We start from the raw sequence: 111,539 nt of genomic DNA, 5'->3' as shown, positions 1-111,539 counted from the left end.
GCGACGGCGCAATACGGCCGTCGGCAACGGCTTCGAGAATCGCGCAGCCGGGTTCGTGCAGATGATGGCAATTATAGAAACGGCAGTCCGCGAGCAGTGGCCGGAACTCGGGGAACGCGCGCTCGAGACGGCCTTCCGTCAGGTGATAGAGGCCGAATTCCTGGAAACCGGGCGAATCGATCAGCGCGCCACCGCCTTCCAGCGGATAGAGGCGCGTGAACGTCGTCGTGTGGCGGCCGCTGTTGAGCGCGGCCGAGATTTCGCGGGTCGCGGCCTCGGCATCGGGCACGAGCAGGTTCACGAGCGTCGACTTGCCCATCCCGGACTGGCCGAGCAGGATCGTCGAATGGCCGGCAAGGTGCGGCATCAGCTGCGCACGCGCATCGTCGGGCGAACCTTTCACCGACAGTTCGAGCACGTCGTAACCGAGCGCGCGGTAGGGCGCGAGGCGCTCGCGGGCGACCGGCAGCGCGGCCTCGACGTCGATCTTGTTCAGCACGACCAGCGGCTTCAGTTCGTTCGCGTCGGCCGCGATCAGCGCGCGGCCGAGCAGGTCTTCGCTGAAATAGGGCTCGGTCGCCAGCACGATCAGCAACTGGTCGAGGTTGGCTGCGAACAGCTTCGACTTGAACTGATCGGAACGGTACAGCAGGTTGCGCCGCTCGCCGATCTCGACGATCACGCCCTGATCGGCCGATGCGTGTTCGTACACGACGCGGTCGCCGACCGCGATGTCGCTCTTCTTGCCGCGCGGGAAGCACTGCAGCATCGGGCCGCCGTCGTCGGGCGCGACGATGTAGTGGCGACCGTGCGCCGCGATCACGCGGCCTTCGACACGCGGCGCGCCCGACGCGCGCGGGGCCGGCTTGCGGGAGGTCGGCCGGCTCATGCGTGCTGCATCAGGCGGTCGATCCGCTGCGAGGCGGGCGGATGCGAGTAGTAGAAGGCCGTGTAGACGGGGTCCGGCGTGAGCGTCGACGCGTTGTCCTCGTAAAGCTTCACGAGCGCGCTGACGAGATCCTGTGCGTCGGTCTGGCTGGCCGCGAACGCGTCGGCCTCGAATTCATGCTTACGCGACGTGAGGCTGCTGACCGGCGTGGCGAAGAACAGGAACACGGGGATCGCGAGGAAGAACAGCACGAGCGCGGCGCCCGCGTTGCTCGTGTCGAGCGACGGCGTGACGCCGAGCCCCGTATAGAACCAGGTGCGCTGCGCGAGCCAGCCGAGCAGCGCGAGCAGCACGAGGCTCAGCACGAACGACACGAGCATCCGCTTCATCACGTGGCGGCGCTTGAAGTGGCCGAGTTCGTGCGCGAGCACGGCTTCGATTTCCTGGCCGGTCAGCCGCGCGAGCAGCGTGTCGAAGAACACGATTCGCTTCGATGCGCCGAAGCCCGTGAAGTATGCGTTGCCGTGCGCGGACCGGCGGCTGCCGTCCATCACGAACAGGCCCTTCGCTGCGAAGCCGCAACGCTTCATCAGCGACTCGATGCGCGTGCGCAGCGCGTCGTCCTTCAGCGGTTCGAACTTGTTGAAGATCGGCGCGATGAAGGTCGGGTAGATCAGCAGCACCAGCATCTGGAACGCGACCCAGACGATCCAGGTCCACAGCCACCACAGGCTGCCGGCCTGGTTCATCAGCCACAGCACGACGAACAGCAGCGGCAGGCCGAGCACGGCGCCGAGCAATGTGTTTTTCAGCATGTCGGTGAAGAACAGGCGCTTGGTCATCCGGTTGAAGCCGAAACGCTGCTCGATCCCGAACTGGCGGTAGTACTCGAACGGCACGTCGATCACGCCCGTGATCGCGAGGACGGCGGCGACGAGCGCGACCTGCTGCCCGTAGCCGCGGCCGAGCCAGCCCGTCAGCAGCGTGTCGAGCGCGCCTACGCCGCCGAGCAGCGTGAGGCCGACCAGCACGGCCGCGCTGACGACGATCTCGAGCATCGCCAGCCGTGTACGCTCGACCGTGTAGTCGGCCGCGCGCTGGTGGGCGGACAGCGGAATGGTGGCGCTGAACTGCGCGGGCACGCCGTTACGATGAGCGGCGACGAAGCGGATCTGCCGCGATGCAAGCCACAGCTTGGTGACGACCATCGCGAGCACGGCGATCGCGAACAGCAGGGTGAACGAAAAGGGTGACATCGAAGGCGCCAAAGGGTTCTATGCGAGAATTATATGTTCTTGCGGACCCGGCCCGCTCACGCGATGCCGGCCGCCCGGGCGGCGCCGCGCGCCGTCCGCCATTTTCTAGGATGACTCATGACCGATACCGCCGCTTCCGCCAGCCAGCCCGCGCTCGTGCGCAACGAGTTGAACCTCGTCTGGCTCGACATGGAGATGACGGGCCTCGACCCGGATAACGACCGCATCATCGAAATCGCGGTCGTCGTGACCAATTCCACGCTGGACATCGCCGTGGAAGGCCCCGTGTTCGCGATCCACCAGAGCGACGAAACGCTCGCGAAGATGGACGACTGGAACAAGTCGACACACGGCCGTTCGGGCCTGATCGACCGCGTGCGCGCGTCGACCGTGACCGAAGAGGCCGCCGCCGCGCAGCTGCAGGCGTTCCTTGCGCAGTACGTGTCGCCGGGCAAGTCGCCGATGTGCGGCAACTCGATCTGCCAGGATCGCCGCTTCATGGCGCGCTGGATGCCGGAATTCGAGCGGTTCTTCCACTACCGCAACCTCGACGTCAGCACGCTGAAAGAGCTGTGCCGCCGCTGGCAGCCGGCGATCTACAAGGGTTTCCAGAAGCGCGCGATGCACACCGCGCTCGCGGACATCCACGAGTCGATCGACGAACTGACGTACTACCGTGAGCATTTCCTGATTCCGGCTGCGCCGGCGCCGGCAGGCGAGTCCGCGCCGGCCGCCTGAGCGGGCCGGCACGCGCTCGGCGCACGGTACACGCTCAGCGCCGCGCGCTTTTCGGCCGGAACGCCGCGACCACTGCGGCGTTGGTCTCGATGTACGGGCCGCCGATCAGGTCGACGCAATAGGGCACCGCGGCAAAGATGCCGGGCACGGTCGACTTGCCGTCGGCGTCGCGCAGCCCTTCGAGGGTTTCCCGGATCGACTTCGGCTGGCCGGGCAGGTTGATGATCAGCGCCGCGTGGTCGGCCGTCTCGCGGATCACCGCGACCTGCCGCGACAGGATCGCGGTCGGCACGAAATTCAGGCTGATCTGCCGCATCTGTTCGCCGAATCCCGGCATTTCCTTCGTCGCCACGGCCAGCGTGGCCTCCGGCGTCACGTCACGGCGCGCGGGGCCGGTGCCGCCCGTCGTCAGCACCAGATCGCAGCCGGCGACGTCGACGAGTTCGGCCAGCGTCGCGGAGATCGTCGGCGCATCGTCCTGGATCAGCCGGGTTTCGGCGCGCCACGGCGAGCTCAGCGCGCCGGCAAGCCATTCCTGCAGCGCCGGAATGCCCTTGTCCTCGTAGACGCCCGTGCTGGCGCGGTCGCTGATCGACACGAGGCCGACCACGAGCTCGTCCGGGTGGTTACGCTTCGTCGTCATGGTCGTCCCCGGCGTCGTCCGGCGCTTCGTCTCCGTCCGCCTCGCCCGTGCCGCCTGCGGTCTTGATCCACTGGAACAGCTCGCGGAAGTAGCGCGGCGGCTTGCCTTGCTGCGCTTCCTTGCGCGCGTTGCGGATCAGCGTGCGGCCTTCCTGGATGTCGGCTTCGGGGTGCTGGCGGAGGAATTCGGTCAGCGCGTCGTCGTTCGCGAGCAACTGTTCGCGCGTGCGCTCGATCCAGTGCAGGCGGGCCGTCGCGGCCCGGTTCACGCCACGCTGGGCGTCGAGCGCGGTGCGCAGCGCGGTCGTTTCGTCGTCGGTCAGCGAGCGCATCACGCGGCCGACGTACTGGAGCTGGCGGCGCTTGCCTTCGTGATCGGTGATCCGGCGCGCCTCGCGCACGGCGTCCGCGAGGGCTTCGGGCATCGGCATGCGCTTGAGCGCGTCTTTCGGCAACTCGACGAGCGCCTGGCCGAGCACCTGCAGCTCGTGCATCTCGCGCTTCAACTGGGATTTGCTGGGGCGATCGTAGCCGTTGTCGTCTTCTTCGACGGCATGCTCGATCGGCTGGATTCGGGTTTTGCGTGTCATGGGCGGCATTGTATCGCGGCCCGGACACCCCAAGCTTGTCGGTATGTGGCCCCGGACCTTGCTATGATCGCGGGATACGCAACATTTTGAACATGCGGGCGGCTCGCCCGCCACCGGATATCACGACGATGGCAGCCAATCTCGACGTACAAGCGCGCTATTTCCCGCACACGCAGGACCAGCTCAAAGAAATCGCCTCGGACATCCTTCGCCATGCGAAGGCACTCGGCGCGTCGGACGCCGCGACCGAAATCTCCGAAGGCGACGGCCTGTCGGTGTCGGTGCGCCGCGGCGAGGTCGAGACGATCGAGCACAACCGCGACAAGATGGTCGGCGTCACGGTGTTCATCGGCAAGAAGCGCGGCAACGCGAGCACGTCGGATTTCTCGCCGGCCGCGATCAAGGATACCGTCGCCGCCGCGTACAACATCGCGCGCTTCACGGCCGAGGACGACGCGGCCGGCCTCGCCGAGGCCGAACTGCTCGAAACCGACCCGCGCGACCTCGACCTCTATCACCCGTGGGCGCTGACGGCCGACGAGGCCGTCGAGCTCGCCCGCCGCGCGGAAGATGCCGCGTTCGCGGTCAGCCCGCAGATTCGCAACTCGGAAGGCGCGAGCGTGTCGGCGCAGCATTCGCAGTTCGTGCTCGCGACGTCGCGCGGCTTCCTCGCCGGCTACCCGTACTCGCGCCACTACATCGCGTGCGCACCGATCGCGGGCAGCGGCCGCCACATGCAGCGCGACGACTGGTATTCGTCGAAGCGCAGCGCGGTCGATCTCGCGGCCCCGGAAGCCGTGGGGCGCTACGCGGCCGAGCGTGCGCTCGCGCGGATGGGCGCACGCCGCCTCGACACCCGCAAGGTGCCGGTGCTGTTCGAGGCGCCGCTCGCGGCCGGCCTGCTCGGCGCGTTCGTGCAGGCCGTGAGCGGCGGCGCGCTGTATCGCAAGACGTCGTTCCTCGTCGACAGCCTCGGCAAGCCGGTGTTCGCGCCGCATGTCCAGGTCGTCGAGGATCCGCACGTGCCGCGCGCGATGGGCAGCGCGCCGTTCGACGAGGAAGGCGTGCGCACGCGCGCGCGCAGCGTCGTCAACGATGGTGTGGTTGAAGGCTACTTTCTGTCGACCTACTCGGCGCGCAAGCTCGGCACGCAGACGACCGGCAACGCGGGCGGCTCGCACAACCTCGCGCTGCGCAGCTCGAACACGCAGCCGGGCGACGATTTCGACGCGATGCTGAAGAAGCTCGGCACGGGCCTGCTGCTGACCGAACTGATGGGGCAGGGCGTGAACTACGTGACCGGCGACTATTCGCGCGGCGCGGCCGGCTTCTGGGTCGAGAACGGCGTGATCCAGTATCCGGTCGAGGAAATCACCGTCGCGAGCACGCTGCAGGAGATGTTCCGGCATATCGTCGCGATCGGCGCGGATTCGATCGTGCGCGGCACGAAGGAAACGGGCTCGGTGCTGATCGAACAGATGACGATCGCCGGCCAGTAAGCGGCGCGGCGCCTGCCGCCAGCAAACAAAAAGCCCGACCGGCTCGCGCCGGTCGGGCTTTTTTTCGCGCGCCGCGTGTCAGCCGCGCTTGCGCTCGTAGACGACGAACGCATAGCCGAACGTGTTCGGCGCGGCGGCCTGGTGCGGGTCGCGCGACACTTCGTGCCAGTGCGCGGGATCGGGGGCCGGGAATGACGCATCGCCGTCGAAGTCAGCGTCGATCTCGGTGACGACCAGCTTGTCGGCGAGCACGAGGCCTTCCGCATAGAGCTGCGCGCCGCCGATCAGGAATGCCTCGGCCACCCCGTCGCGCGCGGCGAGCGCGAGCGCGTCGGCGAGCGACGTGACGGTGTCGCAGCCGTCGAAGCGGCGCGCTGCGTCGCGGGTGACGACGATGTTGCGGCGGCCCGGCAGCGGCCGGCCGATCGACTCGTGGGTCTTGCGGCCCATCACGATCGGCGCGCCCATCGTCGTGCGCTTGAAGAACGCGAGGTCCTCGGGAAGTTTCCAGGGCAACTGGTTGTCGCGGCCGATGATGCCGTTGCGGGCACGCGCGACGATCAGGGTCAACGTCGTCATGAAGGTCGGAGAAGGGGAAAGCCGGAATGGTGCCGATTCTACCGGAATGGCGGCGCGTGCCTGAGTCGGTGCGGCCTGCACGTTGCGACGCGCTGAATAAAAAGAGTGCCCGCCGGGGGACGGGCACGAAAACGGTTTGCGTCGCGACATCGACGGGGCGGGGCGTGACCTGGGTGGTTCACTTTGCATCAAATCAATCTGCAATCCTTATCAAGGTGGCTGCGTGTCCCACCGCGTGCGCATCATTGATGCGCGTGGTTCCCTGCGTTTCCTTCCATGGCGTGCTGCGCGTCGCCGGGATGCGGTGCAGGGATCGGCATCGGCACTGGAGCAGGCGGGGTGATCTCGTCCCACAGCGTCACCAATGTCTTGTCGGACGAACGCGGTTTCGGCACCGCGACGGGCACGATGACGAACCGGTTGTCCTGTTGCAGGCTCGGCGCATTATCGGCAAGCAGGATCGAGCGTTCGGGTCTCGCGCTGTCGTCCGCACGTGCCGGCATGAACGGGCACGCAAGCGCGAACGCAATCGCCATCTGCCCGAATGACAGTGAAAAAAGTGTTCGCATGGTCGCCTTCTCCGCTCAGTTACGCATTCAGCGAAATGCATGCCATCTGGCGAAGAGCGTTGTCAGGTCTACGATGCGCACGCACGCGTTGTGAATCGCGGTCGAAAAGGCCGGGAAATGTTTCAGATATGTAACGATAGGGCTTGGGAGTACTGCGGATTCAATCAATACGCTCCAAGGATCAGAATCGGTGCGTGTGTCGATGCATGTGCGTGTCGCCGCGCGTGCGCTATGTGCAGATGATTGATATGCATCGACCGCTGAGCGATTCGGCCGCTCGCCCATTCGCGCTGCAATCGGTTTGTCGTATTCGGCGCCTATAACTAAGCTGTCTTGACCAAAAAAAAATTACTGGACGCGAGATAAGCGCCATCATGCGATGGCTTGTCGTTGCCGCCCATCGGCATGGCGAATCGAACGGCTTCGGCTGACCCGATTCGATCCGATTCGATCCTTTTCGCGCGTCATCTGGCGTGCGCGGCAATCGTTAGACGGTTGATGAACGGGGTGGGTATATGGGAGCCGAGCAGCGGCATGTGATCTATTTTTCGCGCGAGCCGAACGACGCGTTGCGCGGGCATTTCGATGAATGCGGGTGGCATGTCGAGCTCGCGGAAAGCGTACGCGACGTGCGGCGTGTCGTGCAGCACGGCCTTGCAACCGCCGGCCTGCTCGATTTCTCGCCGGGCTTCAGGCCCGCGGACTTGCGTGAACTCGAGGCGTGTCTGAGCATCCAGCACATCGGCTGGATCGCGGCGACCCGGCGTGGCCAGTTGCAGGATGCCACGCTGCGCCATCTGATTCGCGACTACTGTTTTGACTACATGACGATGCCGTACGAGACGTCGCGCATCGTCGAGACCATCGGCCATGCGCACGGCATGGTCGCGCTGACCGACTCCGTGGCGGCACCTGTCGGCGCCGGGCGCGCCGAAGGCGAGATGGTCGGCACCTGCGACGCGATGCTCGGCCTCTTCAGGACGATCCGGCGGGTCGCGATGACCGATGCGCCGGTATTCATCTCCGGCGAATCGGGCACCGGCAAGGAACTGACGGCCGTCGCGATTCACGAGCGCTCGTCGCGTGCGCACGCGTCGTTCATCGCGATCAATTGCGGCGCAATTCCGTCGACGCTGCTGCAGGCCGAACTGTTTGGCTATGAGCGCGGCGCGTTCACCGGTGCGAACCAGCGCAAGATCGGCCGCGTCGAAGCGGCGAGCGGCGGCACGCTGTTTCTCGACGAGATCGGCGACCTGCCGCTCGAGAGCCAGGCGAGCCTGCTGCGCTTCCTGCAGGAAGGCAAGATCGAGCGGCTAGGCGCGCATGTGTCGGTGCCGGTCGACGTGCGCGTGATCTGCGCGACCCATGTCGACATGGAGGCGGCGCTGCGCGAAGGGCGCTTCCGCGAGGATCTGTTCCATCGCCTGTGCGTGCTGAAGATCGAGGAGCCGCCGCTGCGCGCGCGCGGCAAGGACATCGAGGTGCTGGCGCGCCACATGCTCGAGCGTTTCAAGGGCGATGCGCATCGCCGCCTGCGCGGCTTCTCACCGGACGCGATCGCCGCGCTGTACGGCTATTCGTGGCCGGGCAACGTACGCGAGTTGATCAATCGCGTGCGCCGGGCGATTGTGATGTCGGAGGGCCGGATGATCACCGCGGCCGATCTCGAACTGAACGAATTCGCGATACTGGCGCCCGTGTCGCTCACGGAGGCGCGGGAAGCGGCCGAACGGCAGGCGATCGAGCAGGCGCTGCTGCGTCATCGCGGCCGTTTTGCCGATGCCGCGCGCGAGCTCGGCGTGTCGCGCGTCACGCTCTACCGGCTGATGTGCGCGCACGGCATGCGTGACCGCGGCGACACGCTGGCAGGGTTTTCGGCGTCGTTGCCGGAGGTTCCGCACCACGCTTGCTAAAATTGGCGGGTACGGCCGCCCTCGCGGCCGAAGGAACCCGCATGAAACAGTACCTCGACCTCGTTCGCACCATCCTCGACACCGGCACCTGGCAGGAGAACCGCACGGGCATTCGCACCATCAGCATGCCCGGCGCGATGCTGCGGTTCGACCTGCAGCAAGGTTTCCCGGCCGTGACGACCAAGAAGCTCGCGTTCAAGTCCGCGATCGGCGAACTGGTCGGTTTCCTGCGCGCGTCGCGCAGCGCGGCCGATTTCCGCGCGCTCGGCTGCAAGGTGTGGGACGCGAACGCGAACGACAACGCGCAGTGGCTCGCGAACCCGTACCGCCAGGGCGTCGACGACCTGGGCGACGTGTACGGCGTGCAATGGCGCCAGTGGCCCGGCTACAAGGTGCTCGACGCGGGCGCCGACGCGCAGATCGCCGACGCGACGCGCCGCGGTTTCCGGATCGTCACGCGCTTCGACGAGGACGGTGCACCGAAGGTCCTGCTGTACAAGGCGATCGACCAGCTGCGCCAGTGTCTGGACACGATCATGGAGAACCCTGCCGACCGCCGCATCCTGTTTCACGCGTGGAATCCGGCCGTACTCGACCAGATCGCGCTGCCCGCGTGCCATCTGCTGTACCAGTTCCTGCCGAACGTCACGAAGCGCGAGATTTCGTTGTGCCTGTACATCCGCAGCAACGACGTCGGGCTCGGCACGCCGTTCAACCTGACGGAAGGCGCTGCGCTGCTGTCGCTCGTCGGCCGGCTGACAGGCTATACGCCGCGCTGGTTCACGTATTTCATCGGCGACGCGCACATCTACGAGAACCAGCTCGACATGCTGCAGCAACAGCTCACGCGCGAGCCGTACGAAAGCCCGCGGCTCGAGATCGCCGAGCGCGTGCCAGACTACGCGAAGACGGGCGTTTATGCGCCCGAATGGCTCGAGCAGATCGAGCCGTCCGATTTTTCGCTCGTCGGCTACCGGCACCATGAGCCGCTGACCGCGCCGATGGCGGTCTGAGCATCAGGTTCCGGCTGCGCGGCACGCGAACCGCACGCTGCGTAATGAAGAAGGCCCGACCGGCACAAGCCGGTCGGGCCTTTCTGTTGCGGCGGGCGACGGTTACTGGTGGCGCCGCTCGTCGTGGCCGCCGGGCGGCGGGTTGCTCGGGTGCGGCGCTTCCACGTGCGGTGCCGGTTGCGGGCGCGGCTCCATATGCGGTGCCGGTTGCGGCCGCTGTTCCACGTGCGGTGCCGGTTGTGGCCGCGGTTCCATGTGCGGCGCGGGCATCGACGGCCGCGGCTCCATACGCGGCGCCGGCGGCTGCGGTCGCGGCATTTCATGTACGGCGGGCGCAGGCGGGTGGTACTCGTTCGCGCGCGGCGGCGCGACTTCGCGGCGCGGTGCCGGTTGCGCGAATTCGGGGCGCGGTTGCGGCGCCGGGGCTGTCCGGTCCGGCCGCGGTTGTGCCTGCTGGGCCGGTGTCGGCAAATCCGGGCGCGGCCGCGGCTGCGGAATCTGCGCGGTCGTGTCGAGTCGCGGTTGCGGCAACGCGCGCGGCGTTTCCTGCCGCCCGTCGGGTGGCGTACCCGGCGCGCCCTCCTGATGCGGGGCCAGCGCCGCGCTGCGCACGGGCGGCAGCGCGTTCTGTCCTGCAGCGTGCAGCGCGGACGGCGGCGTCGGGTGCTGACGGTCCATCGGCGTGTGCGGCTGCATCCAGGCTGGCGCTGGCGCCGCGGCAGCGTGCGGGTTGTCGTGCGCGGGCGGCTCGTTGCCGGCCATCGGCGGGTGCGGAACGCCATTTCCGGGACTCAATGCCGCATGCGGAGCCTGCGTGCCCGGCGGCGGCACCTGCGGTGCGGCGCCGTTGGCGAAGCGCGATGCGTCGGGTGCCTGGCCGTTCATCGGCCGCGCGATATTCGGCACGGCCGGCATCGGCGCACCCGGCCGTGCGGTCTGCGCCGGGGCCGGCTCGCCTTCGCGCGGCGCGCGCGCCGGTTGCACGACGGGGCCGTGCGGATTGACCAGCTGCACGTTGCGCATCGCCCAGGCACCGCCGTTCGGATTGCCCGGAACGCGGACCGGGCGAGCCCTGTAGTCGGCCGGTACATTCGTCTTTACGACAGGCGCGCCCGCGCCCGGAACCTGGCCGCCTTGCCGTGCGAGATGCGCGGCCGCCTGGTCGCGATACGCAGCCGGCACGGCCGGATTGCGCGTTGCGACGAACGAGTGCTGTCCGAGCGCCGCCGGCGGGCGGTAGCTGGCTGTGCGCAGTGCACCGGTAAAGCTCTGGCGCACCGGCGCAATGCCCGGCGTACCCGGCATCACGTGTGCGTTGCGCCATTGCTGCGGATCGACGTGCTGCGAGAAGTGCGCGACCGGCTGGCCGTGCACGAATGCGGACGCCGGCACGGCCGTGATCGCGTGCGGCGCGCGGAAGTTCACGTACGTCTTGTTGATGTTGGTGATGTTGGTGATGTTCGTCACGTTCACGGTGTTGTTCACCCTGACGTTGTTCACCACGATGTTCCGGTTCACGCGATCGTAGTAATGCGGGCTCCAGCCGCCCCAGCCGGGATGCCACGCTTCGCCCGGGCCGAGCGCGAACCATGCGCAGCCGGCCGCGGCGACACCGCCGACCGTCAGCGCGACGCTCCAGTCCGGACCGCCGCCGCCGCCCACGAACGCGACGAGCGCCGGTGCATAGACGGGTGGCTGGCTGACGACCATCGGGCCGGGCACCCACGCCCAGCTGTCGTCCACGTAAGCCCAGCGGCCGTAGTGATACGGCGCGAAGCCCCACGGCGCATCGTCGACCCACGTCCAGCCCCACGGTGCCTGCCAGATCCAGTGACCGTCGTGGTACGGCGCCCAGTCGGCCGGCGTGTCGTTCGGTACCCATACCGAGCCGTAATTCGGGGTTTCGCGCCACGTGCCGTTCGCGTCGAGATCCTGGTAGCCGGGAATGTCGCGCGACACATAGCGGGCCGATACCGAGCGTTGCTCGGCCGCATCGCGGCTGCCGGCCCACTGGTCGAGCGCATCGGGGTCCGGCGCGGCCGATTGCTGCGCGACCTGCAGGTCGGTGCCGGTGAACACGACCTGCTGTCCGGGCGACAGCGGATACTGCCCGTTGCTGCCGTAGACGGTCGCGCTGCCGCTGCGCACGGTGACCGTCGTGCTCTCGCCGTTCGGCGCCACATCGACGCGATAGTCGCCGGGGCCCGCGATGCCGAGCGCCAGATTCGGTGTGTCGATCTCGTACGACCCGCCGGGTGGCAGAGCGCGCACGTGCGTCGATACGGTGCCGAGTCCGACCTTCAGCTGCGTCGTCGTGTCGTCGAGGTTCAGCACCGACAGGCTCGTCGAATCGCCGAGCCGCACCGCGGTCGAGCCGATGTGCAGCTCCGAGCGCGCGCCGGCATCGTTCCACAACTGGTCGCCGGTCGTCAGCGGCCGGTTCACGGCGGCGTACGACCACGTATCGGAGCCGGCCGGCTCGGTCGTCACGGCACCCGACAAGTAGTTGAGCCGGGCGACGCGGCTCGGCGGATCGCCGCCCGGCTGTCGTGCGGCGGCCGCATAGGGCGGAGCCGCTGTCGATTGGGCGAATGCGGGGGGCAGGGTTGCCAGTGCGGCGAACGTGAGCAGGGTGCAGCGGGCGGTTCGCTTGAGCGTGAACAGGGAGGCCATGATGAGCGTCTTGGTCGTTATCGCGGCGCGTCGATTCGTGCCGTCCATTTCACAATATCCGCTCGACCTGTTTCAGTGCTCGGTGTTTTGTAAGTCGGATGGCACGCGATGTAACAAAACCTGTCCATCGCGCGCCGTTGTTGCCTGGTCGCAATGCGCGCGTCAAGCGGACGTAAGCCAATCGTCGAAAACCTGCCGTCCGGGCACGGTGACGCGCAGCACGCGAGGCCGTGCGGTGCGCTCGATCCAGTCGTGCGCGCAGAAGCTGTCGAGCAGGGCCGCGCCGAGCGCGCCGCCGAGATGCGCCCGGCGCTCGCTCCAGTCGAGGCAGCCGCATGCGAAGCGGCGTCGGCGGGCGCGCTGCTGAGCGACGTCGATGCCCCAGCGTGCGAGCGCCTGCGTGCCGAGCTCGGTAGTCTCGATCGCGTCGCCATCCGCGTGCAGCCAGCCGCGTGTGGTGAGCCCGTCGAAGATGCGGACCGCGAGTTCGCCGGCCATGTGGTCGTAGCAGGTGCGTGCGTAGCGCAGTTCGGCCGGCACCGCGCGCGACGGCGGCGGCACCGCGCGGTGCGGGGCGGCCGCGCGGGCCACGTTCGCGAGCGCCTCGAGCGATGCCGCGATGTCGGCCGACGCGAGCCGGTAATAGCGGTGCCGGCCGCGCACGTCGAGCGCGAGCAGGCCGCCTTCGGTCAGGCGTGCGAGGTGCGCGCTTGCCGCGGACGGCGACAGCCCCGCGATCATCGTGAGCTCGCCGGCCGGCCGTGCGCTGCCGTCCATCAGCACCCACAGCATCGCCGCGCGCCCCGGATCGGAGAGCAGTGCGCCGATGCGGCTCAGGCCCGGAAAGTGGTGGTCGTCTTGATCGGTCATCGTCGTGTCTCGTCTGGCGGGGTGACTGCAGTGTAGGCGCTGCGCGTATTCGATGTTTCGCGTTTGGATGAAATGTCGGATGCAGTGGCGGCGTACCGAGAGCGGCCGCCTGTCGCGCACGCGTAGAATGGCCGGACGAGGCGGCAGTGGGCCGCCGGATGCGACACGATGCAACGATGAAGACAATTTTGTGCCTGTTGGCGGCCGCGCTCGTCTGCGCGGCCTGTGCGCAGGGCGGCGCGGGCGCCGCCGGCGAGCGGGGCGGCAACCTCGAAATGTACGGAACGATCGACCAGGGGATCACGTTGCGCCACTGACGGACGCCGATTTTCGGGGCCGATGCCGGTTCAACCCGCGGGCGAGCGCGCCGCGGCCGCTGCGCAGCGGGCACCGCGACGCGTTGCCGCAGTGCAACGTATAATGCGCCGATAGCAGCGCCCCCGCCGCCTGGAGCCACCACGATGTCCCAACCGTCCCCCGTACCGGCCGCCCTCGACCGTACCGAAACCGTATTCCGCTTCCTCGCCGAGCCATCGTCCGTGAACTTCGGCGGCAAGGTGCATGGCGGCGCGCTGATGAAGTGGATCGACGAGGTCGCGTACGCATGCGCGGCGGTCTGGTCGAGCCGCTATTGCGTGACGGTCAGCGTCGGCAACATCCGTTTCCAGCGTCCGATCCTGGTCGGCAATCTCGTCGAACTGAAGGCGCGCGTCGTCGCGACGGGCCGCACCAGCATGCACATCCATGTGTCCGTACATGCCGGCGACCCGAAGGGCGGCGTGTTGCGCCAGACGACCGATTGCCTCGTCGTGTTCGTCGCGGTCGACGAGAACGGCAACCCGGTGCCGGTGCCACCGTTCGTGCCGGAAACCGATGAGCAGAAGGTGCTCGCGAAGTACGCGGCGGACGTGCGCGCCGCGCTCGACAAGATCGTCGAGATGAAGCCCGAGGAAGTGGCGAAGGGCACCGTCTGACGGCAACGGGCGCCGCGCGTTCGCGCCGCGCCCGTCATCGCGTCGATGCCGCGATTACCGCGATCCGATCATCTCCTCGGGGCGGACCCACGCATCGAATTCCGCCTCGGTCAGGTAGCCGAGCGCGAGCGCGGCGGCCTTCAGCGTCGTGCCTTCCTTGTGCGCCTTCTTCGCGATCTGCGCGGCCTTGTCATAGCCGATGTGCGGGTTGAGCGCCGTCACGAGCATCAGCGATTCGTTCAGCAGCAGGTCGATGCGCGCGCGGTTCGGCTCGATGCCCACCGCGCAGTGGTCGTTGAAGCTCTGCGCGCCGTCGGCGAGCAGCCGCACCGACTGCAGCACGTTGTGCGCGATCATCGGCCGGAACACGTTCAACTCGAAATTGCCGCTTGCGCCGCCGACGTTCACGGCGACGTCGTTGCCGAACACCTGACAGCACAGCATCGTCACGGCTTCCGACTGCGTCGGGTTCACCTTGCCCGGCATGATCGAGCTGCCCGGCTCGTTTTCCGGGATCGACAGTTCGCCGAGCCCGCAGCGCGGCCCGCTCGCGAGCCAGCGGACGTCGTTCGCGATCTTCATCAGGCTGGCCGCGACGGTCTTCAGCGCACCGTGCGCGAACACCAGCGCGTCGGCGGCTGCCATCACCTCGAACTTGCTCGGGGCGGTGACGAACGGCAGTTTCGTCAGCCGGCCGATCTCGTCGGCGACACGCACCGCGAACTCCGGATGCGCATTCAGCCCGGTGCCGACCGCGGTGCCGCCGAGCGCGAGCTCGTACAGGTGCGGCAGGGCCGATTCGACGTGCCGGACGCACTGGTCGAGCTGTGCGACATAGCCGGAAAACTCCTGGCCGAGCGTGAGCGGCGTCGCGTCCTGCAGGTGCGTGCGGCCGATCTTCACGATGTCGACGAAGGCCTTCGATTTCGCGTCGAGCGTCGTGCGCAGCGTGCGCAGCGCGGGCAGCAGGTGGTTGACGATCGCGTAGGCGGCCGCGACGTGCATCGCGGTCGGGAACACGTCGTTCGACGACTGGCCGCGGTTCACGTCATCGTTCGGGTGGACCTTGCGCGCTTCGCCGCGCTCGCCGCCCAGCAACTCGCTCGCCCGGTTCGCGATCACCTCGTTGAGGTTCATGTTGGTCTGCGTGCCGGAGCCCGTCTGCCATACGGCGAGCGGGAATTCGCGCGGATGCTTGCCCGCGATGATCTCGTCGGCCGCGTCGATGATCGCGCGCGCCTTGTCGTCGGCCAGCACGCCGAGCGACTGGTTCACGGCGGCCGCAGCGCGCTTGACGATCGCGAGCGCGTGGATCAGCTCGGGCGACTGCTTCTCCGTCGAAATCCGGAAATTCTGCAGCGAGCGCTCGGTCTGCGCGCCCCAGAGCCGGTCGGCCGGCACGGCGATCTCGCCGAACGTGTCGCGTTCCATCCGAACTGCTTCGTTCATGATGCACTCCTCTTGGGAAGGGGAAAGGCCGCGCATCGCGCGGCGTCTGGCGTATCGTGAGGCAGTCGCGCCGCTCGCGCGGCGTCTTGGGTCTTCAACCGACAAGCATAGCGCCGGCCGCGATTTTGCGTCGTGTCGCGCTCAGCGCGTCGGCGCGACGAGCGACGCACTCTTCAGATGGAAGCGCCATGCCATCAGCACGGCGACGCTTGCGAGGCCGGCCGCGAGCCCCCACCACAGGCCGCGTGCGCCGAGGCCCGCGTGGAATGCCAGCACGTAGCCGGTCGGGAATCCGATGCCCCAGTAGCCGAAGGTCGCGGCCAGCATCGGGATGCGCGTGTCCTTCAGCCCGCGCAATGCGCCCGACGCGACGGTCTGCATCCCGTCGACGATCTGGAACACCGCGGCGATGCCGAGCAGCGACGCGGCGAGCGATACCGTGCCGACGTTCGCCGGATCGTCGAGGTTCAGGTACAGGCCGACGATCGCATGCGGCGCGACGATCAGCACGAGACCGGACAGCGACATGAACGCGACGCCGAGGCCGAGCGCGACGAAGCCCGCATGCCGCGCGGCGACCGGCGCGCCTGCCCCGACCCAGTAGCCAACCCGCACGTTGGCAGCCTGGCCGATCGCGAGCGGCACCATGAACGCCACCGATGCGACGTTCAGCGCGATCTGGTGCGCGGCAAGCGAGGTCGCGCCGAGCACGCCGATGGTCAGGCCCGTGGCGAGAAAGAGCGTCGATTCGACCCCGTACGTGATCGCCACCGGCCAGCCGATGCCGATCAGCTCGCCCATCACGGGTAGCTTCGGGCGGGCGGCGGTCACGAAGTGGCGGAAACGCTGGCGGCCGTGCAGCAGCCAGATCAGCGCGAGCGCGGTGAGCCAGATCGTGATCGTCGTCGCGACCGCCGAGCCGAGGAAGCCGAGCCTCGGCAGGCCGAATGCGCCGTGGATCAGCCCGTAGTTCAGCACGCCGTTGATCCCGACGCCGCCGATCGAAACCCACAGCAACCGCCGCGCGGCGCCGATCGCGGGCAGGAACGCGCGCATCAGCCCGACGCCGATCAGGCTGCCGAGCGCTGCGAAACGCAGGATGCCGGTGTACTCGCCGACGTGATGCGCGAGCGTCGGCGGTTCGTGGAACATCAACAGGATCGGTTCCGACAGCGACAGCGCGACGATCGCCGGAATCGCGAGCAGCATGGACAGCACGAAGCCGGTCCAGTAGATGTGCGGCACGCGGTGCTCTGCCTGCGCGCCGCGCGCATGCGCGACGCTCACGCTCACCGACGACAGCACGCCCTGCAGCACGGTCACGATGACGAAGAAGAAGTTTGCGCCGAGGCCACCCGCCGCGAGCGAATCGGGGCCGAGCGAACCGAGCAGCACCGTGTCGGTGACGCTCATCGCCATCTGCGAGAGCTGCGCGATCGCGAGCGGCGCGGCGAGGCGCGCGGTATCGGCGGCATGACTGGACAGGGACGGCGGCGCGGCGGCCGTCCGCGTAAGACCGGAATGCGACATGGAATGGGCGCTCGCGCGGGTGCGGGCCCGCGCTGTCTGTATTTATTTTGAGAGACAGCTAGCTTACGGCTTTATTCGAACGGTGTCGAACGCGCCCGCCGATGGCCACGTCAGGCTCAGGGGAACTGCTATGCGTCGTGGACCGCGATTCGCGTATCCCCGAACAGCACGACCTGACCCGCGCGGATCTTGCAGGTCTTGCGCAGTTCGACCGCGCCGTCGACTTTCACCGCGCCGGACGCGACGAACATCTTCGCGGTGCCGCCGCTGTCCGCGAGGCCGGTGATCTTGAGAAGGTTGTGCAGCTCGACGTATTCGCCGGTCAGCGTGAAATCCAGGTTGGGCATGACGAAAGAGGCGCGCGATGCGCGGGAGGAATCGCCCCGCATCATACGGCACCGCGGGCCGGCACGCGAGCGCGGACCCTCGCGCCCCGCAGATGTTAGGGACTGTGAGCGATTCGTCAGCAAATGAAACGGTGGGTAACAGTCTGAGAAATTCGAGAACCGGCCGTGCGGGCCGCGGGTCTTTTGTCGTACCTGCTGCGTGTTGCGGCAGGGGACGCGACGGATCGCATCGACGCGGTCTGCGCCCACAACTTCTTGAGGAGGATTCTCATGTCCAAGATTCGTACGATGCTGATCGGTGCCGCGCTGACGGCGTTCGCCACTTCGGCCGCGTTTGCCCAGACGGGCGTCGCGACGCAGGGTACCGCGGGCGCTGGCGTGGAGGCGCAGGCTCCGGCAGCAGGGGCAGGCGCTGGCGCGGGTATGCAGGGCGGTGCCGGCGCGAACGCGTCGGGCAATGCGGTCAGCGGCGCGACCGACGCGGTCGGCGCGGCTGGCGACGGCGCGAAGGATACGGCGGCGGCGTCGGTCCACTCGGCCAAGAAGCACGCGAAGCATGCGGCGAAGTCGGCCAAGCATCATGCCGGTTCGGCGAAGTCGAAGGTGGGCGACGAAGCCGCCGACGGCGGCGCGTCGGCCGGCGTGCAGGGCGGTGCAGCGGCCCAGGGCGCCACGCAGTAAGCGGTGCCCGGCCATCGCACGACGCTCGCCCCGGAAGGCGCGTCGTGACGGCGGTCATCCGGCGGCCCGGTTCGCTTCGCGCGCACCGGGCCGTTTTTCATGGGTGGAAGCGGGCCGTCATGGCCTGCGCTGTTCCGGGCCCGGTCCGTGCGCCGGTCGCGCGGCGGCCGGCGCAAACACGCTGCGCAGCCACGCGGCGAGCCGCGCGAATACGTCATCTGGCTCGTCGACGAAGATCTCGGGTTTCAGGAGCCGCAGGTATTCCATGATCTGCTGCGCTTCCTGTTTCTGGAACGAGCCGTGCGCGAGCCCGAGCCGCAGCAGGCCGCGCAGTTCGCCGAGCTTGTCGCGCGCGGCGCTGCCGACGCTCATCTCGCACGCGAGCTTCGCCTCGTAGATGCGCTGCCGCAGCGATTCCGCGAGCCGCCATGCAGGCGTCTGCATCATTTCCTCGAGCGCCTGGATGTCGTGCACCGCGCTCTTGATCTGCGCGGCGAGCGGATCGACGAGCGACGCATCGCTCTGTGCTTCGGCGACGATCGCCCTGGCCCAGTCGCGGCATGCCTTTGCGAGCTCGTCGGGCGTCCACTCGGCGCGCGACGCGAAGCCGAAGCCGAATTCGCCGGCCTGCCGCATCAGGATCGCGACGACGTCCGGGAATTCCTTGTCGAGCGTGCGCTTCGCCCACGCGTACTGGCCGCCCTCGAGCATCCGCTGCACGGCATGCTCGGTCAGCGGCACCATGTTGTCGAGCAGCTTGGCGCGCAGGAAATCCTCGAACGACGGCGTCGCGAACTGCGGGTCGAGTTTCAGCGATACGCGCACGAACGCGTCGTAGTCCTTGCGCAGGGACGCAAGCGTGTCGTCCTTGAGGGAAAGGGTGATCTGGCCCATGAATCGTCTCGATGGCGGCCCGCGCGGGCCGGCGGCCGACACCGCGCGCCGGTACGGGCGCAGTGTCGACGGACCGGTTCGCGCCGAGGCCGATGGCGGGTCTTCATTCCCAATATCGGCGCGCGCAGCGGAAACTTGAGCGCGATCCGCGAAGCCCGCTCAGGCCGGCAGCCAGTGCGGCATCACGACCCCTTGCCACAAGAAGAACACCGCGAGCCCGACCGCGATCGTCACCAGCGGCCGTCGCGTCGTCGCCGATACGAACACGGCGGCGAGCGCGCCGACGAGCTGCGGATTGCGCCAGGTCAGCTCGGCCGTGCCGCCGTGCGGCGAGACGGTCATCGGCACGATGATCGCGGTCAGCACGGTGACGGGCACGAAGCCGAGCGCGGTCCGCACGAGCGGCGGGAAGGTCAGCCGCTCGCCGAACAGGAACAGTGTCGTCCGGATCGCATAGGTGATCATGGCCATCCCGAGGATCAGCAGCGCATAGCTCACGATGCGGCCTCCGTGCGCGAACCGGTGCGCGAGCGCTCGTGCAGCAGCGTGAGCGCGACGCCGACCACGACGCCGGCGGCGACGGCGCCCAGCAGCCCGAGCTTGTATGGCCAGCCCTGCCAGAAGTACGCGAGCGTGCCGGCGGTCGCGGCCGCCGCGAAATAGCGCAGCGTGCCGAGCTGCGGAACGACGATCGCGATGAAGGTCGCCGCCATCGCGAAATCGAGGCCGAGCGACTGGAGGCCCGGGAATGCCGCGCCGAAACCGATACCCGCGAGTGTCCAGACCTGCCAGTTCAGGTACATCGCGAGGCCCGAACCGAAGAAGTAGTGGGGGCCGATCGCACCGGGCGGGAAGTGCCGGTAGTGCGCGTAGGCGACCGCGAACACCTCGTCGGTCATCAGCGCGCCGAGCGTTGCGCGCCAGCGGAGCGGCAGGTGCGCGACGTACGGCGCGAGCGTCGCGCTGTACAGCAGGTGACGCAGGTTCACGATCAGCGTCGTCGCGAGCACGACGACGAAGCTGGCGCTGCCGGCGATCAGGCCGAGCGCGATGAATTGCGCGGAGCCCGCGAACACGGCGAGCGACATCAGCGCGCCGTGCCATGCGGCGAGCGGGCCGCCGCCGACGAGCGTGCCGAAGATCACGCCGAACGGCGCCGCGCCGATCATCATCGGGATCGTGTCGCGCGCGCCGTCGAGCCACTCGTTGAGCGGACGGCGAGGCGGGGGCGGGGGTGTGGGGTTCAAGGGACGCTTCTCCATGAGACGGAGGATAGCGGGCCGATACGGCGACGGCTTGTATGTTCTTGCGCCCGCCGCGGTTGGCGACGCACGCCGCGGCTCCGACTGCCGGAGGCCCGCGCGTCAGCGCGGCTGCCAGCGTCCGGGCGGCACGCCGAACATCCGTTTGAAATGTCGCGTGAAGTGGCTCTGGTCGACGAAGCCGCTGGCCGCGGCGACATCGGCGATCGACACGCCCGCGCGCAACGGCGCAAGCGCGCGCTGCAGTCGCAGCTGGTTGCGCCACGCATGCGGCGGCATCCCCGTCGTGCGGGTGAACAGGCGCGCTGCGTGAAACGTCGACAGGCCGGCGGCCTGTGCGACGTCGTCCAGCGTGACCGTGCACGTGAGATCGGCGGCGAGCCGTTCGCGCATCGCGTCGACGCGCGGCTCGTCGGCCGCGAGCACCGCCGGCTGCAGCCGCGCGTCCGCATGGCGCGCGATCAGTGTCGACAAAGCATCGAGCATCGCCGTTTCGGCGGCAAGCGGATCGTAGACGCGCGGTGCCGCAGTGGCCGGATCGTCGGCGGCCGGCTGCTCGTGCGGGTAGAACGGCGGCATGCGTTCGCTGCCGGCCTCCATCATCCGGTGCGCCAGCGCGAGCCGTGCCGCGAGATCGGGGTCGCGGATCACGCCGGACGGGAACCAGGGCGCATCCTGCGGGCGCCCCGCGATCGCGCTCGCGAGCGCGTGAATATAATCGACCGGCACGTAGCTGACGCGATAGCACCAGCCTTCGTCGGTCGCACGCGAGCCCGTGTGTACTTCGCCGGGATTGATCACGGGCACGGTGCCCGTTTCGGCGACATGGCCGCTGCCGCGACAGGTGTAGCGCTCCGCACCCTCGAGGATCACGGGGATCGTGTACGCGTCGTGCCAATGCGGCGCGAACGTATGGTCGCGATAGGTGGCCGTGAGCAGATCCGCGTCCGGCAACAGCGGCGTGCGCCAGTAGCGTGCGGAGTCCGGAAGAAGACGGGTGGCGGACATGGTCGGGCGCGAGGGCGGTCGAATCGACAGTGTATCGCTCGCGCGCCCGGCCGGCGCGGGCTTACTTGACCGGAATCGTCGTGCCGGCCGGCATCGGTACCGCGGTGACGGCGTTCTTCGGGCTGCCGCTGACAATGCGGTCGCTGTAGGTCAGGTAGACGAGCGTATTGCGCTTCTTGTCGACCACGCGCACGACGTGCAGCGTCTTGAAGATGAACGACATGCGCTCGCTGAACACGTCCGTCTGCTGCTTGAGCGGCTCCTTGAAGCTGAGCGGGCCGACCTGCCGGCATGCGATCGACGCTTCGCTCGGATCCTCGGCGACGCCGAGCGTGCCCTTGATCCCGCCGGTGCGCGCCCGCGACACGTAGCAAGTGACGCCGGTCACGAGCGGATCGTCGTACGCTTCGACGACCACGCGGTCGGAGCCCGTCACGCGGAAGTGGGTGTTGACGCTGCCGACTTCCTCCGCGTGCGCGAGCGGCGCGGTGGCAAAGGCGGAGAACAGCAGGGCGAACGGCGCGGCGGAAAGGAGGCGGTGCTTCATCGACGGAACCGGATGCGAATGCGGGACAGAGACTCTAGCATGCGCGTCGGTGGCCGACGGGTGCCGGAAAAACAAAAGGCCCGTCGAATGACGGGCCTTTCGCTGTCTGGCTCCCCGACCTGGGCTCGAACCAGGGACCTACGGATTAACAGTCCGGCGCTCTACCGACTGAGCTATCGGGGAATAAATCGGTACATCTGCTTGCTTGTTCGGTTACCAACAAAAAACCCGTCCACTTTCAACGGGCCTTTGCTTTTTGGCTCCCCGACCTGGGCTCGAACCAGGGACCTACGGATTAACAGTCCGGCGCTCTACCGACTGAGCTATCGGGGAACAAACAACAACAGCAGAGAAACGAGATTGTATGGAGTGTTCGCTAACCTGTCAACACTTTTGGGCGGCGGTGCACAAAAAATTTTTCATGGCACCGCTGCACGATCAGCGCTCGAGCAGGTGCAGCTTTTCCTGCACGTCCTTCCACTCGTCCGCGTCGGCCGGTGCCGGCTTGGTCTTCGTGATCGACGGCCAGTTCTTCGCCAGCTCGGCGTTCAGCTCGGTGAACTGCTGCTGGTCGCCCGGAACGTCTTCTTCGGCATAGATCGCATTGGTCGGGCACTCGGCGACGCACACGGCGCAGTCGATGCACTCGTCCGGATCGATGGCGAGAAAGTTGGGACCTTCACGGAAGCAATCCACCGGGCACACATCCACGCAGTCCGTGTATTTGCACTTGATGCAGCCTTCGGTCACAACGTGAGTCATTAAAACGCTCCTGCTTGGCGGTATATATGGGGTGGCGTTTGCGCCAAAAGCGGCATTGTAACTGAAGCGCAAAACCCGCATGGCGTGGTCGGCTATCCGGCTTATATCGTTTCGTGATTAGTTTATGGGGCCGACGGCGGATGCCGCGCACGCGGCGCCGGCGCGTCGGGGCCGGGCAGGGCGGGGGGCGGTTTCATGATGGTCGGGCCCGCATTCGGGTAACATGGCCGCAGACCGGGCGGCGCGCGGTGCGCCGGGGCCCTGTCACGATATTGGCGGTGCCGTAATCATGATCATCACTTCGCTGCTCGACACGGATCTCTACAAGTTCACGATGATGCAGGTCGTCCTGCATCACTTTCCTGCCGCAAACGTCGAATACCGGTTCCGGTGCCGCACGCCCGGCGTCGATCTCGTCCCGTACATCGACGAGATTCGCGACGAGGTGCGCGGCCTGTGTGCGCTGCGCTTCACCGACGTCGAACTCGACTACCTGCGGCGGATGCGCTTCATCAAGAGCGATTTCGTCGACTTCCTTGCGCTGTTCCACCTGAACGAGAAGTACATCTCGATCACGCCTTCGCCGAAGGGCAACGGCGAGATCGACATCGTGATCGAGGGGCCGTGGCTGCACACGATCCTGTTCGAGATCCCGGTGCTCGCGATCGTCAACGAGGTCTATTTCCGCAACACGCAGCGCGAGCCCGACTATCGCGAAGGCCGCGAGCGGCTGTGCGAGAAGGTCAAGCTGCTCGGCGCGAAGCCGGAGTTCGCGGACTGCAAGATCGCCGACTACGGCACGCGCCGGCGCTTCTCGAAGGTGTGGCACGAGGAGGTCGCGCTGACGCTGCGCGACGGGCTCGGGCCGCAGTTCGCGGGCACGAGCAACGTGTTCTACGCGATGAAGCACGACCTGACGCCGCTCGGCACGATGGCGCACGAATACCTGCAGGCGTGCCAGGCGCTCGGCCCGCGGCTGCGCGATTCGCAGACCTACGGTTTCGAGATGTGGGCGAAGGAGTATCGCGGCGACCTCGGGATCGCGCTGTCGGACGTCTACGGGATGGACGCGTTCCTGAACGACTTCGACATGTACTTCTGCAAGCTGTTCGACGGTGCGCGCCACGATTCGGGCGATCCGTTCGAGTGGGGCGAGCGGATGCTGCGCCACTACGAGGCGAATCGCTGCGACCCGCGCACCAAGGTGCTCGTGTTCTCGGACGCGCTCGACATCCCGAGGGTCATGCAACTGTACGAACGGTTCCGCGGCCGCTGCAAGCTCGCGTTCGGGGTCGGCACCAACCTCACGAACGATCTCGGCTACGTGCCGCTGCAGATCGTGATCAAGATGGTCCGCTGCAACGGGCAGCCGGTCGCGAAGCTGTCGGATTCGCCGGGCAAGAGCATGTGCGACGACAAGGCGTATCTCGCCTACCTGCGCCAGGTGTTCGGCATCCCACAGCCGGTCGACGACGGCGCATCGAAGTAAGCATCGGCCGCGCGGCCAGGTGCGTCGCGGCGAGGGCGGCCGGTATAATCGGACGGTATTGCACGCCAACGTCACGAGGACCGTTCATGGACACTTCCGCTGCCCGTCGCCAGATCCTCGCACGCATTCGCGCGGCGCAAGGGCGCGCGGCCGAACCCGATGCAGCGGAGCGCGACGGCGTCGACGACTATCTCGCCCGTCATCCCGAGGGGCCACGCCCGCCGCTGCCGGCCGACCTCGTCGCCGCATTCGTCGAGGAAGCGGCGCGCCTGTCGACCACGGTCGACGAAGTCGCGACACTTGCCGACGCGCCCGCCGCCGCTGCCCGCTATCTTTCCGCCCACGGCCTGCCGATGCAGGCCGTCGCATGGCGCACGCTGTCCGAGCTCGACTGGGCCGGTGCAGGCCTGTCGGTCGAATGCCGCAAGCCGCGCGACGGCGATCTCGTCGGCCTGACCGGCTGCTTCTGCGCGACCGCCGAAACGGGTTCGCTGGTGCTGCTGTCCGGCCCCGACACCTATGCATCGGCCGGCCTGCTGCCGGAGACGCACATCGCGATCGTGCCGGCGTCGCGGATCGTCGCGGGTCATGAAGACGCATTCGCGCTGATTCGCGCGGAGCGCGGCGAACTGCCGCGCGCGGTCAATTTCGTATCGGGCCCGTCGCGCACGGGCGACATCGAGCAGACCATCGTGCTGGGCGCACACGGCCCGTATCGCGTTCACGCGATCGTCGTGCGGGGCGCATGACGCGCCCGCCGGATCCCTCCGCACTCGACTGACTCGACTCACTCGCACAAGGAAGTTCTGCATGAAACGACATGCCGCCTGGGCGGGCATGGCGTCGGGAGCCGCGCTTGGCGCCGTTCCCGCGCTCGCATCGGCCGCCACGCTCGACGGTGCCACGCTGTCCGCGCTCTGGGGCATCCCGTTCGCCGGGATCCTGCTGTCCATCGCGGTGTTCCCGCTCGTCGCTCCGGTGTTCTGGCATCACCACTTCGGCAAGATCGCCGCGGCGTGGGCGATCGCATTCCTGGCCCCGTTCGCACTCGCGTTCGGCGCGGGCACCGCGTTCGGCACGCTCGTGCACGCGCTGCTCGAGGAGTACATCCCGTTCATCGTGCTGCTGACCGCGCTCTACACGGTCGCCGGCGGCATCTGCGTGAACGGCAACCTGCACGGCACGCCGAAGCTGAATACCGCGATCCTCGCGCTCGGCACGCTGCTCGCGAGCGTGATGGGCACGACGGGCGCCGCGATGCTGCTGATCCGGCCGCTGCTGCGCGCGAACGACAACCGCAAACATGTCGTGCACGTCGTGATCTTCTTCATCTTCCTCGTCGCGAACGCGGGCGGTTCGCTGTCGCCGCTCGGCGATCCGCCGCTGTTCCTCGGGTTCCTGAACGGCGTGAGCTTCTTCTGGACGACCACGCATCTCGCGCTGCCGATGCTGTTCATCTGCGCGGTGCTGCTGACGCTGTTCTTCCTGCTCGATACGTACTTCTACCGGAAGGGCGGCGAGGTGCGGCCGGCCGCGCTCGATCCGACACCCGACGGCGCCGCGCTGTCGATCGACGGCAAGGTCAACTTCGCGCTGCTCGCGGCCGTGATCGGCCTCGTGCTGATGAGCGGCATCTGGAAACCGGGCATCACGTTCGACGTGTGGGGCACGCACGTCGCGCTGCAGAATCTCGTGCGCGACGTCGCGCTGGTCGTCGTGGCGCTCGCGTCGCTCGCGCTGACACCGCGTTCGGCACGCGCGGGCAACGCGTTCAACTGGGCGCCGATCGAGGAGGTGGCGAAGCTGTTCGCGGGGATCTTCGTGACGATCGCGCCGGTGATCGTGATCCTGCGCGCGGGCGCGGACGGTGCGTTCGCGCAGATCGTCCATCTCGTCACGGGGCCCGACGGCAAGCCGATCGACGCGATGTACTTCTGGGCGACCGGCCTGCTGTCGTCGTTCCTCGACAATGCGCCGACCTACCTCGTGTTCTTCAACCTCGCGGGCGGCGATGCGCAGTCGCTGATGACGACGGGCGCGACGACGCTCGCCGCGATTTCCGCGGGGGCAGTGTTCATGGGCGCGAACAGCTACATCGGCAATGCGCCGAACTTCATGGTGAAGGCGATCGCGGAATCGCGCGGCGTGAAGATGCCGAGCTTCTTCGCGTATCTCGGCTGGGCGCTCGTCGTGCTGGTACCGATATTCCTGCTGACGTCGTGGATTTTCTTCACGGCGTAGGCTGACGATTTTCAACCAAGCGCGGACGGTCCCGACGGCGCACGATGCGCCGCGTTCCGGCCGCGGCATGCGGAGATGGCGATGCAAAAGATCCTGGTCGCACGTCCGATTTTTCCGGACGTCATCGAGCGGCTCGAGCAATATTTCGAAGTCGACTGGAACAACGGCGACGCGCTCGCCCCCGACGCGCTCGCCGCGCGTCTCGCCGACAAGGACGGCGCGCTGACGGCGGGCGACCCGGTCGGCGCAGCCGCGCTCGCGGCGGCCCCGCGCCTGCGCGTCGTGTCGAACATGGCGGTCGGCTACAACAACTTCGACATGGCCGCGTTCAACGCGGCGAACGTGCTCGGCACCAACACGCCCGACGTGCTGAACGAGTCGACCGCCGATTTCGGCTGGGCGCTGATGATGGCCGCCGCGCGCCGGATCGCCGAGTCCGAGCACTGGCTGCGCGCCGGGCACTGGCAGAAGTGGGCGTACGACGGCTTCCTCGGCAGCGACATTTACGGCTCGACGCTCGGCGTCATCGGGATGGGGCGCATCGGCCAGGCGCTCGCGCGGCGCGCGCGCGGCTTCGGGATGCAGGTGATCTATCACAACCGGTCGCGGGTCGCGCCGGAGATCGAGGCCGAACTGAACGCCGAGTATGTGTCGAAGGAGGCGCTGCTGTCGCGCGCCGATCACGTCGTGCTGGTGCTGCCGTACACGAAGGAGAACCATCACACGATCGGCGCGGCCGAGCTCGCGCAGATGAAGCCCACCGCCACGCTGACCAACATCGCGCGCGGCGGCATCGTCGACGACGCGGCGCTGGCCGCCGCGCTGCGCGACGGGACGATCGCCGCGGCCGGCCTCGACGTATACGAAGGCGAGCCGAGCGTGCATCCGGCGCTGCTCGAGGTGCCGAACGTCGTGCTGACCCCGCACATCGCGAGCGCGACCGAAAAGACGCGCCGCGCGATGGCGAACCTCGCCGCCGACAACCTGATTGCCGCGCTGGGCGAAGGGCCGCGCGCGGGGCAGCCGCCGAACCCGATCAACCCTGACGTGATCGGGAAGCCGCGCGCATGATGACGACGTTGTTGCTGGCGGCGGTCGTCGTGCTGGCCGTCGCGCTGGCGGTGGCCGTCGTCGCGCTCATGCGCGGCGGCGGCAGCCGCGACGATGCGGTGGTGCTCGGCGACCAGATCGAGGACGCCGCGCACGCGCAGGCACGCGCGGTCGAGCGGCTCGAACGCGAGTTGCGCGGCGAGATCGTCGAGAACGCGCGCGGCTCGCGCACCGAGCTGGCGGGCAGTTTCTCGCAGCTTCAGCAGACGCTCGCGACGCAGCTGACGAGCATCGCGACCGTGCAGAACAACCAGATCGAGGGTTTCGCGCAGCAGCTCGGCAAGCTCGTCGCCGGCAATGCGCAGCAGTTCGATGCGATGCGCGAGAGCGTGCAGCGCCAGGCGCAGCAGGCGCGCGAAGAGCAGACGGTCGCGCTGCGGCTGTTCGGCGACACGTTGAACCGGCAGCTCACGCAACTGACCGAGGCCAACGACCGCCGGATCGGCGAAGTGCGGGCGACGCTCGAGCAGCGGCTGAAGGAAATCGAGACGAACAACGCGGCGAAGCTCGAGGAGATGCGCCGCACCGTCGACGAGAAGCTGCACGCGACGCTCGAACAGCGGCTCGGCGAATCGTTCAAGCTCGTGTCGGACCGGCTCGAGCAGGTGCATCGCGGGCTCGGCGAGATGCAGACGCTCGCGGCCGGCGTCGGCGACCTGAAGAAGGTGCTGACCAACGTGAAGACGCGCGGCACGTGGGGCGAGGTACAGCTCGAGGCCTTGCTCGAGCAGATGCTCACGCCCGACCAGTATGCGAAGAACGTCGCGACGGTGCCGAAGAGCAGCGAACGTGTCGAATTCGCGATCCGGTTGCCGGGCCGCGACGCCGGCACGCGTGACGCGCCGCCGGTGTGGCTGCCGATCGACGCGAAATTCCCGCGCGAGGACTACGAGCGGCTGATCGATGCGCAGGAGCGCGCCGATTCGGCGGCAGTCGAGGAAGCGGCGCGTGCGCTCGAAGCGCGCGTGCGGATGGAGGCGCGTACGATCGCCGAGAAGTACGTCGCGCCGCCGCATACGACCGACTTCGCGTTGCTGTTCCTGCCGACCGAGGGGCTCTATGCGGAGATCCTGCGCCGCCCGGGGCTGACCGACCTGCTGCAGCGCGACTATCGCGTGACGGTGGCCGGGCCGACGACGCTGACCGCGCTGCTGAACAGCCTGCAGATGGGCTTCCGCACGCTGGCGATCGAGCAGCGCTCGAGCGAAGTGTGGCAGGTGCTGGGGGCGGTGAAGACCGAGTTCGGCAAGTTCGGCGATGTGCTCGCGCGCACGAAGGCGCAGCTCGAAACGGTCACGCGTTCGATCGAGGCCGCCGAGCAGCGCACCCGTGTGATGAACCGCAAGCTGAAGCAGGTCGAGGCGTTGCCGGGCGAGACGGCGGCCGGGCTGCTCGGCGCGGAAGGCGCGGACGGCGCCGATGCGGACGACGCATGACGCGTGGGGCCGAATTCGGCCGCAACTGACGGGAACGAATACGGGCGCCGCGGCGCCCGTATTCTTTTGAAGCAGCGACCGGCGTGGCCGGGCTGCGCTCAGTTTCCGGCGAGCGTGCGCAACGCGTCGTCCGTTACGCGCACGATGCGCCATTCCGGCAGCACGGTCGCGCCCATCTTCTCGTAGAAGTCGATCGCCGGCTGGTTCCAGTCGAGCACCGACCATTCGAAGCGGCCGCAGCGGCGCTCGACGGCCAGTGCCGCGAGGTGCCGCAGCATCGCGGTGCCGAGGCCCGTGCCGCGTTGTGATGGCTGCACGTACAGATCCTCGAGATACAGGCCGCGACGGCCGAGGAACGTCGAATAGTTGTGGAAGAACAACGCATACGCGACGATCGCGCCGTCGAGCTCGGCCACCAGCGCTTCGGCGGCGGGCCGCTCGCCGAACAGCGCGTCGGCGAGATCGGCGTCGGTCGCGACGAACAGGTGCGTGAGTTTCTCGAACTCGGCCAGTTCGCGCATCAGCGCGAGGATCGCGCCGACGTCGCGCGCTTCGGCCGTGCGGATCAGCGGCGCGCCGCTCACGCTTCCTCCGGCGGATCGGACAGCACGATCTCGATGCCGCCGAAGCGCGAGGCGACCCAGTTGTACGCGTGGCATGCGATCCACAGCAGCACGAACCCGAGGATCGCGTTCAGCAGCAGCGCGCTCAGGATCGTGCTCAGTTCGACCATCCCGTAGCGGATGTATGCGACCAGAATGCCGAGCAGCACGATCGGCACGCTGAACGTCAGGTAGACGAGGATCAGCGCCTTCGCGGTTTGCCCCGCGGCGATCGACGAGATTTGTTTTTTCATGTGCGGATTGCCCCCGTAGAGATATACCGATTGGAATTCAGATCAGGCCGTCGAGCGGCAGGATGTCGACCGGGGCGCCCGCGTCGACTGCCGCGGTATCGTGGCCCAGGACGATGAAACAGTTGGCGGCCGCGAGGCCGCTCAGCGATGCGGAACTCTGCGAGCCGGCCGGCGCGACGTGCCATTGGCCATCGGCGGCGCGCGTCGCGATGGCGCGCAGGTACTCGGTGCGGCCCGGGCGCTTCTTCAGTGCCTGGGTGCTGAGCGCCGTGTACATCGCCGGCGGCGGCGTGTGCGCGCCGGCCAGCGTCAACAGCGCGGGACGCACGATCGCATTGAACGTCACGGCGGAGGCGACCGGATTGCCGGGCAGCCCGAAGAACAGCACGCTGCCGGCGCCGTCGGCCGCGCGCGCGAGCGTGCCGCATGCGAGCGGCCGGCCGGGCCGCAGCGCGAGGCTCGCGAAGGTCACGTCGCCGAGCCGCGCCATCACGTCACGCGTGAAGTCGGCTTCGCCGACCGACACGCCGCCCGACGTGATCACCGCATCGGCCTGTGCGGCGACGGCATCGCGCAGCGCGCGTTCGAGCGCGGCCGGATCGTCGCGGACGATGCCGAGATCGAGCGCGTCGATGTGCAGTCTTTCCAGCATCGCGATCAGCATCCCGCGATTGCTGTCGTACAGCGTGCCGCGATCGAGCGGCTCGCCGGGTTCGCGCAGTTCGTCGCCGGTCGAGAACACGGCGACACGCACGCGGCGGCGCACCGTGACCTCGCGGCACCCGAATGACGCGAGCAGGCCGAGATCGGACGGGCGCAGGATGCGACCCGCGGCGAGCGCGCAGGCGCCGCGCGCGAGATCCTCGCCGGCCTTGCGGCAGTTTGCGCCGCGCGCGGCGTCATGCGCGGCGAAGCGGATGACATCGCCGTCGATGCGAACGCGTTCCTGCGGAATGACCGTATCGCATCCGGCCGGCATCGGCGCGCCGGTCATGATGCGGATGCACGCGCCGGGCGCCACGGCGCCGTCGAACGGATGACCGGCGAATGCCGTGCCGGCGACCGTCAGCGTGATATCGCCGGCCGATACGGGCGCACTTGCGCTGCCGTCGAACGCGTAGCCGTCCATCGCCGAGTTGTCGTACGCGGGAATGTCGAACGGCGCATTCACGTCGGCCGCGAGCACGCGATCGAGCGCGTCATGCAGCGACACCGTGTCGCACGCGTCGACCGGTACCGCGAAACGGCACGCGAGCGCCTGCGCGTCGGCGAGCGACAGCGGAGCATCGGAATCGGGTGCGGATCGGGAGGCGGGCGTGGATTGCGTGATCATCAGTCGGACTGCGCCGCAAGGCGTATCGGGTTCGTGGCCGGTGGCGCGAAGAGGGCGCCTGAGCGCGGAGGCGCATGCGGTGGGCGGGAACGGTGCCGGTGCCGTCAGCGGCGGGCAAGCGCGGCGAGTTCCTGCCGGGAGTTGGCATTGTAAAACGCACGCTCGTCGCGAAACTCGACTTCGACCGTCTTGTGGCGTGCGTACCACGCACGCACCTTGCGCTCGCCGGCCGCGAGCCCGGCGGCGAGATCGTCGGCGAGCGACGTGCGCAGCAGCGCGAAGGTCGGTTGCGGCGAGCGTGCCTGCTGCGCGTCGACGGTCACCGCCATCGCGATGTCGGCCTGCTGCGCGTCGAGCGCCGCGTGCAGGCGCGCGACCAGGTCGGCCGGCAAAAACGGCGTATCGCAGGGCGAGCACACGACGAGCGGGGCGCGCGCCGCCCGCATGCCGGCGAGCAGGCCCGCGAGCGGGCCGGGAAAATCGGGTGTTTCGTCCGGCACGACGCGCGCGTCGAACGGCGCACCGAGCTCGGCGTAGCGATCGGCGTTGCGATTCGCGCTGATCAGCGTCTCGTCGACCTGCGGCGACAGCCGGCGCAGTACGTGCAGCGCGAGCGGCGTATCGTCGAGCAGCTGCAGGCCCTTGTCGGCGCCGCCCATGCGGGTCGCGCGACCGCCCGCGAGCAGCAGGCCGGCAATGGAGGGCGACGCGGAAGCGGGCATCACGGGAAGTCGGGGCGCGTCAGCCGCCGATGTACGACATTTCGACGCGCTTGCCCGCGCTGTCGGGCGCGGTGTCGCCGGCTGCGCTGCCGCGCAGCTGCGAATAGCGGTCGGTGCGGGCCTGCCAGATCCGGGCGATCGCGGTCGCGATCTCGGCGTCGCTTGCGCCGCCGCGCACCAGCGCGCGCAGATCGTGCCCCGCAGACGCGAACAGGCACAGGTACAGCTTGCCTTCGGTCGACAGCCGTGCGCGCGTGCAGTCGCCGCAGAATGCCTGCGTGACGCTCGAGATCACGCCGATCTCGCCGCTGCCGTCCGCATAGCCCCAGCGCTGCGCGGTTTCCGCCGCCGTGTGGGCCTCGAGCGGTACGAGCGGGAACTGTTCGGCGATCCGCGCGACGACGTCCGCGGACGGCAACACCTCGGTCATGTTCCAGCCGTTCGACGTGCCGACGTCCATGTATTCGATGAAGCGCAGGATCACGCCGGTGCCGCGGAAGCGCTCGGCCATCGGCAGGATCTCGCTGTCGTTGGTGCCGCGCTTCACGACCATGTTGACCTTGACCGGCGCGAGGCCTGCGGCCTGGGCGGCGAAGATGCCGTCGAGTACGTCGGCGCTTGCGAAGTCGGCGTCGTTCATGCGCTTGAACAGCGTGTCGTCGAGCGCGTCGAGGCTGACCGTCACGCGCGTGAGTCCGGCGTCCTTCAGCGCGCGCGCCTTGCGCGCGAGCAGCGAGCCGTTGGTGGTCAGGGTCAGGTCGAGCGGGCGGCCGTCATGGGTCGTCAGGCGCGCGAGGCGCTCGATCAGGAATTCGAGGTTCTTGCGCAGCAGCGGCTCGCCGCCTGTGATGCGGATCTTTTCGACGCCGTGGGCGACGAACAGCCGCGCCACGCGCTCGATCTCTTCGTGCGTGAGCAGCGCGCTGTGCGGCAGGAACGGATAATTCTTGTCGAACACGTCGCGCGGCATGCAGTACACGCAACGGAAGTTGCAGCGGTCCGTCACCGAGATGCGCAGGTCGCGCAGCGGCCTGGCGAACTTGTCGGCCAGGGCGCCGTCAGGGGCGAGCGCGGCGCCGGAGATATCCGGCATGCCGCTGACGTCGGCGAGAGGAATGATGCGTCGGGACATGTTGAAAGAAGTGCGAGCCAGACCTGTATTTTAGCCGCAAGCGGCTTGTCGGGCCGGTGGGCGGAAACCCGCAGCGCGGAAACGAAAAAGCCCGCCGGAGGCGGGCTTTTCCTGGTCGGGCGATGCGTCGCTTAATGGTGCGACGTTTCGACCTGCTGCATCGGGGTCGAATCGACCGGCGGCAGCGCCTTGCGCTCGCGCGGCACGCGGGCCGTGCGCGGCAGGTGCGACGCGGCTTCCTGAGCAGCGCGGAACTTGTCGGCGTCCGTGTTCACCCACACGAGACCGGCTTGTTCCAGCACGACATCGAGGCTCGCCGAGGCGGGCGCAGCGACCGGCTGTACAGGTGCCGATACCGGTGCGGCAACGGCTTCGACCGGTGCAGCTTCGACGTGAGCCGGTTCGACGGCTACCGGGGCCACTTCGACTGCGACGACCGGTGCCGGTGCGGCTTGCTCGACGGGCGCGGACTGCGGCGCTTCGACGGCAGCCGGCACGGCCGGCACTTCGAACGCATCGGTCGGCGAAACCGCGACCGGAGCCGGGCCGGCTTCCGGAGCGGAGGCCGGTGCGACCGGTGCCGGTTCGGCTGCCTGGGCGACCACGGCGGGCTCGAGCGGGGCGACCGGTGTCGCTTCGACGCGAACCGGCGCCGGTTGCGGCTCGACCGCGGCCGGTGCAACCGGTTCGGCACGTTGCTCGATTGCTGCTTCGGCAACGACGGCGCCTGCCGCGGCTACGGCTGCCACGGCGGCCGCATGGGCCGGCTCGCCCGCGCCCTGGGCTTCCGTCGTCACGGCCTGCACTGCCGCTTCACCGTCCGCGTCTTGTTCGGCGTGGTCGACGGCTGCGCCTTCGTCCTCGCGCTCGCGACGACCACCGCGGCGGCCACGGCGGCGACGGCGACGTTCCTCGCCGTCACGTGCGCCGGCTTCCGCGTCGGCAGCCACATCGTCGCCCGGCAGGGCAGCCACTGCGGCCTGGTCGGCTTCCGCTTCCGGATGGTTCTCGCCACGGGTGACGGTCTCGAGCGTAGCCGCATGCTGCGTCGGCTTGCGGCGCTCACCGCGCTCGCGACGCTCGCCGCGGCCGGCAGCCTCGACGGCTTCCGACTGCTCGGTGCGCTCGCGCGGTTCGCGGTTCTCGCGCGGCTCACGGCTTTCGCGCGGCTCGCGCGGTTCGCGGCCTTCGCGCGGCTCGCGTGGTTCGCGGCCTTCGCGGCCTTCGCGGCCTTCGCGCGGGCCACGGCCCTCACGACCTTCGCGGCCCTCGCGGCTTTCACGCGGTTCGCGACCCTCGCGCAGTTCGCGACCCTCACGCGGTTCACGACCCTCGCGGGGTTCACGCGGCTCGCGCAGTTCCTTGCCTTCGCGCTCCTGGCGTTGCGGCTGGCCACGGCCTGCCGCTGCCTGGTCGCGACCACCCTGAGCCTGCTGGGCGCCGCCGCGACGGTTACGGTTGCGATCGCCGCCGCGCTGGTCGGTCTTCTCGGTCCGCTCGCGGGCCGGACGGGCAGCCTGTTCCTTCGCCGGTGCCGGTGCAACCGGCGCGGGCGCCGGAGCCGGCGACATGCCGAACAGGCCCTTCAGCCAGCCGATGAAGCCGCCGCTTGCCACGGCGACCGGGGCGGGTGCCGCAACCGGTTCGGCCGGGCGCTGCGGCGCCGGGCTCGGGGCCGGGCGCTCGGGCGTGATGCCCTTGACTGCGGCTTCCTGCTTCGGCTTCACTTCGGCTGCGCGCTTGCTGTAGCCGGTTTCCGACTCCAGTTCGCGGGCGGCTTCCTCGGCCATCTTCCAGGACGCGCGCGGATCGTCGAGGCGTGCGTCGTCATGGCGCAGGCGTTCGAGCTTGTAGTGCGGCGTATCGAGGTGCTTGTTCGGGATCAGCACGATGCCGACCTTGAAGCGCGACTCGATCTTGTTGATTTCCTGACGCTTTTCGTTGAGCAGGAAGGCGGTCACCTCGACCGGCACCTGGCAGTGGATCGCCGCGGTGTTTTCCTTCATCGCTTCTTCCTGAATGATCCGCAGGACCTGCAGTGCGGACGATTCGGTGTCGCGGATGTGGCCGGTGCCGTTGCAGCGCGGGCACGTCACGTGGCTGCCTTCCGACAGCGCCGGACGCAGGCGCTGGCGCGACAGTTCCATCAGGCCGAAGCGGGAGATCTTGCCCATCTGCACGCGCGCACGGTCGTGCTTGAGCGCGTCCTTCAGGCGTTGCTCGACTTCGCGCTGGCTCTTCGCCGACTCCATGTCGATGAAGTCGATCACGATCAGGCCGCCGAGGTCGCGCAGGCGCAGCTGGCGGGCAACTTCGTCCGCTGCTTCGAGGTTCGTGCGGGTTGCCGTTTCCTCGATGTCCGCGCCCTTGGTCGCACGCGCCGAGTTCACGTCGATCGCGACGAGCGCTTCGGTGTGGTCGATCACGATCGCGCCGCCCGACGGCAGCGGCACCGTGCGCGAGTACGCGGTCTCGATCTGGTGCTCGATCTGGAAGCGGGAGAAGAGCGGTACGTCGTCGTGGTAGCGCTTCACCTTCGACACGTTGTCCGGCATCACGATGTCCATGAACGCACGGGCCTGATCGTAGATCTCGGTCGTGTCGATCAGGATTTCGCCGATATCGGGCTGGAAATAGTCCCGGATCGCGCGGATCACGAGGCTCGATTCCAGATAGATCAGCATCGGCTGGCCGGCGTTGCCGCTTTGCGACGCCGCTTCGATCGCGCGCCACAGCTGCAGCAGGTAGTTCAGGTCCCACTGCAGTTCCTCGGCGCTGCGGCCGATGCCCGCGGTACGGGCGATCATGCTCATGCCGTCCGGAATCTGCAGCTGCGCCATGGTTTCGCGCAGTTCCTGGCGCTCGTCGCCTTCGATCCGGCGCGACACACCGCCGCCGCGCGGATTGTTCGGCATCAGTACCAGATAGCGGCCGGCGAGCGAGATGAAGGTCGTCAGGGCGGCGCCCTTGTTGCCACGCTCTTCCTTCTCGACCTGGACGATCAGTTCCTGGCCTTCGCGCAGGGCATCCTGGATGCGCGCGGAGCGCATGTCGATGCCTTCCTTGAAGTACTGGCGGGCGACTTCCTTGAACGGCAGGAAGCCGTGGCGGTCTTCGCCGTAGTTGACGAAGCACGCTTCGAGCGACGGCTCGATACGGGTGATGACACCTTTGTAGATATTGCCTTTGCGCTGTTCGCGCCCGGCGGTCTCGATGTCGATGTCGATGAGCTTCTGCCCATCGACGATGGCGACGCGCAGCTCCTCCTGCTGCGTCGCATTGAACAGCATGCGTTTCATGAACGGCTCCAGGCGGCTCCGCTGCCGGCGCCTCGCGGTTGTCAGTCGCGAGGGCGGGAACGACGGCAGGCCGCACCTTGTTGTGTTGTCACGAGCACGCTGGAGCGGGAACGATGGCGGGGAGAATTGCCTGAAGAGGCGCTTGGGCCCGAAAGACGGGGCCGGCGGCCGTAGGGCACCTGCGAATACGGTTTCAAAGCACGGCGTTCACACACCGCACGCTGCAAAAGCGCGCTAAGCCTGAGTCCGGGCATTGCCACGGGCGCGCGCAATGTGTCGCGCGCGCCGACGGGCGGCAGATGCTGCGGCTTGGGCCGCAGCGGGGAGTATCGAATCCAGCCCGACTTTCCCGCTTGGGGTGTACTTCCCTGGTTTGACGTCGCCAAGCCCCGCACGCTTCGCGGGGCCAAATCGGGCGCAACGCCGTAATTTTCGCAACCGGCAGCCTGCGGACGCACTTCGCGCCGTCGGGCTGCCGATCAAATTCTTTTCAACCAACTTTCCGTTACCGCGGCGCCTTGTCGACCGAATCCGCCTGTGGGCGCGATCCTTGCCGACGGGCGGCGCCGTGCGTGCAACTTGCTGCATCTCTTTGATCAGGGGCGAGCAGCAGACCCCCGGCGCAAGTAAAATAGCGGTTTGCGCTTGCGCCTTGCCCGACTCGGTCGGGGCCGGCCTGTCAGGCCACCCTCAACGTCAGGCTGGGCAAAATTATATTCAGTATGAATGAGTTAGGCAAAATATCCCAGAATTCAGTTGCAAGCGGTCAGGTATCGATGATCGAGATCGATGAAAACTCGGCCGGTCAGCGGATCGACAACTTCCTGTTGCGCGTCTGTAAAGGCGTGCCCAAGAGCCATATCTACCGGATCCTGCGCAGCGGCGAAGTGCGCGTAAACAAGGGCCGGGTCGACGCCCAGTATCGCCTCGCGTTCGGCGACATCGTCCGCGTGCCGCCCGTGCGGGTGGCGGCGGCCGACCTCGCGCGCGCCGACACGCCGATCGTGCCGCCCGCGCAGTTCGACGTGCTGTACGAGGACGACGCGATGCTCGTCATCAACAAGCCGGCCGGCGTCGCCGTGCACGGCGGCAGCGGCGTCGCGTTCGGCGTGATCGAGCAGATGCGCCAGGCGCGCCCGCGCGCGAAATTCCTCGAACTCGTGCACCGGCTGGACCGCGAGACCTCCGGGATCCTGATGCTCGCGAAGAAGCGCACGGCGCTCGTCGGCCTGCACGAGCAGATTCGCGAAAACCGGATGGACAAGCGCTACTTTGCATGCGGCCACGGCGAATGGCAGCCCGACTGGGGCCGCCGCCGCGCGGTGAAGGCGCCGCTGTTCAAGTATTCGACCCCGGAAGGGGAGCGCCGGGTGCGGGTGCAGGACGACGGACTGCCGTCGCACACGGTGTTCAACCTGATCGAGCGCTGGCCGGACTACGTGCTGGTCGAAGCGGAACTCAAAACGGGTCGGACCCATCAGATCCGTGTGCACCTCGCGCATCTCGGCCTGCCGATCGCCGGCGACGCCAAGTACGGCGATTTCGCACTGAACAAGGCGCTGGCGCGCGCGAACGCGCAGCCATCCCTGAAACGGATGTTCCTGCATGCGTACCGGCTGCGGCTCGCGCACCCGCTGACCGGCGAGGCGCTGCAGTTCGACGCGCCGCTGCCGGACGAATGCCGGCGCTTCCTCGATCAACTCAGCGCTCTGCGCGATACCGCCTGAATCGCATGGCCCGACAGCAATTTGATCTGATTGTCTTCGACTGGGACGGCACGCTGATGGATTCGACTGCGCACATCGCGCACAGCATCCAGGCGGCCTGCCGCGATCTCGGCCTGCCCACGCCGTCCGACGAGGCGTCCCGCTATGTGATCGGGCTCGGCCTGCGCGATGCGTTGCAGATTACCGCTCCGACCCTCGATCCGTCCGACTATCCGCGGCTGGCCGAGCGCTACCGCTATCACTACCTGCTGGACGACGAGCGCATCGAGCTGTTCGCCGGCGTGCGCGAGTTGCTCGCGGAATTGCGCGATACGGGTTACCTGCTCGCGGTCGCGACCGGCAAGGGCCGGGTCGGGCTGAACCGCGTGCTCGACCAGTCGAAGCTGACGAGCGTGTTCGATGCAACGCGCTGCGCGGACGAGACGTTCTCGAAGCCGCATCCGGCCATGCTGCACGAACTGTCCCGCGAATTGGGGCAGGATCTTGCGCGTACCGTGATGATAGGCGACACCACGCACGACCTGCAGATGGCCGCGAGCGCAGGGGCGGCCGGCATCGGCGTCTCGTACGGCGCGCATACGGCCGATGCGCTGGCCGCGCTGACGCCGCGCTTCGTCGCGCCGGACGTCGTCGCGCTGGCGGCGTGGCTGCGGGAGCACGCATGAGCGCGGCGCCCGAAGCCGTGCGCGTGTGCGCATCGGACGCGCTGGCCGACGGCGGTGCCGGCGTGCGCGTCGATGCGACGCTGCGCGGCGAGCAGGCGGTCGTGTTCTTCGTGCGCTACGAAGGCCGTGCGTACGGTTACCTGAACCGCTGCGCGCATGTGCCGATGGAGCTCGACTGGGCCGAAGGGCAGTTCTTCGAGTCGTCGGGTCTCTACCTGATGTGCGCGACGCACGGCGCGATCTACGCGCCGGATACCGGCAAGTGTGTCGGCGGCCCGTGCCGCGGCGGCCGCCTGCGGCCGGTGGAGGTCGACGAGCGCGACACCTCCGACGGGCGTGCGGTATTCTGGGTGCCCGACGCCGACCTGGGTCCCGCTGCACCGACCACTCCCGCCACGACCGACTGACGACACCACTGCATGGCCGACCAACCGAATTTCCCCGATTCCTCGTCCCGTCCCGACAGCCGCGAACCGAACTGGGAGCGCGCGGTGCTCGAGCGGATCGCGCTCGCGGCCGTCAAGGAACAGCGCGCGGCGCGGCGCTGGAAGATCTTCTTCCGCTTCGCGTTCCTCGGCGTATTCGTGCTGCTCGCGTTCGCGCTGATCGAGTTCTCGAGCGATTCGAAGTTCGCGGCGAGCGGCCGGCATACGGCACTCGTGACGATCGACGGCGAGATCGCGGCCGGCGTCAACGCGAACGCCGAGGACATCAACACGGCACTCGACGCCGCATTCGAGGACGACGGCACGGCAGGCGTCGTGCTGCGGATCAACAGTCCGGGCGGCAGCCCGGTGCAGGCCGGCATGGTCTATGACGAGATCCGCCGGCTGCGCGTGAAGTATCCGGACAAGCCGTTGTACGTCGTCGTGACCGATATGTGCGCATCGGGCGGTTATTACATCGCGTCGGCCGCCGACAAGATATTCGTCGACAAGGCGAGCATCGTCGGCTCGATCGGCGTGCTGATGGACGGGTTCGGCTTCACGGGCCTGATGGGCAAGCTCGGCGTCGATCGCCGCTTGCACACGTCGGGTGAAAACAAGGGCTTCTACGATCCGTTCTCGCCCGAGACGCCGAAGATGGACGCCCATGCGCAGGCGCTGCTCGACCAGGTCCATGCGCAGTTCATCAAGGCGGTGAAGGATGGCCGCGGCAAGCGGCTGCATGAAACGCCCGACATGTTCTCGGGCCTGTTCTGGACGGGCGAGAAAGCCGTCGAACTCGGGCTCGCCGACAGCTACGGCACGACCGACACGGTCGCGCGCGACGTGCTGAAGGCGCCCGATCTGGTCGACTACACGGTCAAGGAAAGCCTGACGAACCGCGTCGCGCGCAAGTTCGGCGCGGCCGTTGGCGGCGCCGCGATGAAGGCGCTCACCGCGGGCGGCACGTCGTTCAGCCTGCGCTGAGCGGCGCACGGGGCCATGCGCCCCGTTGCTGCGCCGCCGCCGGAGCGCGGTCTCAGTTCGCGAGCAGCAGGAAGATGGCAGGGCGCTTGTGCAGATTCGGCGCAGGCGCTTTTTTCCAGTCCGCCACCGTGCGGCTTGCGATCGTCTCGGTCTCGAGGGTCAGGTCGGCTGCGACGCAGATTTGCGTCGACGGCGCGCAGGTCGCGACGAGCGTGTCGAGCATCGCGTGGTTCCGGTACGGCGTCTCGATGAAGATCTGCGTCTGGCGCCCCTTGCGCGACAACTGCTCGAGTTCGCGCAGGCGTTTCGCGCGCGCGGCCGCGTCGACCGGCAGGTAGCCGTTGAACGCGAAACTCTGGCCGTTCAGGCCCGACGCCATCAGCGCGAGCAGGATCGAACTCGGCCCGACGAGCGGCACGACCTTCACGCCGCGCTCGTGTGCGCGGCGCACCAGCAGCGCGCCGGGATCGGCAACGGCGGGGCAGCCGGCCTCGGACACGAGTCCGGCGTCCGCGCCCGCCAGCACGGGCGCGAGCAGCCGGTCGATCTCGCCGGCCGGCGTGTTGACGTTCAGCTCGCGGATTTCGATTTCCTGGATCGGCCGCGTCGTACCGATCTTCTTCAGGAACGCGCGGGTCGTCTTCGCGTTTTCGCCGATGTAATAGCCGAGCGTGCCGGCGCGTGCTTGCACGGCTGCGGGCAGTACAGCGGCGAGCATCGAGGCATCGCCTTCGCCGAGGGTATTCGGGACGAGATAGAGCGTGCCGGCCGTCATGCGTGGACTCCTTGGGTAGCGAACAGTGGATAGCCGGCGGCGCGCAGCATGCGCGTGAGCGCGATCAGCGGCAGGCCGACGAGCGCGGTCGGGTCGTCGGAGTCGATCGCGTCGAGCAGCGCGATGCCGAGCCCTTCGGACTTCGCACTGCCGGCGACGTCGTACGGCGTTTCCGCGCGCAGGTACGCATCGAGTTCGGCTTCGGGCAGCGAGCGGAAGCGGACGTGCGTGACGACGTCCTCGCTCTGCGTTTCGCCCGTGCGGCTGTCGTACAGGCTGAGTGCGCTGTGGAACTCGACGTCGCGGCCCTGCATCGACACGAGCTGCGCGAGCGCGCGTTCGTGCGTGCCGGGCTTGCCGATCTGGAGGCCGTCGAAGGTTGCGACCTGGTCCGCCCCGATCACAAGCACGCCGTCCGGCGCGTCGATCATCGCGGCGACGGCGCGCGCCTTCGCGCCGGCGAGGCGCAGCGCGGTTGCGGCCGGCGTTTCGCCGGCGAGCGGGGTTTCATCGAGGTCGGGCGACGCGACGTCGAACGGCACGGCGAGGCGCTCGAGGAGCGCGCGGCGGTAGCGGGAACTGGAGGCGAGAATCAGCCGCGGCGGGCGGCAAACGGTATCCGGCATGGTCGGTTGGGTCGGTGAGTCGTCAGGTGTAAAGCGGCGTTGCGCGGACGCAAGCTTAAGTGATTGACCGCAAAAGGTAAAACAGGTATGCTTTCCCGCTTTTCGTCGGCAGGCTTTCGTTGTGGTGGCGCCTGTCGCGTCTTCGGAAGTAAAGTACGTAATGGTACGGTACGGGTACGCGGCGGTACGTGGCACAGGCCGCGTACGGTGAGCGGTGCCAAAAGCCGGATCCCGCAAGTCAGCCTGTAGGCAGGAGCGCACATGAACACTTCTTCTGGCAAGCCTGCGGCAGCGCTTGATCCGCACGCAGTCGACCTGTTCGAATTCGCCCGCAGCGGGCGGCAGGCAGCGGGTGCGGTGCGTCTCTCGCAACTGCCGCGCATGTTAAACGAAGTGCCGGCAGATGCGCCGGATCGTGACACGGTGTTCACGTGGCAGGCCGAGGGGTTCACCCAGAAGGAGTTGCAGGACGACGGCGCCGATGGGCAGCAGCCGTATCTGCGCCTTGCGGTCCATGGTCATGCGTGGCTCACGTGCCAGCGCTGCATGACCCCGTACGACCAGACGTTCGGCGTCGACATGACGTACCGGGTCGTCGCGACCGAAGAAGAAGCTGAAGAATTTCCGCTCGACGACGATGAAGCCGATGTGATCGTGGGCTCACGCCAGTTCGATCTCGTCGACTTGATCGAAGAGGAGTTGCTGCTTTCGTTGCCGCTCGTGCCCAAGCACGAGGTTTGCCCGGCAGTCCACGAAAGCCTCGTGTCGGGTGCGAGCGGTCCTTCGGAAGAAGCGGACGATGAGTCCGTCGAAGACGAGGACGAAGGCAAACGGCCGAATCCGTTCGCAGCGCTGGAAGCGTTGAAGAAGGACGGGGACGGCAGCAAGAAACACTAAGCAGTTGTGGCGCGGGAAGGCGTAAGGGCTTTGGGCCAGGGTAGTTAAGCGCCGGATCGGGCTGTGTTAGAATCCGGAAAATTATTTAGGAGTTAGTCATGGCAGTCCAGCAAAACAAGAAGTCGCCGTCGAAGCGCGGCATGCATCGTTCGCACGATTTCCTGACGGCAGCGCCGCTGGCAGTCGAGCCGAGCACGGGTGAAGTGCATCTGCGTCACCACGTCAGCCCGAACGGCTACTATCGCGGCAAGAAAGTCGTCAAGACGAAGAACGACTAAGCGTCAAGTCACGCGTTGCGCGCTACGATCGCCGTTCGCGTGACAACTGGTTCGCTTGACACTTTCCTGGCTCGACAAAAAGGCGGCATTCAACTGCCGCTTTTTTGTGCCTGAAATTCGTCGCATTCCATGACCGTAAAGCTCACAATCGATTGCATGGGAGGCGACCACGGCCCGTCCGTGACCGTTCCCGCGGCAGTCAAGTTCGTCCGCGCGCATCCCGATGCGCACCTGATGCTCGTCGGCATCGAAGGCGCGATCCGCGCGCAGCTGAAAAAGCTGAAAGCCCTCGACGATCCCGCGCTGACCATCGTGCCCGCCACCGAAGTCGTGGCGATGGACGACCCTGTCGAAGTGGCGCTGCGCAAGAAGAAAGATTCTTCGATGCGCGTCGCGCTCAACCACGTCAAGGAAGGCGCGGCCCAGGCCTGCATCTCCGCCGGCAATACCGGCGCGCTGATGGCCGTTTCCCGTTATGTGCTCAAGACGCTGCCCGGCATCGAGCGGCCTGCGATCGCGTTCGCGCTGCCGAACCCGACCGGCTACACGATGATGCTGGACCTCGGTGCGAACGTCGACTGCGAGCCGCAGCACCTGCTGCAGTTCGCGGAGATGGGGCACGCGCTGGTCGCTGCGCTCGAAGGCAAGGAGCGTCCGACGATCGGCCTCTTGAACATCGGCGAAGAAGTCATCAAGGGCAACGAGACGATCAAGCGCGCAGGTGAACTGCTGCGCGCCAGCACGCTGAATTTCCGCGGCAACGTCGAAGGCAACGACATCTACAAGGGCACGGTCGACGTGATCGTGTGCGACGGCTTCGTCGGCAACGTCGCTCTGAAGACGTCCGAGGGGCTCGCGCAGATGCTGTCCGACATCATCCGCGAGGAGTTCGGCCGTTCGTTGATGTCGAAGCTGATGGCGCTGCTCGCGCTGCCGGTCCTGATGCGCTTCAAGAAGCGCGTCGACCACCGCCAGTACAACGGCGCGGCGCTGCTCGGGCTGAAGAGCCTCGTGATCAAAAGCCACGGTTCGGCCGATGCCTACGCGTTTGAGTGGGCGATCAAACGGGGTTATGATGCCGTCAAAAACGGCGTGCTGGAGCGCTTGACGCGTGCGATGGCGGACAATTCGGTGTCGCTCGGCGACGGCGAACACGACGCGGGCGGCGCGGGCCAGACGAGCCCGGCCGCAGGCCAACACGCCGAACCTTCCGCTGCGCAATCCTCTAAAGCATAAATGGCCCAATCGACTCTCTATTCCCGCGTGCTCGGCACGGGCAGCTACCTGCCGCCCGACCGCGTCACGAACCAGCAACTCGCCGATCGTCTCGCGAAGGAAGGCATCGAGACGAGCGATGAGTGGATCGTTGCGCGCACGGGCATCCATGCGCGCCATTTCGCCGCACCGGACGTCACGACGAGCGATCTCGCGCTCGAGGCAGCGCGCCGCGCGATCGAGGCGGCCGACATCGATCCGCAGTCGATCGACCTGATCATCGTCGCGACTTCGACCCCAGATTTCGTGTTCCCGAGCACGGCATGCCTGCTGCAGAACAAGCTCGGCATCAAGAACGGCGGCGCGGCATTCGACGTGCAGGCTGTGTGCTCGGGCTTCGCGTACGCGATGGCGACGGCCGACAGCTTCATCCGCAGCGGCCAGCACCGCACGGCGCTCGTGATCGGCGCGGAGACGTTCTCGCGCATTCTCGATTTCAAGGACCGCACGACCTGCGTGCTGTTCGGCGACGGCGCGGGCGCGGTGATCCTGTCCGCCTCGGAAGAGCCGGGCGTGCTCGGCAGCGCGCTGCATGCGGACGGCAGCTATTCGCACATCCTCTGCACGCCGGGCAACGTCAATCGCGGCGTGATCGACGGCAGCGCGTTCCTGTACATGGACGGGCAGGCCGTGTTCAAGCTCGCGGTCAACGTGCTCGAGAAGGTCGCGATCGAGGCGCTTGCCAAGGCGAATCTCGCCCCGGAGCAGGTCGACTGGCTGATTCCGCACCAGGCCAACATCCGCATCATGACCAGCACCTGCCGCAAGCTCGGCCTGCCGCAGGAGCGTATGGTCGTGACGGTCGATCAGCACGGCAACACGTCGGCTGCATCGATCCCGCTGGCGCTCGACACCGCGGTGCGCGATGGCCGCATCCAGCGCGGTCAGCACGTGCTGATCGAAGGCGTTGGCGGCGGCTTCACCTGGGGCGCGTCGGTCTTCCGCTTCTGATCCGCAGCGCGCGACTGCTGCGCGCGGATCCCAATCCGGCGCGCCGTTCGTGCGCGCCGTCCGAATCGATTCAATTGGGGACGATATGAAATTTGCATTCGTTTTTCCGGGGCAGGGCTCGCAGTCGGTCGGCATGCTCAACGCATTCGCCGATCTGGCCATTGTGCGCGAGACGCTCCAGGAAGCATCCGATGCACTCAATCAGGATCTCGGCAAGCTGATCGCCGAAGGTCCGTCCGAAGAGCTGAATCTGACCACCAATACGCAGCCCGTGATGCTGACGGCCGCCTACGCGTGCTACCGCGCGTGGCAGCAGGCCGGCGGCCCGGCGCCGTCGATCGTCGCGGGCCACAGCCTCGGCGAATACACGGCGCTCGTCGCCGCGGGCGCGATCGCGTTCAAGGACGCGGTGCCGCTCGTGCGCTTCCGGGCGCAGGCGATGCAGACGGCCGTGCCGGTCGGCCAGGGCGGCATGGCCGCGATCCTGGGCCTCGACGACGACACGGTGCGCGCGGTGTGCGCCGAAGCCGCGGAAGCGGGCGTCGTCGAAGCCGTGAACTTCAACGCGCCGGCGCAGGTCGTGATCGCGGGCGCGAAGGCGGCCGTCGAGAAAGCATGCGAGATCGCGAAGGCGAAGGGCGCGAAGCGCGCGCTGCCGCTGCCGGTCTCGGCACCGTTCCATTCGTCGCTGCTCAAGCCGGCGTCGGATCAGCTGCGCGACTATCTCGCGAGCGTCGACGTGAAGGCGCCGCAGATTCCGGTCGTCAACAACATCGACGTCGCGGTGGTCAGCGATCCGGCCGCGATCAAGGACGCGCTGGTGCGCCAGGCCGCGGGTCCGGTGCGCTGGGTCGAATGTGTGCAGCACATCGCGGGCACGGGCGTCACGCACGTGATCGAATGCGGTCCGGGCAAGGTGCTGGCAGGCCTGACGAAGCGCATCGACGGCAACCTGGTCGGCGCATCGGTGTTCGATCCGGCTTCGCTCGACGAAGCGCTGAAGCTGGCGACCGCCTGACGCGGCGCCTTTTCTCAAGAGACGGATATTCGATTCATGGAAAAGACTCTCGATAAACAGGTCGCGATCGTGACCGGCGCATCGCGCGGCATCGGCCGGGCGATCGCGCTCGAACTCGCGCGCCTGGGCGCGACGGTGATCGGCACGGCGACGAGCGAATCGGGCGCTGCCGCGATTACCGCCGGGTTTGCGGAAGCGGGCGTGACGGGCCGCGGTGCGGTGCTGAACGTCAACGACGCGGCGGCAGCCGAAGCACTGATCGACGCGACCGTGAAGGAATTCGGCGCACTCCACGTGCTCGTCAACAACGCGGGGATCACGCAGGACCAGCTCGCGATGCGGATGAAGGACGAGGACTGGGACGCGGTGATCGACACCAACCTGAAGTCGGTGTTCCGCCTGTCGCGCGCGGTGCTGCGCCCGATGATGAAGGCGCGCGGCGGCCGCATCATCAACATCACGTCGGTGGTCGGCTCGGCCGGCAACCCGGGGCAGGTCAATTACGCGGCCGCAAAGGCCGGCGTGGCGGGCATGACCCGTGCGCTCGCGCGCGAAATCGGCAGCCGTGGCATCACGGTGAACTGCGTCGCGCCGGGCTTCATCGACACCGACATGACGAAGACGCTGCCGGAAGAACAGCAGGTCGCGCTCAAGACCCAGATTCCGCTCGGCCGCCTCGGCAGCCCGGCAGACATCGCCCATGCCGTCGCGTTCCTCGCATCGCCGCAGGCCGGTTACATTACCGGCACGACGCTGCACGTGAACGGCGGCATGTACATGTCGTAACGGATTTCGTTTACCATCCGCGCCGTATCCCGTTTTTCAGGCGGATCGGCGCTTGATCGACCATCAAGCCAACGCGCGTTTTGGCGTCAGCAAACCTGATAAAATGCGCGCACTTGTAAATCTGAACTTTCCCTCGGAGGGGTAATGGATAACATCGAACAACGTGTCAAGAAGATCGTCGCTGAGCAACTGGGCGTCGCAGAAGCCGAGATCAAGACCGAAGCTTCGTTCGTGAACGATCTGGGCGCGGACTCGCTCGACACGGTCGAACTGGTGATGGCTCTGGAAGACGAGTTCGGCATGGAAATCCCGGACGAAGAAGCAGAGAAGATCACGACCGTTCAGCAAGCGATCGACTACGCTCGCGCAAACGTCAAGGCGTAAGCGCGTTTCGCGCTTGTCCGCCACGTCGCCGCGATCTTCGCGATTGACGCGCCAATCTGCCGGCTTCGCGCCGGACGGACTAACAGCCACAGGGCTCGCAGGGCTGGTTCCTGTGGCCACTGTGGCTTTTGTTTTTGTCATCCAATAATGGAAAAGAGGTTACCGTGAGCCGCCGTCGTGTTGTTGTTACAGGCCTGGGGCTGATTTCGCCTGTTGGCAATAATGTTGCCGACGGCTGGGCCAATCTCGTCGCCGGCAAGTCCGGCATCGCCACCGTCACGAAGTTCGATGCGTCGAACCTCGCCTGCCATTTCGCGGGCGAAGTGAAGGGTTTCAGCGCCGAAGAGTACATCCCGGCGAAGGAAGCCCGCAACATGGATACGTTCATCCATTACGGCATCGCAGCCGGCGTCCAGGCCATCCGGGACAGCGGCATCGAAGTGAACGAAGCCAACGCGGAACGCATCGGCGTGCTGGTCGGCTCCGGCATCGGCGGCCTGCCGATGATCGAAGACACGCACCAGACCTACGTCGATCGCGGCGCACGCCGGATTTCGCCGTTCTTCGTGCCGGGTTCGATCATCAACATGATCTCGGGTCACCTGAGCATCATGTTCGGCCTGAAGGGCCCGAATCTCGGGGCCGTCACGGCCTGCACGACCGGTCTGCACAGCATCGGTCTCGCGGCGCGCCTGATCCAGGCCGGCGATGCCGACGTGATGGTCGCGGGCGGTGCCGAATCGACGGTGTCGCCGCTGGGCATCGGCGGCTTCGCGGCCGCGCGTGCGCTGTCGACCCGCAATGACGATCCGGCCACCGCGTCCCGTCCATGGGACAAGGACCGCGACGGCTTCGTGCTGGGCGAGGGCTCGGGCGTGATGGTGCTCGAAGAGTACGAATCGGCGAAGGCGCGCGGCGCGAAGATCTATGCGGAAGTCTCGGGCTTCGGCATGACGGGCGATGCGTACCACATGACCGCGCCGAACATGGACGGTCCGCGCCGCTGCATGGTTGCGGCACTGCGCGACGCCGGCGTGAACGCGGACGAGGTCCAGTACCTGAACGCGCACGGCACGTCGACGCCGCTCGGCGACAAGAACGAGTCCGACGCGGTGAAGGCGGCATTCGGCGAGCATGCGTACAAGCTCGTCGTGAACTCGACGAAGTCGATGACGGGTCACCTGCTGGGTGGCGCGGGCGGCCTCGAATCGGTGTTCACGGTGCTGGCGCTGCACAACAACGTGTCGCCGCCGACCATCAACATCTTCAACCAGGACCCCGAGTGCGATCTCGATTACTGCGCGAACACCGCGCGTGACATGAAGATCGACGTGGCCGTAAAGAACAACTTCGGCTTCGGTGGTACCAACGGCACGCTGGTGTTCAAGCGCGTCTGACGCAGGATCGCTTGACGAATCCAATCGATGCTCCGGCCGGGCGTCCGCAGCGCTTTGCGTTGCGGGCCCCGGCCGTGTCGTATCTCGTGCTGGCCGCGTTCGTCGCGGCGGCTGCCGCGTCCGCGTACCTGTTCTGGGCGCCGCGCTCGGGTGCCGCCGCAGGCGCGTGCGTGTCAGTGGCGACCGCTGCGCTGCTTGCCACGTGCGCCGCGCGGGCCTGTGCCCGTCGGCTGCCGGCCGAGCTGCGGATCGATGCATTCGGGGAGGTCGCGGCGTTTGGCCGCACCGGGCGGCTGCTGGCCCGGGGCCGCGTGACGGGCCATGCGCACTGGAGCAGCCTGCTGCTCGTGCTGTCGGTCGGGCAGGGCGCCCGGCGGGCCCGGCCGCTGCTGATTCCGGCCGACGCGCTCGATGCTGCGTCGTTCAGCGCGCTGTCCGTGCTGGCGCGTACCGCGGGCACGGCGGGGCAGGCATGACGGCGGCGCGGTTACCGACCGTAACCAGCGGCCGGCGCCGGAACGCTACAATAGTGCTCCGCGTTGCATCCCTAGTTAACGGATTTGTCAGGTGAGTGAAAAAGAAATCGATCAGGCTCTGGTCGAGCGCGTACAGAAGGGCGACAAGGCAGCGTTCGAACTCCTGGTCTCCAAATACCACCGCAAGATCATTCGGCTGATCTCGCGCCTCGTGCGGGATCCCGCCGAGGTCGAGGATGTGGCCCAGGACGCGTTCATCAAGGCGTATCGTGCGCTGCCGCAATTTCGCGGCGAGTCGGCGTTTTACACGTGGTTGTACCGGATTGCCGTCAATACGGCGAAGAACTACCTTGCGACGCAGGGCCGCCGGGCACCGACCTCGACGGAGGCCGATGCAGAGGAAGCGGAAACTTTCTCCGACGCAGACCAACTAAGGGATATCAACACGCCTGAGTCGATGTTGATGAGCAAGCAGATTGCCGAGACGGTCAACGCTGCCATGGCTTTGCTGCCCGAAGAACTGCGCCAGGCGATTACGCTGCGCGAGATCGAGGGCCTGAGCTACGAAGAGATCGCGGAAATGATGGACTGTCCGATCGGGACGGTCCGGTCGCGGATCTTCCGGGCGCGCGAGGCGATCGCTGCGAAATTGCGTCCGCTGCTCGATACACCCGAAGGCAAGCGCTGGTAAGCGTGTCGGGTGCAACGACGCGGGTCGGGGTCTAGTTACGGATAGAGTCGTGAAATCACGACGGGGTGTGTGCAAGATGGGGAGCATCATGGGGTCGGTCAATACGCAGTCGCAAGCGTGCTCGCGCGGCGAGCGCCTTTCCGCTCTGGTCGACGGTGAACTGTTCGACGGCCCGGATCACGGGCAGTTTCTGGCTGAGCTCGACCGCGCGGATCGCGCTGCGTGGGCCCATTACCACCTGATCGGCGATGCGCTGCGCTCGGACGAGCTCGCGCTGTCGCCCGCGCTGAGCGTCGCGTTCACCGCGCGCATGTCGGCCGCGCTCGCAAGCGAGCCGCACCTGCTCGCGCCGGCTGCCGCGCCGGTCGCGCGCACGCTGTTGTCGCTGCGCCGGCGGGTCGTGCCCGCGTTCGCTGTGGCTGCCGCGGCGGCCACGCTGACGTGGATCGTCGTCCCGCAGATGCAGACGGCCGGTTCGCCGGGTGCCGTCCAGGTCGCGTCGGCAGGCGCGCCGCAGAGCGGTAACCTGCAGCGCGTGACGGTCGCGCAGGCGTCGGCCCAGCCGGGCCTGCAGGACGGCAACATCATTCGCGACGCGAGTCTCGACCAATACCTTGAAGCGCACCAGCAATTCGCGCAGCAGCCCGTCGTCACGGGCTCGATGCCGCTGATCCGCGCTGCCGTGACCACCACGCCAGGCCAATAAACCCGATGCGGACATTGCAGTTGAATCACGCCATCTCCGGATGGAAGCGGCTGCCGGCCCTCCTGCTTTGCGCAGCCGCCCTGTTGTCCGTCCAATCTCTCCCTGCCAGCGCCCAGCAACCGGACGATCCCGTCGCCACCCGCAAGGGTGCGGCGGACTGGCTCGACCGCGTCCAGCAGGCGGCGCAGCAGCAGAGCTACGAGGGCACGTTCGTCTACCAGCGCGGCGGGTATGTCCAGTCGTCGCGCATCGCGCACGTCGCGTCCCGGGACGGCGAGTTCGAGCGGATCGAGTCGCTCGACGGCAAGCCGCGCAAGGTACTGCGACATAACGACGAGCTGTACACATTCGTGCCCGAGCGCAAGCTGTGCGTGGTCGAGCGCCGCCAGACGCGCGATTCGTTCCCCGCGCTGCTCGGCGCGGGCGGCGAGCACGTGATGTCCGTTTATGACGCGAAGCTGCTCGGCAAGGACCGCGTGGCGGGGATCGACGCGCAGGTCGTCGAGCTCGTGCCGAAGGATGCGTACCGCTTCACGTACAAGCTGTGGGCCGATGCCCGCACTGGGCTGCTGCTGCGTTCGCAGACGCTCGACGCAAGCGATCACGTGCTCGAGCAGGTCGCATTCTCGCAACTGCAGACGGGCGGATCGGCCGGCGACAAGTCCGCGATCGCGGCCGGCATGCGCAACCTGAGCGGCTGGACGGTCGTCCGCCCGCCGGTCGCGTCGGTCGACATGGAAGCGCAGGGCTGGCAGATCGCGCCGAACATCGCCGGATTCCGGAAGATTCGCGAGGTCCGCCGGCCGATGGCCGCGCGTGACGCGGGCGATCCGCCGATCGCGGTCGATCAGGCGGTGTTTACCGACGGCCTCGCGACGATCTCCGTCTTCATCGAGCCTGCCGAAAAGAATACGCGCAAGGAAGGCGCGGGCAGCACCGGCGCGACCCACGTTCTCGTGAAGCGTCGCGGCGACTACTGGATCACCGTGCTCGGCGAAGTGCCGCCGGCCACGTTGCAGCAGTTCGCGTCTGCCATAGAATACAAGGCTTCCAAGTAACGCTACGGCTTCCGACATGACGAAACTCACGCTGCGCAAATGGCTCGCGGCGGCGGCGCTGTTTGCCTGCCTGCCGCTCGTCCCGCATACCGCGGCCGCTGCCACGGCTCCCGCTGCCAGCCTTCCCGATTTCGCCGATCTGGTCGAAAAGGTCGGCCCGGCCGTCGTGAACATCCGGACGACCGCGAACGTGCCGACGCCAGGCCCGCGCGGCGTGCTCCCGCCGGGCTTCGACAACGGCGACATGTCGGAATTCTTCCGGCGCTTCTTCGGCATTCCGCTGCCGCAGGCGCCCGGTAGCGGTAATGGCGGCGGCAACGGCACCCCCAAGAACGCGCCGGCGCCGGACAATCCGCCTGATACCGAGCAGAACCGCGGCGTTGGCTCGGGCTTCATCGTGTCGGCGGACGGCTACGTGATGACGAACGCGCACGTCGTCGACGATGCGGACACCATCTACGTGACGCTGACCGACAAGCGCGAATTCAAGGCGAAGCTGATCGGCGTCGACGATCGCACGGACGTCGCGGTCGTCAAGATCCAGGCATCGAACCTGCCGGTCGTCGCGATCGGCGATTCGACCAAGGTGCGCGTCGGCGAGTGGGTCGTCGCGATCGGTTCGCCGTTCGGCCTCGACAACACCGTGACGGCCGGCATCGTCAGTTCGAAGAGCCGCAATACGGGCGACTACCTGCCGTTCATCCAGACCGACGTTGCGGTGAACCCCGGCAACTCGGGCGGCCCGCTGATCAACATGCAGGGCGAGGTGATCGGCATCAACTCGCAGATTTACAGCCGCACCGGCGGTTTCATGGGCATTTCGTTCGCGATCCCGATCGACGAGGCGATGCGCGTGGCCGACCAGCTGAAGGCGACCGGCAAGGTCACGCGCGGCCGGATCGCGGTGGCGATCGGCGAGGTGACGAAGGACGTGGCCGACTCGATCGGGCTGCCGAAGGCGGAAGGCGCGCTGGTCAGCAGCGTCGAGCCGGGCGGCCCGGCCGACAAGGCGGGCATCCAGCCGGGCGACATCATCCTGAAGTTCAACGGCCGGTCGGTCGATACGGCGTCGGACCTGCCGCGCATGGTCGGCGACACGAAGCCGGGCACCAAGGCGACCGTCAGCGTGTGGCGCAAGGGTCAGGCACGCGATCTGCCGATCACGATCGCCGAGACGCCGGCGGAGACGACGGCGAAGGCCGAGCAGCGCAAGAACGTGCCGCAGAAGCCGCGCCAGACCAATTCGCTCGGTTTGACGGTCAGCGACATTACGGCGGATCAGATGAAGTCGCTGAAGCTGAAGAACGGCGTGCAGATCGACGGCGTCGACGGCCCGGCGGCCCGTGCGGGCCTGCAGCGCGGCGATATCGTGCTGCGCGTCGGCGACACCGACATCACGAGCGCGAAGCAGTTCGCCGAAGTGAGCGCGCAGCTCGACCCGCAGAAGACGGTGGCGGTGCTTGTGCGGCGCGGTGACAACACGCAGTTCGTGCCGGTGCGCCCGCGCCCGAGCCAGAAGTAACGCGGCCGATGTTGACGCTCTATGGTCGCGGCTGGTGCCACCTGTGCGACGACATGCGCGATGCGCTGGCGCCGCTGGCGGCCGAATTCGGTGTCGCAGTCGACTATGTCGACATCGACGCCGATGCGGCGCTCGTCGCCCGTTACGACGAGGACGTGCCCGTGCTGCTGCTGGACGGCGCGGAAGTGTGCCGCCACCGGTTCGACGAGGCGAGGGTGCGCGGCGCGCTGATGGCGCGGCGCTGAACCCGGCCCGGGCACCGGCCGCCGCCGCGCGGGTTTCGGCGGCGGGGGCCTTCGGCGGGGCGCCGCCGGTCGGGCGCCCCTGGCCGGGCGCCCCTAGCCGGGCGCCCCAAATTACCGCCCGGCAATGGCCTTTTCGGCTAAAATAAGCCGTTTTTTCACCGACTTACAAGGCGTGCTTCGCAGTCGTCGAGCGCGCCTTTTTCGCTTGATCGGCACTGAATGGATCATATTCGCAATTTCTCGATCATCGCGCACATCGACCATGGCAAGTCGACGCTCGCGGATCGCATCATCCAGGTATGCGGCGGTCTCGCCGACCGTGAAATGGAAGCGCAGGTGCTCGACTCGATGGACATCGAGCGAGAGCGCGGCATCACGATCAAGGCGCAGACGGCTGCACTGTCCTATCGCGCGCGCGACGGCAAGGTCTACAACCTCAACCTGATCGATACGCCGGGGCACGTCGACTTCTCGTACGAGGTCAGCCGTTCGCTGTCCGCGTGCGAAGGCGCGCTGCTCGTGGTCGACGCGAGCCAGGGCGTCGAGGCGCAGACGGTCGCGAACTGTTACACGGCGATCGAACTCGGCGTCGAGGTCGTGCCCGTGCTGAACAAGATCGACCTGCCGGCCGCGAACCCCGAGAACGCGATCGAGGAGATCGAGGACGTGATCGGCATCGACGCGACCGACGCGACGCGCTGCAGCGCGAAGACGGGTCTTGGCGTCGAGGACGTGCTCGAAGCGCTGATCGCGAAGGTGCCGCCGCCGAAGGGTGATCCGGCCGCGCCGCTGCAGGCGCTGATCATCGACTCGTGGTTCGACAACTACGTCGGCGTCGTGATGCTCGTGCGGATCGTCAACGGCACGCTGCGTCCGAAGGACAAGATCAAGATGATGGCGACCGGCGCGCAGTATCCGGTCGAGCACGTCGGCGTGTTCACGCCGAAGTCGCGGAATCTCGATTCGCTGTCGGCAGGGCAGGTCGGCTTCATCATCGCCGGCATCAAGGAACTGACGGCCGCGAAGGTCGGCGATACCGTCACGCACGTGAGCAAGGCTGCTGCCGAGCCGCTGCCGGGCTTCAAGGAAGTGAAGCCGCAGGTGTTCGCGGGGCTGTATCCGGTCGAGGCGAACCAGTACGACGCGCTGCGCGAATCGCTCGAGAAGCTGAAGCTCAACGATGCGTCGCTGCAGTACGAGCCGGAAGTGTCGCAGGCGCTCGGCTTCGGTTTCCGCTGCGGCTTCCTCGGGCTGCTGCACATGGAAATCGTGCAGGAGCGACTCGAGCGCGAGTTCGACATGGACCTCATCACGACCGCACCGACGGTCGTCTACGAGGTCGTGCAGAGCGACGGCTCGACGATCATGGTCGAGAACCCGGCGAAGATGCCGGAGCCCGGCCGCATCGCCGAAGTGCGCGAGCCGATCGTCACCGTGAACCTGTACATGCCGCAGGACTACGTCGGTTCCGTGATCACGCTGTGCGAGCAGAAGCGCGGCTCGCAGATCAACATGCAGTATCACGGCCGTCAGGTGCAGCTCACGTACGAAATCCCGATGGCCGAGATCGTGCTCGACTTCTTCGATCGCCTGAAGTCGGTGTCGCGCGGCTATGCGTCGATGGACTACGAGTTCAAGGAATACCGTTCGTCGGACGTCGTGAAGGTCGACATGCTGATCAACGGTGACAAGGTCGATGCGCTGTCGATCATCGTGCACCGGTCGCAGTCACAATACCGCGGTCGCGAGGTTGCCGCGAAGATGCGCGAGATCATCCCGCGCCAGATGTACGACGTGGCGATTCAGGCCGCGATCGGCGCGCACATCGTTGCGCGCGAGAACATCAAGGCACTCCGCAAGAACGTGCTCGCGAAGTGCTACGGCGGCGACATCACGCGGAAGAAGAAGCTGCTCGAGAAGCAGAAAGAAGGTAAGAAACGCATGAAGCAGGTGGGTTCGGTCGAGATTCCGCAGGAAGCGTTCCTCGCGATCTTGCGCGTCGAAGACAAATAACAGGACTGATCCTTTTATGAATTTTGCGCTGATTCTTTTTGTGCTCGTCGTCTTGACGGGCGTAGCGTGGGTGTTGGACAAGCTGGTGTTCCTGCCGCGGCGACGCAAGGCGGCCGACGTGGCGATCGAGGAGTTCGATCGCCAGCAGTCGCGCGTCGACAAGCGTTTCGCGGACGAAAATGCCGTGCAGACGCGTTCGAAGCTGCGCGACGAAAAGCTGCGCCAGCCGTGGTGGCTCGAGTACACCGCGAGCTTTTTCCCGGTGATCCTGGCGGTGTTCGTCGTGCGTTCGTTTGTCGTCGAGCCGTTCAAGATTCCGTCGGGCTCGATGGTGCCGACGCTGCTGGTCGGCGACTTCATCCTCGTCAACAAGTTCGAATACGGGCTGCGCCTGCCCGTCACGAACACGAAGATCACGCAGGGCAGCCCGCTGTCGCGCGGCGATGTCGTCGTGTTCCGCTATCCGAAGGACGAGTCGGTCGACTACATCAAGCGCGTGATCGGCCTGCCGGGCGACACGGTCGCTTACCAGGACAAGCAGCTGACGATCAACGGCCAGCCGGTGCCCGAAACGCCGCTGCCCGATTTCTTCGACGACGAGCGCCAGAACTACGCGAAGCAGTTCGAGGAAACCATCGGCACGAAGAAGAACGCGATCCTCAACAATCCCGCGGTGCCGCCGTTCGTGATGGGCGCATACGACTATCCGTATCGCGACAATTGCACGTACAACAGCCGCGGCGTGATCTGCAAGGTGCCGCCGGGTCACTACTTCATGATGGGCGACAACCGCGACAACAGTGCGGACAGCCGCTACTGGGGTTTCGTGCCGGACAACAACATCGTTGGCCGCGCGTTCTTCATCTGGATGAACTTCAGCGACCTCAAGCGCATCGGTTCCTTCAACTGATCGCGTTCGACGCGCACGCAATGCGCGACGCACGGGCCGCGTCGCGTATTGCCGAACGACTTTAAGAACCGGCGGTAACACCGCCTCGTCACGCCTTTTCGCGTCCGGACGTGCCGTTTCGGCCCGACCGGCGCTCGCGTTATACTCCTGCACATGCCCCTATCCCAGTTGGAAAGCCGGCTGCGCTACGAATTTCGCAATGCGGAATTGTTGCGCCAGGCTTTGACCCATCGTAGTCACAGTGCCACGCATAACGAACGGCTCGAGTTTCTCGGCGACTCCGTTCTGAATTGCGCGGTGGCCGCCCTTTTGTTCCAGCGTTTCAGCAAGCTGGACGAAGGCGACCTGTCGCGCGTGCGCGCCAACCTCGTCAAGCAGCAGTCGCTGTACGAAATTGCTCAGGCCCTTAATATCTCCGACGGGTTGCGGCTGGGCGAGGGCGAACTGCGCAGCGGCGGCTTCCGCCGCCCGTCGATCCTCGCGGACGCATTCGAAGCCATCATCGGGGCCGTGTTTCTCGATGGCGGCTTCGAAGCCGCCCAAGGGGTCATCAAGCGCCTCTACATCCCGATTCTCGACCACATCGATCCGCGCACGCTCGGCAAGGACGCGAAGACGCTGCTGCAGGAGTACCTGCAGGGGCACAAGATCGCGCTGCCGACCTACACGGTCGTGGCGACGCATGGTGCTGCGCACAATCAGCAGTTCGAGGTCGAATGCACGGTGCCGAAGCTCGACGTGAAGGTGTCGGGCTCCGGCGCGAGCCGGCGTGCGGCCGAGCAGGCTGCCGCGAAGAAGGCCCTCGACGAGGTGCTGGCGGCCGCGCCGATGCTGGCCGCGAAGCCGAAGCGTTCGAAGAATGCGCGCGGGTCGAAGCATGTCGAACCCGAAATCGTGCCGGGCGTGAAGGGTGTGCAGGAAGCGCTCGACCTGCGTTCCCCGGAGCGCAAGGAGCGTGCGGCGGCGCGCGACGCGAAGGCGGCCTCTGCTGCCCCGTCCGACGCCGAGCGGCCAGCTCCGGCGCCGCTGGCCGCGATTCGCGCGGCGCACGTGGAAGCGACGCCGGACAAGGGTGAGCGGGCGGCGAAGCCGGCGTCCGACAAACCATCGGATCGCGGCGAAGCCGGATCGCGCGCCGTGGACAAGCCGGCCGAGCGTACCGACAAGCCCGCGGAGGCCGCACCTCGCGCAGCCGACAAGCCGGCGGGCCATGCAACGGATTCGGCCGCCTCGTCCGCTGAAAAGCCTGCTGCCGGTTCCGACGCCGCCGCACGTGCGGCGCCGCGTGCCCGCGACGCCGCGGCGCCCGACACCGATACGCCGCCGGCCGGCGCGAGCCTCGCTGCCGCCCAGGCGCGCGTGGCCGATGCCGACCACTAAATTGCCCATCGATCGTGCCGCGCGCCGCGCGGCCGGTTCCGAACCTGTCTCCCAAACGATATGAACACTCCCGCTCCTACCGGTTTCCGTTGCGGCATGATCGCGATCGTGGGCCGCCCGAACGTCGGCAAGTCGACGTTGATGAACGCACTCGTCGGCCAGAAGATCAGCATCACGTCGCGCAAGGCGCAGACGACTCGCCATCGCATCACCGGCATCAATACGTTCGACGACGCACAATTCGTGTTCGTCGACACACCGGGCTTCCAGACCCGCCACAGCACCGCGCTGAACCGCTCGCTGAACCGCGCGGTCACGTCGACGCTCACGTCGGTCGACGTGATCCTGTTCGTCATCGAGGCCGGCCGCTTCGGGCCTGACGACCAGAAGGTGCTCGACCTGATCCCGCCCGGCATGCCGACGCTGCTGATCGCGAACAAGATCGACCGCGTGGCCGACAAGGCGACGCTGTTCCCGTTCATGCAGCAGATGAGCGGGCTGCGCGAATTCACCGAACTCGTGCCGCTGTCGGCGCAGCGCCCGGAAGACATCAAGCGCCTGCTGGATACGATCAAGCCGTACCTGCCGGAAGGCGAGCCGATCTACGGCGAGGACGAGCTGACCGACCGAAGCTCGCGCTTCCTCGCGGCCGAAATCCTGCGCGAGAAGGTGTTCCGCTGGACCGGCGACGAACTGCCGTACACGAGCACCGTCCTGATCGACAAGTTCGAGGAGGAAGGGCGCCTGAAGCGCATCTTCGCGACGATCCTCGTCGAACGCGATTCGCACAAGGCGATGGTGATCGGCAAGAAGGGCGAGAAGCTCAAGCAGATCAGCACCGAGGCGCGGATGGACATGGAGAAGCTGTTCGACGGCCCCGTGTATCTCGAGACCTTCGTGAAGGTGAAGAGCGGCTGGGCCGACAACGAGGCGGGGCTGCGCGCCTATGGGTACGAATGACGCGCTGACGTCGACCGAAGACGCGGTGACGGCCGGCGCGAACGACGCGCCGTTGCCGGCACCGCCCGAACCGCCGCGTCGCAAGGCGCGGCGCGCGACGTCTCGCACGTCCGATTTCCGCGTCGCCGAGCAGCCGGCATTCGTGCTGCACAGCTATCCGTACCGGGAAACGAGCCTGATCATCGACGTGCTCACGCGCGATCACGGCCGGCTTGCACTCGTCGCGAAGGGCGCGAAGCGCCCGCACTCCGCGCTGCGCGGCGTGCTGCAGACGTTCCAGCCGCTGCTGCTGTCCTGGTCGGGCAAATCCGAAGTGCGCACGCTGACGGGTGCCGAGTGGGTGGGCGGGATGCTGCCGCTCGGCGGCGACGGGCTGCTGTGCGGCTTCTACGCGAACGAACTGCTCGTGAAATTCTGCGCGCGCGAGGATCCTCAGCCGCCGCTCTTCAATCATTACGTGTTGACCCTCACGCGCCTCGCGCACGGCGAACCGGCAGTGCAGGTGCTGCGCTCGTTCGAGCGCGTGCTGCTGCGCGAGACCGGCTATGCGATGGCGCTGAACCGCACGGTCGCCCGGCGCGCGGTCGAACCCGATCGCCGCTATGTGTTCGATCCCGAGCGCGGCGTGCGCAATGCGGACGACGACGTGCCGTCGCACTGGCCGGTGATTACCGGACAGACGTTGCTCGACATGGAGCAGGACGATTACCATCGAGCCCAGACGGTCGCGCAAAGCAAGACGCTGATGCGCTTCCTGTTGAACACCTATCTCGGCGGCACGCCGCTTGCCACGCGTCAGATCCTGATCGACCTGCAAAACCTATGAGCTTCTTCCTGACAACGCCCACCGTCATCGACCTCGGTGTGAACATCGACCACGTCGCGACGCTGCGCAACGCGCGCGGCACGAGCTATCCCGATCCGATTCGCGCGGCGCTCGCCGCCGAAGAGGCCGGGGCGGACGCGATCACGCTGCACCTGCGCGAGGACCGCCGCCACATCGTCGATGCGGACGTGCGCAAGCTGCGCCCGTTGCTGAAGACGCGGATGAACCTCGAGTGCGCGGTCACGGCCGAGATGCTCGACATCGCATGCGAAGTGCGCCCGCACGACGCGTGCCTCGTGCCCGAGAAGCGCGAGGAGCTGACGACCGAAGGCGGTCTCGACGTTGCCGGCCGCTTCGAGGCCGTGCGCGCGGCGTGCAAGCAGCTGGCCGACGCCGGCGTGCGCGTGTCGCTGTTCATCGATCCGGACGAGACGCAGATCCGCGCCGCGCACGAAGCCGGCGCGCCGGTGGTCGAGCTGCATACCGGCCGTTACGCCGATGCGCACGACGAAGCCGAGCAGCAGCGCGAATACGAGCGCGTCGTCGCGGGCGTGCAGGCCGGTGCGCAACTGGGCCTGAAGGTCAACGCCGGTCACGGTCTGCATTACACGAACGTGCAGCCGATCGCCGCGATCGACGGTATCGTCGAACTGAACATCGGCCACGCGATCGTCGCGCACGCGATCTTCGCGGGCTGGGACAACGCGGTGCGCGAGATGAAGGCGATCATGGTCGCGGCGCGTGTCGCCGCGCTGCACGGCGGCGTGCGCTGACGATGCATTCCGTGCGCGCGCGCTTCGCTCGTCTCCCGGCATCGTCTGCGCATCGCGGCGGGCGCTGACATGGCGATCTACGGTATCGGCACCGACATCGTCCAGGTGAGCCGCATCGCGGCCGTGCTCGAGCGCACGGGCGGCCGGTTTGCCGAGAAGGTGCTGGGCCCCGACGAACTGCGCGTGTTCCATGCGCGCCGCGCGCGCTCGGAGGCACGCGGCATCGCGTTTCTCGCGACGCGCTTTTCCGCGAAGGAAGCGTTCTCGAAGGCGATCGGGCTCGGCATGCACTGGCCGATGACCTGGCGCGCGCTGCAGACCCTCAATCAGCGCAGCGGCGAGCCGTACGTCGTCGCGTCGGGCGAACTGGCCGACTGGCTCACCGCGCGCGGCATCACGGCACGCGTGACGGTCAGCGACGAACGCGACTACGCGGTGTCGTTCGTGATCGCCGAGACCGACGCCGCGCCGCCGCCTGCGCCCGCACTTGTTTCCCGAACCACTCCCTGACGGAATTCCCGATTCGATGAAAACGACTCCCGGCCCGGTCATGCTCGACGTCGTCGGCACGGCCCTGTCGCGCGACGATGCGCGGCGCCTTGCGCATCCGAACACCGGCGGCGTGATCCTGTTCGCGCGGCATTTCCAGAACCGCGCGCAGCTGACCGCGCTGACCGACTCGATCCGCGCGGTGCGCGAGGACATCCTGATCGCCGTCGATCACGAAGGCGGCCGCGTGCAGCGGTTCCGCACCGATGGTTTCACCGTGCTGCCCGCGATGCGCCGCCTCGGCGAACTGTGGGACCGCGACGTGCTGCTCGCGACGGAGGTCGCGACCGCGGTCGGCTACATCCTCGCTGCCGAACTGCGCGCATGCGGGATCGACATGAGTTTTACGCCGGTGCTCGACCTCGACTACGGACACTCGAAGGTGATCGGCGATCGCGCGTTTCATCGCGACCCGCGCGTCGTCACGCTGCTCGCGAAGAGCCTGAACCACGGGCTGGCGCTCGCGGGCATGGCGAACTGCGGCAAGCACTTCCCGGGGCACGGTTTCGCGGAGGCCGATTCGCACGTCGCGCTGCCGACCGACGACCGGCCGCTCGACACGATCCTCAAGCAGGACGTCGCGCCGTACGACTGGCTCGGCTTGTCGTTGTCCGCCGTGATTCCCGCGCACGTGATCTACACGCAGGTCGACCAGCGGCCGGCCGGCTTCTCGCGCGTGTGGCTGCAGGACATCCTGCGCGGGCAACTCGGCTTCACGGGGGCGATCTTCAGTGACGACCTGTCGATGGAGGCGGCGCGCGAAGGCGGCACGCTCACGCAGGCGGCCGACGCGGCGCTCGCCGCGGGCTGCGACATGGTGCTCGTCTGCAACCAGCCGGAAGCGGCCGAGGTCGTGCTGAACGGGCTGAAGGCGCATGCGTCGGTCGAGTCGGTGCGACGCATCAAGCGGATGCGGGCGCGTGGCAAGGCGCTGAAGTGGGACAAGCTGATCGCGCAGCCCGAGTATGTGCGTGCGCAAGCGCTGTTGAGCAGCGCACTGGCGTAACCGGGGAGGGCGGCGCGATATCGCGCCATGCCGGTTGCCGAAAACGAAAAGCCGCGCTCTTGCGCGGCTTTTTTCATGGCGGCGGGACGCGCGACGCGACGTGTCTTATGCAACTAACCGTCAAGCCCGGGCAGCGCCCCCGACAAGCGCCGCCCGCTCAGTTGACCTTCATTCGCTGCAACTTGTTGTACAGGGTCTTGGGGCTGATGCCGAGCAGCGTCGCTGCGCGATGGCGCGTGCCGCCGACCGCGTCGAGCGTCGCGCGGATCAGCAGATCCTCGACGTCGGCCAGCGGGGTACCGACCTTGATCTGCACGCTGCTGCCGTTCAGCGCGGCGCCGGCCGCGAAGCTTGCTTCGCCCGCGCGCAGCGTCTCGATGAAATCGCCGGACGCGTCGTAGGCGAAGCGCACGCGCTCCTGCAGTTCGCGCACGTTGCCGGGCCACTCGTAGGACAGGCATTCACGCACGAAGCCCGGCGCCGTGCGCTTGTCGGTCGTGCTGCGGCCGGTAGCGCGTGCTTCGCGATTCAGTTCGTCGATCAATGCGTCCGCGATGGCGAGCGCGTCGCCGTCACGCTCGCGTAGCGGCGGCATCGTGATCGAAGCCGCATCGAGGCGCAGCCACAGATCCTCGCGCAGCATGCCGCTCGCGACTGCTTCGCGCGCTGGGCGGCGGGTGGTCGCGATCAGCCGGAAGTCGCTCGCGATCGAGCTCGTGCCGCCGATGCGCATGAAGTTCTGCGAGTCGAGCGCATGCAGCAGCGCCTCCTGCAGCACGAGCGGCAGCGCGGTGATCTCGTCGAGGAACAGCGTGCCGCCGCCGGCCTGTTCGAACAGGCCCGATTCGCGCCGCTCGGCGCCGTCGAACGCGCCGCGTTCATGGCCGAACAGTACGCTGTCGAGCGATGCGCCGTGACGGCCGGCCTGCGCGATCGTGCGGCAGTCGAACGACACGAACGGCCCCTTGCGGCGGCGGCTCAGGTCGTGCAGCGTGCGTGCGGCCAGCTTCTTGCCGGTGCCGGCTTCGCCCGCGAACAGCACGGCCGTTTCGGTGCGTGCGTTGTGCTCGATCATGTCGTACACGTGCTGCATTGCCTCGCTGCGACCGACCAGCGCGCCGAAGCGGCCGAGGTGGCGCAGCGACGCGCGCAGCGCCTGCACTTCGTCGATCAGTTCGTAGGGGCGCGGAATCCGGGCCAGCAGGCTGCGCAGGCGCGGAATGTTGATCGGCTTCAGCAGGTAGTCCCAGATGCCGTGACGCAGGCCTTCGATCGCGCTCTCGACCGTCGCATTGCCCGTCAGTACGATCACCGGCAGCGAGCCGTTCGGCTGTTGCTGCGGCAGGTGCTGGAGCAGATCGAATCCGCTGCCGTCCGGCAGGTTCAGATCGACGAGGACGACATCGGGAATCGAGCGGCCGAGTGCCGTGCGCGCTTCGGCGAGCGACGTGGCCGTGTCGACCGAGAAGCCATCTGCGGCAAGCAGCGCGGTGAGGCCGGACAGACTGTTGGGATCGTCTTCGACAATCAGGGCGTGTGGCATGGTGAACGCGAGTCGAGTGAGAGGCGGGCTGTCGGCCATCGAGCCGGCCGCAGCCGCATGTCAGATTAAAAACTGATTTTATGCCCCGCTGAACGCGTAACGTGCATTATTTCGCCAGCGCTGTAAAACAGTTACCGATGATACAAATTGAATATCTTTACCGGTGGATTTTGTGCTGCATATGGCGGCAGCGCGCGACCGCTGTTGGCGCCGGGCAAACAAAAAGCGCCCCGAAGGGCGCTTTGTTCGATGCGAAAGTCGCAGACGATTACGCGCGGCTGCGGTATTCGTTCGTGCGCGTATCGATTTCGATCTTGTCGCCGGTATTGCAGAAGAGCGGCACTTGCAGTTCGAAGCCCGTCGCGAGCTTCGCGTTCTTCAGCACCTTGCCCGACGACGTGTCGCCCTTGACGGCCGGTTCCGTGTAGGTGATCTCGCGAACCAGGACCGTCGGCAGTTCGACCGAGATCGCCTTCTCGTTGTAGAACACGACTTCGCAAGCCATGCCGTCTTCGAGGTAGTTCAGCGCTTCACCCATCATTTCCGCTTCGACTTCGTACTGGTTGTAGTCGGCGTCCATGAACACGTACATCGGGTCGGCGAAGTACGAGTACGTCACTTCCTTGCGGTCGAGCATGACGACTTCGAACTTGTCGTCAGCCTTGTAGACCGATTCCTGGCCTGCGTTCGACAGCAGGTTCTTCATCTTCATCTTGACGACGGCGGAGTTGCGGCCCGACTTGTTGTATTCCGCCTTTGCGATGACCCATGCTTCGCTGCCGATCTGCACGACGTTGCCTACGCGGAGTTCCTGTGCGGTCTTCATAAAAACTGTCCTGATCCAATCAAATAAATAGGTGCCTGAGCGTTGCGCAACGGCTGACGGCGCAAGCGAGGGTGCGTTCCGGTGGGCGCCCAAAGCTCAAACGCGTGCGCTTGCGTGGTCAGCCGTCGGATAACCGCTTATTTTAACTGAGATTTTGCGTATTCCGCCAGCTTTCCGGCGAGATCGCCGACGCTCGCCAGCGCGTCGGCCCAGCGGGCCGCGTTGGTGTCCAGCACGGCACGATGTTGCAGCAAATCGGCCCAGTCGGGCGTGCCGGCGCCGTTCCACGCATGCCAGAAGCGCTCGAGCGCCGCGCGCGGCGCGTCGGCGAGGCCGGCCGACAGGTGTGCGAGCGCGGCATCGAGCTTCGGCAGGTGCGCATCGTCGGCCTGCGGGTAGATGTGCCACACGAACGGCTTGCGCGCCCATTGCGCGCGGACGAACGAATCCTCGCCGCGCACGAAGTTGACGTCGGCCACCCACAGCAGCGCGTCATAGTCGGCCTGCGGGACGAACGCGAGCCCGTATGCGGTCAGGTTGCCGCTGCGCGCGCGTGCGCCGGCATCGAAAGATTCGACCCCGAAAAAGCGGGCAAGCGCGGGCGACACGCGGCCCGCCGGCACGAGCGCGACGATGGGCGACGGGCTGTCGCGCCACTGCGCGAGCAGTGCGTCGACGGCCGGGTTTCCATACGCGAACAGGCTGACGATCGTCGTGCCGGGCGCCGGCGGCATGTCGCCGGTCGCACGCTGCCACCAGGCGGCGCGCGCCGCCGCGTCGGCTTCGAACGCCGTGCGGCGCGCGTCGAGGTCGCGCTCCTTCAGCACGCCGCCCGTGCCGGCCGACAGTCCCGGGAAGAAGAACGTCTTCAGCAGCGGGTAGCGCGGATGCGGCGACGGGCGCAAATGGAAATCGGCGACCCAGTCCTCGGCACTCAGGTATTCGAGATTGATCCAGACGGGGCGGCGCGCGCGCTGCGCCATCGCCGCGAGGTACGCGCCAGGCAGCTCGCACGCGAACGCCTCGATCACGACATCGGCGATCTCCAGCGCATCGCCGACTTCCGCATGCCAGTGTTCGACCACGATGCCGTCGAGTGTCTGCCGGCCGGCATCGGGATCGACCCCCGGCAGCAGCCGCGTGAAGGTGTGCAGGTCGTCGACGAACAGGCGTACCTGCCAGCCGTGCTCGTGCGCGAGCTGGCGGGCGAGGCGCCAGCACACGCCGATGTCGCCGAAGTTGTCGATCACGGTGCAGAAGAGGTCGCAGGCGATGGGTTCGTCGGGCGCGAGCGGCGCAGGGGAGGTGGGGGCGGTGCGGGGCATCGAAGCGGGCCGGTGAATGCTCTAAACTGGCGATTCTAATGGACCCGTTCCGCGCCACAAGGCACCCGGATCACGCATGACATCCCCAGAAGCCGCCGACACCCCGTTCGAACCGAAGAAGATCCTTGCCCAGTTGCCGCACATGCCGGGCGTCTACCGTTACTACGACGTGGCGGGCGCCGTGCTTTACGTCGGCAAGGCGCGCGACCTGAAGAAGCGCGTATCGAGCTATTTCACGAAGACGCAGCTGTCGCCGCGCATCGCGATGATGGTCACGCGCATCGCGCGCATCGAGACGACCGTCACGCGCTCGGAGGCCGAGGCGCTGCTGCTCGAGAACAACCTGATCAAGGCGCTCGCGCCGCGCTACAACATCCTGTTTCGCGACGACAAGTCGTATCCGTACCTGAAGCTCACCGCGCACCGCTTCCCGCGCATGGCTTACTACCGCGGCTCGGTCGACAAGCAGAACCAGTATTTCGGCCCGTTCCCGAGCGCGTGGGCCGTGCGCGAGAGCATCCAGATCCTGCAGCGCGTGTTCCAGTTGCGCACCTGCGAGGACTCGGTCTTCAACAACCGCACGCGGCCGTGCCTGCTGCACCAGATCGGGCGCTGCACGGCGCCGTGCGTCGGCGCGATATCCGAGGACGACTACGCGATCGACGTGTCGAACGCCGCGCGCTTCCTGCTTGGCCGGCAGTCGGAAGTGATGAACGAGCTCGAGCAGAAGATGCACGCGTTCGCGGCCGAGCTGAAGTTCGAGCAGGCGGCCGCCGTGCGCAACCAGATGAGCTCGCTCGCGACGGTGCTGCACCAGCAGGCGATCGAGGTCGGCAGCGACAGCGACGTCGACATCCTGGCGGTCGTTGCGCAGGGTGGGCGCGTGTGCGTGAACCTCGCGATGGTGCGTGGCGGCCGGCATCTCGGCGACAAGGCGTATTTCCCGACGCACGTCGAAAGCGCGCTGACACTTGCCGAAGGTGGTCTCGGGGACGAGGCCGAGGCGCCGGACACCGCCGCGGTGCAGCCCGACCAGCCAGCAGGAGACGGTGCCGGCGCGCGCGATGCGGGGGCGTCGGTGGAGGCCGAGGTGCTCGATGCGTTCATCGCGCAGCACTATCTCGGCAACCGCGTGCCGCCCGTGCTGGTCGTGAGCCATGCGCCCGCGAGCCGCGACCTGCTCGAGCTGCTGTCCGAACAGGCCGGCCACAAGGTGTCGCTGGTGCGGCAGCCGCAAGGACAGCGGCGTGCGTGGTTGTCGATGGCCGAGCAGAATGCACAGCTCGCGCTCGCGCGGTTGCTGTCCGAGCAGGGTTCGCAGCAGGCGCGCACACGCGCGCTCGCGGAGACGCTCAGCTTCGAATGCGACGATCTGGCGACGCTGCGGATCGAGTGCTTCGACATCAGCCATACGATGGGCGAGGCGACGCAGGCGTCGTGCGTCGTCTACCACCATCACAAGATGCAGTCGGGCGAGTACCGTCGCTACAACATCACCGGCATCACGCCGGGCGACGATTACGCGGCCATGCGGCAGGTGCTCACGCGCCGTTACGAGAAGATGGTCGAGCAGGCCGCGCAGGCGGCGGCCGCCGACGACGCAGCCGGCATCGACGGCGAATCGACGAGGCAGGCCGAGGCGTCGAGCCTGCTGCCGAACATCGTGCTGATCGACGGCGGCAAGGGCCAGGTCGAGATCGCCCGCCAGGTGTTTACCGAGCTCGGGCTCGACACGTCGATGCTGGTTGGCGTCGCGAAGGGCGAGGGGCGCAAGGTCGGCCTCGAGACGCTCGTGTTCGCGGACGGCCGCACGCCGCTCGAACTCGGCAAGGAGAGCGCCGCGCTGATGCTCGTCGCGCAGATCCGCGACGAGGCGCACCGCTTCGCGATCACCGGGATGCGCGCGAAGCGGGCGAAGGCGCGCCAGACCTCGCGGCTCGAGGAGCTCGAAGGGGTTGGCGCGAAGCGCCGGCAGCGGCTGCTCGCGCGGTTCGGTGGGCTGCGCGGCGTCGTCGCTGCCAGTGTCGAGGAACTCGCGAGCGTCGACGGCATCTCGCATGCGCTCGCCGAGCAGATCTACAAGCAGCTTCACTGACGCGGCCGTGCGACCGGCTGCCCGCGTTCTCGCGTTCTTGTGGCAGGCCGGTCGACACGGCACAATTGCGAATCCTTTACTGACCCGCATGCCATGCCGTTCAATTTCCCGATTTTCCTGACGTGGGTACGGATCGTGCTGATCCCGCTCGTCGTCGGCGTGTTCTATCTGCCGGACACGGTGATGGGCGGCGCGCACCGCAATCTCGCGGCAGCGGCGATCTTCATTCTCGCCGCGCTGACGGACTGGTTCGACGGGTTTCTCGCCCGCAAGTGGAACCAGACGTCGTCGTTCGGCGCATTCCTCGATCCGGTCGCGGACAAGCTGATGGTGACGGCCGCGCTGCTGATCCTCGTGCAGATTTCGCGGGTCGACGCGGCGATCGCGCTCGTGATCGTTGGCCGCGAGATCGCGATCTCGGCGTTGCGCGAATGGATGGCACAGATCGGTGCATCGAAGAGCGTCGCGGTGAACCAGCTCGGCAAGTTCAAGACCGCGTGCCAGATGGTCGCGATCCCGATGCTGCTGTATTACGGCCCGCTGCCGCTCGGCATCGCGACGATCGACACGCGCGTGTGGGGCGAGTGGCTGATGTATCTCGCGGCGGTGCTGACGATCTGGTCGATGCTGTACTACATGAAGCTCGCATGGCCGCAGATTCGCGAGCGCGGCGGCGCGTGATGCACGTCGCGACTCGGTCGCGCAGATTTTTGGAAAAAGGGCTGGAAAAGCCCTTGACATACGAATGTGCCTTCGACATAATCTCGCTTCTCCGCTGCACGACGAACGAAGCAGGTGCGACGGGGAAGCAGTAGCGCAATACGCGGGAGTAGCTCAGTTGGTAGAGCGCAACCTTGCCAAGGTTGAGGTCGCGAGTTCGAGACTCGTCTCCCGCTCCAGATTTTTCTGGCAGCGTGTGGTACGGCAAAGCGCTGCAGATGCAGGACCCATGCGGGAGTAGCTCAGTTGGTAGAGCGCAACCTTGCCAAGGTTGAGGTCGCGAGTTCGAGACTCGTCTCCCGCTCCAGATTTTTTCTGGCAGCGTGTGGTACGGCAAAGCGCTGCAGGTGCAGGACAATGCGGGAGTAGCTCAGTTGGTAGAGCGCAACCTTGCCAAGGTTGAGGTCGCGAGTTCGAGACTCGTCTCCCGCTCCAGGTAATGGGGAAGCCACGCTTCCCTTTTTATTTGATGGACCTCCGGTCCTCGAATAAAAAATCTGTCGCTTGCCTCCATGGCATCCGGACAGTCCGCTTTTGGCGCGATAGCAAAGCGGTTATGCAGCGGCCTGCAAAGCCGTTTAGACCGGTTCGACTCCGGTTCGCGCCTCCAGGTAGCACGAGAAAAAGCCCCGCTTCGGCGGGGCTTTTCTTTTTCTACTCTCCATTCTGCTTCCGGAGAAAGCCGTCTGGCGTGCTGCAGAGTCGCCTCAAACCACCCGGCGCACTCAATCGACCAGCGCTTTACCGGAGGTGTCCTTGATTTTCGCTTTCCACTGCTTGCGGATTTCGGACACGACTGGATCGGGAAGCGAGATGTAGTCGAGATTCGTGGCGGCCTGATTGCCATTTTTGAACGCCCAGTCGAAGAACTTCAGCGTTTCCGCACCCTGCGCCGGCCTCTCCTGTTTCGCGTGCAGCAGCACGAAGGTCGCGCCGACGACCGGCCATGCTTCCTTGCCCGGCTGGTTCGTCAGGATCTGGTAGAACGATTTCGACCAGTTCGCGCTCGCGGCAGCAGCCTTGAACGTTTCGGTCTTCGGCTCGACCACCGTGCCCGTCGAGTTCTTCAGCGCCGTGTAGATCATGTTGTTCTTCTTCGCGTACGCCCACTCGACGTAGCCGATCGCGCCCGGCAGGCGCTGCACGAAGGCTGCGACGCCGTCGTTGCCCTTGCCGCCCGTGCCCGTCGGCCAGTTGACCGTCGTGCCTTCGCCGATCTTCGACTTCCACTCGTCGTTGACCTTCGACAGGTAGTTCGTCCAGATGAAGCTGGTGCCCGAACCGTCAGCGCGGCGAACGACCGCGATGTCCGTATCCGGTAGCTTGACCTTCGGGTTCAGCGCGGCGATCGCCGGGGCGTTCCACTTCTTGATCTTGCCGAGGTAAATGTCGCCGAGCACCGGGCCCGACAGCGTCAGTTCACCGGCCTTTACGCCCGGCACGTTGACGACCGGCACCACGCCGCCGACCACCGTCGGGAACTGGAACAGGCCTTCCTTCGCGAGCTCTTCATCCTTCAGCGGAGCGTCCGAGCCGGCAAAATCGACCGTCTTCGCCTTGATCTGCTTCAGGCCGCCCGACGAGCCGATACCTTGGTAGTTCACCTTCGCGCCGCCGGACTGCTGATAGTCAGCGGCCCATTTCGTATAGATCGGCATCGCGAACGTGCTGCCTGCGCCCGTGACATCGGCAGCTTGAGCGGCGACGGCAACAAGGGCCAGCGCGCAGGGAACCAAGATCCGCATGTTCAGCATGTTCGGCATGTTCATGTGACGCCTCCTGTCCCCTGTCGATATACCGGTTAACACGCTACTGCCGGCTTGTGTGCATTTCGTGACGTGCGACGACGTATTTGTGCCGCTGCTGGTCGGGTCGCAGCGGTCAGATGTCCAGGAAGTCAGACTTGTCGAGCTGGATGTGGCGGCCGTCGTTCGGCAACGTACGGCGATTCACCGCGCCAGTGATCCTGTCGCGATTGCTTTCGAATGCTACGAGCAACTGTTCGGGAGTCGTCGACTCTGCGCCGAGCTTTTCTCGAATGACGTCCACCGGGAGCCTGATCGCAACATACCCCCAGCCGGGGCCATAGGCAGAAAACGACAGGCTCAGATCGTTGCAGACGACCGGGTGTGTCAGGCAAGTAGTAGCGGGGTCAGTCATGGTGCGTGAAGAGTGGTCTCGTATCGAAAGGTGCTAGGAGTATTGCATCCTGATGCGAAAACTCAAGGAGACTGTACTTCCCCAATACGCCAAGTTCAGGTTCCGTGACTGATCACCAGGGTGCTCAGCGCTCGATTGCCGTCGCGTTGGGCAGTGTCTTCAGTGGAAAAGGCGTGCTCGCTGAATGCGATCAGTTTGAAGCCGGATCCCATGGAGCGAGGAATGGTGATACCCCAATGCCAACCTCCATCTTGTTCGAATACATGGAGGGCGGGGGGCGCTTGGCTCAGCGTCGATGAGGATGTCGTCATGGCGTGCTCTCCCGTCACGGGGGGGACTGAAGGGCGATTACTTTGAAGATGAAAATTCAGCTTACTGGCATCCATGTTGCGATGCAATATCGGGGTTGTTACGAAAAGAACGATGTGCCGAGCATCACAATTTTGAAATATTGATGTGCACTTGAGGGCTGACTGGCATATTGATAGGACGATTGTGATTGTCCGGGGGTTGCATGGATGGCAGTTCGCTTGTGTGGGTCGGCGTGCCGCATAACAGTGATGGCGTGGTGTTTCAGCTTCGCGTGGGGCCCGGACTTCAGCGCTTTCATATTGCGAGGATGGTTCTTGAAAAGGTGCTTGATCTAGGGCGATTGGCATCCGACGCGCGACAACTCGAGTGCTTTTATGAAAACCTGGACCCGATCCTGGGCGTTGCCCGGCAGACGCGCTCGAGTGCCAAGGCGGATACTGTTCGCCTGAATATTTCCGATTTCGTTCGATTGGTCACGATACGGACCGGGCAGGATTCCTGAGCCGTGATGCGGTCGCATGTCGCCCTCAAATGCAAAAGCCCGATGCGGTGCATCGGGCGTTTTAGCGGGCAACAATTGTCACCCTATGTCACGACTTGATGGGTTCTTCACCGGCGCGTCTACTCCGCCGGATACGTCAACGTCACCAGTTCGCACTTCGACGTGCGCTTGCCGTCGTAGTCGTAGATCGCGAGCAGATGCTGGCCTCGGCTGTTCGCGATCGGCAGCGTGATCGCCCGGCGATCCGGGTTGTTGCCGCCGGCCGGTTCGTCCGAGACCTGCTTGCGCATCTCGGACTCGAGGTCCGACGGCGTATTGATGCCGTTCTCCGGGCCACGGCTCCGTACCCGGCTGTAGAAATGAAACCCGTTGTCGGTCCAGCCGCGCGGCAGCATGTTGCGCCACTGGTTATTGGTGACTTCCTTCCACAGCAGATCGGTGTTGCCGCTCAACGTAAACGGCGTCGGACACGCACCGGCCGCGAACGCTTGCCCGCACAACAGCGGGAGGGCGGCAAGCGACAACGCAACGTATCGAACCGCGTGTCGCGCGAGGCCGGCATCGCGTTGCGACCCGGGATGGTGCGGCAAGTCATGGGGCGTTTTCATACGGCATCCTCCGAGTGATGGATCGGTATGCGACCGTGGTGCGGCCGCTGGGGAATACCGTATCGCTACCGTTCTCACGCCAGAATGCGGCGAACGTCACATTCGCGGTCACGGGGCAAAGGTGCGGGGCCGTGGCCCGGGATGGGTGTGGCGCCTGGAGGATGTGCGAGAACGCGGTGCGGTGGCGCGATCGCACGTTGTCGCTGCAGGGAAGGTGATGGCGGTGGCGAGGGCCGTCTGTGCCGCCCCCGCCACGGAGAAATTGCCGAACAGCGCCGCGATGCCGATCAGCCGTCGACCGGCTGCGCCGGCGTGTCGAGCCTGAGCTGATAGAACGCCGCATCGAGCCAGCGGCCGAACTTGAAGCCCGCTTCGGTGATCGTTCCCGAGTGCACGAAGCCGAGCCGCGTGTGCAGCCCGACGCTGCCGCCGTTGGTCGCGTCGATGCAGCCGACCAGCACGTGCACGTCGGCTTCGCGCGCACGCCGGATCAACTCGCGCAGCAGCAACTCGCCGAGCCCGCGGCCGCGATGATCGCGGTGCACGTAGACGCTGTGCTCGACCGTGTACTTGAACGCCGGGAACGCGCGGAACGTGCCCCAACTCGCGAAGCCGACCAGCGTGCCCGATTCATCCACCGCGCCGACGACCGGAAAACCGCCGGCGCGCTTGGTCGCGAACCACGTGACCATCGCTTCCGGCGGGCGCGGCCGGTAGTCGTACAGCGCGGTCGAGTTCACGATCGCATCGTTCAGGATCTCGAGGATGGCCGCGGCATGCTCGGCCTCGCTGCAATCGATCAGGCGCACGTCGTCGCGCTGTTTCGGGGAATTCATACGGGCTCCTGCGCCGGTCGGCTTTGAACGGATGACACTTGCCGCGCGCCGGCGGCGGATGCATCGCAGATCGCGACGACGTAGCGCGCGACGTGCGACGACGGGTTGCTGAAGATCAGCGGCTGATCGAGCCGCATGGCCAGACAGTCGCCTTCGTGAAGTTCGTGAAGCTGGTCGCCGAACGTGACGTCGACGCGCCCGTGGACGACCCATACCTGCTGATGCAGTGCGCTTTCGCGCCCGCCCGAGTCGTACGCGACGCGCGCGCCGGGCGGAAAATCGACCTCGACCAGCTGGATCGGGGACGGCCAGCCGGGCGGCGACAGATTGCGCCGCACATAACCGGACGCCGGATCGCGCCATTCCGCCTGCTGTGCGCGCCGCACCAGCGGTTGCGCGGGTGCGTCGTCGCGATCGCCGCCGAACAGCCCGGCCAGCGACACGCCGAGGCCCGCCGCGAGCTTGTCGAGCACGACGGCCGTCGGGCTCGCCGACGCACGCTCGATGAGCGAGATCATCGAACGGCTGACGCCGGAACGCGCGGCGAGCGCATCGAGCGTGTAGCCTCTCAGGGTGCGCAAGTCGCGCACGCGCCGGGCGATGCGTTCGTTGATGCCGGTGTCGTCGGCAGGGGCGTTGATCGATTCTTGCATGGTGGATTTATTTTCCAGCAAATTGGAATTCGATGTCAACGGGATTCGTACTGCCCCGGCGGACGGTTCGATGGCGGCCGAACGCTTGCCCGGCGCGTGGGTCGAGCGTAATATACGAAACAGCTATATTTCGTTTAATTAGAGACATATGGGAATCATCAAGATATCCGAGCAGATGCACGAACGGCTCCGCTCGACCAGTACCGCATTGAGCCGCTCGATCAATGCTCAGGCGGAGCACTGGCTGCGCGTCGGGATGCTGGCGGAACTCAATCCGTCGGTGTCGTACGGCGACATCTGCCGGATGCTGATCGAGGCCGAGGCACGCGGCGACGCGGGTCCGACGGAGTCGGTGGCCCACGGCATCGAGCAGGTGGCGTAATGGCGAAGCGCGAAATCCCGATCCGCGGCGACGCGGAAATCGCCAAGTCGCGCGAGGCAGCGAAGCTCGCGTCCCAGGTGCTGACGATGATCACCGAGCACGTGAGGCCGGGCGTCACCACCGACGAGCTCGATGCGCGCTGCCGTGAATACATCGTCGACGAACTCGGCGCGATTCCGGCGAACATCGGTTATCACGGCTATCCGAAGACGCTGTGCACGTCGGTCAACCACGTGGTCTGTCACGGCATTCCGTCGTCGCGGCCGATGCGCGACGGCGACATCGTGAATCTCGACATCGCGGTGATCAAGGACGGCTGGTTCGGCGACACGAGCCGCATGTACTTCGTCGGCGAGCCGGGCGAACTGGCCCGGCGCCTCGTCGCGACGACCTATGAGGCGATGCATGCCGGCATCCGCGCGGTTCGTCCGGGCGCGACGCTCGGCGACGTCGGCTATGCGATCCAGCAGGTCGCGCATCGCGAAGGGTTCAGCGTGGTCCGCGAGTACTGCGGGCACGGCATCGGCGACGTGTACCACGACGAGCCGCAGGTGCTGCACTACGGCCGCCCGGGCACCGGCGTGCCGCTGCGGCCGGGGATGATCTTCACGATCGAGCCGATGCTGAACGCAGGCAAGCGCGACACGCGCGTGCTGGCGGATGGCTGGACGGTCGTCACGAAGGACCATTCGCTGTCCGCGCAATGGGAGCACATGGTGGTGGTGACGGAGCAGGGCTTCGAGGTGCTGACGGACGACGTGAAGCCGCCGGCGCTCGCGGCGCTTTCCGGCACGCACGCGGCCTGACGCGCGGCCACCCGCGCGCAGCGGCGCAACGAAAACGGGCCCCGTTCATCACGTTGGGGCCCGTGTCATTTTCGGTCAGTCGCGCGGCGCGACCGGCAGCGTGACGCGGCTTAGCCGCGCGCCTTCTGCCATGCGTATTCGACGAACACGCGGCACAGCGCTTCCATGCCGTTGCGGTCCTCATCGTCGAAACGCGCGGCGACCGGGCTGTCGACATCCCACACGCCGATCAGCGTGCCGTCGGCCGCTACCAGCGGCACGACGATTTCCGATTCCGACGCGGCATCGCAGGCGATATGGCCCGGAAATTCATGCACGTCGCGCACGACCTGCGTCTCGCGGGTCTGCGCGGCCGTGCCGCACACGCCCTTGCCGAGCGCGATCCGCACGCACGCGGGCTTGCCCTGGAACGGGCCGACCACGAGTTCCGACCCGTCGAAGAAATAGAAGCCGGCCCAGTTGAGGCGGTCGAGCGAGTGGTAGACGAGCGCGGAGAAGTTCGCGGCGTTCGCGGTCAGGTCGCGTTCCGATTCGACGAGCGCGCGTGCCTGCTCGACGAGCGTCGCATAGAGTTCGGCCTTGGAGGCGTGAGGGTCGTTGGACAGCGTGAACATGGCTGAAATGCGATAAGGGTTGTGAAAAGCGCGATGCGCGTCCCGCAGTCTACGGCACGCGACGCCGGTTTGCAGCGCGTGGTTCGCGGGCGCCGTGCCGAACGCGCGGTGCAGGCGCCCGCGACGCCGCTCAATCGGGTTCGAGTTCGGTGAACCGCTCTGCCAGGAAGTCGAGCAGCGCGCGCACCGCGGGCAGCAGCCCGCGCCGCGACGCGAACACCGCGTGCACGATCTCGCGGCGCGGCGCCCAGTCCGGCAGCACGGTCACCAGTTCGCCGCGCGCGACTTCGTCGCGCACCATCATCGTCGGCAACTGCACGACGCCGACGCCCGCGACGGCCGCCGCGCGCAGCGCGAGCATGCCGCCCGTCACGAGGCGCGGCTGGTGGTGGATTTCCGCCTGCGCGCCGTCGGGGCCGCGCAGCCGCCACACGTGCGCGGCCTGCGGCACGCCGTGATCGAGGCTCGGCAGGCGGGCGAGATCGGCGGGGACGGCCGGCACGCCGAGCTCGCGCAGCAACGCGGGGCTCGCGACGAGGCACTGGCCGCGTTCGGCCAGCACGCGCAGCGCGAGATCGCTGTCCTCGAGCGGCGGCGGGCGCACGCGGATCGCGACGTCGATCCCTTCGCCGACGACGTCGACGCGCCGGTTGGTCGCCTCGAGGTGGATCTCGACGCGCGGGCACGCGACCATGAACGCGGCGATCATCGTGCCGACCAGCGAATCGAGCAGCACGACCGGGCAACTGACGCGCACGATGCCGCGCGGCTCCTCGTGCAGCAGCGCGATCGCCTCGTCGGCGGCGTCCGCTTCGACGAGCATTGCGCGACAATGCGCGTAATAGGTCTGGCCGACGTCGGTGACGGTGAAGCGGCGCGTCGAGCGCTGGATCAACCGCATCCCGAGCCGCGCCTCGAGGAGCCCGATGCGGCGGCTCAGCTTCGATTTCGGCATGTTCAGCGCACGTCCGGCCGGCGCGAAGCCGCCGTGCTCGACAACCTGCACGAAGTAATAGAGATCGTTCAGATCCCGTTCGTTATCGTTCATGAAATAGAACGCTGAGTGCGAATTTGGCAGTCTACCGGATCGATCGTTCCACCTCTATATTCCTACTCAGGATGCGAAACACGTGTTTCGCCGCAATTCGGAGAAGGCAAATGAAGAAGATCCAGGGTGTTTACAGTGCGCCGCGCGGCCATTGGGTCGGCGACGGTTTCCCGGTGCGCTCGATGTTCAGCTATCAGTCTCACGGCACGCACCTGAGCCCGTTCCTGCTGCTCGACTACGCGGGACCGGCGAACTTCGAGCCGGCTTCGGCACCGCGCGGGGTGGGCCAGCACCCGCACCGCGGGTTCGAAACGGTGACGATCGTCTATGACGGCGAAGTCGCGCACCGCGACTCGACCGGCGCGGGCGGCGTGATCGGCCCGGGCGACGTGCAGTGGATGACCGCCGCGAGCGGGATCCTGCACGAGGAATTCCACTCGGAGGAATTCACGAAGCGTGGCGGTCCGCTCGAGATGGTGCAGCTGTGGGTGAACCTGCCCGCCGCTGACAAGATGGGTGCGCCCGGCTACCAGACGGTGCTGGACGCGGACATCCCGGTGGTCGAACTGCCGGACGGCGCAGGTCGGGCGCGGATCATCGCGGGCGAACTCGACGGGCGGCGCGGCCCGGCCCGTACGCACACGCCGATCGACGTGTGGGACGTGCGGCTCGTGGCAGGCGGTCATGCGCGGTTCCCGGTCCCCGAAGGTCGGACGCTTGCGGTGGTCGTGCTGAACGGCACGCTGATGGTGAACGGCGATACGGTTGCCCGCGAAGCGCAGTTCGTGCAACTGAGCCGCGACGGCCGCGATGTCGAGATCGAAGCGAACAGCGACGCCAAGCTGCTGATCCTGAGCGGCGAGCCGATCGATGAGCCGGTCGTCGGATACGGGCCGTTCGTGATGAACTCGCAAGAGGAAATCCGGACCGCGATCGACGATTTCAACAGCGGCCGCTTCGGCCGGATGCCGGCCTGACGGACAGGCCCCGCGCAATGCGGGGCCTTTTTCATGCGCGGAAGGGCGGTCGCGCGCCGCGTGCGCTTCGAGGCATAATCGACGGTTGCCGCGCGCCGGCCGGCGCGCCCGAATCAGGACCGACATGACCGCTTCCGCACCCGCCGCATCCCCGAGCGCCGCCGATCTCGACTGGCGCTGGAAATCCTTCGACGCGCTGACGGCGCGCGAAATCTATTCGATCCTCGAAGCGCGCAGCGCCGTGTTCGTCGTCGAGCAGAACTGCGTGTATCGCGACATCGACGATGCGGACCAGGCTGCGTGGCACCTGGCCGCGTACGATCCGGCGGGCCGCCTGGCCGGCTACCTGCGCGTGCTGCTGCCGGATGCGCGGAACACCGATGTGCGCATCGGCCGCGTGCTAACGACCGCCGCGTTTCGCGGCGCGGGCCTTGGCAACGCGCTGCTGTCGAATGCGCTCGAGCACATCCGCGCGCAGTGGCCGGACACGCCCGTGAGCCTGCATGCGCAGGCCCACTTGCAGCGTTTCTACGGGGCCTTCGGCTTCACGCCGAGCTCGGACGTGCACGACGAGGACGGCATTCCGCACGTCTGGATGAGCAGCGCGCGCGGCTGACGCACCGCGCGCCGCGCCGTCAGTGGGCGGCGCGCGTCACCGACGGGCGCTCCGTACGCGGGGCGGCCGCCCGCTCTTCGATCAAGCGGCCGCGCGCGGACAGCCGCAGCCAGTGCCGCAGCGCGATCAGCGCGCCGATCACGCTCATCATCGAACCCGGAATCCACAGCAGCAAGCCGCCGATCTGCTGGTCGCGCAGCGGGCTGAGCCACGTGAATGCGCGTCCGCAGATCGAGTAGATCGGATACAGCTCGTGCGGCGTGAAGAAGATCAGCGCGCCGAGCGCGAGCTGCGGCGGAATCGCCGCGACGACGATCAGGATCCGGCGGCCCGGCGACAGCCGCGCGGGCGGCGCGGGACGCGGATCGACGACGAGCCACCAGAACAGCAGCCCGTCGATCACCATGCTCCAGTTCATCACGCGATAGAGACGCCAGTCCAGCATCGCGATGAAGTGGATCGGCGACAGCAGCCAGAAATAGATCAGCCCGACGAACAGCACGACCGCGACGACCGGATGGAACACCACGTCGAGGGTCGCGCGCACGGGCGCCCACGCGAGCGCGGGGCGCACGAAGCGCTGCCGCCAGCGAAACGGAATGCCCGCGCGGATCGCCGCGCCCGGGTATGCCAGCGCGATGAAGAACGGCCCGAGGTGGTGCAGCACCAGGTGCTGCGCGCGATGCATGAAGAATTCGTGCTCGAAGAAGTAGTCGAGCCGCGTATGCAGCGCGATATACAGCGCCGTCAGCCCGAGCCAGAACGAGAACTGCCGCAGCGGCGACACCTGCGCCTTCTTCACGCCGCGCGCGAACAGCACGGCGGCCGTCAGCACCGCGATGACCACGGTCGGCGACGGTTCCCACGGATCGAGCCAGTACAGGACGTTCATCGCGCGCGCATCACTTTGCCTGGGCCGGCGATTTCACGGCGAACGGCGTGTCGACCGTTTCGCCGTCGGAGAACTTCAGGCGCAGGCGCACGGTGTCGCCGGGCTTGATCGCGTGCTTCGGTTCCTCGAGCATGAAGTGGTAGCTGCCGGGCGCGATGTCGACCTTGCCGCGGGCGGGGATCGTCAGCTTGTCGACCATTTCCATCTTCTGGGTCGAGCCGTTCGACACGGTCTGGTGCAGCATCGCCATCCCGTAGTCGGGGCTGTCGACGTCGACGAGATCGACCGGCTTGTCGCCCGTGTTGACGAGCGTCACGTAGCCGCCCGCGGGCAGCTGGTTCGGCAGCCAGCGCACCCACGCGTTCTGCGCGGTGATCGCGCCGGCGGCGTACGCGTGCGCGCCGGTGCACAACGCGGCGAGGAGGGCGAACGTCTTGAGAGTCGTCTTCATGTCGGAATTCAGGTGGTGGAGGCGGTGTCGATGATCCGGCGCACATCGGCGGCGATGGCGTCGGGCGAGTCGCTGTCGGTCGCGAGCAGGCGCGCGCGGCCGTTCGCATCGAAGATGTAGACGGCCGAGCTGTGCGTGACCTCGTAGCCGCCGGCCGGATCGCGTTGTTCCATCTGGTACGCGACGCGATAGCGTTTCGCGAGCGATTCGATCTGGCTGTCGGTGCCGGTGAGGCCGCGTGCGTGCGCGGCATCGAACGCGGCGACGTATGACTGCATCGCCTGCGGCGTGTCGCGCGCGGGATCGACCGATACGAACAGGATGCGGACGTCGTTCGATTGCGGGCCGAGCTTCGCGAGCACTTCCATCAGCCGCGCCATCGTTTCCGGGCAGACGTCCGGGCAGTGCGTGTAGCCGAAGTAGACGAGCGCGATGCGACCGTGGAACGCGTTCGCGTCGACCGGGCGACCGTCGCCGCCGGTCAGCGTGAACGACAGGTCGGGCAGGTGGCCCGTGACGTTGGTCAGGTGCCAGTTCGGCTCGTCGTGCGTGCATGCGGCGAGCGCGACGGCGGCGGCCAGCGCGGCGGCCGTGCGGGCGAAGCGGGTGAAGCTGAAGCGGCGCCGGTGCGGCGCGGGACGGGCAGACGACATCCTGGGGCTCGATCGGACGGAATGGTCGTCGGCCGGCGCGGCGCCATGCGTCGCGCGGCCGGCGGTTGCGACTGTAGCGCAATTCCCGCGCCCATGTCCTTTCGAAACTGGTACGGCGCGGGCGAGCGGGGCAATATGTCGCAGTTGACGACGGACGCGGTGCGAGGTCCGTCGTGCAACGGTTTCGCCCATCCCGGCACTCAGGCGCGGTAAGATGCGCACAATTCCATTCTCGCTGCGGCGGCCCCGCGTTTGCAGGCGCTCCTCAGACTATCGAATCGATGCAATCCGTTCCGGCTTCCCTGTCCCTGACCGATACCGCGTTCTTCTTCGACTTCGACGGCACGCTCGTCGAGCTGGCGCCCACGCCCGACAGCATTCACGTCCCGCCGTCGCTGCTGACGCTGCTCGATGAATTGCGGCGCCGCTCGCACGGCGCGGTCGCCATCGTGTCGGGTCGCGGCATCGACAACCTCGACATGTTCCTGAACATGCCGGACCTGCCGATGGCCGGCCTGCACGGCGCCGAGCGTCGCGATGCGAACGGCGACACGCAGCGCATCGGCTTCAACGACGATCGGCTGCTGCGCATCGAGCGCGAGCTCGCGTCCGTGGTCGACCGCTATCCGGGCATGCTGCTCGAGATCAAGGGGGCGGCCGTCGCGCTGCACTACCGCAACTCGCCCGAGCGCGAGCCGGTCGCGCGTGAAGCGACCGAGCGCCTCGTCGCCGAATATGCGGATGCGTACGTGCTGCAGCCCGGCAAGATGGTGTTCGAGATCAAGCCGAAGGGCGTCGACAAGGGGCGCGCGCTGGCCGCGTTCCTCGACGAACCGCCGTTCGCGGGGCGCGTGCCGCTGTTCGCGGGCGACGACCTGACCGACGAGAAGGGCTTCGCGGTGGTCAACGCGCGCGGCGGCCTGTCGATCAAGGTCGGCGCGGGCGAGACGTCGGCCCGGACGCGGCTCGACTCGGTCGACGCGCTGCACGAGCAGATCGCCCGCTGGCTCGGCGTGGAGCTGCCGGGCGCATGAGCCGACTCATCATCGTTTCGAACCGCGTCGCCCCGATTTCGGAAGGCGAACCGGCGGCGGGCGGCCTCGCGATCGGCGTCTACGACGCGCTGAAGGAGACGGGCGGCATGTGGTTCGGCTGGAGCGGCGAGGTGGTCGCGTCCGGTGCGCCGCAGATCCGTATCGAGGAGCGCGGGCCCGTGACGTTCGCGACCGTCGGGCTGTCGCGCCGCGATTACGACCAGTATTACCGCGGCTTCTCGAACGCGACGCTGTGGCCGGCTTTCCACTACCGCGCGGACCTGATCCAGTACGACCGGCACGAGTTCGAAGGCTACCGCCGCGTGAACGACTGGCTCGCGCAGCAGCTCGTGCCGCTGCTGCAGGACGACGACGTGATCTGGGTGCACGACTATCACCTGATCCCGTTCGCGCGTGCGCTGCGCGCGGCCGGCGTGAAGAACCGCATCGGCTTTTTCCTGCATATCCCGTTTCCGGCCGCGCAGGTGCTCGTCAACGTGCCGCCGCATCGCGAGCTCGTCGAGTCACTGTGCGCGTTCGACCTGCTCGGCTTCCAGACCGAGCCCGACCTGCGCGCGTTCTGCGACTACGTCGAGTTCGAGGCCGGCGGTGAAGTGACGCGCGAAGGCCACACGATGCGCGTGAACGCGTTCGGCAACACGCTGCGTGCGGCCGCCTATCCGATCGGCGTGTACCCGGACGAGATCGCGTCGCTCGCGCAGGCGGGTGAAAACGGCAAGGCCGTGCGCACGCTGGCGACGTCGCTGCGTGGCCGCCAGCTGATCATGAGCGTCGACCGGCTCGATTATTCGAAGGGGCTCGTCGAGCGATTCCGCGCGTTCGAGAAACTGCTGGAACACCAGACGTCGATCCGCAATCGCGTGTCGTTCCTGCAGATCGCGCCGTCCACGCGTGCGGACCTGCGCGCGTACCAGGACATCCGCCTGCAGCTCGAGGCGGAGTCGGGGCGCATCAACGGGCGCTACGCGGAGCTCGACTGGGCGCCGATCCTCTACATCCACCGCCAGTACGACCGGCAGGTGCTGGCCGCGCTGTACCGGCTGGCGCGCGTGGGCTTCGTGACGCCGTTGCGCGACGGGATGAACCTCGTCGCCAAGGAGTACGTGTCCGCGCAGGATCCGGACGATCCGGGCGTGCTCGTGCTGTCGCGTTTCGCGGGGGCCGCGCGCGAGCTGACGGGCGCGCTGATCGTCAATCCGATCGACATCGACGGAATGGCCGATGCGCTGTCGCTGGCGCTGACGATGCCGCTCGCCGAGCGGCGCGCGCGTTATGTGGACATGATCGCGCAGCTGCGCGAGAACAACGTGTCGGTGTGGCGCGACAATTTCCTGCGCGACCTGCAGCGCGGGTAGCCGGTGCTGCGCCGCGCGAGTCGCGCGACAGGATGAAAAAAGCCGCCGTGCGTGAAGCACGGCGGCTTTTTTATCGGCTGCGCGGCGCTGCGTCAGGCCGCGCGTTCGCCGGTCGGCGTGGTGCCGTCGGGTGCGTGATGGCGGCCGTGCTGCTTCGCGAGCAGGTCGCGGTACAGGCCCGGACGATTGCGCAGCACGTCGGGGCTGCCGTCGTCGATCACCTTGCCGTTGCTCATCACGATGATGCGGTCGAAGTTGCGCAGCGTCGACAGCCGGTGCGCGATCGCGATCACCGTGCGGCCGACCATCAGGCGGTCGAGTGCGCTCTGGATCGCTTCCTCGGACGCGCTGTCGAGCGCCGACGTCGCTTCGTCGAGCAACAGGATCGGCGCATCCTTCAGGATCGCGCGCGCGATCGCGATGCGCTGGCGCTGGCCGCCCGACAGCTTCACGCCGCGGTCGCCGACGATCGTGTCATAGCCTTCCGGCATCGCTTCGATGAACTCCGCGCAGCGTGCGTCGCGCGCGGCGGCGAGCACTTCCTCGCGGGTTGCGTCGGGACGGCCGTATGCGATGTTGTCGTAGATCGTCCGGTGCATCAGCGAGATATCCTGCGGCACGAGTGCGATCGCGTGGCGCAGGCTGTCCTGCGTGATCGCCTTGACGTCCTGGCCGTCGACCTTCACGGCGCCGTCCTGCGTGTCGTAGAAGCGTTGCAGCAGCGCGAGCACGGTCGACTTGCCGGCGCCCGACTTGCCGATCAGGCCGACGCGCTGGCCCGGTTCGATATGGAGATCGAAGTGGTCGAGGATCGCGCGGCGATGCGGATACGCGAACGTCACGCGTTCGAAGTCGACGCGCCCGCCCTTGGCCGACAGCGGCTGCGCGTCGGAGCGGTCCGGCATCCCGTGCGGCTCGAGCAGCGTCTTCACGGCTTCGGACAACCGTGCGACGTGCTGCGTGACGTCGACGAGCGCAACCGCGAGGTCGCGCGTGCCGTGCAGGATCGTGAAGCCGAGCGAGCTGACGAGCACGATGTCGCCCGACGTCGCGCGGCCCTGGTCCCACAGCCACAGCGCCCAGCCGAGCAGGCCGGCGGACAGCATCGCGGTGATCACCGCGTGCAGCAGGCGCAGCTTCTCGAGATAGAGCAGGCTTTGCTGGCGCGCGTCCATCTCGGCCTTCACCGTCGCGCCGAAGCGTTTCTGTTCGCGCAGCGTCATCCCGAACGCACGCACGAGGCCCATGTTGCCGATCACGTCGACGAGTTCGCCGTCGACTGCCGCGGCCTTCGCCGCGAACGTGTGATGGCGCGCGGAGCCGCGCCCGGCAAGCTTGAACAGGATGACGGAAAGCACGGCCGAACAGCCGAGCAGGCCGGCGGCCATCAGCGGGTTCACGACGATGATCATCAGGATCGCGCCCATCACCGCGATGCACGGCGGCAGCACGTTCCACGCCATCGTGTTCTCCGACGTATAGACGGCGTTCGATGTGGCGGTGATGCGGCTCGCGAGCGTGCCCGGCTGCTTTTCCGAGTAGTACGTCGGCGAATGGCCGATCAGATACTGGAACAGGTCGCGCCGCAGGTCGCCGGTGACCGCGACGAACGTGTGCGCGGCGACCCAGCCGCCGACGCGCCAGAGCAGGTTGTCGGCCGCGATCAGCCCGACGAGCAGCGCGAAGGCACTCCACAGCGGGCCCGGATGATGGCGCCCGGCCGCGAGCACGTCGATCAGGTGCTTGATCGCGTATTGCGAGCCGAGCGCGCAGCCGACGGCGGCCAGCACGCTGCAGAGCACGATCAGGTGCGCGACGGGATGCAGGCGGATGTAGCGGAACAGGAACGCGATCGGCCGATGCGCGTAGCTCGACAGCTTCGCGTTGTGGGCGTTGCGCTGGGCAGGGGTGAGAGATTCCAAAATATGCGTGCGGTAATTCGGTGATTGAGCGGAGCGGCTGGATCGCAGCCGGTGGTCGCCCGGACTGAATAATCCGGCATTGTAAACAAGGCCGTGCATTGCGCTGAGCGAATCTTGCCTTGGCCAGGGGCGCGCGATCAATTTTGAGATAAAATCCGGCATCCCGTCTTGCCGCATGCGCCGGAATCGCGATGCCGGCGGTGACGGGATGACAGGGAGCGCCAAAAGGGCCTTCCACTCTAGAACGGACACCCAAGTCCGCGGGTTGCAAAGTGTTGCGGCTTTGTAACAAAGCAAAGTGTTTGAAATGTTGTGCGCCGTATCAGGACTAACCCTAGATAATCGGCTCCGGGTTCGATTCCAGGTTTTTACGAACCCCTGTCAACGGGTCTTCGTTTCAAACGTTCTATGCCTGTCGCGTCGCCGACGCTCCTTGAGCAGCGCGGGTTCGACGCCCCCGGCAGGCTGATTCGTCCGATTTTAAGACGAAATGCATCCAGCCCGGATCGCCGGCAGGTTGCCGACCCATACCTGGTTTTTAGCCGATTTTTTAGGAGTTACGCATGCGAATCGCCCAAATCGCTCCGTTGCACGAAGCGGTCCCCCCGAAGCTTTACGGTGGTACCGAGCGAGTGGTGTCCTATTTGACCGAAGCACTTGTCGAGATGGGGCATGACGTCACGCTCTTCGCGAGCGGCGATTCGCAAACTTCCGCGAAGCTCGAAGCGTGCTGGCCGCAGGCGCTGCGCCTCGACCCGACCATCCGCGACGTGATGGCCCCGCACATGCTGCTCCTCGAGCAGGTGCGCCGCCGCGCGGAAGAGTTCGACGTCCTGCACTGCCACATCGACTACTACCCGTTCTCGCTGTTCTCGCGCCAGCCGGTCCCGCATCTGACGACGATGCACGGCCGTCTCGATCTGCCGGAACTGCAGCCGGTCTTCAACGCATTCAGCGACGTGCCGGTCGTGTCGATCTCCGACAACCAGCGCATCCCGCTGCCGCAGGCGAACTGGCTGTCGACCGTCTACCACGGCCTGCCGGAAAACCTGCTGACGCCGATCCCGAACGTGAAGCCGAGCTACCTCGCGTTCCTCGGCCGCATCTCGCCGGAGAAGCGCGTCGACACGGCGATCCGCATCGCCGAGCAAGCCGGCCTGCCGATCAAGATCGCCGCGAAGCTCGACAAGGCTGACCGCGCGTACTACGAAGAGAAGATCAAGCCGCTGTTCGCGCTGCCGCACGTCGAGTACATCGGCGAAATCAGCGAGTCCGAAAAGACCGAATTCCTGGGCAACGCGCATGCGCTGCTGTTCCCGATCGACTGGCCGGAGCCGTTCGGCCTGGTGATGATCGAGGCGATGGCCTGCGGCACGCCGGTGATCGCGTTCAAGCGCGGCTCGGTGCCGGAAGTGATCGACAACGGCGTGTCGGGCTTCGTCGTCGAAGACGAACTGTCGGCCGTCGCGGCGCTCAAGCGACTCGACACGCTGCCGCGCGAGAAGGTTCGCGCTGCGTTCGAAGCACGCTTCTCGTCGAAGGTGATGGCCCAGAACTACGTGAAGGGTTACGAGGAACTGCTGCGCCAGAAGCGCCGCACGGTGCTGCGCGAAGTCAACGCAGGCTGATGCCGGGCCGCTGGCCGCGCAGCGGCATGCGGCCTTTATCGACGCCCCGTCCGGGTCCCCGGCGGGGCGTTGTCACATCTGCGGCGCGGATCTGTTGTATTCTCGCCGCGCCCGACGCCGCGAACGGCCCCGGAAGCGGTCCGGCGCGCCATCCGGCCGTCTGTCCAGACGGTAATGTCCCTATAATGGCCGTGCCGTGAAATCCGGCCCCGCACGAACATCGAGAGGAGAGCTGTCTTGGCGAGAACGAAAACCACGCGCGCAGCACCGGCCCCCGGTGCCGGCGTGATCTTCGCGTTGCGCGCGATCGGTCTCGTGCTGTTCGCGCGCTGGCTGTTCTCGATGTCCCAGATGGGCTATCGCGCGTCGCTGTCGGCGATGGTGTCGTCGCCCTGGGCGTTCGTCTATCTCGTGCTGATCTTCCTGCTGCTCGCGCTGCCGGGCGCCGTCGCGCGCGCCGAGCGGCCATTCCATCCGCTGCCGCAGTGGCTGCGCCAGGCGCTGCGGGTCTTCGCGCTGATCGGTTTCCTGTTTGCCGTGTGGTCGATCGGCGTGTTCGCGTGGGCGGCCGGCTGGCGTCCCGCGCTGCACGCGGTGACGGCGACCAACGGCTGGCTCGTCGCCGCACCGGCGCTTTATGCGGCGATCGTGTGGATGTGCCGCCCGCGGCCGCTGTGGCGTACCAACGTGGCCGCGCGCCGCTTCGCGGTCGGCCGCTACGCGATCTCGCTCGACACCCTCACGCGTACCGCGATCGTCTGGATGGAGAGCCGCAAGGTCGGGCAGTACGACGCGCGCGAACTGTCGGTGCGCTGGCCTGGCCGGGCCGCGTCCGCGGCGGGCGAGCAGGGCGCGCAGCCGGCCGTCGTGCCGCCGCTGCGCGGCAGCCTGTTCCGGCGGCCGAAGGTGGAGCTGCTGTGGGATTCGCCGGCGGCCGTCGGCCATAACCGGCAGATCGTGATGCGCGCGCCGCTCGCGACCGAGGGCGACCGCGTCGCGGTGCTCGCGCTCGACGCGGCGCTCAAGCAGATCGTCTGACCCGGCCCGCGCCGCACGCGGGCGACAAGGAGGCGCAATGATCGTCCGCTGGTTGCTGGCAGCCGTTCACCTGATGGCGTTCGGCGTCACGTTCGCCGCGATCGCGGGGCGCAACCGCGCGCTGCGCCGGCTCATCGCCTCGGCGCAGGCCGCCGACCTGCCCGGCGTGTTCAAGGCCGACGCGGCCTGGGGGCTGTCGGCGCTGGTGCTGATCGCGACGGGGCTCGCGCGCGCATTCGGCGGTTTCGAGAAAGGCGCCGCGTATTACCTTCACGAGCCGCTCTTTCACCTCAAGATGACCGCGCTCGTGCTGATCCTGCTGCTCGAGATCGTGCCGATGCTCGGGCTGATCCGCTGGCGCATCGCCGCGCGGCAGCAGCAGATGCCCGATCTCGGCCGCGCACGGACCTATGTGCGGATCGGCCATTGGCAGGCCGTGCTCGTGATGGTCATCGTAGTTGCCGCGTCGGGGATGGCGCGGGGGATTGGCGTGGCCGGGTAGGGGCGGCCGGACAGCGGGGCGGGCAGATATGGCTGGCCAGGGCCGGCGACTGATCCCCGGCCCGGCCCGACGGGAGGCTGCGGGCAGCTGGACCCGGTTTCACCCCCGCGGGTTTTTCCCGCCAGGCACCCGCCGCTGCGCGGGCGAATCCGCCGCATGACCGCGTGACCGGGCGGCCCCGCCGCCCGGTTCGTCCCGCGCTCAGCGCACGAGGCAGGGGCGCTTGTTGTTGAACGTCCACCCCGGAATCAGATACTGCATCGCCGCCGCGTCGTCGCGCGCGCCGAGCCCGTGCTGCTTGTAGAGCTCGTGCGCGACCGCGACCGCATCCATGTCGATGTCGATGCCGAGGCCCGGCCGCTTCGGCACTTCCACGAGCCCGTTCTCGATCTTCAGCGGCTCGCGCGTCAGCCGTTCGCCGTCCTGCCAGATCCAGTGCGTGTCGATCGCGGTGACCTGGCCGGGCGCCGCGGCCGCGACGTGCGTGAACATCGCCAGCGACACGTCGAAGTGGTTGTTCGAATGCGAGCCCCACGTGAGGCCCCAGTCGCGGCACATTTGCGCGACGCGCACCGAGCCCTGCATCGTCCAGAAGTGCGGATCGGCGAGCGGGATGTCGACCGCCTGCAGCTGCACCGCATGGCCCATCTGCCGCCAGTCGGTCGCGATCATGTTGGTCGCCGTCGGCAGCCCGGTCGAGCGGCGGAACTCGGCCATCACCTCGCGGCCCGAGTAGCCGTTTTCCGCGCCGCACGGATCTTCGGCATATGCGAGCACGTGGTGCAGGTCGCGGCACAGCCGCACGGCCTCGTCGAGCGACCACGCGCCGTTCGGATCGAGCGTCACGCGCGCATCGGGGAAGCGCTCGGCGAGCGCCGTCACTGCCTCGACCTCGCTCGCGCCGTCGAACACGCCGCCCTTCAGCTTGAAGTCGTTGAAACCGTAGCGCGCATGGGCGGCTTCGGCGAGCCGAACGACCGCCTCGGGCGTCAGCGCGGCTTCGTCGCGCACGCGCGTCCAGTCGTCGGTCGCGCCGCGGCTGTCGCGATAGGGCAGCGCGGTCTTGGTGCGGTCGCCGACGTAGAACAGGTAGCCGAGCATCTCGACGCGCTCGCGCTGCTGTCCTTCGCCGAGCAGTGCGGCCACGGGCACGCCGAGATGCTGGCCGAGCAGGTCGAGCAGCGCGGCTTCGAGCGCGGTGACCGCGTGGATCGTGGTGCGCAGGTCGAAGGTCTGCAGGCCGCGGCCGCTCGCGTCGCGGTCGGCGAAGGTGCGCCGCACGTCGTTGAGCACCGCATGGTAGTTGCCGACCGGCTGGCCGACGACGAGCGCGCGCGCGTCGTCGAGCGTGCGGCGGATGCTTTCGCCGCCCGGTACCTCGCCGACGCCGGTCCGGCCGGCGCTGTCCTTCAGGATCAAGAGGTTGCGGGTGAAGAACGGGCCGTGCGCGCCGCTCAGGTTGAGCAGCATGCTGTCGTGGCCGGCGACCGGAATGGCTTGCAGGTCGACGATGCGCGGCGTGTCGTGGGAAGGCGAAGCAGTGACGGCGTTCATGGCGGCGATGGCAAAAGAGTGGGCGATGCCGTGCGGCAAAAGCTTTGCCGCACGCGGCGGGAGGTGCGATCATTCGACAACCGACGTGCGCGGCGCGCAAGCCCCGCATGTCGACAGCAACCCGAAAGGGTGGGGGCGACCAGCTCGATGCCGGTGGCGCGGCGGGTCGGAGCAAGCGCGAATGCGCGCTTCGATCGACCGCGAAACCGGGAGCCGGCGGCGTGCAGAAGCGCGCATGCCGGCCGATCGCGAACCACGGGACCCGGCAGGCGCTGTTGCGCCGGCCGCGGTCGACAGGAGATCCGTGTCGCGATCATCAGTCGTCGGATGACTTGTGACGCAGTATAATGAATCATCGGCGTTCGCTCAAACCCCGCGTAAACCCTCGGCTCACATTACGATCATTCAAAAAGGAACCGGCCTCATGTCCGTGCCCACGCTTCCCGCAGCGCCGCGCCGTCGCGCACGCAGCCTCGCACAAGATGTCGTCGACGCGCTGACCGCGCAGATCGAAAACGGCACGCTGCGTCCCGGCGACAAGCTGCCGACTGAAACCGAAGTCATGGCGGCGCAGGGCGTCAGCCGTACGGTCGTGCGCGAAGCGATCTCGCGGATGCAGGCAAGCGGCCTCGTCGAGACGCGCCACGGCATCGGCAGCTTCGTGCTCGAGCCGGCGCGTCGCCAGACGCTCGGCATCGATCCCGCGACCATCACGACGTTGCGCGACGTGCTTGCGGTGCTCGAATTGCGCATCAGCCTCGAGAGCGAATGCGCGAGCCTCGCCGCGCAGCGCGCGAACGATACCGACCTCGCCGCGCTGCGGCGCGCGCTCGACGCGATCGCGTCGGGGGCGGGCGGCGGCCGCGACACCGCGCAGCTCGATTTCCAGTTCCACCTGCAGATCGCGCAGTCTACCGGCAACCGCTATTTCGTCGACATCATGACGCAGCTCGGCGCGTCGATCATCCCGCGCACGCGCGTGAATTCGGCGCGCTTCGCCGGCGACGATCTGGAGCGCTATGTCGGCCGGCTCAATCACGAGCACGAGGACATCTACGAGGCGATCGCGCGCCACGACCCGGAGGCCGCGCGCGCCGCGATGCGCACGCACCTGACCAACAGCCGCGAGCGGCTGCGCCGTGCGCACGAAGCCGCCGAGGCGGAGCGCGACACGCAGACCAGCTGACGCGTGGCCGCCGACACGGCCTGCGCGTTGCCGCGGGTCGTGACGAATCTCACCTCAACATCAGTCATCGTATGAGGTCGGCGCGATTGCGCCGATCGCTTCGCGACCGGCCGCGTATCCCGCCGGTTCATGCCGGTTCATGCCTCGTGCGAGGGGAGGCCGGGCGGCGTTCCCGCCACCGCCCAAGCCAGGGCAGCCTGGCGATCCAGGCCGCCCATCCCGCCCGATCAGCCCCCCTTCGTCACGATGGTCTTCCACGCGCCGCTCTTCACCTGGTACAGCGTCGACATCCCGCTCTTCAGCGAGCCGTCGTTCGCGAACGAGATGCGGCCGGTGACACCTTCGAAGTCGACCTTCTTCAGCGCCGGGCGATAGACCTTCGGATCGGTCGAGTTGGCCGCCTGCATCGCCTTGATCGCCGCCCACGCCGCGTCGTAGCCGAACTGCGCGTACGACAGCACGTCGACGCCGAAGCGCTTCTTGAAGCGCTGCTCGAAATCCTTGCCCTGCGGCAGTTCGTCGAGCGGCCGCCCGTATTCCCACGCCATCGCGCCTTCGGCGGCCGGGCCGGCGATCTTGATGAACTCGTTGTCCTTCACGCCGCCGCCGCCGACGAACTGCGCGTTCAGACCGAGCTGGCGCATCTGCTTGATGAAGTTGGCGGCGAGCGAATCGAGACCGCCGAAGAAGATCAGGTCGGGGTTCTTGCCCTTCAGGCTTGTGATCTGCGCGCGGAAGTCGACTGCCTGGTTGCTGGTGAACTCGCGGCCGATGATGTTGCCGCCGGCCGCCTTCACGGCCTTCTCGAACTCGTCGGCCTCGCCCTGGCCGAACGCAGTGCGGTCGTCGATGATCGCGATCCGCTTTGCCTTCGTCACGTCGACTGCGTACTTGCCGGCGTTGCCGGCGTTCTGGCCGTCGGTCGCGATCACCATGAACATGTTCGCGAGCCCGCGCGCCGTGAGCGTCGGGTTGGTGGCGGCCGGATCGATCACCGGAATGCCTGCCTTGTCGTAGACCACGGATGCCGGAATCGTCGTGCCCGAGTTGAAGTGGCCGACCACGACCGACACGTTCTGGTCGACGAGCGCCTGCGCGGCCTGCACGCCGATGCGCGGGTCGGCCTGGTCGTCCTGCACGACGAGGTCGAAGTGCACGGGCTTGCCGGCGATCTGCACCTTCTGCGCGGCGGCATCGTCGAGCGCAAGCTGCACGCCGTTCTGGAGATCCTTGCCGTAGCCGGCGTTCACGCCGGTGAGCGGCGCGGCGAAGCCGACCTTCACGTCGGTCGCGTCGGCGGCCCGGGCGACCTGTTGCGAGAGGACGGCTAGCGCGGATACGACTGACACCGACAGCAGGGAATGACGGAATTTCATGTTCGTTCCTCTTGTTCTACACCAGCGGGTGGGTACCGCACGCATCCGGCGGGCCGGGCGCGTGCGACGGGTGGGCGGTTCGACCGCTTCTCGGAATCGGGCGGGGAGGTCGGCATGCTGATGATTCCCGGAAGAATCTCCCGTCAGGCTCGGCGAGGAGCCCCGATCGCCTCGATATATAGGTCGCCGATATGCACGGGTCTTGGCAATTTGCCGCGCATTTGGTGCGGATTTGCGCATAGCTTCCGCGCGTGCGCGGGCGGCCGGTATCGGGAGTTTCCCGTCACGAACGGACGGGAGGCGGGTGCGGACGGGCAGGCGGCGCAGCCCCGGCGGGGCCGCGCCGCGTGTGCCGTCGTCAGTCGGACAGGGCGTCCGACGCTGCTTCTTCGTCGTCGTGCGACGCGTTCGCGCGGATCGCCGGGTCGCTCGTGCTCGGGCGGCCGGTCTCGACGTGGCCCGCGAAGCGGCGCAGGAAGCCGAGCAGCCGGCCGTCGCTGACGGTCAGGTCGTACCAGCCGTGGCTGCCGCGCAGATCCCAGTAGTCATCGACGTGCGCGCCCGGTGCGAGGTCGAACGTGCGCGCGTGGCCGTGGCCGTACGCGTTCGTCACCTTGAGCCGGACGGCCTTGTGGCCGCGGTTCATCAGGCGCAGCGTGATGTTGCCGTTCGCGACGTCGTAGCCGTAGATCACTTCGGGGTTCACGTTGGCGCTGCCGACGCCGGTCGCGAACGGGCCGCGGAAATGGCAGTAGAAGCCGTTCGGGCCGTACACGTCGAGGTCGTACAGGCCGAGCGACGCCGCGGCGCTCCACGTGTCGGCGATCCGCTTGCCGGCCTCGACCGTGTACGCCCACGGGCCGTCGAGGCGGTTGCGCGACTGCACCTGGAACGCTGCGCCCGCACGGCCGGTGTTCGCGAAGGTCAGCCGGAACAGGCCGTTCACGGATTCGACGCGGCCGTGCACGAACAGCTCGTACGGCAGTGCACGTGCCGGACGCAGCCCGGCCTCCTGCTTCGGCAGCTTCTGCAGGACCGGCGGCACCGGGATGTAGTCGGGATGGCGCGCGCGATCGGGCGGCGCATAGCCGCTCGTGTCGGGCAGCGTCGGCCACGCGGCGTCCGAGGTCGCGAAGTCGAACGCGGCGGTCAGGTCGCCGCACACCGTACGGCGCCACGGCGACACGTTGGCGGCGGTCACCGGGTACTGCGCGCCGAAGCGCGCCTCGATGAATTGCAGCAGCGACGTGTGATCGAAGGTCTGCGAACAGACCCAGCCGCCCTTGGTCCACGGTGACACGACCAGCATCGGCACGCGCGGCCCGAGCCCGTACGGGCCGGCCATGTGCGACGCGTCGCCGGCGAACACCTCGTTGGTCGTCGCGACCGTCGACAGCCCGTTGTCGGGTGACTGCGGTGCGAACGGCGGCGGCACGTGGTCGAAGAAACCGTCGTTCTCGTCGTAGGTGATGAAGAGCGCGGTCTTGCTCCACACGTCCGGATTCGACACCAGCACCTTCAGCACCTGCTCGATGTACCACGCGCCGTAGTTGGCCGGCCAGTTCGGGTGCTCCGAGTACGCTTCCGGCGCGCAGATCCACGACACCTGCGGCAGCGTGCCGTTCTTCACGTCCTGCTGCAGCACGTCGAACAGCGTGCCGCCGGTGCTGATGTTGGTGCCGGTGCGCGCCTTGTCGTACAGCGGCGTGCCGGGCAGCGCGCTGCGGTACTGGTTGAAGTAGAGCAGCGCGTTGTCGCCGTAGTTGCCGATGTACGGGTTCTGCGTCCAGCCCCACGAGCCGTTCGCGTCGAGCCCCGTGCCGACGTCCTGGTAGATCTTCCACGACACGCCGGCCTGCTCGAGCACTTCAGGATAGGTCGTCCAGCCGTAGCCCTGTTCCTCGTTGCCGAGCACCGGGCCGCCGCCCGTGCCGTCGTTGCCGACGTAGCCGGTCCACATGTAGTAGCGGTTCGGGTCGGTCGAACTCGGGATCGCGCAGTGGTACGCGTCGCAGATCGTGAACGCGTCGGCGAGCTGGTAGTGGAACGGGATGTCGTCGCGCTTCAGGTACGCCATCGTCGTGGTGCCCTTGTTCGGCACCCACTGGTCATAGCGGCCCTTGTTCCATGCCGCGTGCATGTCCTGCCAGCCGTGCGGCAGGTCCTGCAGGAACTGCAGCCCGAGCTTGTCCGCGCCCGGGTGGAACGGCAGCAGCTCGGCCGGGCCGACCGGCTGGTGGAACACCGACTTGCCGTTCGCGAGGCGCAGCGGGCGCGGGTCGCCGAAGCCGCGTACGCCGCGCATCGTGCCGAAGTAATGGTCGAACGAGCGATTCTCCTGCATCAGGATCACGATGTGTTCGATGTCGCGGATCGTGCCGGTACGGCGGTTCGCGGGAATGGCGAGCGCATCGCGGATCACGGGCGGGAACAGGTTCAGCGCGGCGGCGCCGGCGGTGCCGGCGGCGACGCGCAGGAAGTCACGACGGTTCGATCGGGTCATGGTCGTTATCGTGCGATAAAGGGGGGAGCCGATTGGCGGGACATGCGGAGAACAAGCGGGCGCGTCCGGAGCGCAGGATGCGGCTGCGCCGGTCGTGCCGCCGCGAGCATAGCGAGGATTCGGTGTCATTCATGTGAAGTCCGGAAACGTTTGCGGGTGCGAACCGGACGGTGTTCGGCAGGCGTTGCGGCGTCGAACGTGCTGCGGGGAGAGGCGAAGGGGAGGCGAGGCGGGGCGCGCGTGGCACGCCGGGGCGTGGCGATGCGGGTGCGTCAGGCGTCGGTCACCCACGCGCCGAACCACTCGCTCGGGCTGGCGATTTCGTCCTGCGCGGCGACGAGTTCGAGCTCGTAGCGGCGTGCGTCGTAGGTCGCCTTCACGACCGCGTGCACGGCCGCGAGCGTGTGCTCGAACGCGGCGCGCACCGAGTCGCCGCGCAGCCGGCGCGCGACGAAAATGGCGCTGGTGAGGTCGCCGACGCCGACCGGGTGGCGCGGAAATGCGTACAGCGGGCGCTGGCCGATCCACGCTTCGGTTTCGGTGACGGCGAGCATGTTGAAACGGTCGGCCGGACTGTTGCGGTCGTGCAGGTGCTTGACGAGGATGATCTTCGGGCCGCGGCGGATCAGCGCGCGGCACGCTTCGACGGCTTCGGCGACGGTCTCGATGCGCCGCCCGGCGAGCTTCTGTAGCTCGGTGTGGTTCGGCGCCATGCCGTCGGCGAGCGCCGGCATTTCCTGGACGATGAATTCCTCGACCCCGGGTTCGGGCCGGATGCCGCCCGTCTGGCCCATCGCCGGATCGCAGAAGTACCACGCGTTCGGGTTCATCGCCTTCACCGCGCGCACGATCTCGACCGTCGCGCGCGCTTGCGGCGGCGAGCCGACGAAGCCGGACAGCACCGCGTCGCAGCGCTTGAGCGCGCCGATCGCGGCGACGCCGTCGACGAGCTGCTCCATCTTCGCGGCATCGATCGCGCTGCCGGCCCAATGGCCGTACTGCATGTGATTCGACAACTGGACGGTGTTGAGCGGCCAGACGTTGACGCCGAGGCGCTGCATCGGGAACACGGCCGCACTGTTGCCGGCGTGTCCGTAGATGACGTGCGACTGAATGCTGAGGACGTTTTTCATGGGAGCTCGCCTGCAGGCGTTTCAGGGTCACGTCACACGATACCCGAGTTCGTCGCGCGCGCGGAAGTCGTGCGGCCATCGAGTGTTGCGCGCCGTCGTCAGCCCGACCGCGTAGAATCGCGGGGCGTGAAGCCGCCCGGCTGACCGCGTGCATTTCCCATTACCGTGAGCGCCATGTTTTCGATTTGCAACATGTTTTCCCTCGCGCGCGCCGCCGTGCTCGGCGCGGGCATCGCCGCCGCATGCGCGACCTCGGTCGCGGCTGCCGTCCCGGCGCCCGCCGGCAACGACGGGCCGGCGTATGGCCCGCGGCTGGAAGGCTTCGCCTATCCGGAGCCGGTGCACCGCTATGCGTTCGTGTCGCAGCGCGAAACCCTCGAGATGATGTACATGGACGTGCAGCCGGCTCACCCGAACGGCCGCACCGTCGTGCTGCTGCACGGGAAGAACTTCTGCGCGGCGACCTGGGAAGATACGATCGGCGTGCTGAGCCGCGCCGGCTATCGCGTGATCGCACCGGACCAGATCGGCTTCTGCAAGTCGTCGAAACCCGAGCGCTACCAGTACAGCTTCCAGCAGCTCGCACGCAACACGCATGCGCTGCTCGAGTCGATCGGCGTGAAATCGGCGACGATCGTCGGCCATTCGACGGGCGGGATGCTCGCGATGCGCTACGCGCTGATGTATCCGAAGGCGACCGACCAGCTCGCGCTGGTGAACCCGATCGGCCTCGAGGACTGGAAGGCACTCGGCGTGCCGCCGCTGTCGATCGACTACTGGTATGCACGCGAGCAGAAGACCAACGCCGACGGGATTCGCCGCTACGAACAGGCGACGTACTACGCGGGCAAGTGGGCGCCGTCGTACGAGCGCTGGGTGCAGATGCTCGCCGGCATGTATCGCGGCCCGGGGCGCGACGCGGTCGCGTGGAATTCCGCGCTGATCTACGACATGATCCTCACGCAGCCGGTGGTCTACGAACTCGGCGCGATCCGCGTGCCGACGCTGCTGCTGATCGGCGACAAGGACACGACCGCGATCGGCAAGGACGTGGCGCCGCCCGACGTGCACGCGAAGCTCGGCCGTTACCCGGAACTCGCGAAGCGCACGCAGGCGGCGATCCCCGGCGCACAGCTGGTCGAATTCCCGGCGCTCGGGCACGCGCCGCAGATCCAGGATCCGGACGCGTTCCACAAGGCGCTGCTCGACGGGATGGAGGCCGTGCACCCGCAGTGACGCAAGGCGGGCATGCCTGCCGGCGCGGGTGGCTGCGCTCGTCCTGTCAGCGGACTTCGTTCGCGAGCTCGTCGCGGATCTGCGCGGCCAGTTCGAACGAGCGCACCCGCGCGGCGTGATCGTAGATCTGCGCGGTGATGATCAGCTCGTCCGCGCCGGTCTGCGCGATCCGGTCGCGCAGCTTGTCGCGCACCGTGTCGCGCGAGCCGACGGCCGCGAACGACAGCGCATGCGCGACGTTCGCGAGTTCGAATTCGCTCGCCTCGAGCGCGTCGACGGGCGGCGGCAGCTTGCCGGGCGTGCCGCGGCGCAGGTTGATGAACTGCTGCTGCAGCGACGTGAACAGGTGCCGCGCGTCGTCGTCGGTATCGGCCGCGAACACGTTGACGCCAACCATCGCATGCGGCTTCGGCCACGCGGCCGACGGCCGATACTGCGCGCGATAGAGCTCGAGCGCGCGCATCAGGTAGTCCGGTGCGAAGTGCGACGCGAACGCGAACGGCAGCCCGAGCATCGCGGCGAGCTGCGCGCTGAAGAGGCTCGAACCCAGCAGCCACACGGGCACGTCGAGCCCCGCACCGGGCACCGCGCGCACGCGCTGGCCGGGCACGGGTTCCGCGAAGTAGCGCTGCAGCTCGGCGACGTCGTCCGGAAACGAGTCGGCGCTGCCGATCAGGTCGCGGCGCAGCGCGCGCGACGTGGTCTGGTCGGTGCCCGGTGCGCGGCCGAGCCCGAGATCGATGCGCCCCGGATACAGCGACGCGAGCGTGCCGAACTGCTCGGCGATCACGAGCGGCGCATGGTTCGGCAGCATGATCCCGCCCGACCCGACGCGGATCGTCTTCGTGGCACCCGCGACATGGCCGATCACGACTGCGGTCGCCGCGCTCGCGATGCCGGGCATGTTGTGATGCTCGGCGAGCCAGTAGCGCCGGTAACCGAGGCGCTCCGCGTGTTGCGCGAGATCGACGGTGTTGCGGAACGCTTGTGCGGCATCGGCGCCGTCGGGAATGGGGGCGAGATCGAGTACGGAAAACGGAATCATCGGGTGGCCTTCGAAAGGGAGGGGCGCGGTGATGCGCATGCGCAACAAATGCCGACGATTTTGCCAAAGGGTTCCGGAACGCGCTGGCGACGCACGGATACCCATGCGCCTTTCAGGGGTGTAAGGCCGACCCCGGGAATCGTTGCAAAAATCGTTCTAATCGCCGAATAATTACCGATCTTTACCGAGATTGGGCGTGTCTTCGCATCGACACACAAATTTGCACGAAACGTTTGATTTTAAAGACTGCAATACGCCTGCAAAGCGCTTACGCTAACGTGAACGTGGTTGCACCAGAATGGTTCACCGGCCGCACAGCTTTGCCGAAATCGCATCAGTCCGTTTCGCGAGGTGCCCAAGCGCGGGCTGGCGGGGGCTGCTAAAATCCGGCGCCTGTCCATGTTGTGCCGATGGTGGCCATTCGAGTCTTCCCGCATCCCGTTCGGGCATCGCGCGAAGCTATGCCGGACGAAGCCGGGTATGGCCGCTTTCGGGGAATGGGCCGTGCCTCCCCATTACACAGACGCTGCTGGAACAAGGAGTCGGGTCGTGCCCGCGTTCGTTGCTGTCAGAATACTCAATCACGTTCAACCAGGTTCGCTCGATCGGCGTGACGCCCGGGTCGCCGGGGGGCGTCGCGCATGACGCCTACCGCTACGCTGCTCGATTGGCTCCTGATCGTGTTTACGCTGGCCGCGGCCGGCTATGCGCTCGTCGCGGCATTCGCGCCGCGCCCGCGCACGCCGCGCACCGCCGCACGCGACGGCTTCGAGCCCGTCAGCGTGCTCAAGCCGCTGTGCGGCGCGGAGCCGCACCTGTATGAGAACCTCGCGACGTTCTGCGAACAGCGCCATCCGCGCCACGAAGTGCTGTTCGGGGTCGCGTCGGCGGCCGATCCGGCCGTCGCCGTGGTCGAGCGGCTGCGTGCCGACTATCCGGAATGCGACATCACGCTCGTGATCGACGCGCGCGTGCACGGCAAGAACCTGAAGGTCAGCAACCTGATCAATCTCGCCGAACGCGCGAAGTACGGCCGCATCGTGATCGCGGACAGCGACATCGCGGTGAAGCCGGACTATCTGGAGCGCGTGACGGCGCCGCTCGCCGACGCGTCGGTCGGTGTCGTCACGTGCCTGTATCATGCGCGCAGCGTCGGCGGGTTCTGGACGCGGATCGGCGCACAATTCGTCGACGCCTGGTTCGCGCCGTCGGTGCGGATCACGCACCTCGGCCGCTCGAGCCGTTTCGGCTTCGGTGCGACGCTCGCGCTGACGCGCGATACGCTTGACCGGATCGGCGGTTTTCTGGCGCTGAAAGACGAGCTGGCCGACGATTTCTGGCTCGCCGAGCTGCCGCGCCGCCTCGGGCGGCGCACCGTGCTGTCCGAGGTCGAGGTCGCGACCGACGTGATCGAGCCGTCGTTCGGGCCGCTCTGGCACCGCGAGACGCGCTGGCTGCGCACGATCCGGTCGCTGAACCCGGCCGGCTTCGCGTTTCTGTTCATCACGTTTACCGCGCCTTGGCTGGCAATCGGCGCGGTGCTTGCGCTGCGTCTCGACGGCACCTTCGCCGGCACGCTGGCGGGGGGGGCGGCAGCCGTGGGCGCGTTCGGGCGGCTCGTGCTGCACGCACGCGGCGAGGACGGCTGGCGGGCGTTCTGGCGCGATCTGCCGCTCGTCGCGGTGCGCGACACGCTGCTCGCGCTCGAATGGCTCGCGGCCGCGTTCGGCACGCACGTCGTGTGGCGCGGCGCACGGATGACGGTCGTCGGCGGCGAACGCGCGGCGGCGGCGGTGGAAGGCGGGGACGGCCGCTGAGGCACGCCCCGGGGGAACCGGCCATGCGCCCGGTCCCGATCGAATTCGGCCCGAGGGCCGAGACGCGCCGCGCGGCAACGCCGCGCGACGCGACATGACAGAGAGGCGGGCGCCGGCAGGGCGGCCCGCGGTTTATTGACTGAATCGTTGAAACGAATCGAACTATGCAGGTTACCGGAGCATTCATGAAAACGCTGTTCTTGCAGGCCCCTTCGTATGACGGCTTCGACGGCGGAGCCGGCTCGCGCTATCAGGCGAAGCGCGAAATCCGTTCCTTCTGGTACCCGACCTGGCTCGCGCAGCCGGCCGCGCTCGTGCCGGGCAGCCGCGTCGTCGACGCGCCGGCCGACGGCCTGTCGGTCGAAGAGACGCTGAAGATCGCCAACGACTACGATCTCGTGATCATCCACACGAGCACGCCGTCGTTCCCGACCGACGCGATGTTCGCGCAGGATCTGAAGAAGATGAAGCCGTCGCTGCTGGTCGGCATGGTCGGCGCGAAGGTGATGGTCGATCCGCACAACTCGCTCACGGCGAGCGAGGCAATCGACTTCGTGTGCCGCGAGGAATTCGACTACACCTGCAAGGAAATCGCCGAAGGCAAGCCGTTCCCCGAGATCAAGGGCTTGAGCTGGCGCGCGAAGGACGGCTCGATCGAGCACAACGAAGCGCGTCCGATCCTCGAGAACATGGACGAACTGCCGTTCGTCGCGCCCGTCTACAAGCGCGACCTGAAGATCGACAACTACTTCATCGGCTACCTGAACTATCCGTACGTATCGATCTACACGGGCCGCGGCTGCAAGTCGCGCTGCACCTTCTGCCTGTGGCCGCAGACGGTCAGCGGCCATCGCTACCGCACGCGCTCGGTCGAGAACGTGCTCGCGGAAGCGAAGTGGATCCGCGACAACATGCCGGAAGTGAAGGAACTGATGTTCGACGACGACACCTTCACCGACGACCTGCCGCGCGCCGAAGCCATCGCCATCGGCCTGGGCAAGCTCGGCATGACGTGGTCGTGCAACGCGAAGGCGAACGTGCCGTACAAGTCGCTCAAGGTCATGAAGGAAAACGGCCTGCGCCTGCTGCTGGTCGGCTTCGAATCCGGCGACGACCAGATCCTCGTGAACATCAAGAAGGGCGTGCGCACCGATTTCGCACGCCGCTTCAGCGCGGACTGCAAGAAGCTCGGCATCAAGATCCACGGCACCTTCATCCTCGGCCTGCCGGGCGAGACGCAGGACACCATCAAGAAGACGATCGAGTACGCGAAGGAAATCAATCCGCACACGATCCAGGTGTCGCTCGCCGCGCCGTATCCGGGCACGACGCTCTACAAGCAGGCCGTCGAGAACGGCTGGATGGAAGAGAACAAGACCATCAACCTGGTGAGCAAGGAAGGCGTGCAGCTCGCGGCGATCGGCTATGCGCACCTGTCGCGCGACGAGATCTATCACCACCTCGAGCAGTTCTATCGCCAGTTCTACTTCCGGCCGTCGAAGATCTGGGAGATCGTGCGCGAGATGCTGACGAGCTGGGACATGATGAAGCGCCGTCTGCGCGAAGGCGTCGAATTCTTCCGCTTCCTGCGCGCGCACGAGGCCTGATTCGTGACGACGCAGCGGGCGGCGCGGGCGCTGATCTTTACCGCGGACGACTTCGGGTTGCACCCGCGCGTCAACGCGGCGGTCGAGCGCGCGCATCGCGACGGCGTGCTGAACGCCGCGAGCCTGATGGTCGGTGCGCCCGCGGCGCAGGATGCGATCGAACGCGCGCGGCGGCTGCCGTCGCTCGCGGTCGGCCTGCATCTGGTCCTCGCGGACGGGCCGGCCACGTTGCCCGCGCATGACATACCGGCACTCGTCGGACCCGACGGGCGGTTCGGCGATGCGATGGCGAAGGACGGCTGTCGCTTCTTCTTCCTGCCGCACGTGCGCGCGCAGCTGCGCCGCGAGATCCGCGCGCAGTTCGACGCATTCGCGGCGAGCGGCCTGCCGCTCGACCACGTGAACGCGCACAAGCATTTCCACCTGCATCCGACCGTGCTGTCGATGATCATCGAGATCGGTCGCGACTACGGGTTGCGCGCGGTGCGGCTGCCGTACGAAACCAGTGCGCCCGCGCTGCTCAAGCCGTGGATCGCGCTCGTGCGCGCGCGGCTCGATCGCGCGGGGCTCGCGCACAACGACTACGTGGTCGGGATCGAGCATACGGGCGCGATGGACGAGGCCGTGCTGCTCGATGCGCTCGCGACCTTGCCGCCCGGTGTCGGCGAAATCTACTGTCATCCGGCCGAGGCCGGCGACGGCCCGATCACGCCGACGATGGCCGCTTACCGGCCGGTCGACGAACTGGACGCGCTGCTGTCGCCGCGCGTCGCCGCCGCGCTGAAGGCGGCCGGCGTCGCGACCGGCGGTTTTGCGGACGTGTTCGGTCAGCGCGCGGCCCCGCGCGGCACGCGCACGTCGCGCGAACCGGGGGCGCAGCCGTCATGACCAAGTGGATCAAATGGCTCGGCTGGCCGATCGGCATCGGGATCCTGCTCGCGCTGGGGCTGCACGAAGGCGTCGGCGACGTGTCGCAGATGCTCGAGCGCGCCGGTTTCGCGCTGCTGTGGCTCGTACCGTTTCACGCGCTGCCGCTGCTGCTCGACGCGTACGCGTGGCATCAGCTGCTCGACCGGCGCGCGTCGCTGCCGTTCCTGTGGTGGATCGCGACCGTGCGCGAAGCGGTGAACCGGCTGCTGCCCGTGGTCGGGATCGGCGGCGAGCTGGTCGGGATCCGGATGGCGCGCTGGCAGGTGCCGGACGCGAGCCGCGTGACCGCGTCGGTGATCGTCGAGGTGCTGGTGACGATCGTCGTCCAGTATGCGTTCGCGGCGCTGGGCCTCGTGCTGCTGCTCGCGACCACGCACGACATGGGCGGCGGCACGATCGGCCTCGCGTTGCTGCTGACGCTGCCGTTGCCGGTGCTCGGGGTCGTGCTGATGCGGCGCGGCGGGATCTTCCATGCCATCGAACGTTTCGCGGGGCGTCTGCTCGGCGATTCGCACCGGTTGCTGCAGGGTGTCGACGGTCGCCGCCTCGATGGCGACATCGACGCACTGATGTCGCGCACGGCCCTGCTGTTCAGCGCTTTCTTCTGGCAGTTGTCCGGCTATGTGCTCGGCGCGCTCGAAATTTACTGGGCGCTCGAATTGCTCGGTCACCCGGTGTCGATCGGCGGCGCGATCGCGATCGAAGCGATGACGCAGGCCGTGCGGCATGCGGCGTTCATGGTGCCGGGCGGCCTCGGCGTGCAGGAGGCGACCGTCGTGCTGCTCGCGCAGATGTTCGGCGTCGATCGCGAGACGGCGCTGTCGCTCGCGCTGGTCAAGCGCGGCCGCGAGGTGCTGTTCGGTTGCCTGGCGCTCGGTTCGTGGCAACTTGCCGAACTCGTGCGCACGCGGCGCCGGATCAAGGCGGCGCCGGCCGTGTCGCGCGCGCCGCAGCCGGCGCGCCGCGAGGCCGAGGCGCAAACCGAAACGACGCATTGAACACGAGACGGGCCACGCGCCCGTCTCGCGCTTTTGGCGTGCCGCGGGTATCCTTGCCGCGTGTTTTCTCGATGCGTATTTCTACCGATGAATTTCCGTTTCCGGCTGCTTCCCGTGACGATGCTGGCTGCCGCGCTGGCGCTGACCGGCTGCGACGACAAGCAAGGCAATCTCGACGTGCAACGTATCAGGGACTTTTTCAACGCGATCAAGCCGGCGCCGCTGCTGCTCAAGGGGCTGAAGGTCGGTGAGTCGACCGAGGCCGACGTGCGCGGCACGATGGGCAAGCCCGAGACCGAGCGCGAATTCACCGACGGCTCGAAGCGTCTCGAATACCCGCGCGGCCCGATGGGCAACCAGACCTGGTTCGTCGATCTCGACGCGAGCGGGCGCTATACGGGCGCGACGCAGGTGCTGACCGCCGAGAACTTCGCGAAGGTGCGCCCCGGGATGACCGAGGACGAGGTGCGGCGCCTGCTCGGCAAGCCGGGCGACATCGCGCAGTACCCGCTGAAGCCCGAGACGGTATGGAGCTGGCGCTGGCTCGAAGACGGCGTCAACACCGACGCGTTCTTCAATGTTCATTTCGGCCCGGACGGGCTTGTCTACACAACTTCGCGCTCGGACATCCTGAAGGGGCGGTGAGCCCGCCTCCGGCGCTATATCGAAAAAGCGACCGGAAAATTGCAAAAAGCCCGCTTCCCTGCGTGTCATCCGACTGTCAGGAAGCGGCTTTTTTCCTTTTGAAACAGTGACGTAGGTCGCTGTTGCAAATGGTGGAACGATTTGCTGCGACGCAGCAAACCCGTGCAAGGTGATTTGAGACAATCAATTTCGCTTGCGACTATCCGCGTCAGCCCGGCGTGGGACAGGTATTCGCGCCGGTGTCCATATCAACACTGGAGACGCGCGTGTTCCTTTACGGCTTTGGTCCTGTCCTCTGGGCCGGCACCGTGCAGACCATCGAGCTGTCGGTGCTGTCGCTCGCCGCTGCGGTGGCGCTGGGGCTGATCGGCGCGGTGGCGAAGCTGTCGCACAACCGGGTGCTGCGAGCGATCGCGACCGGTTATACGACGCTGATTCGCTCGGTGCCCGATCTCGTCCTGATGCTGCTGTTGTTTTACAGCATTCAGATCTGGCTGAACCAGTTCACCGACCTCGTCGGCTGGGACCAGATCGACATCGATCCGTTCGTTGCCGGCGTGCTGACGCTCGGCTTCATCTACGGCGCGTACTTCACCGAGACGTTCCGCGGTGCGTTCCTGTCGGTGCCGCGCGGCCAGCTCGAGGCCGGCGCGGCCTACGGGATGAGCGGGGTGCGCGTGTTCGTGCGGATCATGTTTCCGCAGATGATGCGCTTCGCGCTGCCGGGCATCGGCAACAACTGGCAGGTGCTCGTGAAGGCGACCGCGCTGGTGTCGATCATCGGTCTCGCGGATGTCGTGAAGGCCGCGCAGGACGCCGGCAAGAGCACGTTCAACATGTTCTTCTTCATCCTCGTTGCGGCGCTGATCTACCTCGCGATCACGACCGTTTCCAACCTCGTGCTGATCCAGCTCGAGAAGCGTTATTCCATGGGCGTGCGGCACGCAGAACTATGATCGAGATCCTCCAGGAATTCGGCCAGGCGTTCCTTTACTGGGACGGCCAGCGCCTCTCCGGCCTTGCGGTGACGCTGTGGCTGCTCGTTGCGTCGATCTCGCTCGGCTTCGTGTGCGCGGTGCCGCTCGCGGTCGCGCGCGTATCGAAGAAGAAGTGGGTGTCGATGCCGGTGCGGTTCTACACGTACGTGTTCCGCGGCACGCCGCTCTACGTGCAGTTGCTGCTGATGTACACGGGCATGTACAGCCTCGAGTTCGTGCGTTCGCACTCGCTGCTCGACGCGTTTTTCCGTAGCGGCTTCAACTGCGCGATTCTCGCGTTTGCGCTGAACACCTGCGCGTACACGACCGAGATCTTCGCGGGGGCCATTCGTGCGATTCCGCACGGCGAGGTCGAGGCCGCGCGTGCGTACGGGATGTCGCCGTTCACGATGTATCGCCGCGTGATCCTGCCGTCGGCGCTGCGCCGCGCGCTGCCGCTGTACAGCAACGAGGTGATCTTGATGCTGCACGCGACCACCGTGGCGTTCACGGCAACCGTGCCCGACATCCTGAAAGTTGCGCGTGACGCCAATTCGGCAACCTACATGGCGTTCCAGTCGTTCGGGATCGCCGCGCTGATCTATCTTGCGGTATCGTTCGCACTCGTCGCGGCATTTCGCCGGGCGGAGCGCCACTGGCTCGCGTATCTCGCGGCCGGCCGTCATTGATTTCACTTCGAGGAGAGCCAGTTGGCCGAGATCACTCAAACGAGCGCGTCCGCTTCCGTCAAGCTTGCCGCGGTCGACATTCACAAGCGCTATGGCGATAACGAGGTGCTCAAGGGCGTGTCGCTGAACGCGAAGGCCGGCGACGTCATCAGCATCATCGGCGCGAGCGGGTCGGGCAAGAGCACGTTCCTGCGCTGCATCAATTTTCTCGAGCGGCCGAATGCGGGGCAGATCGTCGTCGACGGCGAGGCCGTGCGGACGAAGGCCGACCGCGCCGGTGCGCTTGAAGTCGCCGATCACAAGCAGTTGCAGCGTATTCGCACGAAGCTTGCGATGGTGTTCCAGCACTTCAATCTGTGGGCGCACATGAACGTGCTCGAGAACGTGATGGAAGCGCCGGTGCACGTGCTCGGCATTTCGAAGAAGGACGCCGAGGAGCGTGCGCGCGAGTACCTGGAGAAGGTCGGTTTGCCGCCGCGCGTCGAGAAGCAGTATCCGTCGCATCTGTCGGGCGGCCAGCAGCAGCGTGTTGCGATTGCGCGTGCGCTCGCGATGCATCCGGACGTGATGCTGTTCGACGAGCCGACCTCGGCGCTTGATCCGGAACTTGTCGGTGAAGTGCTGAAGGTGATGCAGAAGCTGGCCGAGGAAGGCCGCACGATGATCGTCGTCACGCACGAGATGGGTTTTGCCCGCAACGTGTCGAACCACGTGATGTTCCTGCATCAGGGGCGGACCGAGGAAGAGGGCGATCCGAAGGAGGTGCTGGTGCGTCCGCAGAGCGAGCGTCTGAAGCAGTTCCTGTCGGGCAGTCTCAAGTAACGCGAAGGGCGGGTTTCGAACGTGGTACCGGTGTCTCGTCCCGCAGGCGCCACCCGCACGACGCAGGTGGCGATCGTTGCATTGCCGCCCGTGTCGATGTCGGGTGTGGGTCCGATCGTCGATGCGTTGAATCTCGCGAACGAGATCGACGGGCGGTTGCTGTATCGCTGGCAGGTGTGTTCGTGGGACGGGCGGCCGGTGCCGCTCGCCGGCGGGGCGCAGTGGCATGCCGATGCGGCGTTCAACGATGCGATCGCGTGCGACTGGCTGATCGTCGTGTCGGAACGGTTTCAGCAGTTCGCCGATTATCGGTTGTTTCTCGCGAGTCTCGCGCGGGTCGGGCAGCGGACGCCGGTCGTGACCGGGATTCACCACGGCGTGTGGTGGCTCGCGATGGCCGGGCAGCTTTCCGGGTATCGGGTGAGCGTGAACTGGGAGACGTATCAGCAGTTCGCCGAGCAGTTCGAGCGGTCGATCGTCACGCAGCAGATCTTCGAGATCGATCGCGATCGGGCGACCTGTGCCGGTGGGCAGGCCACTGTCGATTTCATGCTGGCCATGATTGGCCGGGAACATGGGGCGGATCTGGGTGAGCGCATTGCCGATGCGCTTGGGGCCGGCACGCTGCGCAGCGGCGAGGAGCGGCAGCGGATTCCTTTTGTGACCGCGCCCGGTGAGCGGCATCCACGGCTGAATGATGCGTTGCTGCTCATGGAGGCCAATGTCGAGGATCCGCTTACTACCGATGAAATCGCCGGGTTGGTCGGCGTTTCGCGCCGACAGCTCGAGCGGCTCTTTCGGCAGTATCTCGGGGCGATGCCCTCCAAGTATTACCTCAATCTTCGGTTGCTCAAGGCTCGCACGCAGTTGCAGCGGACCAGCAAGTCGGTGGTTCAGGTCAGTCTTGCTTGCGGGTTCTCTTCTGCTGCGCATTTTTCTAACGCTTATCGCGAGCGGTTTGGCGTTACACCTCGGGAAGATCGGCGAGCCTGGCTCGAGAAGCAGACGGGCGGTGGCAGCGAGCCTCGCGGGGGCGCGCTTGTTGAGCGCGGTGCCAAGGATTGAGTCTGTTTTTGGTGGTGCGCCTGTGTTTTTCGTGACGCACCTGTGATCTTGTCGGTCTATTCGCGTCGCCCCTGCGCGGGGCAGCGGTCACTTTTCTTTGTCTTGCCAAAGAAAAGTAACCAAAAGAAAGGCGCTCGGAAAACGCAAGACTTCCCGGTGCCGTGGCCCACGGAGTGGCCCTCGCCTAAGTGTCCGCGCCAGGAGCGAACCCGGAGTGGTTCGAGCAATGGTTCTGACACCTCTCACCACTCAACGGACCGGTATACCGCCCGCTAGCTCCGTCCTCGCTTCGCTCGGCCGACAGGTCCACTTATTTCCCGTCTGAATGTAGTCGGTCGATTGGTTTCCGCAATCGTGCCGGATCGCATACGAATCCAATGAATCGAAATCGCTTTACGTGACCACCCGTACTGATTTGGGGAACTGATCGTTGGTTGTTTTGGAATCGGGCACGGGCGCAAGAATTGCGACTGAAGTACCTTGCGGCCGAGCGTAGCGAGGATGGAGCTGGCGGGCGGTATACCGCTCTGCCGGGTGGTGCGGCGCGTCAGAACCATTGCTCGAACCACTCCGGGTTCGTTCCTGGCGCGGACACTTAGGCGAGGGCCACATCGTGGGCTACGGCACCGGAAAGTCTTGCGTTTTCCGAGCGCCTTTCTTTTGGTTACTTTTCTTTGGCAAGACAAAGAAAAGTGACCGCCGCCCCGCGCAGGGGCGACGCGAATAGACCGACAAGATCACAGGTGCTTCACGAAAAACACAGGCGCACCACCAAAACCCCCAACCCCCGCGAAAAAATACCGCCACCACACGAAGCCCCCCCCCGCCGGGAAGGCAAAATAAGGCGATCTATCCGCTTCCGATAGAACCCGTCGCAAATCCGCAAGACGCTTGCGTCGCCCTTACCTAAACTTGATCCTGTTGAACCCTCTTACGAAACCGAAAGGAACGACCATGACGACCTCGACCGTGACCCGCCAGACATTCGACGAAGTGATGGTGCCGGTATTTTCCCCCGCGCCGTTCGTGCCGGACCGTGCAGAGGGCTCCCGCGTGTGGGACACGGCCGGCCGCGAGTACGTGGATTTCGCCTGCGGCATCGCGGTGACGTCGCTGGGCCACGGCCACCCGGAACTGCTGAAAGTCCTGGACGAACAAAGCCGCAAGCTCTGGCACATCGGCAACGGCTACACGAACGAGCCGGTGCTGCGCCTCGCGAAGCGCCTCGAATCGCTGACCTTCGCCGATCGCGCGTTCTTCGCGAACTCGGGCGCGGAAGCGAACGAAGCCGCACTGAAGCTCGCGCGCCGCGTCGCATTCGATCGCCACGGCGCCGATAAAACCGAAATCATCTCGTTCGTCCAGTCGTTCCACGGCCGCACGTTCTTCACGGTCAGCGTCGGCGGCCAGCCGAAGTACTCGGAAGGCTTCGGCCCGGTGCCGGCCGGCATCAAGCACCTGCCGTTCAACGACATCGAAGCCGCCAAGGCCGCGATCGGCCCGCAAACCTGTGCGGTGATCGTCGAGCCGGTGCAGGGCGAAGGCGGCGTGATCCCGGCCGATCCGGCCTTCCTGAAGGCACTGCGCGAAGCGTGCGATGCCAACGACGCAGTGCTGATCTTCGACGAAGTGCAAACGGGCGTCGGCCGCACGGGCCAGTTCTACGCATACATGGACACGGGCGTCACGCCGGACATCCTCACGACCGCGAAGGCACTCGGCAACGGCTTCCCGATCGGCGCGATGCTGACGACGAACGAACTGGCCGCCCACTTCAAGGTCGGCGTGCACGGCACGACGTACGGCGGCAACCCGCTCGCATCGGCGATCGCGGACAAGGTCGTCGAACTGATCGGCGACCCGGCACTGCTCGAAGGCGTGCGCGAACGCAGCGTGCGCCTGAAGGGCGCGCTCGAACGCATCAACGCACGCTTCGGCATCTTCAAGGACATCCGCGGCAAGGGCCTGCTGGTCGGCGCGGAACTCACCGCCGCATTCGACGGCCGCGCGAAGGACTTCGTCACCGCCGCCGCCGAGAACGGCCTGATCATGCTGATCGCCGGCCCGAACGTGCTGCGCTTCGTCCCGTCGCTCGTGATCCCGTTTGACCTGCTCGACGAAGGCGTGAAGCGCTTCGAGAAGGCGGTCGAGCAGGTGCTCGCGGCCCAGGAAGCCACCGCGCGCTGATCGGCGCGCCCATCGCAGACAGGAACGACGATGCTATTTGTTCGCCCCGGCAAACTCACGGATCTCGATGCGCTCGCGCACATGGCGCGCACCGCGCAGCCGGTCCTGCACTCGCTGCCGCACGATCGCGCGGCGCTCGAAGCGCGCGTGGCGCTCTCCGAGGATTCGTTTCGCGCGGACGTCGACTTCGCCGGCGAGGAGTTCTACCTCTTCGTGCTCGAGGATTCGTCGACCGGCAAGCTGCTCGGCACGGCGAGCATCGTGGCCGCGGCCGGCTACTCGGAACCGTTCTACGCGTTCCGCAACGACGCACTGATCCACGCGTCGCGCGAGCTGCACGTGAACCGCAAGATCCATGCACTCACGATGTCGCACGAGCTGACCGGCAAGAGCCGGCTGGCCGGCTTCTACGTCGATCCGTCGCTGCGCGGCGACGCGGCCGCGCACTTGATCTCGCGGGCGCGGATGATGTACATCGCCGCGAACCGCCGCCGCTTCACGCCGGAAGTGTTCACGCTGCTGCTCGGCGTGAGCGACAACACGGGGGCATCGCCGTTCTGGGAAGCAGTGGGCCGCAAGTTCTTCGGCCGCAACTTCACCGACGTCGACATCGCGTCGGGTGGCCGCAGCCGCACGTTCATCGCGGAAGTGATGCCGGCCTATCCGCTGTACGTGCCGCTGCTGCCGGAAGCCGCGCAGCGCGTGCTCGGCGAGCCGAACGAAACGGCGCTGCTCGCGTACGACATCCATCTCGAGGAAGGCTTCGAGCCGGACCGCTTCGTCGACATCTTCGACGCGGGCCCGGTGCTGACCGCGCAGGTCGACCGCACCGCGTGCGTGAAGCACGGCGCGGAGCGCACCGTGCGCGAAGCCGCGCGTCAGCAGGGCGATGTCGCGTACATGGTGTCGACCGGCAGCGGCGAATCGTTCCGCTGCGTGCTGGCCGACCTGCCGGGTGACACGGCCGACGCGCGGGGCGCCGATGCGCCGCTGGCCGGCGACGTGCGCGCGGCGCTCGATGTGAAGGATGGCGATGTCGTGCGCTGCGTGCCGCTGCACCGCCGCGACGATGAAGATATGAAGGGAGACGCAGCATGATCGTCGTTCGGGTCGTACAAACGGGCGACGTCGACGCGCTCGTGTCGCTCGCGAAGGAAACCGGGCCGGGCCTGACCACGTTCAAGCCCGACCGCGACGCGCTCGCCGCGCGCATCGAACGCACGCGCCGCACGCTCGAGGGCGAGGCCGCAGCGGGCGAAGCCGGCTACTTCTTCGTGATGGAAGAATCGACGACGGGCGACATCGCGGGCGTGTGCGGGATCGAGACCCAGGTCGGCCTCGAACAGCCGTTCTACAACTATCGCGTGAGCACGGTCGTGCACGCGAGCCAGGAACTCGGCGTGTGGACGCGGATGTCCGCACTGAACATCTCGCACGACCTGACGGGCTACGCGGAAGTGTGCTCGCTGTTCCTGAGCCCGCGCTATCGCACGGGCGGCGTCGGCGGCCTGCTGTCGCGCTCGCGCTTCATGTTCATCGCGCAGTTCCGCGAGCGCTTCCCGGAACGCATCTGCGCGGAACTGCGCGGCCACTTCGACGAGGACGGCACGTCGCCGTTCTGGCGTGCAGTCGGTTCGCACTTCTACCAGATCGATTTCAATGCGGCGGACTACCTGAGCTCGCACGGCCGCAAGTCGTTCCTCGCGGAACTGATGCCGCGCTATCCGGTGTACGTCGACCTGCTGCCGCAGGACGCGCAGGACGCGGTCGGCCTCACGCACCGCGATACGCTGCCGGCCCGCAAGATGCTCGAGGCGGAAGGGCTGCGCTACCAGAACCACGTCGACATCTTCGACGCGGGCCCGGTGCTCGAATGCCACGTCAACGACCTGCGCACGGTGCGCGAAAGCGTTGTCGTGCCGGTCACGATCGGCGTGCCGGACGTGCGGGAAGACGCGCAGAAGTCGCTGGTGTCGAACACGTCGCTGGGCGATTTCCGCGTCGGCGTCGCGCCGGGCGTGGTCGCGAACGGCGCGTTCGTGCTGTCGGCCGACGATGCCGCCGCGCTCGACGTGAAGGCCGGCGATCCGGTCCGCGTGCTGCCGCTCAAAGTCAAACAGGGATAAACGAATCATGACGGAACTCTTCATCGACGGCACCTGGGTTGCAGGCTCGGGCCCCGTGTTCGCCTCGCGCAACCCCGGCACCGACGAGATCGCCTGGCAGGGCGACAGCGCGTCGGCGGCCGACGTCGACCGCGCGGTCGCGAGCGCGCGCCGTGCGTTTGCCGGCTGGTCGGCGCTCGACTTCGAAGCGCGCTGCGCGATCGTCAAGCGTTTCGCGGCGCTGCTCACCGAGCGCAAGGAAGCGATCGCGACGGCAATCGGCCGCGAGACGGGCAAGCCGCTGTGGGAAGCGCGCACCGAAGTCGCATCGATGGCCGCGAAGGTCGGGATCTCGATCCAGGCCTACCAGGAACGCACCGGCGAGAAGCGCCAGGACATGGCCGACGGCGTCGCGGTGCTGCGCCATCGCCCGCACGGTGTCGTCGCGGTGTTCGGTCCGTACAACTTCCCCGGCCACTTGCCGAATGGTCATATCGTGCCGGCGCTGATCGCGGGCAACACCGTCGTGTTCAAGC

At 67.1% G+C, this 111,539-nt stretch carries 110 protein-coding genes and 6 tRNA genes (2 of these 116 only partly in view); 69 read left to right on the top strand and 47 right to left on the bottom strand.

Annotated elements, in window-relative coordinates:
• On the bottom strand, positions 1–889 hold the 5' portion of the coding sequence (rsgA, locus tag GEM_RS12160; protein WP_014897701.1) for a ribosome small subunit-dependent GTPase A. Its footprint begins 53 nt before the window's first position; the window shows 889 of its 942 coding nt (coding positions 1–889); its start codon is at positions 887–889; its stop codon lies beyond the left edge, outside the window.
• The gene (locus GEM_RS12155; protein ID WP_014897700.1) at positions 886–2,145 is read right to left on the bottom strand and encodes a M48 family metallopeptidase; all 1,260 of its coding nucleotides are present in this window, start codon (positions 2,143–2,145) and stop codon (positions 886–888) included. Before GEM_RS12155 ends, rsgA begins: the two co-directional genes overlap by 4 nt.
• Positions 2,146–2,262: 117 nt before the next feature.
• On the opposite strand from GEM_RS12155, the gene orn reads away from it, so the two are divergent.
• Positions 2,263–2,883, top strand: a complete 621-nt coding sequence (orn, locus tag GEM_RS12150) for an oligoribonuclease (protein ID WP_014897699.1) — start codon at positions 2,263–2,265, stop codon at positions 2,881–2,883.
• A gap of 34 nt (positions 2,884–2,917) precedes the next feature.
• Here the strand turns inward: orn and mog are convergent, their stop codons facing one another.
• Entirely contained in the window at positions 2,918–3,526 is a 609-nt protein-coding gene (mog, locus tag GEM_RS12145) for a molybdopterin adenylyltransferase (RefSeq protein WP_014897698.1), read from the bottom strand.
• Positions 3,510–4,115: a ribosome biogenesis factor YjgA gene (gene yjgA / locus GEM_RS12140; protein ID WP_014897697.1), complete on the bottom strand. Its 606-nt coding sequence runs from the start codon at positions 4,113–4,115 to the stop codon at positions 3,510–3,512. Before yjgA ends, mog begins: the two co-directional genes overlap by 17 nt.
• Positions 4,116–4,243: 128 nt before the next feature.
• Between yjgA and pmbA the strand changes: the two genes are divergently transcribed.
• A complete protein-coding gene (gene pmbA, locus GEM_RS12135) occupies positions 4,244–5,614 on the top strand; it encodes a metalloprotease PmbA (protein WP_014897696.1) in 1,371 nt (456 codons plus the stop codon).
• Between the two features lie 78 nt (positions 5,615–5,692).
• Here the strand turns inward: pmbA and GEM_RS12130 are convergent, their stop codons facing one another.
• Both GEM_RS12130 and GEM_RS12125 read right to left on the bottom strand, forming a co-directional pair.
• Entirely contained in the window at positions 5,693–6,193 is a 501-nt protein-coding gene (locus tag GEM_RS12130; RefSeq protein WP_014897695.1) for a dihydrofolate reductase, read from the bottom strand.
• A 242-nt stretch (positions 6,194–6,435) separates the two neighbouring features.
• The gene (locus tag GEM_RS12125; protein WP_272148349.1) at positions 6,436–6,729 is read right to left on the bottom strand and encodes a hypothetical protein; all 294 of its coding nucleotides are present in this window, start codon (positions 6,727–6,729) and stop codon (positions 6,436–6,438) included.
• A 548-nt stretch (positions 6,730–7,277) separates the two neighbouring features.
• Between GEM_RS12125 and GEM_RS12120 the strand changes: the two genes are divergently transcribed.
• Both GEM_RS12120 and GEM_RS12115 read left to right on the top strand, forming a co-directional pair.
• Positions 7,278–8,675, top strand: a complete 1,398-nt coding sequence (locus GEM_RS12120) for a sigma-54 dependent transcriptional regulator (RefSeq protein ID WP_014897693.1) — start codon at positions 7,278–7,280, stop codon at positions 8,673–8,675.
• A gap of 41 nt (positions 8,676–8,716) precedes the next feature.
• Positions 8,717–9,688: a thymidylate synthase gene (locus GEM_RS12115; RefSeq protein ID WP_014897692.1), complete on the top strand. Its 972-nt coding sequence runs from the start codon at positions 8,717–8,719 to the stop codon at positions 9,686–9,688.
• Positions 9,689–9,790: 102 nt separating this feature from the next.
• Here the strand turns inward: GEM_RS12115 and GEM_RS12110 are convergent, their stop codons facing one another.
• Both GEM_RS12110 and GEM_RS12105 read right to left on the bottom strand, forming a co-directional pair.
• The gene (locus tag GEM_RS12110) at positions 9,791–12,361 is read right to left on the bottom strand and encodes a DUF6600 domain-containing protein (RefSeq protein ID WP_041490680.1); all 2,571 of its coding nucleotides are present in this window, start codon (positions 12,359–12,361) and stop codon (positions 9,791–9,793) included.
• Between the two features lie 162 nt (positions 12,362–12,523).
• Entirely contained in the window at positions 12,524–13,231 is a 708-nt protein-coding gene (locus GEM_RS12105; protein ID WP_014897690.1) for an ArsR/SmtB family transcription factor, read from the bottom strand.
• Between the two features lie 176 nt (positions 13,232–13,407).
• Between GEM_RS12105 and GEM_RS31830 the strand changes: the two genes are divergently transcribed.
• Both GEM_RS31830 and GEM_RS12100 read left to right on the top strand, forming a co-directional pair.
• Positions 13,408–13,548: a hypothetical protein gene (locus GEM_RS31830; RefSeq protein ID WP_014897689.1), complete on the top strand. Its 141-nt coding sequence runs from the start codon at positions 13,408–13,410 to the stop codon at positions 13,546–13,548.
• A 144-nt stretch (positions 13,549–13,692) separates the two neighbouring features.
• Positions 13,693–14,205, top strand: coding sequence for an acyl-CoA thioesterase (locus tag GEM_RS12100; RefSeq protein WP_014897688.1), 513 nt, complete (start codon positions 13,693–13,695; stop codon positions 14,203–14,205).
• Positions 14,206–14,259: 54 nt separating this feature from the next.
• On the opposite strand, the gene fumC is transcribed toward GEM_RS12100, so the two are convergent.
• The 3 genes from fumC to GEM_RS12085 form a co-directional block, all read right to left on the bottom strand.
• Entirely contained in the window at positions 14,260–15,654 is a 1,395-nt protein-coding gene (gene fumC, locus GEM_RS12095) for a class II fumarate hydratase (RefSeq protein WP_014897687.1), read from the bottom strand.
• A 141-nt stretch (positions 15,655–15,795) separates the two neighbouring features.
• Positions 15,796–17,184 (bottom strand): multidrug efflux MATE transporter NorM, encoded by a 1,389-nt coding sequence (norM, locus tag GEM_RS12090; RefSeq protein WP_014897686.1) that lies wholly within the window; start codon positions 17,182–17,184, stop codon positions 15,796–15,798.
• 128 nt (positions 17,185–17,312) lie between these two features.
• On the bottom strand, positions 17,313–17,531 hold the full coding sequence (locus tag GEM_RS12085; protein WP_014897685.1) for an RNA-binding S4 domain-containing protein: 219 nt from the start codon (positions 17,529–17,531) through the stop codon (positions 17,313–17,315).
• Between the two features lie 270 nt (positions 17,532–17,801).
• Here GEM_RS12085 and GEM_RS12080 point away from each other — a divergent pair, with 270 nt between their 5' ends.
• The gene (locus GEM_RS12080; protein ID WP_014897684.1) at positions 17,802–18,212 is read left to right on the top strand and encodes a hypothetical protein; all 411 of its coding nucleotides are present in this window, start codon (positions 17,802–17,804) and stop codon (positions 18,210–18,212) included.
• A gap of 117 nt (positions 18,213–18,329) precedes the next feature.
• Here the strand turns inward: GEM_RS12080 and GEM_RS12075 are convergent, their stop codons facing one another.
• From GEM_RS12075 to fdxA, 8 genes are all read right to left on the bottom strand, one after another.
• Positions 18,330–19,106: a DUF4088 family protein gene (locus GEM_RS12075; protein WP_014897683.1), complete on the bottom strand. Its 777-nt coding sequence runs from the start codon at positions 19,104–19,106 to the stop codon at positions 18,330–18,332.
• A gap of 159 nt (positions 19,107–19,265) precedes the next feature.
• Positions 19,266–19,604 carry an AzlD domain-containing protein gene (locus GEM_RS12070; protein WP_014897682.1) on the bottom strand — a complete coding sequence of 113 codons (339 nt, stop codon included), beginning with the start codon at positions 19,602–19,604 and terminating at the stop codon, positions 19,266–19,268.
• On the bottom strand, positions 19,601–20,368 hold the full coding sequence (locus GEM_RS12065) for an AzlC family ABC transporter permease (RefSeq protein ID WP_014897681.1): 768 nt from the start codon (positions 20,366–20,368) through the stop codon (positions 19,601–19,603). Before GEM_RS12065 ends, GEM_RS12070 begins: the two co-directional genes overlap by 4 nt.
• A 102-nt stretch (positions 20,369–20,470) precedes the next feature.
• Positions 20,471–21,376, bottom strand: a complete 906-nt coding sequence (locus tag GEM_RS12060) for an AraC family transcriptional regulator (protein ID WP_014897680.1) — start codon at positions 21,374–21,376, stop codon at positions 20,471–20,473.
• A 61-nt stretch (positions 21,377–21,437) separates the two neighbouring features.
• Positions 21,438–21,923 carry a CreA family protein gene (locus GEM_RS12055; RefSeq protein ID WP_014897679.1) on the bottom strand — a complete coding sequence of 162 codons (486 nt, stop codon included), beginning with the start codon at positions 21,921–21,923 and terminating at the stop codon, positions 21,438–21,440.
• A gap of 107 nt (positions 21,924–22,030) precedes the next feature.
• Positions 22,031–22,106: transfer RNA gene (locus GEM_RS12050), tRNA-Asn, on the bottom strand.
• A gap of 74 nt (positions 22,107–22,180) precedes the next feature.
• A tRNA-Asn gene (locus GEM_RS12045) sits at positions 22,181–22,256 on the bottom strand.
• Positions 22,257–22,361: 105 nt separating this feature from the next.
• The gene (gene fdxA / locus GEM_RS12040) at positions 22,362–22,685 is read right to left on the bottom strand and encodes a ferredoxin FdxA (RefSeq protein ID WP_006753067.1); all 324 of its coding nucleotides are present in this window, start codon (positions 22,683–22,685) and stop codon (positions 22,362–22,364) included.
• Positions 22,686–22,974: 289 nt separating this feature from the next.
• Here fdxA and pncB point away from each other — a divergent pair, with 289 nt between their 5' ends.
• From pncB to rmuC, 5 genes are all read left to right on the top strand, one after another.
• Complete coding sequence (pncB, locus tag GEM_RS12035) at positions 22,975–24,174, top strand: nicotinate phosphoribosyltransferase (protein ID WP_014897678.1); 1,200 nt, start codon at positions 22,975–22,977, stop codon at positions 24,172–24,174.
• An 86-nt stretch (positions 24,175–24,260) separates the two neighbouring features.
• Positions 24,261–24,923, top strand: coding sequence for a LutC/YkgG family protein (locus GEM_RS12030; protein ID WP_014897677.1), 663 nt, complete (start codon positions 24,261–24,263; stop codon positions 24,921–24,923).
• 61 nt (positions 24,924–24,984) lie between these two features.
• Positions 24,985–26,415, top strand: a complete 1,431-nt coding sequence (locus GEM_RS12025) for a sodium:proton antiporter (protein WP_014897676.1) — start codon at positions 24,985–24,987, stop codon at positions 26,413–26,415.
• Positions 26,416–26,496: 81 nt separating this feature from the next.
• Complete coding sequence (locus GEM_RS12020; protein ID WP_014897675.1) at positions 26,497–27,486, top strand: 2-hydroxyacid dehydrogenase; 990 nt, start codon at positions 26,497–26,499, stop codon at positions 27,484–27,486.
• On the top strand, positions 27,483–28,961 hold the full coding sequence (rmuC, locus tag GEM_RS12015; protein ID WP_014897674.1) for a DNA recombination protein RmuC: 1,479 nt from the start codon (positions 27,483–27,485) through the stop codon (positions 28,959–28,961). Before GEM_RS12020 ends, rmuC begins: the two co-directional genes overlap by 4 nt.
• A gap of 98 nt (positions 28,962–29,059) precedes the next feature.
• On the opposite strand, the gene GEM_RS12010 is transcribed toward rmuC, so the two are convergent.
• The 6 genes from GEM_RS12010 to GEM_RS11985 form a co-directional block, all read right to left on the bottom strand.
• Entirely contained in the window at positions 29,060–29,545 is a 486-nt protein-coding gene (locus tag GEM_RS12010) for a GNAT family N-acetyltransferase (protein WP_014897673.1), read from the bottom strand.
• Complete coding sequence (locus GEM_RS12005) at positions 29,542–29,817, bottom strand: hypothetical protein (protein ID WP_006476519.1); 276 nt, start codon at positions 29,815–29,817, stop codon at positions 29,542–29,544. Before GEM_RS12005 ends, GEM_RS12010 begins: the two co-directional genes overlap by 4 nt.
• 37 nt (positions 29,818–29,854) lie before the next feature.
• Complete coding sequence (glp, locus tag GEM_RS12000; protein WP_014897672.1) at positions 29,855–31,150, bottom strand: gephyrin-like molybdotransferase Glp; 1,296 nt, start codon at positions 31,148–31,150, stop codon at positions 29,855–29,857.
• Between the two features lie 104 nt (positions 31,151–31,254).
• Positions 31,255–31,872: a molybdenum cofactor guanylyltransferase MobA gene (gene mobA, locus GEM_RS11995; protein WP_014897671.1), complete on the bottom strand. Its 618-nt coding sequence runs from the start codon at positions 31,870–31,872 to the stop codon at positions 31,255–31,257.
• Positions 31,873–31,891: 19 nt separating this feature from the next.
• Positions 31,892–33,004, bottom strand: coding sequence for a GTP 3',8-cyclase MoaA (gene moaA, locus GEM_RS11990; protein ID WP_014897670.1), 1,113 nt, complete (start codon positions 33,002–33,004; stop codon positions 31,892–31,894).
• Between the two features lie 131 nt (positions 33,005–33,135).
• Positions 33,136–36,303 carry an Rne/Rng family ribonuclease gene (locus GEM_RS11985; protein ID WP_014897669.1) on the bottom strand — a complete coding sequence of 1,056 codons (3,168 nt, stop codon included), beginning with the start codon at positions 36,301–36,303 and terminating at the stop codon, positions 33,136–33,138.
• A gap of 722 nt (positions 36,304–37,025) precedes the next feature.
• On the opposite strand from GEM_RS11985, the gene GEM_RS11980 reads away from it, so the two are divergent.
• From GEM_RS11980 to GEM_RS11965, 4 genes are read left to right on the top strand one after another with little or no spacing between them, the layout of a single operon-like run.
• On the top strand, positions 37,026–38,030 hold the full coding sequence (locus GEM_RS11980) for an RluA family pseudouridine synthase (protein WP_041490533.1): 1,005 nt from the start codon (positions 37,026–37,028) through the stop codon (positions 38,028–38,030).
• Between the two features lie 5 nt (positions 38,031–38,035).
• Positions 38,036–38,695 carry an HAD-IA family hydrolase gene (locus tag GEM_RS11975; RefSeq protein WP_014897667.1) on the top strand — a complete coding sequence of 220 codons (660 nt, stop codon included), beginning with the start codon at positions 38,036–38,038 and terminating at the stop codon, positions 38,693–38,695.
• The gene (locus GEM_RS11970) at positions 38,692–39,102 is read left to right on the top strand and encodes a Rieske (2Fe-2S) protein (RefSeq protein WP_014897666.1); all 411 of its coding nucleotides are present in this window, start codon (positions 38,692–38,694) and stop codon (positions 39,100–39,102) included. Before GEM_RS11975 ends, GEM_RS11970 begins: the two co-directional genes overlap by 4 nt.
• A 12-nt stretch (positions 39,103–39,114) precedes the next feature.
• The gene (locus tag GEM_RS11965) at positions 39,115–40,107 is read left to right on the top strand and encodes a S49 family peptidase (protein WP_014897665.1); all 993 of its coding nucleotides are present in this window, start codon (positions 39,115–39,117) and stop codon (positions 40,105–40,107) included.
• 52 nt (positions 40,108–40,159) lie between these two features.
• Here the strand turns inward: GEM_RS11965 and GEM_RS11960 are convergent, their stop codons facing one another.
• Both GEM_RS11960 and GEM_RS11955 read right to left on the bottom strand, forming a co-directional pair.
• Positions 40,160–40,882: an SAM-dependent methyltransferase gene (locus tag GEM_RS11960; protein ID WP_014897664.1), complete on the bottom strand. Its 723-nt coding sequence runs from the start codon at positions 40,880–40,882 to the stop codon at positions 40,160–40,162.
• A complete protein-coding gene (locus GEM_RS11955) occupies positions 40,879–41,508 on the bottom strand; it encodes a Maf-like protein (protein ID WP_014897663.1) in 630 nt (209 codons plus the stop codon). Before GEM_RS11955 ends, GEM_RS11960 begins: the two co-directional genes overlap by 4 nt.
• A gap of 261 nt (positions 41,509–41,769) precedes the next feature.
• On the opposite strand from GEM_RS11955, the gene GEM_RS11950 reads away from it, so the two are divergent.
• The 22 genes from GEM_RS11950 to nagZ all read left to right on the top strand — a co-directional run bounded on the left by GEM_RS11950 (position 41,770) and on the right by nagZ (position 61,609).
• Complete coding sequence (locus GEM_RS11950; protein WP_014897662.1) at positions 41,770–42,405, top strand: DUF177 domain-containing protein; 636 nt, start codon at positions 41,770–41,772, stop codon at positions 42,403–42,405.
• Between the two features lie 98 nt (positions 42,406–42,503).
• Complete coding sequence (rpmF, locus tag GEM_RS11945) at positions 42,504–42,683, top strand: 50S ribosomal protein L32 (RefSeq protein WP_006051932.1); 180 nt, start codon at positions 42,504–42,506, stop codon at positions 42,681–42,683.
• Positions 42,684–42,812: 129 nt separating this feature from the next.
• Positions 42,813–43,919: a phosphate acyltransferase PlsX gene (gene plsX / locus GEM_RS11940; RefSeq protein WP_014897661.1), complete on the top strand. Its 1,107-nt coding sequence runs from the start codon at positions 42,813–42,815 to the stop codon at positions 43,917–43,919.
• Positions 43,920–44,909, top strand: coding sequence for a beta-ketoacyl-ACP synthase III (locus tag GEM_RS11935; protein ID WP_014897660.1), 990 nt, complete (start codon positions 43,920–43,922; stop codon positions 44,907–44,909).
• Between the two features lie 85 nt (positions 44,910–44,994).
• The gene (gene fabD, locus GEM_RS11930; protein WP_014897659.1) at positions 44,995–45,927 is read left to right on the top strand and encodes an ACP S-malonyltransferase; all 933 of its coding nucleotides are present in this window, start codon (positions 44,995–44,997) and stop codon (positions 45,925–45,927) included.
• A 36-nt stretch (positions 45,928–45,963) separates the two neighbouring features.
• A complete protein-coding gene (fabG, locus tag GEM_RS11925) occupies positions 45,964–46,713 on the top strand; it encodes a 3-oxoacyl-ACP reductase FabG (protein ID WP_014897658.1) in 750 nt (249 codons plus the stop codon).
• Between the two features lie 144 nt (positions 46,714–46,857).
• Positions 46,858–47,097, top strand: a complete 240-nt coding sequence (acpP, locus tag GEM_RS11920) for an acyl carrier protein (RefSeq protein ID WP_014897657.1) — start codon at positions 46,858–46,860, stop codon at positions 47,095–47,097.
• Between the two features lie 164 nt (positions 47,098–47,261).
• Positions 47,262–48,494: a beta-ketoacyl-ACP synthase II gene (gene fabF / locus GEM_RS11915; protein WP_014897656.1), complete on the top strand. Its 1,233-nt coding sequence runs from the start codon at positions 47,262–47,264 to the stop codon at positions 48,492–48,494.
• Positions 48,495–48,505: 11 nt separating this feature from the next.
• Positions 48,506–48,970 carry a hypothetical protein gene (locus GEM_RS11910; protein WP_014897655.1) on the top strand — a complete coding sequence of 155 codons (465 nt, stop codon included), beginning with the start codon at positions 48,506–48,508 and terminating at the stop codon, positions 48,968–48,970.
• Positions 48,971–49,061: 91 nt separating this feature from the next.
• Positions 49,062–49,661: an RNA polymerase sigma factor RpoE gene (rpoE, locus tag GEM_RS11905; protein WP_014897654.1), complete on the top strand. Its 600-nt coding sequence runs from the start codon at positions 49,062–49,064 to the stop codon at positions 49,659–49,661.
• An 88-nt stretch (positions 49,662–49,749) separates the two neighbouring features.
• Positions 49,750–50,367, top strand: a complete 618-nt coding sequence (locus GEM_RS11900) for a sigma-E factor negative regulatory protein (protein WP_014897653.1) — start codon at positions 49,750–49,752, stop codon at positions 50,365–50,367.
• Positions 50,368–50,372: 5 nt separating this feature from the next.
• Positions 50,373–51,425: a MucB/RseB C-terminal domain-containing protein gene (locus tag GEM_RS11895; RefSeq protein ID WP_014897652.1), complete on the top strand. Its 1,053-nt coding sequence runs from the start codon at positions 50,373–50,375 to the stop codon at positions 51,423–51,425.
• Positions 51,426–51,441: 16 nt separating this feature from the next.
• Positions 51,442–52,947 carry a DegQ family serine endoprotease gene (locus GEM_RS11890; RefSeq protein ID WP_014897651.1) on the top strand — a complete coding sequence of 502 codons (1,506 nt, stop codon included), beginning with the start codon at positions 51,442–51,444 and terminating at the stop codon, positions 52,945–52,947.
• A gap of 8 nt (positions 52,948–52,955) precedes the next feature.
• Positions 52,956–53,192, top strand: a complete 237-nt coding sequence (locus tag GEM_RS11885; protein ID WP_014897650.1) for a glutaredoxin family protein — start codon at positions 52,956–52,958, stop codon at positions 53,190–53,192.
• 219 nt (positions 53,193–53,411) lie between these two features.
• Positions 53,412–55,205, top strand: a complete 1,794-nt coding sequence (gene lepA / locus GEM_RS11880) for a translation elongation factor 4 (protein WP_014897649.1) — start codon at positions 53,412–53,414, stop codon at positions 55,203–55,205.
• A gap of 16 nt (positions 55,206–55,221) precedes the next feature.
• Entirely contained in the window at positions 55,222–56,115 is an 894-nt protein-coding gene (gene lepB, locus GEM_RS11875; RefSeq protein ID WP_014897648.1) for a signal peptidase I, read from the top strand.
• Positions 56,116–56,268: 153 nt separating this feature from the next.
• The gene (rnc, locus tag GEM_RS30930) at positions 56,269–57,495 is read left to right on the top strand and encodes a ribonuclease III (RefSeq protein WP_014897647.1); all 1,227 of its coding nucleotides are present in this window, start codon (positions 56,269–56,271) and stop codon (positions 57,493–57,495) included.
• Positions 57,496–57,555: 60 nt separating this feature from the next.
• Positions 57,556–58,455 carry a GTPase Era gene (gene era / locus GEM_RS30925; protein ID WP_041490532.1) on the top strand — a complete coding sequence of 300 codons (900 nt, stop codon included), beginning with the start codon at positions 57,556–57,558 and terminating at the stop codon, positions 58,453–58,455.
• Positions 58,442–59,281: a DNA repair protein RecO gene (gene recO, locus GEM_RS11860; RefSeq protein WP_014897645.1), complete on the top strand. Its 840-nt coding sequence runs from the start codon at positions 58,442–58,444 to the stop codon at positions 59,279–59,281. The genes era and recO overlap by 14 nt, the downstream gene beginning before the upstream one ends.
• Complete coding sequence (gene pdxJ / locus GEM_RS11855; protein WP_014897644.1) at positions 59,278–60,054, top strand: pyridoxine 5'-phosphate synthase; 777 nt, start codon at positions 59,278–59,280, stop codon at positions 60,052–60,054. Before recO ends, pdxJ begins: the two co-directional genes overlap by 4 nt.
• A gap of 69 nt (positions 60,055–60,123) precedes the next feature.
• Entirely contained in the window at positions 60,124–60,564 is a 441-nt protein-coding gene (gene acpS, locus GEM_RS11850; RefSeq protein WP_014897643.1) for a holo-ACP synthase, read from the top strand.
• A 16-nt stretch (positions 60,565–60,580) separates the two neighbouring features.
• On the top strand, positions 60,581–61,609 hold the full coding sequence (gene nagZ / locus GEM_RS11845; protein WP_014897642.1) for a beta-N-acetylhexosaminidase: 1,029 nt from the start codon (positions 60,581–60,583) through the stop codon (positions 61,607–61,609).
• 157 nt (positions 61,610–61,766) lie between these two features.
• On the opposite strand, the gene GEM_RS11840 is transcribed toward nagZ, so the two are convergent.
• The 3 genes from GEM_RS11840 to earP form a co-directional block, all read right to left on the bottom strand.
• Positions 61,767–63,152 carry a sigma-54-dependent transcriptional regulator gene (locus GEM_RS11840; protein ID WP_041490531.1) on the bottom strand — a complete coding sequence of 462 codons (1,386 nt, stop codon included), beginning with the start codon at positions 63,150–63,152 and terminating at the stop codon, positions 61,767–61,769.
• Positions 63,153–63,420: 268 nt separating this feature from the next.
• Positions 63,421–63,978 carry an elongation factor P gene (gene efp, locus GEM_RS11835; RefSeq protein WP_014897640.1) on the bottom strand — a complete coding sequence of 186 codons (558 nt, stop codon included), beginning with the start codon at positions 63,976–63,978 and terminating at the stop codon, positions 63,421–63,423.
• A 137-nt stretch (positions 63,979–64,115) separates the two neighbouring features.
• On the bottom strand, positions 64,116–65,303 hold the full coding sequence (gene earP / locus GEM_RS11830; RefSeq protein ID WP_014897639.1) for an elongation factor P maturation arginine rhamnosyltransferase EarP: 1,188 nt from the start codon (positions 65,301–65,303) through the stop codon (positions 64,116–64,118).
• A 76-nt stretch (positions 65,304–65,379) separates the two neighbouring features.
• Between earP and uvrC the strand changes: the two genes are divergently transcribed.
• The 6 genes from uvrC to GEM_RS11800 all read left to right on the top strand — a co-directional run bounded on the left by uvrC (position 65,380) and on the right by GEM_RS11800 (position 68,728).
• A complete protein-coding gene (gene uvrC / locus GEM_RS11825) occupies positions 65,380–67,398 on the top strand; it encodes an excinuclease ABC subunit UvrC (protein ID WP_014897638.1) in 2,019 nt (672 codons plus the stop codon).
• 93 nt (positions 67,399–67,491) lie between these two features.
• Positions 67,492–68,079 carry a CDP-diacylglycerol--glycerol-3-phosphate 3-phosphatidyltransferase gene (gene pgsA / locus GEM_RS11820; RefSeq protein WP_006757520.1) on the top strand — a complete coding sequence of 196 codons (588 nt, stop codon included), beginning with the start codon at positions 67,492–67,494 and terminating at the stop codon, positions 68,077–68,079.
• Positions 68,080–68,221: 142 nt separating this feature from the next.
• Positions 68,222–68,297: transfer RNA gene (locus tag GEM_RS11815), tRNA-Gly, on the top strand.
• 52 nt (positions 68,298–68,349) lie between these two features.
• Positions 68,350–68,425: transfer RNA gene (locus GEM_RS11810), tRNA-Gly, on the top strand.
• A 52-nt stretch (positions 68,426–68,477) separates the two neighbouring features.
• Positions 68,478–68,553 (top strand) — tRNA-Gly (locus GEM_RS11805).
• A gap of 101 nt (positions 68,554–68,654) precedes the next feature.
• Positions 68,655–68,728 (top strand) — tRNA-Cys (locus GEM_RS11800).
• Between the two features lie 115 nt (positions 68,729–68,843).
• Here GEM_RS11800 and pstS read toward each other — a convergent pair.
• From pstS to GEM_RS29885, 3 genes are all read right to left on the bottom strand, one after another.
• On the bottom strand, positions 68,844–69,872 hold the full coding sequence (pstS, locus tag GEM_RS11795; RefSeq protein WP_041490679.1) for a phosphate ABC transporter substrate-binding protein PstS: 1,029 nt from the start codon (positions 69,870–69,872) through the stop codon (positions 68,844–68,846).
• 127 nt (positions 69,873–69,999) lie between these two features.
• A complete protein-coding gene (locus GEM_RS11790; RefSeq protein ID WP_014897636.1) occupies positions 70,000–70,278 on the bottom strand; it encodes a DUF1488 family protein in 279 nt (92 codons plus the stop codon).
• Positions 70,279–70,373: 95 nt separating this feature from the next.
• Positions 70,374–70,589 (bottom strand): hypothetical protein, encoded by a 216-nt coding sequence (locus GEM_RS29885; protein ID WP_080599393.1) that lies wholly within the window; start codon positions 70,587–70,589, stop codon positions 70,374–70,376.
• A gap of 203 nt (positions 70,590–70,792) precedes the next feature.
• Between GEM_RS29885 and GEM_RS11785 the strand changes: the two genes are divergently transcribed.
• Positions 70,793–71,092 carry a hypothetical protein gene (locus GEM_RS11785; RefSeq protein WP_041490530.1) on the top strand — a complete coding sequence of 100 codons (300 nt, stop codon included), beginning with the start codon at positions 70,793–70,795 and terminating at the stop codon, positions 71,090–71,092.
• A gap of 119 nt (positions 71,093–71,211) precedes the next feature.
• On the opposite strand, the gene GEM_RS11780 is transcribed toward GEM_RS11785, so the two are convergent.
• From GEM_RS11780 to GEM_RS11770, 3 genes are all read right to left on the bottom strand, one after another.
• Positions 71,212–71,700 carry a hypothetical protein gene (locus GEM_RS11780; RefSeq protein WP_014897635.1) on the bottom strand — a complete coding sequence of 163 codons (489 nt, stop codon included), beginning with the start codon at positions 71,698–71,700 and terminating at the stop codon, positions 71,212–71,214.
• 287 nt (positions 71,701–71,987) lie between these two features.
• Positions 71,988–72,536 (bottom strand): GNAT family N-acetyltransferase, encoded by a 549-nt coding sequence (locus GEM_RS11775; RefSeq protein WP_014897634.1) that lies wholly within the window; start codon positions 72,534–72,536, stop codon positions 71,988–71,990.
• Positions 72,533–73,189: a helix-turn-helix domain-containing protein gene (locus tag GEM_RS11770; protein WP_014897633.1), complete on the bottom strand. Its 657-nt coding sequence runs from the start codon at positions 73,187–73,189 to the stop codon at positions 72,533–72,535. Before GEM_RS11770 ends, GEM_RS11775 begins: the two co-directional genes overlap by 4 nt.
• A gap of 148 nt (positions 73,190–73,337) precedes the next feature.
• Here GEM_RS11770 and GEM_RS11765 point away from each other — a divergent pair, with 148 nt between their 5' ends.
• Positions 73,338–73,571, top strand: coding sequence for a ParD-like family protein (locus tag GEM_RS11765; protein ID WP_014897632.1), 234 nt, complete (start codon positions 73,338–73,340; stop codon positions 73,569–73,571).
• Positions 73,571–74,377: a type I methionyl aminopeptidase gene (map, locus tag GEM_RS11760; protein WP_014897631.1), complete on the top strand. Its 807-nt coding sequence runs from the start codon at positions 73,571–73,573 to the stop codon at positions 74,375–74,377. The genes GEM_RS11765 and map overlap by 1 nt, the downstream gene beginning before the upstream one ends.
• A gap of 110 nt (positions 74,378–74,487) precedes the next feature.
• On the opposite strand, the gene GEM_RS11755 is transcribed toward map, so the two are convergent.
• The gene (locus GEM_RS11755; RefSeq protein WP_014897630.1) at positions 74,488–74,991 is read right to left on the bottom strand and encodes a GAF domain-containing protein; all 504 of its coding nucleotides are present in this window, start codon (positions 74,989–74,991) and stop codon (positions 74,488–74,490) included.
• A 130-nt stretch (positions 74,992–75,121) separates the two neighbouring features.
• A complete protein-coding gene (locus GEM_RS11750; RefSeq protein WP_014897629.1) occupies positions 75,122–76,039 on the bottom strand; it encodes a LysR family transcriptional regulator in 918 nt (305 codons plus the stop codon).
• A gap of 110 nt (positions 76,040–76,149) precedes the next feature.
• On the opposite strand from GEM_RS11750, the gene GEM_RS11745 reads away from it, so the two are divergent.
• Entirely contained in the window at positions 76,150–77,016 is an 867-nt protein-coding gene (locus GEM_RS11745; RefSeq protein ID WP_014897628.1) for a pirin family protein, read from the top strand.
• A gap of 124 nt (positions 77,017–77,140) precedes the next feature.
• Positions 77,141–77,632: a GNAT family N-acetyltransferase gene (locus tag GEM_RS11740; protein ID WP_014897627.1), complete on the top strand. Its 492-nt coding sequence runs from the start codon at positions 77,141–77,143 to the stop codon at positions 77,630–77,632.
• A 19-nt stretch (positions 77,633–77,651) separates the two neighbouring features.
• Here the strand turns inward: GEM_RS11740 and GEM_RS11735 are convergent, their stop codons facing one another.
• Genes GEM_RS11735 through GEM_RS11725 form a run of 3 tightly spaced genes read right to left on the bottom strand, consistent with a single transcriptional unit; the run spans position 77,652 to position 79,628 of the window.
• On the bottom strand, positions 77,652–78,524 hold the full coding sequence (locus GEM_RS11735) for a cytochrome c oxidase assembly protein (RefSeq protein WP_014897626.1): 873 nt from the start codon (positions 78,522–78,524) through the stop codon (positions 77,652–77,654).
• A gap of 10 nt (positions 78,525–78,534) precedes the next feature.
• Positions 78,535–78,975: a copper chaperone PCu(A)C gene (locus GEM_RS11730; protein WP_014897625.1), complete on the bottom strand. Its 441-nt coding sequence runs from the start codon at positions 78,973–78,975 to the stop codon at positions 78,535–78,537.
• Positions 78,976–78,983: 8 nt separating this feature from the next.
• Entirely contained in the window at positions 78,984–79,628 is a 645-nt protein-coding gene (locus tag GEM_RS11725; protein ID WP_014897624.1) for an SCO family protein, read from the bottom strand.
• Between the two features lie 281 nt (positions 79,629–79,909).
• Here GEM_RS11725 and otsB point away from each other — a divergent pair, with 281 nt between their 5' ends.
• Positions 79,910–80,662: a trehalose-phosphatase gene (gene otsB / locus GEM_RS11720; protein WP_014897623.1), complete on the top strand. Its 753-nt coding sequence runs from the start codon at positions 79,910–79,912 to the stop codon at positions 80,660–80,662.
• Entirely contained in the window at positions 80,659–82,038 is a 1,380-nt protein-coding gene (otsA, locus tag GEM_RS11715; RefSeq protein ID WP_014897622.1) for an alpha,alpha-trehalose-phosphate synthase (UDP-forming), read from the top strand. Before otsB ends, otsA begins: the two co-directional genes overlap by 4 nt.
• Positions 82,039–82,130: 92 nt before the next feature.
• Here the strand turns inward: otsA and GEM_RS11710 are convergent, their stop codons facing one another.
• Positions 82,131–83,960, bottom strand: a complete 1,830-nt coding sequence (locus tag GEM_RS11710) for an ABC transporter ATP-binding protein (protein WP_041490529.1) — start codon at positions 83,958–83,960, stop codon at positions 82,131–82,133.
• Positions 83,961–84,523: 563 nt separating this feature from the next.
• Between GEM_RS11710 and GEM_RS11705 the strand changes: the two genes are divergently transcribed.
• From GEM_RS11705 to GEM_RS11695, 3 genes are all read left to right on the top strand, one after another.
• Positions 84,524–85,588, top strand: a complete 1,065-nt coding sequence (locus GEM_RS11705; protein WP_014897620.1) for a glycosyltransferase family 4 protein — start codon at positions 84,524–84,526, stop codon at positions 85,586–85,588.
• Positions 85,589–85,825: 237 nt separating this feature from the next.
• Positions 85,826–86,626: a hypothetical protein gene (locus tag GEM_RS11700; protein WP_014897619.1), complete on the top strand. Its 801-nt coding sequence runs from the start codon at positions 85,826–85,828 to the stop codon at positions 86,624–86,626.
• A 37-nt stretch (positions 86,627–86,663) separates the two neighbouring features.
• Positions 86,664–87,128: a DUF2214 family protein gene (locus GEM_RS11695; protein WP_014897618.1), complete on the top strand. Its 465-nt coding sequence runs from the start codon at positions 86,664–86,666 to the stop codon at positions 87,126–87,128.
• Positions 87,129–87,329: 201 nt separating this feature from the next.
• Here GEM_RS11695 and gudD read toward each other — a convergent pair whose 3' ends face one another.
• The gene (gene gudD / locus GEM_RS11690; RefSeq protein ID WP_014897617.1) at positions 87,330–88,682 is read right to left on the bottom strand and encodes a glucarate dehydratase; all 1,353 of its coding nucleotides are present in this window, start codon (positions 88,680–88,682) and stop codon (positions 87,330–87,332) included.
• Positions 88,683–89,106: 424 nt separating this feature from the next.
• Between gudD and GEM_RS11685 the strand changes: the two genes are divergently transcribed.
• Positions 89,107–89,868 (top strand): FadR/GntR family transcriptional regulator, encoded by a 762-nt coding sequence (locus tag GEM_RS11685; protein WP_014897616.1) that lies wholly within the window; start codon positions 89,107–89,109, stop codon positions 89,866–89,868.
• Positions 89,869–90,095: 227 nt separating this feature from the next.
• On the opposite strand, the gene GEM_RS11680 is transcribed toward GEM_RS11685, so the two are convergent.
• The 3 genes from GEM_RS11680 to pdxY all read right to left on the bottom strand — a co-directional run bounded on the left by GEM_RS11680 (position 90,096) and on the right by pdxY (position 94,880).
• A complete protein-coding gene (locus GEM_RS11680) occupies positions 90,096–91,244 on the bottom strand; it encodes a branched-chain amino acid ABC transporter substrate-binding protein (protein ID WP_014897615.1) in 1,149 nt (382 codons plus the stop codon).
• 358 nt (positions 91,245–91,602) lie between these two features.
• Positions 91,603–93,747 carry a phosphocholine-specific phospholipase C gene (locus GEM_RS11675; RefSeq protein ID WP_014897614.1) on the bottom strand — a complete coding sequence of 715 codons (2,145 nt, stop codon included), beginning with the start codon at positions 93,745–93,747 and terminating at the stop codon, positions 91,603–91,605.
• A gap of 272 nt (positions 93,748–94,019) precedes the next feature.
• Entirely contained in the window at positions 94,020–94,880 is an 861-nt protein-coding gene (gene pdxY / locus GEM_RS11670; RefSeq protein ID WP_014897613.1) for a pyridoxal kinase PdxY, read from the bottom strand.
• 174 nt (positions 94,881–95,054) lie between these two features.
• Between pdxY and GEM_RS11665 the strand changes: the two genes are divergently transcribed.
• Positions 95,055–96,116 (top strand): alpha/beta fold hydrolase, encoded by a 1,062-nt coding sequence (locus GEM_RS11665; RefSeq protein WP_014897612.1) that lies wholly within the window; start codon positions 95,055–95,057, stop codon positions 96,114–96,116.
• Between the two features lie 46 nt (positions 96,117–96,162).
• Here GEM_RS11665 and GEM_RS11660 read toward each other — a convergent pair whose 3' ends face one another.
• On the bottom strand, positions 96,163–97,161 hold the full coding sequence (locus tag GEM_RS11660; protein ID WP_041490678.1) for an LLM class flavin-dependent oxidoreductase: 999 nt from the start codon (positions 97,159–97,161) through the stop codon (positions 96,163–96,165).
• A 641-nt stretch (positions 97,162–97,802) separates the two neighbouring features.
• On the opposite strand from GEM_RS11660, the gene hpnI reads away from it, so the two are divergent.
• The 13 genes from hpnI to astD form a co-directional block, all read left to right on the top strand.
• Complete coding sequence (hpnI, locus tag GEM_RS11655) at positions 97,803–98,978, top strand: bacteriohopanetetrol glucosamine biosynthesis glycosyltransferase HpnI (RefSeq protein WP_014897610.1); 1,176 nt, start codon at positions 97,803–97,805, stop codon at positions 98,976–98,978.
• 164 nt (positions 98,979–99,142) lie between these two features.
• Positions 99,143–100,585, top strand: a complete 1,443-nt coding sequence (hpnJ, locus tag GEM_RS11650) for a hopanoid biosynthesis associated radical SAM protein HpnJ (protein ID WP_334311216.1) — start codon at positions 99,143–99,145, stop codon at positions 100,583–100,585.
• A gap of 3 nt (positions 100,586–100,588) precedes the next feature.
• On the top strand, positions 100,589–101,473 hold the full coding sequence (gene hpnK, locus GEM_RS11645; RefSeq protein WP_014897608.1) for a hopanoid biosynthesis-associated protein HpnK: 885 nt from the start codon (positions 100,589–100,591) through the stop codon (positions 101,471–101,473).
• Positions 101,470–102,513 (top strand): HpnL family protein, encoded by a 1,044-nt coding sequence (locus GEM_RS11640; protein ID WP_014897607.1) that lies wholly within the window; start codon positions 101,470–101,472, stop codon positions 102,511–102,513. The genes hpnK and GEM_RS11640 overlap by 4 nt, the downstream gene beginning before the upstream one ends.
• Positions 102,514–102,600: 87 nt before the next feature.
• Positions 102,601–103,158 (top strand): hypothetical protein, encoded by a 558-nt coding sequence (locus GEM_RS11635; RefSeq protein WP_014897606.1) that lies wholly within the window; start codon positions 102,601–102,603, stop codon positions 103,156–103,158.
• A gap of 266 nt (positions 103,159–103,424) precedes the next feature.
• Complete coding sequence (locus GEM_RS11630; RefSeq protein ID WP_014897605.1) at positions 103,425–104,114, top strand: ABC transporter permease; 690 nt, start codon at positions 103,425–103,427, stop codon at positions 104,112–104,114.
• Positions 104,111–104,824: an ABC transporter permease gene (locus tag GEM_RS11625; RefSeq protein ID WP_014897604.1), complete on the top strand. Its 714-nt coding sequence runs from the start codon at positions 104,111–104,113 to the stop codon at positions 104,822–104,824. The genes GEM_RS11630 and GEM_RS11625 overlap by 4 nt, the downstream gene beginning before the upstream one ends.
• 21 nt (positions 104,825–104,845) lie before the next feature.
• Complete coding sequence (locus tag GEM_RS11620; RefSeq protein ID WP_014897603.1) at positions 104,846–105,646, top strand: ABC transporter ATP-binding protein; 801 nt, start codon at positions 104,846–104,848, stop codon at positions 105,644–105,646.
• Between the two features lie 21 nt (positions 105,647–105,667).
• Positions 105,668–106,711: a GlxA family transcriptional regulator gene (locus GEM_RS11615; protein ID WP_014897602.1), complete on the top strand. Its 1,044-nt coding sequence runs from the start codon at positions 105,668–105,670 to the stop codon at positions 106,709–106,711.
• 954 nt (positions 106,712–107,665) lie between these two features.
• Entirely contained in the window at positions 107,666–108,898 is a 1,233-nt protein-coding gene (locus GEM_RS11610; RefSeq protein WP_014897601.1) for an aspartate aminotransferase family protein, read from the top strand.
• Between the two features lie 30 nt (positions 108,899–108,928).
• Complete coding sequence (aruF, locus tag GEM_RS11605) at positions 108,929–109,996, top strand: arginine/ornithine succinyltransferase subunit alpha (RefSeq protein ID WP_014897600.1); 1,068 nt, start codon at positions 108,929–108,931, stop codon at positions 109,994–109,996.
• On the top strand, positions 109,993–111,024 hold the full coding sequence (astA, locus tag GEM_RS11600; RefSeq protein ID WP_014897599.1) for an arginine N-succinyltransferase: 1,032 nt from the start codon (positions 109,993–109,995) through the stop codon (positions 111,022–111,024). Before aruF ends, astA begins: the two co-directional genes overlap by 4 nt.
• A gap of 7 nt (positions 111,025–111,031) precedes the next feature.
• Positions 111,032–111,539, top strand: the 5' end (the start) of a protein-coding gene (gene astD / locus GEM_RS11595) for a succinylglutamate-semialdehyde dehydrogenase (RefSeq protein WP_014897598.1). The gene runs 956 nt beyond the window's last position; the window shows 508 of its 1,464 coding nt (coding positions 1–508); the start codon lies at positions 111,032–111,034; its stop codon lies off the right edge, out of view.

The organism is Burkholderia cepacia GG4, from assembly GCF_000292915.1.
GTDB lineage: Bacteria > Pseudomonadota > Gammaproteobacteria > Burkholderiales > Burkholderiaceae > Burkholderia > Burkholderia cepacia_D.
This window is presented reverse-complemented; position numbering and strand designations above follow the sequence as displayed.

Excerpts from the sequence above, each read along its gene's own strand:
- GEM_RS11610 (WP_014897601.1), top strand. The coding sequence starts at position 107,666 with ATGACGACCTCGACCGTGACCCGCCAGACATTCGACGAAGTGATGGTG.
- GEM_RS11980 (WP_041490533.1), top strand. The coding sequence starts at position 37,026 with ATGAATGAGTTAGGCAAAATATCCCAGAATTCAGTTGCAAGCGGTCAG.
- GEM_RS11950 (WP_014897662.1), top strand. The coding sequence starts at position 41,770 with ATGAACACTTCTTCTGGCAAGCCTGCGGCAGCGCTTGATCCGCACGCA.
- GEM_RS12110 (WP_041490680.1), bottom strand. The coding sequence starts at position 12,361 with ATGGCCTCCCTGTTCACGCTCAAGCGAACCGCCCGCTGCACCCTGCTC.
- GEM_RS11750 (WP_014897629.1), bottom strand. The coding sequence starts at position 76,039 with ATGAACGATAACGAACGGGATCTGAACGATCTCTATTACTTCGTGCAG.
- pdxJ (WP_014897644.1), top strand. The coding sequence starts at position 59,278 with ATGAGCTTCTTCCTGACAACGCCCACCGTCATCGACCTCGGTGTGAAC.
- GEM_RS11640 (WP_014897607.1), top strand. The coding sequence starts at position 101,470 with ATGACCAAGTGGATCAAATGGCTCGGCTGGCCGATCGGCATCGGGATC.
- GEM_RS11890 (WP_014897651.1), top strand. The coding sequence starts at position 51,442 with ATGACGAAACTCACGCTGCGCAAATGGCTCGCGGCGGCGGCGCTGTTT.
- fabG (WP_014897658.1), top strand. The coding sequence starts at position 45,964 with ATGGAAAAGACTCTCGATAAACAGGTCGCGATCGTGACCGGCGCATCG.
- lepB (WP_014897648.1), top strand. The coding sequence starts at position 55,222 with ATGAATTTTGCGCTGATTCTTTTTGTGCTCGTCGTCTTGACGGGCGTA.
- GEM_RS12060 (WP_014897680.1), bottom strand. The coding sequence starts at position 21,376 with ATGTCCGCCACCCGTCTTCTTCCGGACTCCGCACGCTACTGGCGCACG.
- GEM_RS11635 (WP_014897606.1), top strand. The coding sequence starts at position 102,601 with ATGAATTTCCGTTTCCGGCTGCTTCCCGTGACGATGCTGGCTGCCGCG.
- GEM_RS12125 (WP_272148349.1), bottom strand. The coding sequence starts at position 6,729 with ATGGCGATTGCGTTCGCGCTTGCGTGCCCGTTCATGCCGGCACGTGCG.
- acpP (WP_014897657.1), top strand. The coding sequence starts at position 46,858 with ATGGATAACATCGAACAACGTGTCAAGAAGATCGTCGCTGAGCAACTG.
- hpnJ (WP_334311216.1), top strand. The coding sequence starts at position 99,143 with ATGCAGGTTACCGGAGCATTCATGAAAACGCTGTTCTTGCAGGCCCCT.
- GEM_RS11625 (WP_014897604.1), top strand. The coding sequence starts at position 104,111 with ATGATCGAGATCCTCCAGGAATTCGGCCAGGCGTTCCTTTACTGGGAC.
- GEM_RS11775 (WP_014897634.1), bottom strand. The coding sequence starts at position 72,536 with ATGAATTCCCCGAAACAGCGCGACGACGTGCGCCTGATCGATTGCAGC.
- GEM_RS12115 (WP_014897692.1), top strand. The coding sequence starts at position 8,717 with ATGAAACAGTACCTCGACCTCGTTCGCACCATCCTCGACACCGGCACC.
- hpnI (WP_014897610.1), top strand. The coding sequence starts at position 97,803 with ATGACGCCTACCGCTACGCTGCTCGATTGGCTCCTGATCGTGTTTACG.
- GEM_RS11840 (WP_041490531.1), bottom strand. The coding sequence starts at position 63,152 with ATGCCACACGCCCTGATTGTCGAAGACGATCCCAACAGTCTGTCCGGC.
- GEM_RS11740 (WP_014897627.1), top strand. The coding sequence starts at position 77,141 with ATGACCGCTTCCGCACCCGCCGCATCCCCGAGCGCCGCCGATCTCGAC.
- pgsA (WP_006757520.1), top strand. The coding sequence starts at position 67,492 with ATGCCGTTCAATTTCCCGATTTTCCTGACGTGGGTACGGATCGTGCTG.
- GEM_RS11755 (WP_014897630.1), bottom strand. The coding sequence starts at position 74,991 with ATGTTCACGCTGTCCAACGACCCTCACGCCTCCAAGGCCGAACTCTAT.
- moaA (WP_014897670.1), bottom strand. The coding sequence starts at position 33,004 with ATGTCCCGACGCATCATTCCTCTCGCCGACGTCAGCGGCATGCCGGAT.
- GEM_RS11975 (WP_014897667.1), top strand. The coding sequence starts at position 38,036 with ATGGCCCGACAGCAATTTGATCTGATTGTCTTCGACTGGGACGGCACG.
- plsX (WP_014897661.1), top strand. The coding sequence starts at position 42,813 with ATGACCGTAAAGCTCACAATCGATTGCATGGGAGGCGACCACGGCCCG.
- GEM_RS12005 (WP_006476519.1), bottom strand. The coding sequence starts at position 29,817 with ATGAAAAAACAAATCTCGTCGATCGCCGCGGGGCAAACCGCGAAGGCG.
- GEM_RS12100 (WP_014897688.1), top strand. The coding sequence starts at position 13,693 with ATGTCCCAACCGTCCCCCGTACCGGCCGCCCTCGACCGTACCGAAACC.
- pstS (WP_041490679.1), bottom strand. The coding sequence starts at position 69,872 with ATGCTGAACATGCGGATCTTGGTTCCCTGCGCGCTGGCCCTTGTTGCC.
- GEM_RS11770 (WP_014897633.1), bottom strand. The coding sequence starts at position 73,189 with ATGCAAGAATCGATCAACGCCCCTGCCGACGACACCGGCATCAACGAA.
- fumC (WP_014897687.1), bottom strand. The coding sequence starts at position 15,654 with ATGAACGAAGCAGTTCGGATGGAACGCGACACGTTCGGCGAGATCGCC.
- GEM_RS11725 (WP_014897624.1), bottom strand. The coding sequence starts at position 79,628 with ATGTCGTCTGCCCGTCCCGCGCCGCACCGGCGCCGCTTCAGCTTCACC.
- acpS (WP_014897643.1), top strand. The coding sequence starts at position 60,124 with ATGGCGATCTACGGTATCGGCACCGACATCGTCCAGGTGAGCCGCATC.
- GEM_RS11735 (WP_014897626.1), bottom strand. The coding sequence starts at position 78,524 with ATGAACGTCCTGTACTGGCTCGATCCGTGGGAACCGTCGCCGACCGTG.
- lepA (WP_014897649.1), top strand. The coding sequence starts at position 53,412 with ATGGATCATATTCGCAATTTCTCGATCATCGCGCACATCGACCATGGC.
- GEM_RS11675 (WP_014897614.1), bottom strand. The coding sequence starts at position 93,747 with ATGACCCGATCGAACCGTCGTGACTTCCTGCGCGTCGCCGCCGGCACC.
- yjgA (WP_014897697.1), bottom strand. The coding sequence starts at position 4,115 with ATGACACGCAAAACCCGAATCCAGCCGATCGAGCATGCCGTCGAAGAA.
- GEM_RS11965 (WP_014897665.1), top strand. The coding sequence starts at position 39,115 with ATGGCCGACCAACCGAATTTCCCCGATTCCTCGTCCCGTCCCGACAGC.
- rpmF (WP_006051932.1), top strand. The coding sequence starts at position 42,504 with ATGGCAGTCCAGCAAAACAAGAAGTCGCCGTCGAAGCGCGGCATGCAT.
- GEM_RS11765 (WP_014897632.1), top strand. The coding sequence starts at position 73,338 with ATGGGAATCATCAAGATATCCGAGCAGATGCACGAACGGCTCCGCTCG.
- GEM_RS12130 (WP_014897695.1), bottom strand. The coding sequence starts at position 6,193 with ATGACGACGTTGACCCTGATCGTCGCGCGTGCCCGCAACGGCATCATC.
- GEM_RS11785 (WP_041490530.1), top strand. The coding sequence starts at position 70,793 with ATGGATGGCAGTTCGCTTGTGTGGGTCGGCGTGCCGCATAACAGTGAT.
- GEM_RS11780 (WP_014897635.1), bottom strand. The coding sequence starts at position 71,700 with ATGAAAACGCCCCATGACTTGCCGCACCATCCCGGGTCGCAACGCGAT.
- GEM_RS11730 (WP_014897625.1), bottom strand. The coding sequence starts at position 78,975 with ATGAAGACGACTCTCAAGACGTTCGCCCTCCTCGCCGCGTTGTGCACC.
- GEM_RS11885 (WP_014897650.1), top strand. The coding sequence starts at position 52,956 with ATGTTGACGCTCTATGGTCGCGGCTGGTGCCACCTGTGCGACGACATG.
- astA (WP_014897599.1), top strand. The coding sequence starts at position 109,993 with ATGATCGTCGTTCGGGTCGTACAAACGGGCGACGTCGACGCGCTCGTG.
- rnc (WP_014897647.1), top strand. The coding sequence starts at position 56,269 with ATGCCCCTATCCCAGTTGGAAAGCCGGCTGCGCTACGAATTTCGCAAT.
- GEM_RS11960 (WP_014897664.1), bottom strand. The coding sequence starts at position 40,882 with ATGACGGCCGGCACGCTCTATCTCGTCCCGAATACCCTCGGCGAAGGC.
- aruF (WP_014897600.1), top strand. The coding sequence starts at position 108,929 with ATGCTATTTGTTCGCCCCGGCAAACTCACGGATCTCGATGCGCTCGCG.
- GEM_RS29885 (WP_080599393.1), bottom strand. The coding sequence starts at position 70,589 with ATGACGACATCCTCATCGACGCTGAGCCAAGCGCCCCCCGCCCTCCAT.
- recO (WP_014897645.1), top strand. The coding sequence starts at position 58,442 with ATGGGTACGAATGACGCGCTGACGTCGACCGAAGACGCGGTGACGGCC.
- pdxY (WP_014897613.1), bottom strand. The coding sequence starts at position 94,880 with ATGAAAAACGTCCTCAGCATTCAGTCGCACGTCATCTACGGACACGCC.
- GEM_RS11745 (WP_014897628.1), top strand. The coding sequence starts at position 76,150 with ATGAAGAAGATCCAGGGTGTTTACAGTGCGCCGCGCGGCCATTGGGTC.
- GEM_RS11900 (WP_014897653.1), top strand. The coding sequence starts at position 49,750 with ATGGGGTCGGTCAATACGCAGTCGCAAGCGTGCTCGCGCGGCGAGCGC.
- fabD (WP_014897659.1), top strand. The coding sequence starts at position 44,995 with ATGAAATTTGCATTCGTTTTTCCGGGGCAGGGCTCGCAGTCGGTCGGC.
- GEM_RS11680 (WP_014897615.1), bottom strand. The coding sequence starts at position 91,244 with ATGAAATTCCGTCATTCCCTGCTGTCGGTGTCAGTCGTATCCGCGCTA.
- GEM_RS11970 (WP_014897666.1), top strand. The coding sequence starts at position 38,692 with ATGAGCGCGGCGCCCGAAGCCGTGCGCGTGTGCGCATCGGACGCGCTG.
- pmbA (WP_014897696.1), top strand. The coding sequence starts at position 4,244 with ATGGCAGCCAATCTCGACGTACAAGCGCGCTATTTCCCGCACACGCAG.
- GEM_RS12105 (WP_014897690.1), bottom strand. The coding sequence starts at position 13,231 with ATGACCGATCAAGACGACCACCACTTTCCGGGCCTGAGCCGCATCGGC.
- GEM_RS12055 (WP_014897679.1), bottom strand. The coding sequence starts at position 21,923 with ATGAAGCACCGCCTCCTTTCCGCCGCGCCGTTCGCCCTGCTGTTCTCC.
- orn (WP_014897699.1), top strand. The coding sequence starts at position 2,263 with ATGACCGATACCGCCGCTTCCGCCAGCCAGCCCGCGCTCGTGCGCAAC.
- pncB (WP_014897678.1), top strand. The coding sequence starts at position 22,975 with ATGATCATCACTTCGCTGCTCGACACGGATCTCTACAAGTTCACGATG.
- GEM_RS11685 (WP_014897616.1), top strand. The coding sequence starts at position 89,107 with ATGTCCGTGCCCACGCTTCCCGCAGCGCCGCGCCGTCGCGCACGCAGC.
- otsA (WP_014897622.1), top strand. The coding sequence starts at position 80,659 with ATGAGCCGACTCATCATCGTTTCGAACCGCGTCGCCCCGATTTCGGAA.
- earP (WP_014897639.1), bottom strand. The coding sequence starts at position 65,303 with ATGCCCCGCACCGCCCCCACCTCCCCTGCGCCGCTCGCGCCCGACGAA.
- norM (WP_014897686.1), bottom strand. The coding sequence starts at position 17,184 with ATGTCGCATTCCGGTCTTACGCGGACGGCCGCCGCGCCGCCGTCCCTG.
- GEM_RS12120 (WP_014897693.1), top strand. The coding sequence starts at position 7,278 with ATGGGAGCCGAGCAGCGGCATGTGATCTATTTTTCGCGCGAGCCGAAC.
- GEM_RS12020 (WP_014897675.1), top strand. The coding sequence starts at position 26,497 with ATGCAAAAGATCCTGGTCGCACGTCCGATTTTTCCGGACGTCATCGAG.
- otsB (WP_014897623.1), top strand. The coding sequence starts at position 79,910 with ATGCAATCCGTTCCGGCTTCCCTGTCCCTGACCGATACCGCGTTCTTC.
- era (WP_041490532.1), top strand. The coding sequence starts at position 57,556 with ATGAACACTCCCGCTCCTACCGGTTTCCGTTGCGGCATGATCGCGATC.
- GEM_RS11985 (WP_014897669.1), bottom strand. The coding sequence starts at position 36,303 with ATGAAACGCATGCTGTTCAATGCGACGCAGCAGGAGGAGCTGCGCGTC.
- GEM_RS11705 (WP_014897620.1), top strand. The coding sequence starts at position 84,524 with ATGCGAATCGCCCAAATCGCTCCGTTGCACGAAGCGGTCCCCCCGAAG.
- GEM_RS11895 (WP_014897652.1), top strand. The coding sequence starts at position 50,373 with ATGCGGACATTGCAGTTGAATCACGCCATCTCCGGATGGAAGCGGCTG.
- GEM_RS31830 (WP_014897689.1), top strand. The coding sequence starts at position 13,408 with ATGAAGACAATTTTGTGCCTGTTGGCGGCCGCGCTCGTCTGCGCGGCC.
- rmuC (WP_014897674.1), top strand. The coding sequence starts at position 27,483 with ATGATGACGACGTTGTTGCTGGCGGCGGTCGTCGTGCTGGCCGTCGCG.
- glp (WP_014897672.1), bottom strand. The coding sequence starts at position 31,150 with ATGATCACGCAATCCACGCCCGCCTCCCGATCCGCACCCGATTCCGAT.
- mobA (WP_014897671.1), bottom strand. The coding sequence starts at position 31,872 with ATGCCCGCTTCCGCGTCGCCCTCCATTGCCGGCCTGCTGCTCGCGGGC.
- GEM_RS12085 (WP_014897685.1), bottom strand. The coding sequence starts at position 17,531 with ATGCCCAACCTGGATTTCACGCTGACCGGCGAATACGTCGAGCTGCAC.
- GEM_RS12065 (WP_014897681.1), bottom strand. The coding sequence starts at position 20,368 with ATGGAGAAGCGTCCCTTGAACCCCACACCCCCGCCCCCGCCTCGCCGT.
- GEM_RS12025 (WP_014897676.1), top strand. The coding sequence starts at position 24,985 with ATGAAACGACATGCCGCCTGGGCGGGCATGGCGTCGGGAGCCGCGCTT.
- uvrC (WP_014897638.1), top strand. The coding sequence starts at position 65,380 with ATGACATCCCCAGAAGCCGCCGACACCCCGTTCGAACCGAAGAAGATC.
- GEM_RS12155 (WP_014897700.1), bottom strand. The coding sequence starts at position 2,145 with ATGTCACCCTTTTCGTTCACCCTGCTGTTCGCGATCGCCGTGCTCGCG.
- GEM_RS11665 (WP_014897612.1), top strand. The coding sequence starts at position 95,055 with ATGTTTTCGATTTGCAACATGTTTTCCCTCGCGCGCGCCGCCGTGCTC.
- GEM_RS11955 (WP_014897663.1), bottom strand. The coding sequence starts at position 41,508 with ATGCCGGATACCGTTTGCCGCCCGCCGCGGCTGATTCTCGCCTCCAGT.
- GEM_RS12075 (WP_014897683.1), bottom strand. The coding sequence starts at position 19,106 with ATGGGCCAGATCACCCTTTCCCTCAAGGACGACACGCTTGCGTCCCTG.
- gudD (WP_014897617.1), bottom strand. The coding sequence starts at position 88,682 with ATGAACGCCGTCACTGCTTCGCCTTCCCACGACACGCCGCGCATCGTC.
- GEM_RS11935 (WP_014897660.1), top strand. The coding sequence starts at position 43,920 with ATGGCCCAATCGACTCTCTATTCCCGCGTGCTCGGCACGGGCAGCTAC.
- GEM_RS11695 (WP_014897618.1), top strand. The coding sequence starts at position 86,664 with ATGATCGTCCGCTGGTTGCTGGCAGCCGTTCACCTGATGGCGTTCGGC.
- nagZ (WP_014897642.1), top strand. The coding sequence starts at position 60,581 with ATGAAAACGACTCCCGGCCCGGTCATGCTCGACGTCGTCGGCACGGCC.
- GEM_RS12030 (WP_014897677.1), top strand. The coding sequence starts at position 24,261 with ATGGACACTTCCGCTGCCCGTCGCCAGATCCTCGCACGCATTCGCGCG.
- map (WP_014897631.1), top strand. The coding sequence starts at position 73,571 with ATGGCGAAGCGCGAAATCCCGATCCGCGGCGACGCGGAAATCGCCAAG.
- GEM_RS11790 (WP_014897636.1), bottom strand. The coding sequence starts at position 70,278 with ATGACTGACCCCGCTACTACTTGCCTGACACACCCGGTCGTCTGCAAC.
- fdxA (WP_006753067.1), bottom strand. The coding sequence starts at position 22,685 with ATGACTCACGTTGTGACCGAAGGCTGCATCAAGTGCAAATACACGGAC.
- efp (WP_014897640.1), bottom strand. The coding sequence starts at position 63,978 with ATGAAGACCGCACAGGAACTCCGCGTAGGCAACGTCGTGCAGATCGGC.
- mog (WP_014897698.1), bottom strand. The coding sequence starts at position 3,526 with ATGACGACGAAGCGTAACCACCCGGACGAGCTCGTGGTCGGCCTCGTG.
- GEM_RS11660 (WP_041490678.1), bottom strand. The coding sequence starts at position 97,161 with ATGATTCCGTTTTCCGTACTCGATCTCGCCCCCATTCCCGACGGCGCC.
- GEM_RS12080 (WP_014897684.1), top strand. The coding sequence starts at position 17,802 with ATGTCCAAGATTCGTACGATGCTGATCGGTGCCGCGCTGACGGCGTTC.